Origin of the sequence: Citrobacter sp. B72 (genome assembly GCF_016894305.1) — a bacterium.
Classification (GTDB): domain Bacteria; phylum Pseudomonadota; class Gammaproteobacteria; order Enterobacterales; family Enterobacteriaceae; genus Citrobacter; species Citrobacter portucalensis.
The window spans coordinates 1,959,146-2,069,201 of record NZ_CP069801.1; the positions used below are offsets into that span (position 1 = coordinate 1,959,146).

The 110,056-nt window shown below is 50.7% G+C and carries 134 protein-coding genes, 5 tRNA genes and 3 pseudogenes (2 of these 142 cut by a window edge); 92 read left to right on the forward strand and 50 right to left on the reverse strand.

What is annotated here, in order from left to right; genetic code table 11:
• From JQN59_RS09200 to mtfA, 5 genes are all read right to left on the reverse strand, one after another.
• Positions 1-330: the start of an ABC transporter ATP-binding protein gene (locus tag JQN59_RS09200; RefSeq protein WP_149607956.1), read on the reverse strand. 354 nt of this gene lie to the left of the window's left edge; only the first 330 of its 684 coding nucleotides appear in the window; its start codon is at positions 328-330; the stop codon falls past the left edge of the window.
• A gap of 10 nt (positions 331-340) precedes the next feature.
• Positions 341-2,029, reverse strand: a complete 1,689-nt coding sequence (locus JQN59_RS09205; RefSeq protein ID WP_149607955.1) for an ABC transporter permease — start codon at positions 2,027-2,029, stop codon at positions 341-343.
• Positions 2,013-3,050 (reverse strand): extracellular solute-binding protein, encoded by a 1,038-nt coding sequence (locus JQN59_RS09210; RefSeq protein ID WP_149607954.1) that lies wholly within the window; start codon positions 3,048-3,050, stop codon positions 2,013-2,015. The genes JQN59_RS09205 and JQN59_RS09210 overlap by 17 nt, the downstream gene beginning before the upstream one ends.
• Before the next feature lie 261 nt (positions 3,051-3,311).
• A tRNA-Asn gene (locus JQN59_RS09215) sits at positions 3,312-3,387 on the reverse strand.
• 132 nt (positions 3,388-3,519) lie between these two features.
• Complete coding sequence (gene mtfA / locus JQN59_RS09220; protein ID WP_032943883.1) at positions 3,520-4,284, reverse strand: DgsA anti-repressor MtfA; 765 nt, start codon at positions 4,282-4,284, stop codon at positions 3,520-3,522.
• A 93-nt stretch (positions 4,285-4,377) separates the two neighbouring features.
• Here mtfA and JQN59_RS09225 point away from each other — a divergent pair.
• Positions 4,378-4,467 (forward strand) — tRNA-Ser (locus JQN59_RS09225).
• Between the two features lie 66 nt (positions 4,468-4,533).
• Here the strand turns inward: JQN59_RS09225 and JQN59_RS09230 are convergent.
• The 7 genes from JQN59_RS09230 to JQN59_RS09260 all read right to left on the reverse strand — a co-directional run bounded on the left by JQN59_RS09230 (position 4,534) and on the right by JQN59_RS09260 (position 10,137).
• On the reverse strand, positions 4,534-5,577 hold the full coding sequence (locus JQN59_RS09230) for a tyrosine-type recombinase/integrase (RefSeq protein WP_052463722.1): 1,044 nt from the start codon (positions 5,575-5,577) through the stop codon (positions 4,534-4,536).
• On the reverse strand, positions 5,552-5,794 hold the full coding sequence (locus JQN59_RS09235) for a DUF4224 domain-containing protein (protein WP_071667664.1): 243 nt from the start codon (positions 5,792-5,794) through the stop codon (positions 5,552-5,554). The genes JQN59_RS09230 and JQN59_RS09235 overlap by 26 nt, the downstream gene beginning before the upstream one ends.
• Before the next feature lie 70 nt (positions 5,795-5,864).
• On the reverse strand, positions 5,865-8,336 hold the full coding sequence (locus JQN59_RS09240; RefSeq protein ID WP_149607953.1) for an exonuclease: 2,472 nt from the start codon (positions 8,334-8,336) through the stop codon (positions 5,865-5,867).
• Between the two features lie 141 nt (positions 8,337-8,477).
• Positions 8,478-8,804 carry an RrF2 family transcriptional regulator gene (locus tag JQN59_RS09245; RefSeq protein WP_149607952.1) on the reverse strand — a complete coding sequence of 109 codons (327 nt, stop codon included), beginning with the start codon at positions 8,802-8,804 and terminating at the stop codon, positions 8,478-8,480.
• A gap of 11 nt (positions 8,805-8,815) precedes the next feature.
• Positions 8,816-9,154, reverse strand: a complete 339-nt coding sequence (locus JQN59_RS09250; RefSeq protein ID WP_135107954.1) for a hypothetical protein — start codon at positions 9,152-9,154, stop codon at positions 8,816-8,818.
• 161 nt (positions 9,155-9,315) lie between these two features.
• Positions 9,316-9,531: a hypothetical protein gene (locus JQN59_RS09255; protein ID WP_149607951.1), complete on the reverse strand. Its 216-nt coding sequence runs from the start codon at positions 9,529-9,531 to the stop codon at positions 9,316-9,318.
• Positions 9,532-9,729: 198 nt separating this feature from the next.
• Entirely contained in the window at positions 9,730-10,137 is a 408-nt protein-coding gene (locus JQN59_RS09260) for a helix-turn-helix domain-containing protein (RefSeq protein ID WP_047358007.1), read from the reverse strand.
• A gap of 130 nt (positions 10,138-10,267) precedes the next feature.
• On the opposite strand from JQN59_RS09260, the gene JQN59_RS09265 reads away from it, so the two are divergent.
• The 10 genes and pseudogenes from JQN59_RS09265 to JQN59_RS09305 form a co-directional block, all read left to right on the forward strand.
• A complete protein-coding gene (locus JQN59_RS09265) occupies positions 10,268-10,495 on the forward strand; it encodes a transcriptional regulator (protein ID WP_047357952.1) in 228 nt (75 codons plus the stop codon).
• Between the two features lie 2 nt (positions 10,496-10,497).
• On the forward strand, positions 10,498-11,052 hold the full coding sequence (locus tag JQN59_RS09270) for a toxin YdaT family protein (protein WP_149607950.1): 555 nt from the start codon (positions 10,498-10,500) through the stop codon (positions 11,050-11,052).
• Positions 11,053-11,106: 54 nt separating this feature from the next.
• A complete protein-coding gene (locus JQN59_RS09275) occupies positions 11,107-12,105 on the forward strand; it encodes a DUF1376 domain-containing protein (protein WP_149607949.1) in 999 nt (332 codons plus the stop codon).
• Positions 12,017-12,562 carry a replication protein P gene (locus tag JQN59_RS09280; protein ID WP_197385878.1) on the forward strand — a complete coding sequence of 182 codons (546 nt, stop codon included), beginning with the start codon at positions 12,017-12,019 and terminating at the stop codon, positions 12,560-12,562. The genes JQN59_RS09275 and JQN59_RS09280 overlap by 89 nt, the downstream gene beginning before the upstream one ends.
• 15 nt (positions 12,563-12,577) lie before the next feature.
• Positions 12,578-12,994 (forward strand): PerC family transcriptional regulator, encoded by a 417-nt coding sequence (locus JQN59_RS09285; RefSeq protein WP_149607947.1) that lies wholly within the window; start codon positions 12,578-12,580, stop codon positions 12,992-12,994.
• A 5-nt stretch (positions 12,995-12,999) separates the two neighbouring features.
• Complete coding sequence (locus JQN59_RS09290) at positions 13,000-13,338, forward strand: DUF977 family protein (protein WP_024174857.1); 339 nt, start codon at positions 13,000-13,002, stop codon at positions 13,336-13,338.
• Entirely contained in the window at positions 13,335-13,529 is a 195-nt protein-coding gene (locus JQN59_RS26935; RefSeq protein ID WP_072144090.1) for a hypothetical protein, read from the forward strand. The genes JQN59_RS09290 and JQN59_RS26935 overlap by 4 nt, the downstream gene beginning before the upstream one ends.
• A gap of 4 nt (positions 13,530-13,533) precedes the next feature.
• The gene (locus JQN59_RS09295) at positions 13,534-13,734 is read left to right on the forward strand and encodes a hypothetical protein (protein ID WP_003839192.1); all 201 of its coding nucleotides are present in this window, start codon (positions 13,534-13,536) and stop codon (positions 13,732-13,734) included.
• A gap of 3 nt (positions 13,735-13,737) precedes the next feature.
• Entirely contained in the window at positions 13,738-14,295 is a 558-nt protein-coding gene (locus tag JQN59_RS09300) for a DUF550 domain-containing protein (protein WP_239484218.1), read from the forward strand.
• Positions 14,296-14,346: 51 nt separating this feature from the next.
• Positions 14,347-14,466 (forward strand): annotated as a pseudogene (locus JQN59_RS09305) (3'-5' exoribonuclease domain-containing protein); the annotation flags it as partial.
• A 243-nt stretch (positions 14,467-14,709) separates the two neighbouring features.
• On the opposite strand, the gene JQN59_RS09310 reads toward JQN59_RS09305, so the two are convergent.
• Positions 14,710-15,090 carry a hypothetical protein gene (locus tag JQN59_RS09310; RefSeq protein ID WP_060855115.1) on the reverse strand — a complete coding sequence of 127 codons (381 nt, stop codon included), beginning with the start codon at positions 15,088-15,090 and terminating at the stop codon, positions 14,710-14,712.
• Between the two features lie 279 nt (positions 15,091-15,369).
• On the opposite strand from JQN59_RS09310, the gene JQN59_RS09315 reads away from it, so the two are divergent.
• Positions 15,370-15,567, forward strand: a complete 198-nt coding sequence (locus JQN59_RS09315) for a hypothetical protein (protein WP_053271635.1) — start codon at positions 15,370-15,372, stop codon at positions 15,565-15,567.
• A 223-nt stretch (positions 15,568-15,790) separates the two neighbouring features.
• On the opposite strand, the gene JQN59_RS09320 is transcribed toward JQN59_RS09315, so the two are convergent.
• Entirely contained in the window at positions 15,791-16,354 is a 564-nt protein-coding gene (locus tag JQN59_RS09320; protein ID WP_170973743.1) for a hypothetical protein, read from the reverse strand.
• A 491-nt stretch (positions 16,355-16,845) separates the two neighbouring features.
• Between JQN59_RS09320 and JQN59_RS09325 the strand changes: the two genes are divergently transcribed.
• The 35 genes from JQN59_RS09325 (at position 16,846) to JQN59_RS09490 (ending at position 44,305) form a co-directional block, all read left to right on the forward strand.
• Complete coding sequence (locus JQN59_RS09325; RefSeq protein ID WP_121581668.1) at positions 16,846-17,079, forward strand: DinI family protein; 234 nt, start codon at positions 16,846-16,848, stop codon at positions 17,077-17,079.
• Between the two features lie 45 nt (positions 17,080-17,124).
• Positions 17,125-17,370, forward strand: coding sequence for a hypothetical protein (locus JQN59_RS09330; protein ID WP_127791700.1), 246 nt, complete (start codon positions 17,125-17,127; stop codon positions 17,368-17,370).
• 129 nt (positions 17,371-17,499) lie between these two features.
• Positions 17,500-17,700, forward strand: a complete 201-nt coding sequence (locus tag JQN59_RS09335) for a hypothetical protein (RefSeq protein WP_048221172.1) — start codon at positions 17,500-17,502, stop codon at positions 17,698-17,700.
• Positions 17,701-17,702: 2 nt separating this feature from the next.
• Positions 17,703-18,062 carry a RusA family crossover junction endodeoxyribonuclease gene (locus JQN59_RS09340; RefSeq protein ID WP_149607946.1) on the forward strand — a complete coding sequence of 120 codons (360 nt, stop codon included), beginning with the start codon at positions 17,703-17,705 and terminating at the stop codon, positions 18,060-18,062.
• A complete protein-coding gene (locus JQN59_RS09345) occupies positions 18,059-19,099 on the forward strand; it encodes a DUF968 domain-containing protein (protein ID WP_149607945.1) in 1,041 nt (346 codons plus the stop codon). The genes JQN59_RS09340 and JQN59_RS09345 overlap by 4 nt, the downstream gene beginning before the upstream one ends.
• A gap of 13 nt (positions 19,100-19,112) precedes the next feature.
• Positions 19,113-19,718 (forward strand): hypothetical protein, encoded by a 606-nt coding sequence (locus JQN59_RS09350; RefSeq protein ID WP_149607944.1) that lies wholly within the window; start codon positions 19,113-19,115, stop codon positions 19,716-19,718.
• A 381-nt stretch (positions 19,719-20,099) separates the two neighbouring features.
• Positions 20,100-20,378, forward strand: a complete 279-nt coding sequence (locus JQN59_RS09355) for a phage holin (protein ID WP_016150433.1) — start codon at positions 20,100-20,102, stop codon at positions 20,376-20,378.
• Positions 20,350-20,898 carry a lysozyme gene (locus tag JQN59_RS09360; RefSeq protein WP_149608290.1) on the forward strand — a complete coding sequence of 183 codons (549 nt, stop codon included), beginning with the start codon at positions 20,350-20,352 and terminating at the stop codon, positions 20,896-20,898. The genes JQN59_RS09355 and JQN59_RS09360 overlap by 29 nt, the downstream gene beginning before the upstream one ends.
• Entirely contained in the window at positions 20,895-21,425 is a 531-nt protein-coding gene (locus JQN59_RS09365) for a DUF2514 domain-containing protein (protein ID WP_149608291.1), read from the forward strand. Before JQN59_RS09360 ends, JQN59_RS09365 begins: the two co-directional genes overlap by 4 nt.
• A 51-nt stretch (positions 21,426-21,476) precedes the next feature.
• Positions 21,477-22,346, forward strand: coding sequence for a DUF6236 family protein (locus JQN59_RS09370; RefSeq protein WP_149608292.1), 870 nt, complete (start codon positions 21,477-21,479; stop codon positions 22,344-22,346).
• A gap of 195 nt (positions 22,347-22,541) precedes the next feature.
• Positions 22,542-22,883: a DUF2190 family protein gene (locus JQN59_RS09375; protein ID WP_149608293.1), complete on the forward strand. Its 342-nt coding sequence runs from the start codon at positions 22,542-22,544 to the stop codon at positions 22,881-22,883.
• Positions 22,884-23,089: 206 nt separating this feature from the next.
• Entirely contained in the window at positions 23,090-23,578 is a 489-nt protein-coding gene (locus JQN59_RS09380) for a DUF1441 family protein (RefSeq protein ID WP_136346176.1), read from the forward strand.
• On the forward strand, positions 23,578-25,680 hold the full coding sequence (locus JQN59_RS09385; RefSeq protein WP_149608294.1) for a phage terminase large subunit family protein: 2,103 nt from the start codon (positions 23,578-23,580) through the stop codon (positions 25,678-25,680). Before JQN59_RS09380 ends, JQN59_RS09385 begins: the two co-directional genes overlap by 1 nt.
• Positions 25,677-25,898: a hypothetical protein gene (locus JQN59_RS09390; RefSeq protein ID WP_085049615.1), complete on the forward strand. Its 222-nt coding sequence runs from the start codon at positions 25,677-25,679 to the stop codon at positions 25,896-25,898. Before JQN59_RS09385 ends, JQN59_RS09390 begins: the two co-directional genes overlap by 4 nt.
• Positions 25,895-27,400, forward strand: coding sequence for a phage portal protein (locus JQN59_RS09395; RefSeq protein WP_149608295.1), 1,506 nt, complete (start codon positions 25,895-25,897; stop codon positions 27,398-27,400). Before JQN59_RS09390 ends, JQN59_RS09395 begins: the two co-directional genes overlap by 4 nt.
• Complete coding sequence (locus JQN59_RS09400) at positions 27,369-29,354, forward strand: ClpP-like prohead protease/major capsid protein fusion protein (protein WP_204528210.1); 1,986 nt, start codon at positions 27,369-27,371, stop codon at positions 29,352-29,354. The genes JQN59_RS09395 and JQN59_RS09400 overlap by 32 nt, the downstream gene beginning before the upstream one ends.
• 78 nt (positions 29,355-29,432) lie before the next feature.
• Positions 29,433-29,756, forward strand: coding sequence for a DUF2190 family protein (locus tag JQN59_RS09405; RefSeq protein ID WP_085049618.1), 324 nt, complete (start codon positions 29,433-29,435; stop codon positions 29,754-29,756).
• Positions 29,749-30,024 (forward strand): ATP-binding protein, encoded by a 276-nt coding sequence (locus JQN59_RS09410; RefSeq protein WP_085049619.1) that lies wholly within the window; start codon positions 29,749-29,751, stop codon positions 30,022-30,024. Before JQN59_RS09405 ends, JQN59_RS09410 begins: the two co-directional genes overlap by 8 nt.
• A gap of 8 nt (positions 30,025-30,032) precedes the next feature.
• Positions 30,033-30,587 carry a phage tail protein gene (locus JQN59_RS09415; RefSeq protein WP_085049620.1) on the forward strand — a complete coding sequence of 185 codons (555 nt, stop codon included), beginning with the start codon at positions 30,033-30,035 and terminating at the stop codon, positions 30,585-30,587.
• The gene (locus tag JQN59_RS09420) at positions 30,584-30,982 is read left to right on the forward strand and encodes a phage minor tail U family protein (protein WP_085049621.1); all 399 of its coding nucleotides are present in this window, start codon (positions 30,584-30,586) and stop codon (positions 30,980-30,982) included. The genes JQN59_RS09415 and JQN59_RS09420 overlap by 4 nt, the downstream gene beginning before the upstream one ends.
• A gap of 7 nt (positions 30,983-30,989) precedes the next feature.
• The gene (locus tag JQN59_RS09425; protein ID WP_149608297.1) at positions 30,990-31,727 is read left to right on the forward strand and encodes a phage tail tube protein; all 738 of its coding nucleotides are present in this window, start codon (positions 30,990-30,992) and stop codon (positions 31,725-31,727) included.
• A gap of 36 nt (positions 31,728-31,763) precedes the next feature.
• Complete coding sequence (gene gpG, locus JQN59_RS09430; protein WP_008784480.1) at positions 31,764-32,171, forward strand: phage tail assembly chaperone G; 408 nt, start codon at positions 31,764-31,766, stop codon at positions 32,169-32,171.
• Positions 32,172-32,221: 50 nt separating this feature from the next.
• Positions 32,222-32,500, forward strand: a complete 279-nt coding sequence (locus JQN59_RS09435; protein ID WP_008322441.1) for a phage tail assembly protein T — start codon at positions 32,222-32,224, stop codon at positions 32,498-32,500.
• Positions 32,478-34,994 (forward strand): phage tail tape measure protein, encoded by a 2,517-nt coding sequence (locus JQN59_RS09440; protein ID WP_149608298.1) that lies wholly within the window; start codon positions 32,478-32,480, stop codon positions 34,992-34,994. The genes JQN59_RS09435 and JQN59_RS09440 overlap by 23 nt, the downstream gene beginning before the upstream one ends.
• A gap of 3 nt (positions 34,995-34,997) precedes the next feature.
• Entirely contained in the window at positions 34,998-35,345 is a 348-nt protein-coding gene (locus JQN59_RS09445; RefSeq protein WP_057065000.1) for a phage tail protein, read from the forward strand.
• Positions 35,342-36,097, forward strand: a complete 756-nt coding sequence (locus tag JQN59_RS09450) for a phage minor tail protein L (protein WP_149608299.1) — start codon at positions 35,342-35,344, stop codon at positions 36,095-36,097. Before JQN59_RS09445 ends, JQN59_RS09450 begins: the two co-directional genes overlap by 4 nt.
• A gap of 1 nt (position 36,098) precedes the next feature.
• The gene (locus JQN59_RS09455; RefSeq protein WP_149608300.1) at positions 36,099-36,809 is read left to right on the forward strand and encodes a C40 family peptidase; all 711 of its coding nucleotides are present in this window, start codon (positions 36,099-36,101) and stop codon (positions 36,807-36,809) included.
• Positions 36,810-36,838: 29 nt separating this feature from the next.
• Entirely contained in the window at positions 36,839-37,174 is a 336-nt protein-coding gene (locus JQN59_RS09460; protein ID WP_149608301.1) for a hypothetical protein, read from the forward strand.
• A 45-nt stretch (positions 37,175-37,219) separates the two neighbouring features.
• Positions 37,220-37,519 carry a hypothetical protein gene (locus JQN59_RS09465; RefSeq protein ID WP_149608302.1) on the forward strand — a complete coding sequence of 100 codons (300 nt, stop codon included), beginning with the start codon at positions 37,220-37,222 and terminating at the stop codon, positions 37,517-37,519.
• A 52-nt stretch (positions 37,520-37,571) separates the two neighbouring features.
• Complete coding sequence (locus JQN59_RS09470; protein WP_149608303.1) at positions 37,572-38,186, forward strand: tail assembly protein; 615 nt, start codon at positions 37,572-37,574, stop codon at positions 38,184-38,186.
• Between the two features lie 55 nt (positions 38,187-38,241).
• Positions 38,242-41,427: a host specificity protein J gene (locus JQN59_RS09475; protein ID WP_149608304.1), complete on the forward strand. Its 3,186-nt coding sequence runs from the start codon at positions 38,242-38,244 to the stop codon at positions 41,425-41,427.
• Positions 41,427-41,741, forward strand: coding sequence for a hypothetical protein (locus JQN59_RS09480; RefSeq protein WP_149608305.1), 315 nt, complete (start codon positions 41,427-41,429; stop codon positions 41,739-41,741). Before JQN59_RS09475 ends, JQN59_RS09480 begins: the two co-directional genes overlap by 1 nt.
• Positions 41,742-42,416: a hypothetical protein gene (locus JQN59_RS09485; RefSeq protein WP_149608306.1), complete on the forward strand. Its 675-nt coding sequence runs from the start codon at positions 41,742-41,744 to the stop codon at positions 42,414-42,416.
• 108 nt (positions 42,417-42,524) lie between these two features.
• A complete protein-coding gene (gene cor, locus JQN59_RS26940; protein ID WP_149608307.1) occupies positions 42,525-42,764 on the forward strand; it encodes a phage exclusion lipoprotein Cor in 240 nt (79 codons plus the stop codon).
• A 59-nt stretch (positions 42,765-42,823) separates the two neighbouring features.
• A complete protein-coding gene (locus tag JQN59_RS09490; protein ID WP_149608308.1) occupies positions 42,824-44,305 on the forward strand; it encodes a phage tail fiber protein in 1,482 nt (493 codons plus the stop codon).
• Between the two features lie 138 nt (positions 44,306-44,443).
• Here the strand turns inward: JQN59_RS09490 and JQN59_RS09495 are convergent, their stop codons facing one another.
• Positions 44,444-44,686, reverse strand: a complete 243-nt coding sequence (locus JQN59_RS09495) for a DinI family protein (RefSeq protein WP_048220770.1) — start codon at positions 44,684-44,686, stop codon at positions 44,444-44,446.
• Positions 44,687-44,779: 93 nt separating this feature from the next.
• Positions 44,780-44,899: pseudogene (locus JQN59_RS09500) on the reverse strand (hypothetical protein); the annotation flags it as partial.
• Positions 44,900-45,006: 107 nt separating this feature from the next.
• On the opposite strand from JQN59_RS09500, the gene JQN59_RS09505 reads away from it, so the two are divergent.
• Entirely contained in the window at positions 45,007-45,396 is a 390-nt protein-coding gene (locus JQN59_RS09505) for a HumD family translesion DNA polymerase (RefSeq protein WP_149607396.1), read from the forward strand.
• Here JQN59_RS09505 and JQN59_RS09510 read toward each other — a convergent pair whose 3' ends face one another.
• Positions 45,397-46,065 (reverse strand): SOS response-associated peptidase, encoded by a 669-nt coding sequence (locus tag JQN59_RS09510; protein ID WP_149607397.1) that lies wholly within the window; start codon positions 46,063-46,065, stop codon positions 45,397-45,399.
• Positions 46,066-46,338: 273 nt separating this feature from the next.
• Here JQN59_RS09510 and JQN59_RS09515 point away from each other — a divergent pair, with 273 nt between their 5' ends.
• Positions 46,339-46,758, forward strand: a complete 420-nt coding sequence (locus JQN59_RS09515; RefSeq protein WP_149607398.1) for a hypothetical protein — start codon at positions 46,339-46,341, stop codon at positions 46,756-46,758.
• A 463-nt stretch (positions 46,759-47,221) separates the two neighbouring features.
• Here JQN59_RS09515 and ompC read toward each other — a convergent pair whose 3' ends face one another.
• Positions 47,222-48,421: a porin OmpC gene (ompC, locus tag JQN59_RS09520; protein WP_032943839.1), complete on the reverse strand. Its 1,200-nt coding sequence runs from the start codon at positions 48,419-48,421 to the stop codon at positions 47,222-47,224.
• A gap of 441 nt (positions 48,422-48,862) precedes the next feature.
• On the opposite strand from ompC, the gene JQN59_RS09525 reads away from it, so the two are divergent.
• The 3 genes from JQN59_RS09525 to JQN59_RS09535 all read left to right on the forward strand — a co-directional run bounded on the left by JQN59_RS09525 (position 48,863) and on the right by JQN59_RS09535 (position 51,510).
• Positions 48,863-49,555, forward strand: a complete 693-nt coding sequence (locus tag JQN59_RS09525) for a phosphohydrolase (protein WP_008785124.1) — start codon at positions 48,863-48,865, stop codon at positions 49,553-49,555.
• 76 nt (positions 49,556-49,631) lie between these two features.
• A complete protein-coding gene (locus JQN59_RS09530; RefSeq protein WP_149607399.1) occupies positions 49,632-51,062 on the forward strand; it encodes a DNA cytosine methyltransferase in 1,431 nt (476 codons plus the stop codon).
• Complete coding sequence (locus tag JQN59_RS09535; RefSeq protein WP_003839067.1) at positions 51,043-51,510, forward strand: very short patch repair endonuclease; 468 nt, start codon at positions 51,043-51,045, stop codon at positions 51,508-51,510. Before JQN59_RS09530 ends, JQN59_RS09535 begins: the two co-directional genes overlap by 20 nt.
• Here JQN59_RS09535 and yedA read toward each other — a convergent pair.
• Entirely contained in the window at positions 51,502-52,422 is a 921-nt protein-coding gene (gene yedA / locus JQN59_RS09540; protein WP_149607400.1) for a drug/metabolite exporter YedA, read from the reverse strand. The two genes, JQN59_RS09535 and yedA, sit on opposite strands and share 9 nt — an antisense overlap.
• Before the next feature lie 175 nt (positions 52,423-52,597).
• On the opposite strand from yedA, the gene JQN59_RS09545 reads away from it, so the two are divergent.
• Together JQN59_RS09545 and JQN59_RS09550 are read left to right on the forward strand one after the other, a co-directional pair.
• Complete coding sequence (locus tag JQN59_RS09545; protein ID WP_171846124.1) at positions 52,598-53,512, forward strand: DUF808 domain-containing protein; 915 nt, start codon at positions 52,598-52,600, stop codon at positions 53,510-53,512.
• 77 nt (positions 53,513-53,589) lie between these two features.
• Positions 53,590-53,775, forward strand: a complete 186-nt coding sequence (locus JQN59_RS09550) for a YodC family protein (protein WP_003030415.1) — start codon at positions 53,590-53,592, stop codon at positions 53,773-53,775.
• A 206-nt stretch (positions 53,776-53,981) separates the two neighbouring features.
• Here JQN59_RS09550 and yodD read toward each other — a convergent pair whose 3' ends face one another.
• Positions 53,982-54,209: a YodD family peroxide/acid resistance protein gene (gene yodD / locus JQN59_RS09555; RefSeq protein ID WP_003030417.1), complete on the reverse strand. Its 228-nt coding sequence runs from the start codon at positions 54,207-54,209 to the stop codon at positions 53,982-53,984.
• Positions 54,210-54,372: 163 nt separating this feature from the next.
• Here yodD and dsrB point away from each other — a divergent pair, with 163 nt between their 5' ends.
• Positions 54,373-54,561: a protein DsrB gene (gene dsrB / locus JQN59_RS09560; protein ID WP_003030419.1), complete on the forward strand. Its 189-nt coding sequence runs from the start codon at positions 54,373-54,375 to the stop codon at positions 54,559-54,561.
• 54 nt (positions 54,562-54,615) lie between these two features.
• On the opposite strand, the gene rcsA is transcribed toward dsrB, so the two are convergent.
• The 14 genes and pseudogenes from rcsA to fliF form a co-directional block, all read right to left on the reverse strand.
• Complete coding sequence (rcsA, locus tag JQN59_RS09565) at positions 54,616-55,239, reverse strand: transcriptional regulator RcsA (RefSeq protein WP_003030421.1); 624 nt, start codon at positions 55,237-55,239, stop codon at positions 54,616-54,618.
• Positions 55,240-55,517: 278 nt separating this feature from the next.
• Positions 55,518-56,313, reverse strand: a pseudogene (gene fliR / locus JQN59_RS09570) (flagellar biosynthetic protein FliR).
• Positions 56,314-56,321: 8 nt separating this feature from the next.
• The gene (gene fliQ, locus JQN59_RS09575) at positions 56,322-56,591 is read right to left on the reverse strand and encodes a flagellar biosynthesis protein FliQ (protein ID WP_003030425.1); all 270 of its coding nucleotides are present in this window, start codon (positions 56,589-56,591) and stop codon (positions 56,322-56,324) included.
• A gap of 9 nt (positions 56,592-56,600) precedes the next feature.
• Positions 56,601-57,338 carry a flagellar type III secretion system pore protein FliP gene (gene fliP / locus JQN59_RS09580; protein WP_003834056.1) on the reverse strand — a complete coding sequence of 246 codons (738 nt, stop codon included), beginning with the start codon at positions 57,336-57,338 and terminating at the stop codon, positions 56,601-56,603.
• Positions 57,338-57,715 carry a flagellar biosynthetic protein FliO gene (gene fliO / locus JQN59_RS09585; RefSeq protein ID WP_095533179.1) on the reverse strand — a complete coding sequence of 126 codons (378 nt, stop codon included), beginning with the start codon at positions 57,713-57,715 and terminating at the stop codon, positions 57,338-57,340. Before fliO ends, fliP begins: the two co-directional genes overlap by 1 nt.
• Entirely contained in the window at positions 57,715-58,128 is a 414-nt protein-coding gene (gene fliN, locus JQN59_RS09590; RefSeq protein ID WP_003030433.1) for a flagellar motor switch protein FliN, read from the reverse strand. The genes fliO and fliN overlap by 1 nt, the downstream gene beginning before the upstream one ends.
• Entirely contained in the window at positions 58,125-59,129 is a 1,005-nt protein-coding gene (gene fliM / locus JQN59_RS09595; RefSeq protein ID WP_003030434.1) for a flagellar motor switch protein FliM, read from the reverse strand. Before fliM ends, fliN begins: the two co-directional genes overlap by 4 nt.
• Before the next feature lie 4 nt (positions 59,130-59,133).
• Positions 59,134-59,601: a flagellar basal body-associated protein FliL gene (fliL, locus tag JQN59_RS09600; RefSeq protein WP_003834054.1), complete on the reverse strand. Its 468-nt coding sequence runs from the start codon at positions 59,599-59,601 to the stop codon at positions 59,134-59,136.
• Positions 59,602-59,705: 104 nt separating this feature from the next.
• Positions 59,706-60,920 carry a flagellar hook length control protein FliK gene (fliK, locus tag JQN59_RS09605; protein ID WP_149607401.1) on the reverse strand — a complete coding sequence of 405 codons (1,215 nt, stop codon included), beginning with the start codon at positions 60,918-60,920 and terminating at the stop codon, positions 59,706-59,708.
• A complete protein-coding gene (fliJ, locus tag JQN59_RS09610; protein ID WP_003834052.1) occupies positions 60,917-61,360 on the reverse strand; it encodes a flagellar export protein FliJ in 444 nt (147 codons plus the stop codon). The genes fliK and fliJ overlap by 4 nt, the downstream gene beginning before the upstream one ends.
• A 21-nt stretch (positions 61,361-61,381) precedes the next feature.
• Positions 61,382-62,752 (reverse strand): flagellar protein export ATPase FliI, encoded by a 1,371-nt coding sequence (gene fliI / locus JQN59_RS09615; RefSeq protein WP_047410431.1) that lies wholly within the window; start codon positions 62,750-62,752, stop codon positions 61,382-61,384.
• Positions 62,752-63,459, reverse strand: coding sequence for a flagellar assembly protein FliH (gene fliH / locus JQN59_RS09620; protein ID WP_003834049.1), 708 nt, complete (start codon positions 63,457-63,459; stop codon positions 62,752-62,754). Before fliH ends, fliI begins: the two co-directional genes overlap by 1 nt.
• On the reverse strand, positions 63,452-64,450 hold the full coding sequence (gene fliG, locus JQN59_RS09625) for a flagellar motor switch protein FliG (protein WP_003030443.1): 999 nt from the start codon (positions 64,448-64,450) through the stop codon (positions 63,452-63,454). The genes fliH and fliG overlap by 8 nt, the downstream gene beginning before the upstream one ends.
• Positions 64,443-66,116: a flagellar basal-body MS-ring/collar protein FliF gene (fliF, locus tag JQN59_RS09630; protein WP_071445475.1), complete on the reverse strand. Its 1,674-nt coding sequence runs from the start codon at positions 66,114-66,116 to the stop codon at positions 64,443-64,445. The genes fliG and fliF overlap by 8 nt, the downstream gene beginning before the upstream one ends.
• A gap of 216 nt (positions 66,117-66,332) precedes the next feature.
• Here fliF and fliE point away from each other — a divergent pair, with 216 nt between their 5' ends.
• On the forward strand, positions 66,333-66,647 hold the full coding sequence (gene fliE, locus JQN59_RS09635) for a flagellar hook-basal body complex protein FliE (protein WP_003030448.1): 315 nt from the start codon (positions 66,333-66,335) through the stop codon (positions 66,645-66,647).
• Positions 66,648-66,701: 54 nt separating this feature from the next.
• On the opposite strand, the gene yedF is transcribed toward fliE, so the two are convergent.
• The gene (gene yedF / locus JQN59_RS09640; RefSeq protein ID WP_000790504.1) at positions 66,702-66,935 is read right to left on the reverse strand and encodes a sulfurtransferase-like selenium metabolism protein YedF; all 234 of its coding nucleotides are present in this window, start codon (positions 66,933-66,935) and stop codon (positions 66,702-66,704) included.
• Entirely contained in the window at positions 66,932-68,137 is a 1,206-nt protein-coding gene (gene yedE / locus JQN59_RS09645; protein WP_032943831.1) for a selenium metabolism membrane protein YedE/FdhT, read from the reverse strand. Before yedE ends, yedF begins: the two co-directional genes overlap by 4 nt.
• 185 nt (positions 68,138-68,322) lie before the next feature.
• Between yedE and yedD the strand changes: the two genes are divergently transcribed.
• A complete protein-coding gene (yedD, locus tag JQN59_RS09650; protein WP_003030454.1) occupies positions 68,323-68,736 on the forward strand; it encodes a lipoprotein YedD in 414 nt (137 codons plus the stop codon).
• A gap of 40 nt (positions 68,737-68,776) precedes the next feature.
• On the opposite strand, the gene amyA is transcribed toward yedD, so the two are convergent.
• The 4 genes from amyA to fliD all read right to left on the reverse strand — a co-directional run bounded on the left by amyA (position 68,777) and on the right by fliD (position 72,527).
• Entirely contained in the window at positions 68,777-70,264 is a 1,488-nt protein-coding gene (amyA, locus tag JQN59_RS09655) for an alpha-amylase (RefSeq protein WP_048216064.1), read from the reverse strand.
• Positions 70,265-70,332: 68 nt separating this feature from the next.
• Entirely contained in the window at positions 70,333-70,704 is a 372-nt protein-coding gene (fliT, locus tag JQN59_RS09660; protein WP_008785101.1) for a flagella biosynthesis regulatory protein FliT, read from the reverse strand.
• A complete protein-coding gene (gene fliS, locus JQN59_RS09665) occupies positions 70,704-71,111 on the reverse strand; it encodes a flagellar export chaperone FliS (RefSeq protein ID WP_149607402.1) in 408 nt (135 codons plus the stop codon). Before fliS ends, fliT begins: the two co-directional genes overlap by 1 nt.
• 15 nt (positions 71,112-71,126) lie before the next feature.
• Positions 71,127-72,527 (reverse strand): flagellar filament capping protein FliD, encoded by a 1,401-nt coding sequence (gene fliD / locus JQN59_RS09670; RefSeq protein ID WP_149607403.1) that lies wholly within the window; start codon positions 72,525-72,527, stop codon positions 71,127-71,129.
• 255 nt (positions 72,528-72,782) lie between these two features.
• On the opposite strand from fliD, the gene JQN59_RS09675 reads away from it, so the two are divergent.
• The 8 genes from JQN59_RS09675 (at position 72,783) to sdiA (ending at position 79,926) form a co-directional block, all read left to right on the forward strand.
• A complete protein-coding gene (locus JQN59_RS09675; protein WP_149607404.1) occupies positions 72,783-74,048 on the forward strand; it encodes a FliC/FljB family flagellin in 1,266 nt (421 codons plus the stop codon).
• A 162-nt stretch (positions 74,049-74,210) separates the two neighbouring features.
• On the forward strand, positions 74,211-74,930 hold the full coding sequence (locus JQN59_RS09680) for an RNA polymerase sigma factor FliA (protein ID WP_111465426.1): 720 nt from the start codon (positions 74,211-74,213) through the stop codon (positions 74,928-74,930).
• 57 nt (positions 74,931-74,987) lie between these two features.
• Positions 74,988-75,539 carry a flagella biosynthesis regulatory protein FliZ gene (gene fliZ / locus JQN59_RS09685; protein WP_100272221.1) on the forward strand — a complete coding sequence of 184 codons (552 nt, stop codon included), beginning with the start codon at positions 74,988-74,990 and terminating at the stop codon, positions 75,537-75,539.
• A gap of 100 nt (positions 75,540-75,639) precedes the next feature.
• Positions 75,640-76,440 carry a cystine ABC transporter substrate-binding protein gene (tcyJ, locus tag JQN59_RS09690; protein WP_003030469.1) on the forward strand — a complete coding sequence of 267 codons (801 nt, stop codon included), beginning with the start codon at positions 75,640-75,642 and terminating at the stop codon, positions 76,438-76,440.
• Positions 76,441-76,547: 107 nt separating this feature from the next.
• The gene (gene dcyD, locus JQN59_RS09695; protein ID WP_149607405.1) at positions 76,548-77,534 is read left to right on the forward strand and encodes a D-cysteine desulfhydrase; all 987 of its coding nucleotides are present in this window, start codon (positions 76,548-76,550) and stop codon (positions 77,532-77,534) included.
• A 21-nt stretch (positions 77,535-77,555) separates the two neighbouring features.
• Positions 77,556-78,224: a cystine ABC transporter permease gene (tcyL, locus tag JQN59_RS09700; RefSeq protein WP_003030474.1), complete on the forward strand. Its 669-nt coding sequence runs from the start codon at positions 77,556-77,558 to the stop codon at positions 78,222-78,224.
• The gene (gene tcyN, locus JQN59_RS09705; RefSeq protein ID WP_003030477.1) at positions 78,221-78,973 is read left to right on the forward strand and encodes an L-cystine ABC transporter ATP-binding protein TcyN; all 753 of its coding nucleotides are present in this window, start codon (positions 78,221-78,223) and stop codon (positions 78,971-78,973) included. Before tcyL ends, tcyN begins: the two co-directional genes overlap by 4 nt.
• A gap of 230 nt (positions 78,974-79,203) precedes the next feature.
• Positions 79,204-79,926: a transcriptional regulator SdiA gene (gene sdiA, locus JQN59_RS09710; RefSeq protein ID WP_008785095.1), complete on the forward strand. Its 723-nt coding sequence runs from the start codon at positions 79,204-79,206 to the stop codon at positions 79,924-79,926.
• 66 nt (positions 79,927-79,992) lie between these two features.
• Here the strand turns inward: sdiA and JQN59_RS09715 are convergent, their stop codons facing one another.
• A complete protein-coding gene (locus tag JQN59_RS09715; RefSeq protein WP_003030482.1) occupies positions 79,993-80,217 on the reverse strand; it encodes a DUF2594 family protein in 225 nt (74 codons plus the stop codon).
• A gap of 19 nt (positions 80,218-80,236) precedes the next feature.
• Positions 80,237-80,380 carry a hypothetical protein gene (locus JQN59_RS27240; RefSeq protein ID WP_418219448.1) on the reverse strand — a complete coding sequence of 48 codons (144 nt, stop codon included), beginning with the start codon at positions 80,378-80,380 and terminating at the stop codon, positions 80,237-80,239.
• A gap of 296 nt (positions 80,381-80,676) precedes the next feature.
• On the opposite strand from JQN59_RS27240, the gene uvrY reads away from it, so the two are divergent.
• From uvrY to JQN59_RS09745, 6 genes are all read left to right on the forward strand, one after another.
• Positions 80,677-81,333: a UvrY/SirA/GacA family response regulator transcription factor gene (uvrY, locus tag JQN59_RS09720; protein ID WP_006684079.1), complete on the forward strand. Its 657-nt coding sequence runs from the start codon at positions 80,677-80,679 to the stop codon at positions 81,331-81,333.
• Between the two features lie 59 nt (positions 81,334-81,392).
• Positions 81,393-83,159, forward strand: coding sequence for an excinuclease ABC subunit UvrC (uvrC, locus tag JQN59_RS09725; protein ID WP_442781403.1), 1,767 nt, complete (start codon positions 81,393-81,395; stop codon positions 83,157-83,159).
• Between the two features lie 55 nt (positions 83,160-83,214).
• Entirely contained in the window at positions 83,215-83,763 is a 549-nt protein-coding gene (gene pgsA / locus JQN59_RS09730) for a CDP-diacylglycerol--glycerol-3-phosphate 3-phosphatidyltransferase (RefSeq protein WP_003030490.1), read from the forward strand.
• A 151-nt stretch (positions 83,764-83,914) separates the two neighbouring features.
• Positions 83,915-83,990: transfer RNA gene (locus JQN59_RS09735), tRNA-Gly, on the forward strand.
• A 51-nt stretch (positions 83,991-84,041) separates the two neighbouring features.
• Positions 84,042-84,115 (forward strand) — tRNA-Cys (locus tag JQN59_RS09740).
• Between the two features lie 12 nt (positions 84,116-84,127).
• Positions 84,128-84,214, forward strand: a tRNA-Leu gene (locus tag JQN59_RS09745).
• Between the two features lie 156 nt (positions 84,215-84,370).
• Here the strand turns inward: JQN59_RS09745 and JQN59_RS09750 are convergent.
• Positions 84,371-84,715, reverse strand: coding sequence for a hypothetical protein (locus JQN59_RS09750; RefSeq protein WP_048235186.1), 345 nt, complete (start codon positions 84,713-84,715; stop codon positions 84,371-84,373).
• Between the two features lie 204 nt (positions 84,716-84,919).
• Between JQN59_RS09750 and JQN59_RS09755 the strand changes: the two genes are divergently transcribed.
• From JQN59_RS09755 to JQN59_RS09780, 6 genes are all read left to right on the forward strand, one after another.
• Positions 84,920-85,609: a LolA family protein gene (locus JQN59_RS09755; protein WP_149607407.1), complete on the forward strand. Its 690-nt coding sequence runs from the start codon at positions 84,920-84,922 to the stop codon at positions 85,607-85,609.
• A gap of 13 nt (positions 85,610-85,622) precedes the next feature.
• The gene (locus JQN59_RS09760; RefSeq protein WP_003833916.1) at positions 85,623-86,093 is read left to right on the forward strand and encodes an SRPBCC family protein; all 471 of its coding nucleotides are present in this window, start codon (positions 85,623-85,625) and stop codon (positions 86,091-86,093) included.
• Between the two features lie 208 nt (positions 86,094-86,301).
• Entirely contained in the window at positions 86,302-87,444 is a 1,143-nt protein-coding gene (locus JQN59_RS09765) for a transglutaminase-like domain-containing protein (RefSeq protein WP_149607408.1), read from the forward strand.
• Positions 87,422-87,778, forward strand: coding sequence for a mercuric transporter MerT family protein (locus JQN59_RS09770; protein WP_003833912.1), 357 nt, complete (start codon positions 87,422-87,424; stop codon positions 87,776-87,778). The genes JQN59_RS09765 and JQN59_RS09770 overlap by 23 nt, the downstream gene beginning before the upstream one ends.
• Entirely contained in the window at positions 87,775-88,056 is a 282-nt protein-coding gene (locus JQN59_RS09775) for a heavy-metal-associated domain-containing protein (RefSeq protein WP_003833910.1), read from the forward strand. Before JQN59_RS09770 ends, JQN59_RS09775 begins: the two co-directional genes overlap by 4 nt.
• A 209-nt stretch (positions 88,057-88,265) precedes the next feature.
• Positions 88,266-88,931, forward strand: coding sequence for a YecA/YgfB family protein (locus JQN59_RS09780; protein ID WP_003034581.1), 666 nt, complete (start codon positions 88,266-88,268; stop codon positions 88,929-88,931).
• A 26-nt stretch (positions 88,932-88,957) separates the two neighbouring features.
• Here the strand turns inward: JQN59_RS09780 and tyrP are convergent, their stop codons facing one another.
• On the reverse strand, positions 88,958-90,169 hold the full coding sequence (gene tyrP / locus JQN59_RS09785; protein WP_003833907.1) for a tyrosine transporter TyrP: 1,212 nt from the start codon (positions 90,167-90,169) through the stop codon (positions 88,958-88,960).
• Positions 90,170-90,394: 225 nt separating this feature from the next.
• On the opposite strand from tyrP, the gene JQN59_RS09790 reads away from it, so the two are divergent.
• Entirely contained in the window at positions 90,395-90,634 is a 240-nt protein-coding gene (locus JQN59_RS09790) for a YecH family metal-binding protein (protein WP_048224238.1), read from the forward strand.
• Between the two features lie 45 nt (positions 90,635-90,679).
• Here the strand turns inward: JQN59_RS09790 and ftnA are convergent, their stop codons facing one another.
• Both ftnA and yecR read right to left on the reverse strand, forming a co-directional pair.
• Entirely contained in the window at positions 90,680-91,177 is a 498-nt protein-coding gene (ftnA, locus tag JQN59_RS09795) for a non-heme ferritin (protein ID WP_003034588.1), read from the reverse strand.
• A gap of 194 nt (positions 91,178-91,371) precedes the next feature.
• Positions 91,372-91,707 carry a YecR family lipoprotein gene (gene yecR, locus JQN59_RS09800; protein WP_008785081.1) on the reverse strand — a complete coding sequence of 112 codons (336 nt, stop codon included), beginning with the start codon at positions 91,705-91,707 and terminating at the stop codon, positions 91,372-91,374.
• A gap of 267 nt (positions 91,708-91,974) precedes the next feature.
• On the opposite strand from yecR, the gene JQN59_RS09805 reads away from it, so the two are divergent.
• Complete coding sequence (locus tag JQN59_RS09805; RefSeq protein ID WP_003034591.1) at positions 91,975-92,613, forward strand: RpiB/LacA/LacB family sugar-phosphate isomerase; 639 nt, start codon at positions 91,975-91,977, stop codon at positions 92,611-92,613.
• Positions 92,614-92,646: 33 nt separating this feature from the next.
• Here JQN59_RS09805 and JQN59_RS09810 read toward each other — a convergent pair whose 3' ends face one another.
• Positions 92,647-94,068 (reverse strand): MFS transporter, encoded by a 1,422-nt coding sequence (locus JQN59_RS09810; protein WP_048216119.1) that lies wholly within the window; start codon positions 94,066-94,068, stop codon positions 92,647-92,649.
• Between the two features lie 129 nt (positions 94,069-94,197).
• On the opposite strand from JQN59_RS09810, the gene JQN59_RS09815 reads away from it, so the two are divergent.
• Positions 94,198-94,449 carry a DUF2766 family protein gene (locus JQN59_RS09815; RefSeq protein ID WP_003034595.1) on the forward strand — a complete coding sequence of 84 codons (252 nt, stop codon included), beginning with the start codon at positions 94,198-94,200 and terminating at the stop codon, positions 94,447-94,449.
• 139 nt (positions 94,450-94,588) lie between these two features.
• Here the strand turns inward: JQN59_RS09815 and JQN59_RS09820 are convergent, their stop codons facing one another.
• Entirely contained in the window at positions 94,589-95,092 is a 504-nt protein-coding gene (locus JQN59_RS09820) for a non-heme ferritin-like protein (protein ID WP_003034597.1), read from the reverse strand.
• Between the two features lie 555 nt (positions 95,093-95,647).
• Between JQN59_RS09820 and JQN59_RS09825 the strand changes: the two genes are divergently transcribed.
• The 6 genes from JQN59_RS09825 to otsA all read left to right on the forward strand — a co-directional run bounded on the left by JQN59_RS09825 (position 95,648) and on the right by otsA (position 102,536).
• Positions 95,648-96,205, forward strand: coding sequence for a DJ-1/PfpI family protein (locus JQN59_RS09825; protein ID WP_048235190.1), 558 nt, complete (start codon positions 95,648-95,650; stop codon positions 96,203-96,205).
• Between the two features lie 318 nt (positions 96,206-96,523).
• Positions 96,524-97,513: an arabinose ABC transporter substrate-binding protein gene (locus tag JQN59_RS09830; protein WP_003833897.1), complete on the forward strand. Its 990-nt coding sequence runs from the start codon at positions 96,524-96,526 to the stop codon at positions 97,511-97,513.
• Positions 97,514-97,645: 132 nt separating this feature from the next.
• Positions 97,646-99,160, forward strand: coding sequence for an arabinose ABC transporter ATP-binding protein AraG (gene araG, locus JQN59_RS09835; protein ID WP_149607409.1), 1,515 nt, complete (start codon positions 97,646-97,648; stop codon positions 99,158-99,160).
• Positions 99,161-99,174: 14 nt separating this feature from the next.
• Complete coding sequence (gene araH / locus JQN59_RS09840; protein WP_003034609.1) at positions 99,175-100,161, forward strand: L-arabinose ABC transporter permease AraH; 987 nt, start codon at positions 99,175-99,177, stop codon at positions 100,159-100,161.
• 127 nt (positions 100,162-100,288) lie between these two features.
• Complete coding sequence (otsB, locus tag JQN59_RS09845; RefSeq protein ID WP_196239027.1) at positions 100,289-101,140, forward strand: trehalose-phosphatase; 852 nt, start codon at positions 100,289-100,291, stop codon at positions 101,138-101,140.
• Positions 101,115-102,536, forward strand: a complete 1,422-nt coding sequence (gene otsA / locus JQN59_RS09850; protein ID WP_008785073.1) for an alpha,alpha-trehalose-phosphate synthase — start codon at positions 101,115-101,117, stop codon at positions 102,534-102,536. The genes otsB and otsA overlap by 26 nt, the downstream gene beginning before the upstream one ends.
• Before the next feature lie 17 nt (positions 102,537-102,553).
• Here the strand turns inward: otsA and uspC are convergent, their stop codons facing one another.
• Positions 102,554-102,982, reverse strand: a complete 429-nt coding sequence (gene uspC, locus JQN59_RS09855; RefSeq protein ID WP_032943802.1) for a universal stress protein UspC — start codon at positions 102,980-102,982, stop codon at positions 102,554-102,556.
• A 793-nt stretch (positions 102,983-103,775) separates the two neighbouring features.
• Between uspC and flhD the strand changes: the two genes are divergently transcribed.
• From flhD to cheW, 6 genes are all read left to right on the forward strand, one after another.
• A complete protein-coding gene (gene flhD / locus JQN59_RS09860; RefSeq protein ID WP_003034622.1) occupies positions 103,776-104,117 on the forward strand; it encodes a flagellar transcriptional regulator FlhD in 342 nt (113 codons plus the stop codon).
• A complete protein-coding gene (gene flhC, locus JQN59_RS09865; protein WP_008785071.1) occupies positions 104,114-104,698 on the forward strand; it encodes a flagellar transcriptional regulator FlhC in 585 nt (194 codons plus the stop codon). Before flhD ends, flhC begins: the two co-directional genes overlap by 4 nt.
• 124 nt (positions 104,699-104,822) lie before the next feature.
• Entirely contained in the window at positions 104,823-105,710 is an 888-nt protein-coding gene (gene motA, locus JQN59_RS09870; protein ID WP_003034628.1) for a flagellar motor stator protein MotA, read from the forward strand.
• Positions 105,707-106,636, forward strand: coding sequence for a flagellar motor protein MotB (gene motB, locus JQN59_RS09875; RefSeq protein WP_003034631.1), 930 nt, complete (start codon positions 105,707-105,709; stop codon positions 106,634-106,636). Before motA ends, motB begins: the two co-directional genes overlap by 4 nt.
• A gap of 4 nt (positions 106,637-106,640) precedes the next feature.
• Entirely contained in the window at positions 106,641-108,677 is a 2,037-nt protein-coding gene (gene cheA, locus JQN59_RS09880) for a chemotaxis protein CheA (RefSeq protein ID WP_048224225.1), read from the forward strand.
• 20 nt (positions 108,678-108,697) lie between these two features.
• On the forward strand, positions 108,698-109,201 hold the full coding sequence (gene cheW, locus JQN59_RS09885; protein ID WP_003034638.1) for a chemotaxis protein CheW: 504 nt from the start codon (positions 108,698-108,700) through the stop codon (positions 109,199-109,201).
• Positions 109,202-109,277: 76 nt separating this feature from the next.
• On the opposite strand, the gene JQN59_RS09890 is transcribed toward cheW, so the two are convergent.
• On the reverse strand, positions 109,278-110,056 hold the 3' portion of the coding sequence (locus tag JQN59_RS09890) for a dicarboxylate/amino acid:cation symporter (RefSeq protein WP_003833882.1). 481 nt of this gene lie beyond the right edge of the window; 779 of the gene's 1,260 nt are visible here — the last part of the coding sequence; its start codon lies beyond the right edge, outside the window — the gene reads right to left on this strand; its stop codon occupies positions 109,278-109,280.

Sequence of the window (110,056 nt, forward strand, 5' to 3'; positions counted from 1 at the left end):
GCGACGCAATCCAAAGGCCACATTTTGCTGTGCGGTCAGATGGGGGAATAACGCATATTCCTGGAAGACCATGCCGACATGACGTTTTTCCGGTGGCAGATGAACGCCGGGACCGGCAACACGTCGCTGTGACACATAGATCTCTCCGTTTTGCAGGCGTTCAAATCCAGCAACTGCGCGTAGTACCGTGGTTTTTCCGCAGCCTGAAGCGCCCAGCAGACAGGCAATTTCACCTTGACGTACCGACATTGAAAATCCGCTCAGTACCGATTGCTGGCTGTTGCCATAAGCAACGCATACATCCTGGAGTCGTAATGCAATTTCTGACATTGTTGCTCTCTTAACCACGGCGAGTCATTTGGTGACGCACCAACAAAATAACCGGTAGCGTGCCAGCTAAAACAATCATTAGCGCGGCGATAGCACCTTCTTCATAGGTTCCACGGGCGGCTTCCGCATACAGCAACGTTGCCAGCGTTTCAAAATTGACCGGGCGCAAAAGCAACGTTGTTGGCAGCTCTTTCATGGCATCAGCAAAAACCAGCAGGGCACTGCTGACTAACGCTGGGCGCAGCAGGGGAAAATGGACTCGTGCAAACGTCCCCGCACCATTCTCACCCAACAGACGAGACGCCTGTTCCAGCGAAGGTGGAATGCGGCCCAGACCAGAATCCAGCGCGCCAATGGCAATCGCCTGGAATCGCATGGCACAACAAATTACCAGCAGGATCCCGGCGGACATCAGCGGCAGGCCGCGAACATCCAGTAAATCTGCCAGCCAGCGGTCGACAGCCATGGCGGGGGGTAAAAAGCCAATCGCCAGAATTGTGCCGGGAACCGCATAGCCTAAAGAGGCCAGACGCATCACGCCGCGACGAAATCCCGGCATGGCGTTGTCTGCGGCGCTATGACGCGCGCTCCAGGCCACCAGCATACTGACGCAAACCACCACCAGCGTGGTTCCCGCTGCCAGCGATAGCGTATTTTGCAATGCTGACAGTAACGAAGAGGAAAGGGGGTTCTCATCGCCTATGCGTTTGGCGCTTTCCCACATTAAAAACAGTACCGGAGCCAGAAAACCCAGCACAACCGGCAGTGAAATAACGCCACCGAGCAGCCAACCACGCCAGCCATGCACGCGCGTAGGTTGAATCTCCCGCAGGCTGCGGCTGCTGAATCCTTGTTTTCTGCGACCATAAAATTCCAGCGTCAGAATCAGGAATATAAACATCAGCATCATGCAGGCAATTTGTGCCGCGGCAGATAAATCAGACCGCGAGATCCATGTGGTGTACACGGTAACGGTTAACGTCTGTACACCGAGAAACTCTGATGCGCCAATATCGTTGAGCGTTTCCAGCAGTGCCAGGCTGATCCCAACGGCCAGTGCCGGACGAGCCATGGGCAAAGCAACACGAAAGAAGGTTCCGGTTGCGCTGCATCCCAGCGTGCGTGCGGCTTCCAGTAAATGAGCCGGTTGGCTAATAAACATGGCGCGGGTTGTCAGATACACGTATGGGTACAGCACTAATCCGAGCAGGATGATTGCGCCGGAAAGTGAGCGTAAATCAGGCAGTCGGAACTGTCTTGGGCTGTCAAAACCCAATAAAAAACGGATAAAGGTTTGCAGAGGGCCAATCGGATGCAGCAGATCGAGCCACGCAAAGGCCACAATGTAGGTCGGCATCGCCAGCGGCAACAGTAACGCCCAGCTAAGAATTTTACGTCCAGGAAAATCCCATGCCGTTACCGCCCATGCGCTGCCTACGCCAATCACGCCGACCATCACCGCGACACCGGCTAATAACAGCACTGTATTTTTTAGTGCGGCAGGCAGTACATACGTCAGGAGATTATCCCAGTGAGATAAATCGGCCTGGGTAGCCTGCCAAATCAGCGCAATGATCGGCGTCAGAACGCCAAGCGCTACGCACAGCGCGCCAAGATGTAGCGGCGTTAATAATGACTGCGGCCCGGAAACCAGGCCGCGTAACGTCGGAACTTGCAGAGGTTTATTGATCGAATCCAACTTTATCTACCAGCAGACTAGCTTGTTTACGATATTTAACGATTTCGGTTAACGGCGTTTTATCGACGTCGATTTCACCAATAGTTGCACTGATAACCGGATCAAGCGTCACGCCTTTCAGTACCGGGTATTCGAAGTTCGCTTTTGCATACTGCTGCTGGGCAGGTGCGGAAACCAGATATTCCATCAGCTTAACGGCATCGGCTTTATTTGGTGCGTAGCGGGCTACGGCTGCGCCACTGATGTTGACGTGTGTACCACCATTTTCAAAGGTGGGTTTAACGACTTTAATCGCATCGCCCCACTGACGTGCATCACTGCCTTCTTTGGCGTTTTTCATATGGCCGACGTAATAAGAGTTGGCGAGACCAATATCGCAAATGCCGCCGAGAATATCGCGAGCTACATCGCGGTCGCCACCGGTAGCTTTACGCGCCAGGTTAGCTTTCACACCGCGCAGCCATTCTTCGGTCTTTGCTTCACCGTGATGAGCAATCATTGCGGCGATCAGCGCCGTGTTATACGGGTGCTGTCCGGAACGAATACAGACTTTACCCCTGTACTCAGGGCTGGCGAGTTGTTCGTAATGCCAGTTATCGATTGGCAGTGACTTCTCGGCATACAGCACGCGGGCACGCATCGACAGCGCAAACCACTGATTATCTGCGCCGCGCAGATTAGCCGGAATAGCGGTTTTCAGTGTTTCTGACTCTACTGGCTGAGTTACACCCGCTTCCACTAAATCAATGAGATTACCGGCATCGACGGTCATCAGCAGGTCGGCAGGTGAATTTTTACCTTCAGCTTTAACGCGCTCAAGCATACCGTCCTTGATATAGACCGTACTGACTTTGATGCCGCTGGTTTTGGTCCAGCTATCAAGCAAAGGCTGGATCAGACCCGGTTCACGGGTGGTATAGAGCGTTAACGTTTCCTGAGCGAAAGCCGGTAGGCTAACTGAGAAGACCAGGGCAGAGGCAAGGGTGATACGGCGCAGTCCGGCGCGAGGCAGAGAATTCATCGTTTATATCCCAGAGTAATTGGAACGTACAGTGAACCGAGCGGGGGGCTCGTTCCTTTGGCTTGCGTACAATAAATGATAATCACTAGCACTTACAATAATTGCAAAGTTTAAACGATTTACATTTACATAACTTTAATCAACGTTGTGATGCGGCACGTAACAGAGGTGCAGAGCAGGCAGAGTGCTTATGAGAGGGGATTTTATAGCGACCTGAAAAGCAAAAAGCCTGCTTAGTTTCCTAAGCAGGCTTCTTAAATATGGCTCCTCTGACTGGACTCGAACCAGTGACATACGGATTAACAGTCCGCCGTTCTACCGACTGAACTACAGAGGAATCGTGTGAACGAGGCGCATGTTACTGACCTCACCATGAGGTGTCAATAGTAAAATTAGCATGTCATTTCAATTGGTTAATTAATCTTCAAATTCAGCGTTAATGCACATTTGGTGAGCGACAATGGCCACCTTAGCGGGTATCGCGTAACCGCTCCATGGGGTTCTGGCGGTAAAACTGAATGAAGCGTTGCCATAATGCCGGAAAACGTGGTGCAAATAATTCAGGGGCACTGAAGAAATACTCCGATAGAACGGCAAAGCATTCGGCAGGATCGGTCGCTGCGTAGGCATCTATACTGCACGCGGTTTCACCAACCAGATCAATTTCATCCTGAATGTTATTCATTGCGGCATGCAGGTCGTGCTCCCAACTGGCAATATCTCGTAGAGGGATCGCCGGAATACCGCTGGCGCGGTCGCCATTACGCATATCAAGCTTATGCGCCACTTCATGGATGATCAGATTAAAGCCGGAGGCATCAAAAGAATCCTGAATGTCGAGCCAGTTGAGGATTATCGGACCTTGCTGCCAGCTTTGCCCGGACTGTACAACACGTTGATTATGTACCAGCCCAATATCGTCTTCCCATTCATCGTCCACGACAAACGGGGCGGGGTAGATGAGAACTTCATGAAACCCGTCGAGCCACTCAATCCCCAATTCCAGAACAGGCAAACAGAAAAGCAGCGCAATGCGCGCACTTTTTAGTGGATCCAGCTCAAACCCCTGAAGCGCTACCAATCTTTTTTGCTGTAAAAAGCGCTCGGCCAGGGCAATAAGCCTGGCTTGTTCTTGCTCGGTGAGATTCACCAGAAGAGGAATAGCCAGGGCGTCGTCCCACGGCCAGTCGTCACTCCGGGTTGTTTCTTGCTCTTTCCAGGGCCACTTAATCATCGTTTTGCTCGCAAACTCGTCACTTGAACGAAATTGACGGAACGGGGTCTGTTAAAATGCCAAATTACCTGGCATCATGGCAACCGCCAAAACGGAGAGATGCCAGAGCGGCTGAATGGACCGGTCTCGAAAACCGGAGTAGGGGCAACTCTACCGGGGGTTCAAATCCCCCTCTCTCCGCCACTATTCAAACACTTAGCTCAATTCCTTTCAACGACTCATGTCACACTTGGTATAGTGTTGGTATATTCACTTGGTATAAAACTCGCCATCATCATCTTCTGATTTGCCCAATACTGGAAGATCCAATGTGGGAGAAATTTTCACTTTTCTGTCATAAACCACAACTTGGCTTTCAGTTTTGTGACCTGAGAATAGTTGTTTGTCCTTACTCGAGCCTTCGTAATCAGATATTCCCTTGGCTTTGAGATCATGAAATGTACACGGCAGTTTTCTATCTAGTTTTTTTCCTGCTGCTTCCCTTGCAGTTTCCCACAGATCGTTAAACCCACTTTTCGAGTATTTAGTTTTTTTGCTGCTACAGATAACCGTTTCCCGCCCACCCAGGGTTTTTGCAAGTTCGATGGCGTTATGAAGCCGTTCAGTCCAGACTTTTATTTGTTTAGTGCCGGTCTTTCCCTGCTGGATAAAAATGCCTTCCTCGCTTACTTGCGACCATTTGAGAGAAAGAACATCCGAAACGCGAGCCGCACATAAGTAAGATATCTCCATGCCGACCCGGAGAGCTGGTGCCGCCTCTTCATAAATTGCCTGATATTCTTCGTCTGTCACGTACACGTCACGGGCTTTTAAAGAGAACTTGCGCACTCCTTTGCATGGATTTCCTTTCACGTACCCTCGTTCATATCCCCATGAGAAAACACGCGACATCCCGCCGAGTTCCTGGTTTGCCTGGTTAATACTGCGTTGGCCACGTTTATCCATATAGATCCTGACCATCTCAATTTTTATGTCATCTGCTCGCATATTCCCGAACACTGGGACCAGGTTTTTTTCATATGACCTGTAATCAGTCTGTGTTCGCGGAGCCAGTTCAGCAAAAGCAGGGCTGCTGGTGAATAACTTCCATAATTTAGAAAATGTCATTACGTCTGAACGCTTGGCTTTTTCTTCCTCATAACGCGCCCATAGCCGGGACATACTCGTCCCGGTAATAGGTGCAAGGGTTACGCTTTGTTTTGTTCCTTTTGGCTTCCACACATAGCTATATCGGTTTTTAGTTACGCGTGGCGGGAGGTGCTTGTCTTTAGGATCTTTTCTTGGTCTGCCCATTGATTGCGTCGTAATTTGGCTCAAGTGCAACATATTCATCGACCTTAGGTAATTCAGAAACTCCGGGATCAATACTTCTGCGCAATACAATTGGGCGGTTCCGCCCATCAGTGGTGAACGGTATGCCGTGACACCGCAGCTGTCGCTGCTGGTGGGTGTAGCGCTGATAGCCAGTAATTTCTGCAATTTCCTGAGGAGACAGTGTAAGTTCGTGCATAGCTCATCTCTCTGATGGCCTGCCTGTAAAAACATACCAGGCAGGATCCATAAATTGTGAAATTAGAAAATCAGTTTGCGGTCAAGCGTTGCCAGATTGCAGAGACGTATTTGACCTGATGCCGGGCGTCAGAAAGCGCATTGTGCATGTCACCTTCAAACGGGATGTCGAAGCGTGGATTGATACCGACAGATTTACCCAGTTCGACCATGGTCCTTACGTCCCTGTCATTCCAGAACGGAACAGCGAAGGGGGTATCTGTTAACGCGTAAGCGCGGCGAAGAATGACGTTATCAAACGAACATCCATTACCCCATAACTGAACTGTGTGGCTTCCGTTAGCAGCGTTTTCAGCAATAAAGTCAGCCAGGAGTTCGAGGGTCTCAAGCAACCCCATGGCTTCATCAACAAGAATGGCAGAGCGGGCTTCAGATGATTGTTTCAACCACCACTGAATCGTCGACGCATCCGGTTTCATGCCAAACGACATCGATGACTCCAGACTGACAACCTGGTAAAACTCGGCGCCAGTGTTACCAGTTGAAGGATCAAAAAATACAGCGCCGATAGAGACTATTGGGGCATCAGGACCGTTGCCCATGGTTTCCATATCAACCATCAGGTGAGTATAGAAAGCGTTCAGGGGATCCGTTTCAATATGGTGAACGGGTTCATTATTCAGGGAAGCTGACGCGTCACCAGTTGCATCAGCGCTTTTAACTGGCAAAACTGCTGTTTCGCTCTGAGACACTTCAGGATTAGCTTTGATTTCGTTGTTGTCAGTTTCTTCCATCTGCACATCGCTGGTGGCTTCCTCTGTATGGGTATGATGTAACTTATCCTCGACGGCGCGCTGGCGTACCTGGTCTACGACAGAAAGCGCTGGCGCTTGCTGGTTCCCCATCAGGCCATCGATGGAGAACACGCCGTTGCCCATGTTGGCGATTTCTGGTTGTTCGACTCCTGCCTTCTGTTCAGCTGTGACTTTCTCGTTAATCTCGTTTTCCCAGCTTTTTTCTGGCACGTGACCGGCTGCCGCCAGGGTTTCTTCAGTTGGGTGCTGGTGGTCGGTTTCAGTCAGGTTCGCGTTGATATAACCAGATAAGCGGCCCGGAAAATTATGATGCTCTGGATGACAATTCCGGATCAGGGCAAAAATCGCAGCGCGGGAATAATCCAGGATGCCAGCGCGTTTGCGCAGGGCATCGGACCACTCTTTGAACGGGCTTTCGTTTTTAGCAATGATCTCTTTTGCACGACGGAAAACGCCACCAGGGATATCGTAGATGTTGAAATCCATTGGAAGTGTGGCCAGCGCAATATCAATGTCCAGAGTGTCCAGTGTGTGGACAAGTGCCGGGTTACGATCGGTCTTATTGCCACCACCAGCGTTCGTTCCAGTATCAGAGCGCTGAATCTGCGACACACGATTGCCCTTACACCACTCTTTAACCAGCAATCCGCGGTCAATGTGTTCAGTACTGAACCAGGCCTTAAAGAACTGAATTACGGTAGACAAATCCACTCGTTTTCCATCAACCGGAAAAACGGTTTTCAGCGCGCTGACAATCTTCCAGATATCGATCTCTGGCGCTTTCCTGAATGGTTCTACATTCTCGGCGGCAAGCAGCAGATTTTGCACGTAGCTGTTATCCACATCCAGCTCAAGTTCCTGAATGGTTTTCTTCTGTCCAGTATCAATATGGTAAGCATATTCATCAGAAATAAACTGAGCCAAAAGGCGCTGGCGTAGCGGGAGAGTCGCAACGATAATGAGTTCTGGCGTTACGGGTGTAACGGTGGGCTCATGACCCACAATTCGTGCTTTCTTATCGTTAACCCACACCTGCACGGTATGAGTTCGCGCTTTCGGTTCCGCAATCCATTCGGTAATAAATTCCTCAAATGAGGCAACGGTATAGACCTGCTCACGGTCGAAGACTTCTTTTATTGCGTTTGCCAGATTCCACTCGACATGAGCAGAAAGCTCTTTCACCGCTGGCAGATTTGCAACGGCCAGTAACAGGTTTTGTATATAGAGATCATTGTCGTCCAGTTCCATCTGTCCGATCTGGATGTGCTGCGCTTCACTGATTTCCTTCTCTTCTGTGTCATTGACCAGGTGCGCAATCAGTCGCTGAGACAGGCGCAGGCGAGATATGGGGCGGAGCAACGCTGGTGCATCGCTGGTGGGTACATTGGCACTGGAAGTTTCAGGTTTTTGCTGGCTGGAAGTCTCCTGATTTTCATTGTCAGGCTTCTGTTTCAGTTGCCACGTCTGCTGGTCTTCTGCCAGTTCGTAACGATCACACCATGTGTCATCAAGTGTGTTTTCCTCAGGAAGATCGTCAACAACAAACCAGTTGGTGCGAACTGGTAATTGATAATCGGCACCACGACCGACGGCAATACCGTTGTCTTCGAGAATATTGAGGATTTCGCGTTCTGCACGGGAATCTGATTTCGCAGAGAACCAGCAAAACAGGTTTTTTGCCTCAGTTGCTTTCGCTTTGGCTTTAATAAGATACGCATACGTTAACATTGCGTTCGGGCTCCATTGGATTGTAAGATACCCGGCAGCTGATGATCGCCGCCTAAGGTAGTGGTTATTGGTCAAAACTCGTTCCGGAAAGCTTTGGTCGGCTGACCGGGTACTTAACCCGCCTTGCGCGGGTTTTGTGCTTTATGGGATAGGGGATTTTCCCTGCGCCAGTTGTGCGACGGGAACCCACTCCAGAGCATTCAGCACAGGCTCGAATGAATCAGGCGTGTGAGTAACGGCGCGAACGACGTCAGCCACGCTGGGGTTTGCTTTGCTAAGGTGGTATCCGCCACCAGCGCCACGCTGGCTGGTGACGATTTCACTGCTGCGCAACTTCGAGAAAATCTGCTCGAGGTAAGACACAGACAGCTTCGATTCCTTGCTGATTGATGCGATGGAAACCGGACTGCCGTTGTAAATCCTGTTGAGGATGGCAACCACCTGAACAGATGCCACCACACGTTTCATTCCAAACTCCATCACGCATCCTTTGCCGGTTCGCGACCGTATCCTGGGTTATCGTTTAAGGCGTCATTCAGAACCTGCATTGCCTCATTATGTGGGAGAGTAAGAGCAAGTTTGATCGCCGTTCCAAGAGCTTCAGCCGCACATTCAAACTTACGAGCGAGCCTGGCTGTTTCATCAACTTGTTCACCCATCGCTTCCATTTCAAAGTTGTGCTCAGTCCAGACTTCATCCATCACATCACTTTCAACTTCTTCACGTAATGCTTCTTTTACTTCCAGAACAGGCAAAACCCCGATTAATGCCTCGGCTGGTGCGCTGCTGAAGCGCAATGCCAGATCGTTAGCTGACATAAAAACCTCCGGAAAAAAGCCCGCCACGGGACGGGCAAAGAACACTTTTCCAATTTAACCAGAACAGGTCTTCGTCTCCTGTTTGGTTACGATGGTGGTATTACCATCACAATGCCATGTGCACCGGGCATGAGGCTGGCAACAGCCATTGGTCAAACTCGTTATGAACGAACTGCAGTCTGTTGGTCGGCAGACGGGTCGCCCTTCTGGGCGAGTGTGTAGCAAATCAGTCGAATGATTACTTCAATGCGATTTAGATGTACGGCCTGACACCGCACTGGTTTACGTGCGAAATCGATCATGGATTTATCCTCTTGCGTTGCCCTTGTCGCCAGGCTGGCGGAACGTTGAACCTGCTGCGTTTTAATGCCTGTCATCTCATCCGGTGATTCGTATGCCGCCGGCAGCTACTTCGTGGGCGTCCTGCCTTGATGACTGTCTTTGTGTCGGGAATAGTATTATCGATTGAATCGATATATGTCAAATTAAATCGATATTAATGCGTGTGAACAACTCACCGATCAGTTTATCGGATTGATTTCGCGTGCTTTATGAAGGGTACAGGAGTGGAGGGGTTACTCGTTACTGGGGATTATCTTTCGTTTTTTTAGGTAAGCAGTAGCTACATCATCAAGCTCTTGCAGACGCAGTTCGATCAACTTAACTATCTTTTCTCTCTCATCGTCAGTGGGCAAAAGCTCAAATTGCTCCAGTAGCTTTTGTTCCTGGGCCGACTGAGGTTGACGTTTTTTTTCTGATGTTATGGCAGGAATAGTGTCAGCTTCAGTTTCTTCAAGAAAAAACCAATAGAGTGGATAGCCTGTAGCGGACTGTAGCCTATCTAGAATGTCAGCTCTTGGAAGTATATTAGAGTTACACCAGCCATTTACTGACTGGGCTTTTACTCCCAGTCTGCGTGCAAGTTCCGATTGAGATATTCCAAGATCATGGATGGCTTTTTGTAATCGCTTTCCGAAGTTCATATTCCTAGCCCGCTCAAAAACATACATCCGATTATACAGATTTTATCTGTAGCTCAACCTATCGATATAATTTGACGATATCGAAATAATTTGATTTACTCGTTTCACGTTCACTACTAGAGATAAATCAATGAAGCTCACAACACAAAAGAAAATGTTAGCCATATGCAGTCAGGCAGAACTGGGGCGCCGTCTAAATCGGCGAGCTCAAACAGTTAATGGATGGTTCAAGAAAAAGGTACCCGGCGAGCTTGTTGTTCGCGTATCCAAAGCTCTCAATTGGCAAATTACACCACACGAGTTGCGACCGGACCTTTATCCAAATCCCACTGATGGTTTACCTCAAAAGGAGGCCTAATCATGCAATCAGTAACATACCAACATAATAGCCAACGCTTAGCTGTTCCGTTGAAAACGCAAAATCATTTTAAACCCCAGCGCCGCGACAGCATTCAGCACCGCGTCATATTGGCAGCTGTTCGTGAATGGGAATCGACATTACCAGGACAGGCACAGGAAAGGATTGCTCAGCTGGTGGCTAAAGAGTGGGCCAAGGCAGATGGCCGCGGAATTGCTGTTAATAAGCAGAATTTATTCCGGTATCTGAAAAACGAGGGCGGTTCGGAAAAGTACACGGCTTACGTTATGCAGCTGTCAGGTTCAATCATTGCTGCTATGCCAGTTCAGATTGCCAGGAAGCACGGGTTAAGTAATGCGAGCACAGAAGCAGAGTTGGTGGCCAGCGCTATCAAAGAATGCAGTGAGGCACATCAGGCGAAATTAATCGGCGCTCCGTTACAGAAACTGGAGAAGGAAATTCGTGAAGCAGCAATCGCTTTGTTCAACATGTTACCAGCTGATGCGGCGGGACCACTACTGGCGAGTTTAAGCGCCGTAGCGCCGCAATTGTTTTAATCGAGTTTTGAGCAATAACCATTACGCGCCGGGAAACCGGACAAGGGAGTAAACATGGCAGCTCTGCCTTACATGCAACTTTACATTGCTGATTACCTGGCGGACACCATGCATCTGTCTACAGAAGAGCATGGCGCTTACCTGCTACTGATGTTCAATTATTGGCAAACAGGTCGCCCGATCCCCAAAAACCGACTATCGAAAATTGCACGGCTGAGTAACGACCGTTGGGATGCCGTTGAACCTTCGTTGAAAGAGTTTTTTAACGATAACGGTACCGAATGGGTACAGGAGCGTATAGAGCGTGATCTGGAGGCGGTTAAAAACTCAATCAGCCAAAAGTCAGCAGCTGGAAAAGCATCCGCTCAGGCGAGAAAAGCTAAAAAAGGAGCGAATAACCAACAAAATAACAACGGGTGTTCAACGGGTGTTGAGCCGCCGTTAAAACAGAACGCCAACGGAAACACAACTAATAAAGATCCAGATACAGATCTAAAAGAAAACCCCTCTCTTAACGCGGGCGCGGCGAAAAATTCGAATGGGGATCAGGATCTGCCACCCCAGGCCATGCCCCAATACCTGGACGGCCTTCATGAACCGATCGGGAAATTCAGCATGACTGATAGCTGGCTTCCCTCCAGAGACTTCCGACAGCGCGCCGCATCGTGGGGTATCTCCCTGCCTGAACCAGATTATCTTCTGACTGAACTCGCGGAATTCACCGCGTACTGGGAGTCAGAAGGGAAAGTTTTTACGCAAATCCAGTGGGAACAAAAATTTGCCCGACATGTAGCCCGGGTGAGAATGCAGGTTAAACCAGAAACCGGAGGTAACAGTCATGTGGGAGCAGGATCAGAACCAACAGCATCCCGGGCAGTTCAGCAAATTCAGTCAGCACACGCAGAGTGGCGCCGCAGGAATGGACTTGATGGCGACGGAAACAGCCTGGCGACTGTGGCAGGTCATGGGGGAGGTGTATTCGAACCGATGGACCCAGAAGAACGGGGCGGAGCCTTCGCCTATCTGGATAGCCCAGATAGGTTCGATGACTGAACAGCAAATTAGGTTGGTCTGTCAGCAATGCATGGAGCGCTGCGCGATGGGAAATACATGGCCGCCTGACCTGGCTGAGTTTGTTTCTCTGGTTTCAGAGAGTGGTGCAAATCCATTTGGACTGACATCGGAGCAGGTTATGACGGAGTACCGGTGCTGGCGCAATGAGTCATATCGGTATTCAGGTAGCGATAAATATCCATGGCCTCAGCCGGTGCTGTACCACATCTGCATCGAAATGCGCAGAACGGGCGTAGAACGACAAATGACAGAGGGTGAACTGAAAAAACTGGCAGATAAGTTACTTACGAAATGGTCGAAGCATGTTGGTAATGGGCTAAGTGTTCCACCAATTCGACGTCAACTGGCGGCGCCGCACCATCCGGCGGGACCAACGCCAGCGCAGCTACTGATGGAAGAGTACAAACGCCGCAAAGCGGCAGGTTTAATTAACTAAAACGAGTATTGACCAATGACCATAGAAATCTCTCAGAAAGATCGGGTAGCGATAGTAGTACGCCATACCCCGAACTGCGTATTACGTGATGTGTGTGAAGCGTTAGATATTCCATCCGGTACCGCAGGTAAGTTTCTGCGCGCGTTGACTGTTAGCGGCACAGTCCTGCGTACTCACAACGGAACTCAGTATGTTTATAACATCGCTCCAGATGCAGAATTACCTGACGTAAAACTGCCCTTCATGGAAGAGAAAAGCGATCCGGTTGAAACGCAATTAGCGGAGAAAATGGCGAAAGACCTTAAGTCCCGGGGACTCTGGCGGCGCGCGGCAAAGGTATATACCGACATGTTAGACATTGCCCGCAGTTCAGCTGAAGTGGCACGTATAGCGCAGCAACGGAAAGAATGCCTGCGTATGGCCCGGAGATGATCAGCATGCCAAGACCAAATACACCAGAAGAGCAGGCGGCACTTATCCGGGTGATCATCGAAGAGGTGAAAATCCGTGGACGCTTAACCGTTAGCGAGGCATCACAGATGTTGTCGCTGCATCGTCAGACTGCTGAGAAGTATTTCCGCGTAGCAGCCGAACGCGGCGAACTCATTCGTTACGGTCGTCTAGGTTTGTTCAGGGACCCAAAGGCTGTAATTGATTTCGATCTCCAACGATTCTCATACGGTTCGAGTAAGCCTCTGATTGAGTTACCAGCAGATTTTCGGGGAAGTGCGGTTATGCGTCGGGTTATAGATATTGTGGGGAGGATGCCAGCATGACAACCGAAAAACTGGCGTTGAATTATGACCCAGCCGATCCCGACAAGATGCGATTACCGGCTGGCATAACATGTGGTAATTGCCACCATATCCATCGTTGTAAAGCAATTTTTGGACACACGGAGTCGAACACATATTGCGATTGGTCACCGTCGCGATTTACTGCTGGCATTGGCGTGAAGGGGGTGTGAGTCAGTGGAAAAATGTAATCGCTGTATTGTCGGCCTGATTGGGTCGCAGCCAGTTCTTTCCAGTGACTGGGCTAATGCGGTCGTAAATTTTGAAATCGTAATTGCTGACTGGAACGAGAAAACCAAACGCTTTGCCGTTCCGCATCCTGGATTCGCCCATAAGTTCAATTACTGCCCGCATTGCGGAAACAAGGTAGAGGACTAACCCATGACAACTAACAACCACCCGGCGCACGGTCCTGTATCACTCGATCGCTTGCACCAGATACGCGAAATACTCAGCAAAGCAGCAGCACAAAGCGACGGCGGTAATCTCGGCTACGCAATGGCTGATGCAGTGAAGGTGATTGATGGGGTTCTGGAGTCGATAGCCCGTGAGCAGGTACGCTGTGAACATGCAGCATGGTCAGATGAAACATTCGGCGATGTCGGTCCAGTTGGTCCGCTGAAGCACCTTTCCAAAGAAGCTATCGAGGCTGCTGCGGAACCAGACGAGATGAGCGAATGGGCTGACATGCAATTCCTGTTATGGGATGCGCAACGTCGTGCTGGTATCAGTGATAAGCAGATTACCCTGGCGATGGTAGAAAAGCTGGCGGTTAACAAAAACCGCCAGTGGCCAGAGCCGAAAGACGGTGAACCGCGACTGCATATCAAAGCGCAGTCAGAATCGGTGCTTCTTGGAATTGAATGCGATATCTGCGGACATGTATCTACTGACCCAGAGGGACGGCACTACTACTGCGAGGATAACAGTAATGATTGATAAATACCGTTTGGAGAATATGCGACGCGAAAGCGGCGAAAAGGGAGAACTCGGGACATGCCGTTTGAAGGTGACATGCATAATGCCCTAGTCGATGCGAAACATCAGGCTATGTATGTCTCAGCCATCTGGAAGCTGCTAATCATCACCCCAGATAACAGCGAGGCATAACATGACTGAGCAACCTGATGATCTCCTCACTCCGGGCGAGGTATGCCAGAAGCTGGGAATTACGCAAAAAACATTATGTAAATGGAATACAGAACACCGACACCGGTCTACATTGGCCCCGTGTAAAGTTCAGCGCTAAGGTTGTTCGCTATGAGCGCCGTAGCATAGAAGCTTTTATCCAGAAATGCCGGAGCCAATATTGATCTAATGTGGGGCTATTGTTTTTTAACAAATGCCCCTCATTTAACTTTTTTGTGTGTTAAGTCCAATTCTGACCCCACACATAAAATCACCAATACCTGCGCCAACACTGTTCCCATCAGCAACATAATCACCTTTGAAAGCTAATTTCCCATCCATATAGAAGAATCTTATCTCCCCATATCCACTATCACAGTCGGCATCTTTAATACTAACTTTGTAGTACTCTACTTTTTTATTTTTTGTTTGATACATGAACAAGGCAGATGAATCACCTTTTACATTTCTAAATGTGCCTTTTTTTGCTGAAAAAATGCCATCATCAGCTGTAGTAACCTCAACCCAGTTACTTGTCGTTTCAGCAAAAGCAACACTTGCAACAAAAAGAGCAGAAAAGCCCAGTAATGCGATTTTCTTAACCATAAACAATATTCCATTTATTTAGGATTTTTCTTGATTCTATCTGTGTTTTAAATAACGTTCAACTACACACCGCATGCCTTCTTAAATGGGCATGGAGAGCCATTCAACCCCGTAGCCTTAGCAACGCAACTTGCGCGAGAATGTTCCGCTTTTAAGTCGCAGCGAGACAAGACTCATGAGTAACATAAAGTTAACCCGCTACGTCGGTTTTTCACTCTCTATTGTATATGCTATTTTTTATGCAATAAGAGCGATTCGTAGGACTCTTCTGGGGAAGGTATGGATTCAACAATCGACGAAGAAAAACGCATAGAATTTGAAAAATTCATCATTGAAAGGTTTGGTGATGCAGTTAATCTCCGCAGAGCGAAAAATGGCGGTAATGGATATATATCATGGGAGGCGGCTGTAGCATGGATTGTCTGGAGGGAGCGCTCATCCCATCATGAAGCAACGCCTACCTCTGACGGGAACTGAATTAGTATGGTGCTGCCCGGAGCATCCTGTCATTCACTATGTACTCCCGCTTAGCCACGTCATTTTAGATTTGATTTTGGTCCACCATGAGCGAGAAGCGGACCTGGAGAGGCGTTGGTACCGCGAACATGGTCACAGCAAAGCCAGAGCTATTTGGTTGCTCCGAACAGAATATTTTAGTTAGGGCTCGAAACGAGACTGTCGTGAAAACCTTATGTCTCTTCTATCCTGCATCTTCTTCGACATTGTATTTTCGTTGCTCAATATCCCATGGAAGCGCAGGTTGTTTGCGAACTAGTTTTCTTTTGCCGTTTGAGAAAAAATAAGTTCTGAGTTCTAAAAAATGGCGGCGTTTTTTCGTTTGAGGCTCATAGGTGATAAGAAAAAAAATCAAAGGCCTGCTTGCTTCACTCCATATTCTACTTGCTTTTTCAATAACAATATTGATGTTTTCATGCTGACAATATGAGATGAATGTGGAGAAATAGCACTTGTCGTTTTTTTCAAGCAGTTTGTCTAACTCGTTAACGCTATCTCTGTCTGCCTGATTATACTCCCACTCAACATAGGTTAAAATTTGATTGTCTGGATATTGTAGGACCGCATCGGTACGCCCGCCTTGTTCAAAAAATGTTCTTGCGCCCATTAACTTTGCACACTCGCGCATGACCAGGCCAACATGAATGGTCCAGTTGGAACGGTTGATATATTCACCTTTGAACACAGGGAAATCTTGATACCACACACAATTAAACAGACAGATAAAATCGCGCTCTACTCGCTTCAACGCCTCCCCCCCATTTTTTCAATAGATGATTTTTAAACTGATAAGCAATATCTCATATCGGCTATTTGTTACTAGACTTTAGGATTTTAATATCTGTGTTCCGATTCATGTGCTTCAGGTTGTTAATTCGGATTGATTTCACCTCTTATCACTTATCCATAGCTGATTTATCTACCATGAAGTGAACAAAGCCCACTCACAGCACTAACCACTCCTTTGCTGATTGAAAAAGATGAATGCAAGTTGGATAACGCTTTGCCTCATGGTCATACAGGTGCTCATTGATGATGCGATACAGAGGGCGAATCTCTCGGGATTGTGCCGGCAGAAAGAAATTGCCGCTTAATATAACACTGCTAATTCAACCCACTACGTCGGGTTTTCTTTTTTTACTACTGACAGGAAATTAACAATTTGTGCTCTTAAATCGTTGATCATTTCCGCGCATAGGTATACTGTATAAAAACACAGTATATGCAATGGGGGCCATTATGAAAGTTGAATTAACCATTGATCGCATGAAAGAACTTCCTAAAGGCGCGGTACCAGCACTGGAGAAAGAATTGCTTAAGCGTCTGAATGATCACTATGACAATTGCAGGCTCACAATCCGCCGTGCCGGTTCAGATGGGTTAAGTGTTATTGGCGGTGACAAGGACGACAAAAAGAAAATTGAATCAATCCTCCAGGATACCTGGGAAAGCGCTGACGACTGGTTTTATTAATTATTTTGGGTGTTACTTTGATCCCGTTTGCATGGGGGAGTTTAAGTGAAAGAAAAAGTAGAATTGCCCAAAAAAGGCTACGCAGTCATCAGATGTCACGATGGAGTCATCGTTGCCAGACTGCAATCATTTCCTGAGTGTGAGCGCGCACTGATGTACCGTCGCGGTAGCATGGTGTCTTTCATGCCTCTTCAGGATGATGAAATTATTGGTACACCTACGTTATTTACTCAGATGCTGGAAAGGGCTGGTTATCGCGTTACCCAGAATTCTGTTACACTCCCGTCATAGGCCTGAACAACCTATACCTGCTGCGCCACAGGAGAAAAGCCCCATGGCGCAAGATCAATTCAAGCAATCCCACATACTGACGTTAATTAACGCCAGCGATTTTCTTTTTGCCGCATCCAGGGGTGCGTTATGAAGAAAAGCTGGTTTCAACATACACAACTCACCACTGAGCAGGCTGACGAACTGGAAGCCCGCTATCACGCAAAGCAGATTAAGACCGAGCGTAGTCTGGATAATGACTTCGTTCATTGGACGATCAGCGCGTTCTTGCCGGAAGTATCTAAGCCTCCGCGTCAGGACAGAACCTGGCAACAACGGATCTGGAGGTGATTGTGAAAGTCTACGATATCACCCCAATGGGCAAGCCCCGAATGACGCGCGCTGACAAATGGAAAAAGCGCCCTGAGGTTCTGCGTTACCGCGCTTTCTGTGATGAAGTTCGTCTGCGGGGTGTTGAGCTGGCGGAAAGCGGTTCACATGTCACCTTCATTCTTCCGATGCCAGCGAGCTGGAGCAAAAAGAAACGTGCTGAGTTCAACGGCAAACCACACCAGGCTAAACCTGATTTCGACAACATGATGAAAGCCCTGATGGATGCTATTTACGAAGATGACGCTCACATCTGGGATTCACGCGTCACAAAATTATGGGGAGAGAAGGGACAAATAATTATCGGGGAGATAGCAGAATGAGGGCGCTGCTGAAGCCGGTGGTTGCGCGTGAGCTTGGAATTGTGCTGCTCAAGCCGGGCAGTGAGCTGATGTCATTATTCAGTTGTGAACGTGTGCTGGTAGAAAGCCAGCCAGCAGGTATGGAGCGTTTGCCTGCTGGCCGTGTTCCTGACGTTCACCAGCCGCTTGCATGTGACGAGTCCCTGCGACCGTTCTTCCTGGATGAAAAAGTTATTAAGGCTGCTGGTGGTTTGAGTGGCCTTGATTACTGGCTTCTGCGCTATGGCGGTAGCTGCTGCCAGTGGCCACACAGCGATTACCATTATCACGAGTTAACCACTCTGCGTCATGAACCCGGATCGGTTCTTCTATGTGGGCATTGTGATAACCATTTGCGTGACCACCACAGCGAACAACTTGCAGAGCTGGCGAGACGTAATGTTATTAGCTGGATTATCAACAGCATTATGGTGGCGCTGAATCAGGATCCTTCCAGAGAACTGTCGCTGGCGGAGCTATGCTGGTGGGCGGTGCGTATGGGTGTTACCGACGCAATTCCCGAATCAGTAGCCAGTCGGGCGCTTCGTATTCCTTCGGAAGATCATCAGTCAGTCATGCATGAATGCGACATCGAGCCGGGTGTAACCGCCACCAGCATCATTACAACCAAAGCCAGCACAGTAACCGTGAACATGCCACCAGCGCAGGTGCCTGAGGTTAAGCCCGTAGTTGGTGTTCTGGTCGACCCTGAGTCCCCGCAAACCTATATGAAACGTCCAAAGCGTATCCGCTGGACGGCCCCACGATATCTGGAATGGATTAAAACACAGCCCTGCGAATGCTGCGGCAAACCATCCGATGACCCACACCATTTAATTGGCTGGGGGCAGGGAGGTATGGCAACGAAGGCGCATGATATTTTCGCGATCCCCCTGTGTCGTCAGTGCCATACAGAACTACATAACGACCCGGTGAAGTTTGAGCGAAAGCATGTACCTCAGCCGGTAATGATTATCAGAGTGCTGGACCGGGCTTACGGGCTCGGTGTTCTGGCGTAAGGAGAAGAACAGGATGACACCACGTCAACGACGTAATCATTTTGAAGCACTTGGTAAAGCAGCATCTGCACCGCGTAAAAGCTGGCTGGGTAAATGTATCCTCCTGACGGGAATCCAGTCCGGATGGATTAAATCCCTGCTCACTACCTGGGGGGAAGGTGTGGGAGGAAAAACAGCGCCTCGTTTGCCGCGAGGACATGCGTGCTGGAATGTGCTTAAGGGACGGAACTGGTCAGATAAGGCACTCGAGCGATTCACCGTTGCGTTAAATCAGGCGAGAGAAGAGGGATTCCGTGGACAGCAGGCAATGAACAGGGCACACAGCATTCTCTGGCCCCAGTCACCTGTCAGTGTGATTGATGAAGCCCTGCATAATGATGATGTCGATTTTGTTGAGCAATGCGTACTGCAGGCGCTGGATATAAACGATCCGGTTTATGTTGTTGGTCTTCAGTATTACACCACCCGAAAAAAAATCTCAGACATAACCCGGGAACTGCAGGCGATTGCGCCATGGCTGACACAAGAAAAGGCCAGAGAGCGAGTGAAGTGGTGTTTACAGATTTTCAGAGCAAAGGTGTACCTGTCAGCGAAAGCACTTTTGGAAAGCGAGGAATAATGTTTTTGCTTTTTTGTGCTGTTTTTTGTGTCTGGTATTGAAAACTACCCAGAAAGTTAGATAATCCATTCATGCTTGGCAGAGCTGCGCCACGATGGCAGCGACGAAAAGCGAACAATTTGAATATAACGAGAACCCCGCCAGCGCGGGGTTTTTGCTTTCCGGCGATACGACAGGGGTATTCGCGAGGTGCATTGCACCAGTACCCCTGTCATATCGTCGATCTAATCTTCCACAAATATTAAGCCTCGCAATTCTGCGGGGCTTTTTCATTTCAGGCTCACGGGTATCACTCACTACGTGCTTTGTTGATAAATCCAGCCCGTGAAGCCTGACCCTTTCATCACACACAGCGCCATCCGAAAAATCGGAGGTGAGGCTATGACCAGAATGAGCACCATTTACAGCAGACTTTCATATGGATCAGGAACCACGCTTGCCGGCTGCGGTGTATCAGCGAAGGCATATGCCGAAACAGCTAAAACAGCAAAAGAGGTGTCCTGGATGTTGGCCGACAGAATTGCAGGGTTAAGCCTGAGCGACTGGGCAATTATTGTCGGTATCGCATGCACAGTTATCACCTGTGCAGTGAACTGGTATTTCCGCTGGAAAGAACGGGAGGATCGTCGCAATGGCTATGCCACAAAAGCTGAAGAATAAACTGAGCGCAGCTGTCGTTGGGTTAATTCTTGCCGGGGCTTCCGCACCCGTGATTCTCGATCAGTTTCTGGATGAGAAAGAGGGTAACAGCCTGACGGCGTATCGTGACGGCGGCGGAATCTGGACCATTTGCCGTGGCGCCACGATGGTTGATGGCAAGCCAGTAGTTCAGGGCATGAAGCTGTCTGCTGAGAAATGCGCTCAGGTGAACGCTATAGAACGCGACAAGGCGCTGGCGTGGGTTGAGCGAAATATCAAGGTACCTTTGACCGAACCACAGAAAGCCGGGATCGCATCTTTCTGCCCTTATAACATCGGCCCCGGAAAATGTTTCCCGTCTACGTTCTATAAGCGAATAAATGCTGGCGACCGTAAAGGCGCCTGTGAAGCGATTCGCTGGTGGATTAAAGACGGTGGCCGCGACTGTCGTCTGACCAAAGGCCAGAAAAACGGCTGCTACGGGCAGGTAGAAAGGCGAGACCAGGAAAGCGCGCTGGCGTGCTGGGGGTTAGGCCAGTGAGCCAGCGCTGTCAGTTTATTGCCATTTCGTTGCTGGTGGCCGTCGCATTCATCGCGGGAAACGTATGGAGTAACCGTGGTTGGGAAAAGAAGTGGGCCGAGCGTGACAGCGTGGAATCATCGCAAAAAGCGAACGCGCAGACCGCCGCCCGCATGATTGAACAAGGGCGAATTATTGCCCGTGATGAGGCTGTTAAAGATGCACAAGCACAAGCCGCTAAGTCTGCTGCCACTGCTGCTGGCCTGTCTGCCACTGTTAGCCAGTTGCGTACCGAAGCAACAAAGCTTGCCGCCCGCCTGGACGCCGCAAAGCATACCGCAGATCTTGCCGCTGCCGTCAGAAGCAAAACAACCGACGCCGATGCAGGAATGCTTGCCGACATGCTCGGAGATATTGCAGCAGAAGCTAAACGTTATGCTGCAATCGCTGACGAACGCTATGCCGCCGGAGTGACATGTGAACGTATTTACGACTCAGTGAGAGAGTCAAATAGCAACCCTAAAGGCATTAAATCCAACATTCGCTGAATGGAAGTGATAATGCTACATTAACCCCATACAATTCTGATGGGGATTATCATGGAGAGAGGGGTTGTTTTTACTGCACGTGAACTTATAAAAACGGAAAATGGAGAAGGATTCCAGACAGGCTTGGGGATTACTGCAGAGGAACTTAATTATCTTGTGTTGTACTGGGATCGACTTGTATCTCCGACCAACAACATTATTCACTTCTCTTTGAGCAACGAAGATGAGTTGATTAAATGCGGCATACTTACAAGACCTCGTTTTGTTAAAAATGGCTTTATTGATGGCAGTGTAATGACTGACTTTCATGCCAAAACCCATGCTTTAGCCCTAAATATACTTCGGCAAGATCAAAGTGGGGTTGATTGGCGAATGCATTTCCTTAATGAACAAGTGTCAATCCATCAAGAAGCCTCAGAGCAGAAAGAAGTGATTAGATTTGAGTTAGCAGACCTCTTGCCTGTTCCGCAAAAGGACACCCCTTTACATGAAATATTGGAATTTAAAGAAAGGCGTTCAGATGAATTGATGGCGCTACATGGTTATTTAGATGAACTCTATGCAGAGATTTTACGATCTGGAGATTTTAATTTGCAAAGAGCAAAAGCACTCTCTGGTTTAACAAAATCACTTCAGGATCTGAATGAACTCAACTCTCAGGGGTGGAGAAGTCCTCTAAAATTTAATCTTTCGTCTTCATTTGAATTTGACTTGAACCAAGTTGTGTCAGGTGCTTCAACCATTTTTGCAGCTATGCAATCTCCTCAACCTTTAGAGGTGCTTTGCATTGGCGGGGTGGTTACGGCATTGGGTGGGTTTATAAAAGTTAAGCCACAAATCCAAAGCGTGTTAAAAAATGGTGATGCAAAGTTAGCCTACTTAACTAATGCAAAAAAAGAAGGTCTTATAGCTCGAATGTAATTTAAGGCCACTCAGAGTTAAATTGATAGTCCGCCTATGTATCCCCTAGCCACTAAATATCAATAGTGGCTTTTTTATACTTGTAATTACTCAATGGAATGGCCTTAAACCGCGGAGTATTTTATACAAGTTACTATCCGCATTACGTTTTGAGTTGCATCTTTCCTATTTAATCTATTATCGGAGGCTACCTAAATGGCAAAGAACTATTACCAGGACGGGGCAACTATGGACTGGCACAACGGAACTGGAGACGCAGTCGTTTCAGGTCAGCCTGTTGTTGTTGGCTCCATCATCGGCATTGCACAGCATGACATCGCAGATGGCGGTGAAGGTGTGCTAATGATGTCAGGCGTGTTCGTTCTCCCGAAGGTCGCATCCGAGACATGGCAGCGCGGTGCGCGTCTATACCTGTCTAAGACCGGGAAGCTGACGAGTCAGGCCAAAGACAGTACGGATGACAACCCCTTTGCCGGGTCGGCCTGGATCACCACTAACCCTAATGACCCGGAAGGGCGTGTGCGGCTTGGCTTCTGACCTCCGCGTCATCAAAAACGAATTAAATGAGATTCATTCTCACTTTAAAGGTACTCCCGGCGATCCGGCCTGCCACGAGGCGGCGTGCTCGCGGAAAACGGCTAGTTTTCATGATCCAGGGTCATCATCATCATGTGTGTAACTGATTGAATTTTCACACAGCCAATTATCAATGATGTCGAATTGTTCAAAAAGTGTTCACCATCATGGACCAGGAACTCTCCACCCTGAAGCTGAATATCAATCAGCTGGCAGGGATTACCGGCGTACACCGCCAGACCGTCGCCGCCAGGCTTAAACAAATTGAACCTGCACTGGGCAGCAACAACAAGCTCAAGCTTTACCTCATCACAGATGTGCTAACCGAACTGATGGCACCTGTCGTCGCGGCCAGCGCTGAAGAGATGACGCCTTCGGACAGGCTTGCTCACTGGAAAGCTGAAAATGAACGGCTCAAATTCGAGCAGGATACTGGTCAGTTAATACCAGCGGATGAGGTGGCCCGTGAATTCTCTGTTATGGCGAAGGCCGTGGTGCAGGTGCTGGAAACGTTGCCCGACATTCTGGAGCGTGACTGTGCGTTGAATCCATCAGCTGTCAGTCGGGTACAGAGTGTTATTGATGATCTTCGCGACCAGATTGCGCAGCGCGTGCTGGATGCAGAACCTGAGGAGGATGAGCCAGAGGAGGACTGATGGCGAAGCGGGCATCCGCCAGGGGGATCCGCAAGGATGTACCTGGAATACTTCGTGCCCCACGTCGCATGCTGGTGGCCGATGCAGTCAGTAAATATATGCGTGTGCCAATGGGGGCGGGTAACTCCGTCCCATGGGATCCGAATCTTGCCCCATATGTCCTTGAGCCAATGAATTGCCTTGCGTCACGCGAATATGATGCAGTGGTGTTTGTCGGTCCTGCCCGAACCGGGAAAACAATCGGCCTGATTGACGGCTGGGTTGTCTATAACGTTGTCTGCGATCCTTCTGACATGCTGATTATTCAGATGACCGAGGAAAAGGCTCGCGAGCACTCGAAGAAACGACTCGATCGCACATTCCGGTGCAGTCCTGAAGTGGCGACCAGGCTGAGTCCCCGCAGGAACGACAATAACGTTTACGACAGGACATTCAGGGCGGGTAACTACCTGAAGATTGGCTGGCCGTCGGTCAATATCATGTCGTCGTCAGATTATAAATGTGTTGCCCTGACCGATTACGATCGCTTCCCGGAAGATATTGATGGGGAAGGTGATGCGTTTTCACTGGCATCCAAACGTACCACCACATTTATGTCATCCGGTATGACGCTGGTGGAGAGTTCTCCTGGCCGTGATATCCGTGACACGAAGTGGCGTCGCAGTTCGGCGCATGAGGCACCGCCGACAACAGGCATTCTGTCTCTTTATAACCGCGGCGATCGCCGCCGCTGGTACTGGCCTTGCCCGCACTGTGGCGAATTCTTCCAGCCGGAGATGAAAGCGATGACGGGCTATCGGGAAATCAATGACCCGGTAAAAGCCAGCGAGGCAGCCTGCATTCATTGCCCGGCCTGCTCCGGCGTGATCACCGCCGACCAGAAACGTGCCCTGAATATGAAAGGGGTCTGGTTACGCGAGGATCAGCAGATCGACAGCAGCGGAACGATAACGGGCACCGGACGACGGTCGCGTATTGCTTCGTTCTGGATGGAAGGCCCGGCAGCTGCATATCAGACATGGGCTCAGCTGGTTTACAAACTGCTTACTGCTGAACAGGAGTATGAAGCGACAGGCAGCGAAGAAACGCTGAAAACGGTCATTAATACCGACTGGGGGCTACCGTATCTCCCCAGAGCCAGCATTGAACAACGCAAAGGTGAGGAACTGCAGCAGCGCGCCGAACCAGTTGAACGCCGACGTGTTCCTGCAGGCGTCAATTTCCTGGTGGCGACCGTCGATGTTCAGGGCGGTAAAAACCGACGGTTTGTGGTTCAGGTTGTCGGGTACGGTGCCCACGGCGAGCGGTGGGTGGTTGACCGGTACAACATCATGCAGTCGATGCGCACCACTCCTGACGGTGAAAGCTTCCACATCGATCCTGCCAGTTACCCGGAGGACTGGAATCTTCTGCGCACCGATGTGCTGGAGAAAACCTGGGCGCTTGATGGCGAGCCGGGAAGGCGAATGGGTCTGCTGGCTATGGCCGTCGACTCCGGTGGTGAGGATGGCGTTACCGACAACGCTTACGAGTTCTGGCGCCGCTGTCGTCGTGATGGCCTGCAGCGCAAAGTCTGGCTATTCAAGGGTGACAGTCAGACACGGTCGAAGCTGATAACCAAAACCTACCCGGATAACACCGGGCGTTCTACCCGGCGCGCTAAGGCGGCCGGTGATGTCCCTCTCTACCTTCTCCAGACCAACGCACTAAAGGACCGGATCAACAACGCGCTGTGGCGCGATGTGCCTGGGCCAAACTATGTGCATTTTCCCGACTGGCTTGGAGAGTGGTTTTACGACGAACTGACCTATGAGGAGCGATCATCTGATGGGAAATGGACGAAGCCTGGTAAGGGGGCTAACGAAGCGTTTGACCTTATGGTTTATGCGCATGCCCTGGTCATTCTTCATGGGTACGAAAAGATTAAGTGGCCTGATGCGCCAGAGTGGGCGCGCCGGGAGAGTTATCTGGTGGTTGAGTCATCGCCAGATGCGATTCCAGTGGCACAGCCGTCGGTTGCAAAACCGTCAGTATCAGAGTCAAAGGCAACGAAACCAGCCCGTGAATCGGCATGGTCATCATCATCAGGAGGCTGGGTGTGAATCTCAATGATATTCAGGATATGGTTCGACGCTATACCGAAGCGGAAGTGACGATCCTGCAGGGCAAGTCCATCACGTTTAACGGGCAGCAGATGACCATGGAGAACCTGAGCGAGATCCGAAGGGGCCGTCAGGAGTGGGAACGAAAGCAGGCCGCTGCTATGGCTGCAGCAACGGGCAGGGGTGGATCCTTTAAACTTGCGAGGTTCCCGCGATGAGCGCCCTGGATAATCTGATAGGCGTGTTTTCGCCTGGCTGGAAAGCAGAGCGCCTGAAGTCTCGCCTGATGATCCAGGCATATGAGGCTGTCGTCCCTACCCGAACGCATCGGGCTAAGCGCGAGAACCGTTCAGCGAACCAGCTCACTCAATTCGGCGGGCGCTCGCTGCGCGAGCAGGCCCGGTGGCTCGACTGCAATCACGACCTGGTAATAGGCATCCTTGATAAACTCGAGGAGCGTATCGTGGGGGCGAAGGGCATTATCGTTGAGCCCCAACCCCTGATGAAAAACGGTGAAATCGCCACTGACCTTGCTAAACAGATCCGCGCCAAATGGGCGGAATGGTCTGTCTCCCCCGATGTTACCGGGCAATTTACCCGCCCTGTGCTTGAGCGCCTGATGTGCCGGACCTGGTTACGTGACGGTGAGGTGTTCGCGCAGTTAGTCAGTGGCACTGGTAATGGTCTGTTGCCTGTCGCAGAGATTCCTTTCTGGATTGAGGCGCTGGAGCCTGACTTTGTGCCAATGGAGCGAACTGAGGCGGGGCAGAAGTTGTGCCAGGGTATTTACCTCAACGACTGGGGCCGACCGACCAGATACATGGTTTACAAAAATTTACCAGCGGAAGGCATGAGGCAGGGTGAAACCAAGGATATCCAGGCAGAGAGCATGCTTCACCTGAAGTTTATGCGCCGTTTGCATCAAATCAGGGGTAACTCGTTGCTTGCCGGTGTGCTGATGCGTCTTTCGGCACTGAAGGAGTACGAGGACGCTGAACTGACGGCTGCCCGTATTGCTGCGGCGCTGGGCATGTTCATTAAGAAAGGTGATGGCCAGTCTTATCCCGAAGACAGTGCGCAGGCTTCGCGTGAGCTGAACATCGAGCCCGGCATGCTGTTTGACGATCTCCGTCCGGGTGAAGACATCGGCATGATCAAATCGGACAGGCCCAACCCTAACCTCGAAACTTTCCGCAACGGTCAGCTCCGTGCTGTAGCCGCCGGTTCGCGCGGCAGCTTTTCAAGCATTGCACGTAACTACGACGGGACATACAGCGCCCAGCGCCAGGAGCTGGTGGAGTCAACGGAAGGCTATTTCATTCTGCAGGACGCATTTGTCGCGGCGATTACCCGGCCGATGTACCGGGCGTGGCTAAAAATGGCGATCGTTTCTGGTGAGATTAAGGTGCCGACCTCTGTGGACAAGGCAACGCTTTACAGTGCGGTTTTCTCCGGTCCTGTGATGCCATGGATTGATCCTGTTAAAGAGGCGAATGCCTGGAAAATCCTGCTGCGTGGCGGTGCTGCGACAGAGAGTGAATGGGTGCGTGCCCGTGGCGCAAATCCTGATGATGTTAAGCGCCGCCGGAAGGCGGAAATAGATGAAAACCGTAAGCAAGGGCTGGTGTTTGATACAGACCCGGCAAATGACAAAGGAGACACCAGTGTCCAGGAAACGAAACCGGGTAATGAACCGCCCAAAGGCCCAGTTAAAAAATAGCTGGTTCCGTATGCAGGCCAGTTCGGAAAATGAAGCGGAAATCTATATCTACGATGAAATCGGCTATTGGGGAGTCACAGCGAAGCAGTTTGTCGCAAACCTGAAGTCGCTGGGCGACGTTACCCACATCAAACTGCATATCAACTCCCCTGGTGGGGATGTATTTGACGGCATCGCCATTTTTAATGCCCTGAAATTCCATGGCGCGGCGATCACCGTATACATCGACGGTCTTGCAGCTTCGATGGCATCAGTAATCGCCATGGTAGGGAATCCGGTAATTATGCCGGAAAACACCATGATGATGATCCATAAGCCGTGGGGCTTTGCTGGTGGTGATGCTGATGACATGCGCGACTATGCCGATCTGCTCGACAAAGTGGAGTCAGTGTTAATTCCTGCATATGCGCAAAAGACGGGCAAAAGCGCCGAAGAAATCGCGGCAATGCTGGAAGACGAAACCTGGTTGTCCGGCAGTGAATGTCTGGAGCTGGGATTCGCTGACCAGGTTACTCCATCATTGCAGGCAATGGCCTGCATCCATTCAAAACGTATTGAGGAATTTGAAAAGATGCCAAACAGTATTCGTAATATGGTCACTCCACCGCGCAACACTGCTACGCGTGAACCACAACAGCCGGTTGTTACCCAGCCAGCACCTGTGGCAACCACAGAAGGCGATATCCGTGCGCAGGTTATTGCTGAGCAAAAAGCGCGTGTGAATGGTATTCAGGACTTATTTGCCATGTTCGGGGGGAAACACCAGGAATTGCAGGCTAAATGCATTGCGGATCCTGAGTGTTCTGTCAGCCAGGCGAAAGATGTTTTGCTTGCTGAGCTTGGAAAGAACGCCACACCGTCTAATACCTCCACACAGGGTAAAGAACATATTTATGCCGGGAACGGCAACTTTGTCGGTGACGGGATCCGCCAGGCGCTGATGGCGCGGGCAGGTTATGAAGGTCTGGAACGCGACAACGTCTATAACGGCATGACGCTGCGTGAATGTGCCCGTATGTCACTGACTGAGCGTGGTTTCGGTGTCTCCAGCTATAACCCGATGCAGATGGTTGGCTTTGCTTTGACCCACAGCACCTCAGACTTTGGCAATATCCTGCTTGATGTTGCTAATAAATCTTTGCTGCAGGGCTGGGACGAAGCGGCAGAAACCTTTGAGTTGTGGACCAAAAAAGGACAGCTGTCTGACTTTAAAACGGCTCATCGTGTAGGTATGGGCGGTTTCCCGTCTCTTCGTCAGGTGCGGGAAGGGGCCGAATATAAATACATCACCACAGGAGACAAGGGAGAAACCATCGCGCTGGCCACCTATGGTGAGATTTTTTCTATCACCCGTCAGGCCATCATCAATGATGATCTGAACCAACTGACTGACGTTCCTATGAAGATGGGGCGCGCCGCCAAAGGGACCATCGGCGACCTGGTGTATGCATTGCTTACCTCAAATGGAAAGCTGTCGGATGGTAAGGCGCTGTTCCACGCCGACCACAAGAATCTCTCAAGCGGCGCTATCAGTGTCGACAGCCTCGATAAAGGCCGGCAGATGATGCGTACGCAGAAAGAAGGTGACCGTGCGCTGAACATTCGACCCGCTTACATGCTGGTGCCCGTTGCTCTGGAGACACTGGCTAATCAGACCATCAAATCAGCGAGCGTCAAAGGCGCTGACATTAACTCAGGTGTTGCTAACCCGATTCAGAACTTTGCCGAAGTCATTGCTGAAGCGCGTCTCGATGATGCTGATGCTAAAGCCTGGTACCTGGCTGCTGCGCAGGGCACCGATACGATTGAAGTGGCTTACCTGAATGGTGTTGATGCCCCATATATCGATCAACAGGATGGGTTCACGACAGACGGCGTAGCGACAAAAGTCCGTATTGATGCGGGTGTTGCACCGCTGGATTACCGTGGCCTGGTAAAATCCAGCGGCCAGTAATTTAAGCGTCACCCGTTAGCCCAATAGGGCTTTTTTTATATCTGCAATATGGCCCCGATGGGGCCATTCGGAGAGAGCATGAAGAATTACGTACAGGATGGGCACACCATTGATTTAACTAATTCTGGTGCCGTGGTGATCGTCAGTGGTGCGCCAGTTATTGTTGGTGATTTGCTCGCAATTGCTATAGCGGATATCGCTGTTGGTGAAACAGGCACAGGCCTCACCAGTGGCGTTGTGCAGTTGCCAAAGCTGGCTTCTGATGATATTGCCCAGGGTAAAACCGTGTATTTCAAGAGCGGAAAGATCCAACTGGATGCTACAGGTGCGACGCCCGCGGGGAAAGCCTGGCAGGCAGCGGGCGCGACCACCACTTCCGTGATGGTTCGTCTGAATGGCTAATCCCTTTGAGCAGATGGCTGCCCGCATGGATGCGGCTACGGTAAAACTAATGGCTGATACAGTCACGATCAACGGTAACAACTTTGATGCTATCGAAAGCCAGTTTGTTGCTGAAATGGGGTCACTGGCGGGAGATGGTATGTCTCTGGTGGTGTTCTCAACATCTGCATCACCACGTAAGGGTGATGTTATTACCTGGAAAGGGAAAGATTACATCGTCACCCGTAGGCAGCAATTTAATGGAAAGCCGCAAATATGGATTGAATAGGAGGCATCATGTCCATCAAAGGACTTGAACAGGCTATCGCCAATCTGAACTCCATCAGTAAAACAGCCGTTCCCCGTGCATCCTCGCAGGCTGTAAACCGTATCGCTACCCGCGCTATCAGTCGCAGCACTCGCGAAGTATCAAAAGAAACCCGGGTACCCAGGAAGCTGGTAAATCAGCGTGCCAGGTTAAAAAAAGCGACAGTACGAAAACCGCAGGCGACGATCAGGGTTAACCGGGGAAATTTACCCGCGATTAAGTTAGGTCCGGCAAGTGTACGCCTGTCCCGGCGGAAACGGGATAAAAATGGTGTGAGAAGTGAATTGCGGGTTGGACGCTTCCGTTTTCCTGGGGCGTTCATCCAGCAGTTAAACAGTGGCCGCTGGCATGTCCTTCAGCGAACCACTGCTGCACGTTACCCTCTGAAAGTTGTCAGTATCCCCCTTGCTGAGCCGCTGACAACTGCGTTTAAAGCCCAAAGCACAAAGTTAACGGAGACAGATCTCCCTAAAGAACTGGCCGCTACGCTTCGTAACCAACTTCGACTGGTGCTGATTAAATGAAACATCCGCAAATTCGTGCTGCGATCCTCGCCGTTCTCAAGGCTGGAATAGCAGAGCCTGTGACATGGTTCGATGGTCGTCCGGCGGTACTTGATCCCGAGGACCTTCCTGCGCTGGCCGTCTACTTAACTGATGCCCAGTCAACAGAAGATTCTATCGATGAAGATATGTGGCATGCCACGCTGCATATCGAAGTTTTCCTGAAAGCGGCCGAAACGGATTCCGCGCTTGATGGATGGATGGAAAGTCGCATTTACCCGCATTTAAACAATATCCCTGGCCTGGATGGTCTGGTCGAAACCATGTCACCACAGGGTTATGACTACCAGCGTGATGATGAAATGGCCACGTGGGGTTCTGCTGATATGAAGTATTCACTCTCTTATACAATGTGAGGACGTAATGACTACACCAAACCCACTGGCGCCGGTAAAGGGTGCCACCACCACACTCTGGATTTATTCCGGGTCGGGCAACCCGTTCGCTAACCCATTATCGGATGTTGACTGGACGCGCCTGGCAAAGATTAAAGACCTGCAGCCCGGTGAACTGACTGCCGAATCAAACGACGACACCTATCTGGATGATGCGGATGCTGACTGGACGTCCACTTCACAGGGCCAGAAATCGGCGGGGGAGGCCAGTTTTACGCTGGCCTGGAAACCTGCCGAGAGCGGGCAGCAGGATCTGGTTCGCTGGTTTGATGACGGTACCGTGCTGGCGTACAAAATCAAATACCCGAATGGCGCCATCGATGTGTTCCGTGGCTGGGTAAGCAGCCTGGGTAAAACGGTGACGGCAAAAGACACCATTACCCGTTCTGTCAAAATCAGCAACAACGGCAAACCAGGTCTTGCTGAAGACAGCGCCGCTGCAGTGATTGACGTAACCGGCGTCAGCCTGGATAAATCGACCACCACCGTTGCGGTTGCTGCCACCACCACGCTGAATGTCACCGTGGCGCCAGTCAGCGCAAGCGATCCATCTTTCCGGGCCACCACCACGGATGCAGGTAAAGCCACTGTGACTGTCGCTGGTACAGTGCTGACGGTAACCGGCATTGCCGCCGGAACCGCCGACATTATCGTGATGACCAACGACGGGCTTTTTGTCGCGACCTGTAAAGTCACCGTTTCCTGACTTCCGGGGCTGTGGCCCCGCTTTCTGGAGTAATGCATGTTTTTAAAAAGTGAGCCGTTCGAACGCAACGGCAAGACCGTCACGCTCTACGAACTGTCGGCGCTGCAGCGTATTGAGCATCTTGAACACCTGAAGACGCTGGAAAGTATCACCGATGCCGACATGCAGGCGGCGATGGATATGACGATTAAATCCGGCGCACTGCTGGTGGCCATGTCTTTATGGCATGGACATCCCCTGAAAGGGGCGCACAAAACGCCGAAAGAAGACGTTGAGCAGATCCAGAATGAAGTACTGATGACCTGGCCGCTGGAGATTGTTTCCGCAGCAGAGTACAGCGTGAAGCTGCTGTCCGGAATGGTGCCGCTGCAGGAAGCGAATGATCCAGAGGATGTTGCTGTGACTGAGCCGGTCAGTCTGGAAAAGTCCTCGCCAGCGAGCTGACATTCGTCCTGAAACTGGCGCGTGAATTTCGCCGCCCGGACTGGCGCGCCATGCTTGCTGGTATGTCGTCAACGGAATACGCCGACTGGCGAACGTTCTACCAGGACAATTTTTTTAATGATGTGCAACTGGATGCTCATTTTTCCTCGCTGATGCATATCGTCATTACCGCGCTTGACCCCAAAACCACATCAACCCCTGCCAGCTTCAGCCTTCTTTCACCTTCAGCGGAGGATATTGCCGACGATGAACCCGGTGACGCTGTGCTGATGGCAAAGGCCGAGGGCATTTCAGGAGGTGTTCGCTATGGCCCAGACGGCAGTGGGTGACCTGGTCGTTAATCTTGATGTTAACTCGTCAAAGTTCAACGAGCAGCTGGAGTACGTAAAAAGGCAGTTTAAGCAGACGGGTGACGCAGCGAATGACTCGGCGCTGAAGGTACAGCAGTCATTTACCCGCCAGGAGAGCGCCGCGAAGAAGGCCGGTATTTCTGTAGGACAGTACAACGCGGCGATGCGTATGCTGCCTGCGCAGTTTACGGATATCGCCACCCAGCTGGCCGGTGGGCAGAGTCCGTGGCTTATCCTGCTGCAGCAGGGCGGTCAGGTGAAAGACTCCTTCGGCGGTATTATTCCGACCTTTCGGGCGCTGCTGGGCACCATATCGCCGGTGATGGTAGGTGTTGGCGCGCTGGCTGCCGCCACTGGCGCGGTGGTTTACGCCTGGTATCAGGGGTCGTCCACGCTGTCTGATTTCAACAAAACGCTGGTCCTGTCCGGTAACACTGCCGGGTTGACCTCGAACCGCATGCTGGTGCTGGCGAAATCCGGCGAGCAGGCGGGACTCACGTTTAACCAGACCAGCAGCGCGCTGACGGAGCTGGTCAACGCCGGAGTGCGTGCCGGTGCCCGGTTCGATGAGATGAGTCAGGCGGTAGCGAAGTTCACCGATGCGTCGGGCGTGCCGGTCGACAAGGTGGCGGCGGCATTCGGCAAACTGACGAATGATCCGACTTCAGGCCTTATTGCTATGGCGCAGCAGTTCCACAACGTCACAGCGGAACAGATTGCTTATGTGGCGCAGCTGCAGCGTGCCGGGGATGAGGCCGGGGCTCTACAGGCAGCTAATGATGCGGCGACGAACGGTTTTCGCGAACAGACAAAGAGCCTGCGCGACAATATGGGGGCGATTGAGTCTGCTGCCGACAGCCTGAAGCGTGCCTTTAAATCGATGTGGGATGCGGCGCTCGATATCGGGCGGCCCGACACCACGCAGGAGATGGTTGCCAAAGCGGAAGCGGCCTTTAAGCGGGCGGATGAAATCTGGAATCTGCGTAAAGGTGATTCTTATGTCAATGATGATGCGCGCGCCAGCTACTGGAACGATCGGGAGTCTGCCCGCCTTGCACTGGAAATGGCTCAGCAGCAGGCCAGTGTGGCAAAGGCAACTGAGGATAACGCCGCCCGCGAGGCAGTGATTGAATCTGACCGCCAGAAGTATGCCGCGCAGGCGCAGGCTGCATATTCAAAGGCCGAATCAGCTTTGGATAAATTTACGGCAAAACAGAAAGAATATAATCAGGCCATCAAAGACGGACGTATCCTCCAGGCTGATTACAACATTCTGATGGCAGCCGCTAAGAAGGAATACGACGACTCGCTGAAGAAGCCTAAAAAACCGTCAGCAGTGAAAACGCCAGCAGGCGTGAAAAGTGTCGATGCAGCCAGCGCGCAGACGCTGGAGCTGGAGGCGCAGTTACGCACTCTGCAGGAGCACAAGAGCATCACGGATACTATCAGCCAGCAGCGGCAGGAACTGTGGAAACAGCAATCCCGCTTTTCGGTGCTGGAAGAGGCCGCCAAAAAGCGCGCGCTGACCGCCGATGAAAAATCGGTGCTGGCGAACAAAGACGAGGTACTGGCGCGGGCCGAGGTGAATGCCCGGCTGGGAGATCAGATTGTTTCCCAGGAACGGTTAAACCGCCTGCAGGACAGCTCGCAGAAGTACGTTACCCAGATTGGGGAGAAAACCCGGGCGCTTGTGGCCGGGGGCAGCATGAGCAGTCGCGGCGCGCAGCGGCAAAACGAAGAGGCACAGCTGCGGCAGGGCTGGATGAATGCCGGCGGTACGGACACCGATCAGGGTTATCAGAACGAACTGGATGCACTCAAGAAATATTATGCCGCACAGGACGAGCTCCGTGGCAACTGGCAGGCCGGGGCGAAATCAGCGTGGGCTGACTATGCCGATTCAGCAGCTGATGCCTATGGTTCGATGAAGTCCGCTGCTTCAGCCACATTCGATGGTATTAGCCAGAATATGGCCGATATGCTGACGACAGGGAAAGCAAACTGGGCAGATTTCACCCGTTCCACGTTGTCGATGCTGACGCAGATCCTGATGAAGCAGGCTATGGCTGGCCTGGTCAGTTCTGCCACGTCAGCGCTGGGTTTTGCTGGCGGTGGTTATACCGGGTCCGGCGGCAAGTATGAGCCTGCAGGAGTGGTGCACCGTGGAGAGTTTGTCTTTACGCAGGAAGCCACCAACCGAATCGGTGTCGGCAACCTTTATCGCATGATGCGCGGCTATGCGACTGGTGGTCTGGTCGGGGGGAGTGGCGGTGGCGTTGCTTCTCCTTTTGGTGTCAGCGTGTATGCACCGGTTTCGGTTACAACAGGCCAGGGGGATTCCGGTCAGCAGAAAGGAAACGGCGATGCACTGGGGAAAGCCTATCAGCAGGTGATCAGCAGTTCCATCAGGGAAGGTATCACCAGAGAGGTCCGACCCGGAGGCATTATCTGGAATGCAACAAAACAGAGGTAAGCAATGGCGATCGAGCATTTTGCGTGGCGGATTAAAGCATCCAGCCAGCCGACCCTGAAAAGTAAGGATACCGTCCGCACGGCACAGTTTGGTGATGGCTATAAGCAGGTATCAGGTGCCGGGATGAATGATGAAACGCTCAGCTATGAGTTTTCATTTACCGGCGAACCGGAAACCGTCAAAGATATCTATGCTTTTCTGCGGCGCCATAAGACGAAATCATTTTCGTTTACCCCGCCAGGCGGTGATCTTGCGCTGTGGCGTGTTGAGGCAGACAGCCTGCAGCGCGTCACCAAAAGTAAAACGGTGGAAACCGTATCAGCCACTTTTGAACAGGCGTTTGCACCATGAGCTTAAACAGTGATTATCAGAAACTTGAGCCGGGCAATGTTGTCAGGCTTTTTGATGTCGATGGCACCGCATTTGGTGTTTCCGACGTTCTCCGCTTCCACGCCCACAATATTGCCCACACCGCCGATGAAATCGCCGCTGCTGGTGGAGATGAAAATAAGCTACCGGCGAAATCGATCTGGTGGCAGGGGCATGAATATAAAGCCTGGCCCTGCCAGATCGAGGGTATTGAGACGGCGACCGACGGGACCAGCGCGCAGCCGACGCTGTCGGTCGCTAACCTGGATAGTTCCATTACGGCGCTGTGTCTTGCTTATGATGACCTGCTGCAGGCAAAGGTCACGATTCATGACACGCTGACGCAGTATCTGGATGCGAAAAATTATCCGGAGGGCAACCCGTCTGCGGATCCTCAGCAGGAAAAGCTGAAGGTGTTTTATATAGACGCCAAGAGCACTGAAACCAACGAAGTGGTGGCGTTTACGTTGTCCAGCCCGATGGATCTGCAGGGTCTGATGATCCCGACACGCCAGCTACATTCGCTTTGTACCTGGTGTATCCGTAACAAATACCGCTCCGGTGATGGATGCGACTATGCCGGGACGCGTTATTTCGACAAGCACAATAATCCGGTTAACGATCCGTCGCTCGATGAATGCCCCGGTACACTCACTGCGTGCAAGTTGCGACATGGAGAGGGGAACGAGTTGCCGTTCGGTGGTTTCCCTGGCACATCCCTGATCAGGAGCTGATATGCGTCAGAAAATTATCGACGCCATTATGGCGCATGCTGCTGCTGAATATCCGCGGGAGTGCTGTGGTGTGGTGGTGCAGAAAAGCCGGGTGCAGCGTTACATTCCCTGCCGTAATCTGGCGACGGACCCGACCGAACATTTCCACCTGTCGCCGGAGGACTACGCCGCTGCCGAAGACTGGGGTACGGTGATTGCCATTGTCCACAGTCACCCGGACGCAACGACACAGCCGAGCGAACTGGATAAAGCGCAATGCGATGCAACGCTCTTACCCTGGCACATCGTCAGCTGGCCGGAGGGTGATCTGCGTACCATCCAGCCTCGGGGAGAGCTGCCGCTACTGGAGCGCCCGTTTGTGCTCGGTCACTTCGATTGCTGGGGGCTGGTGATGAGCTACTTCAGGCAGACGCATGGTATAGAACTGATGGATTACCGCGTCGATTATCCCTGGTGGGAAGACAGTTACCCCGAAAACTTCTACCACGATTGCTGGTATGAATGTGGCTTCCGTGAATTCAGCGGCGCACCGCAGCCAGGTGATATGGTTATCATGCAGGTGCAGTCCAACAAGTGGAATCATGCCGGGATCCTGCTCGAAGGTAACATGTTACTCCACCATCTATATGGCCATCTGAGTCAGCGAGTGCCTTATGGTGGATACTGGCAGGAACGGACAATGAAGGTGCTACGATATAAGGACCTGTGCTAACCTTTTGTAAAACCAAAGGGGATAGGGATATGAAAAAAACCATATTATTTGTTTCGTTATTGGGTTTGTTTGGATGTAGCGCATCTTCTTTACAGAAAGGAGAGCCTGTATTCGCTGGACACTCATCTAAAAGCCCGCATCAGATTAATAAATGTTTAGCTCCGAAATGGCAAGATTTGCATCCGCAAGCTAACAGCATTGAGACAGAAACCGGTTATAAAATCTCTGCTTCAGACGATTTGTTCGGCGTCCTATCCATGGCTTTAATCGATAACGATAACGCTGGTGGATCCAACGTCAATGTATATGCTGCCAATAAGGGAATTGGCAATCCGTGGGGGAATGCTGCAAAATCTTGCCTTTAATTTTAAATATTTTATTAACTTATGTGATAAATGTAGAGGTTGAAAATGGCTAAACACTATAATGGAAAACACCTCATTAAGAATGTAATCCATAACGGAATTACTTTTAGAATGATGGTTGTAAAAGGTAACAAACCTGAGCACGTCCCAGAGGATCCTGAGGATAAGGCTGATGGTTCTACCATCCATTTCAGCCTAGCAAGAACCTCAAGAGAGTTTGATGAAAACTTGATTGAAGTTTTGAACTCGGTTGGTCATGGTGAGCGCGTACTTTCGTTGTGTTCAACTGATGACGCATATGAATATGGTTATACAAGGCTAAAAGAAATATCCTCAGTTAAATAGAAATATAATCCATTAACAAGACCCGAAAGGGTCTTTTTTATTTTGGTGTGATATGACAAGTGTTAATGCCGAAAAAAGTATCTCAATAGAATTGGCTGGACCTCTTGGTAAAATATTCGGAAAGTCGCACAAAAGATATGTTAGATCAAAGTCAGAAGCTATACATTCTATTTGCAAAACGGTTTCCGGGTTTGAACGGTATCTCAATACAAGTAAGTCGCGTGGGTTAACTTATGCAATATTTGATGGAACTAAGAATGTTGGACTAAATGATTTAGGGTTTCCAGTTACTGAAAATGTTATTCGCATTGTTCCTGTTGTTATTGGAAGTAAAAAAGCAGGCTTACTTCAAACAGTCTTAGGTGCGGTACTGGTAGTCGTTGGGGCTCTAGGGGCAACAATAGGCCAGGCATGGGGTGGTGCCGCGTGGGGGCCAGCAGCAATGAAAATTGGAGCTGCAATGATGTTAGGAGGGATTGTGCAAATGCTATCCCCACAGCCAGCAGGACTTGCCAGCAAACAGGATGCCGAAAATCGGGCATCGTATGCATTCGGTGGTGTAACTAACACCGCTGCTCAGGGTAATCCAGTTCCGCTTCTATATGGCCGCAGACGTATTGGCGGGGCGATCATCTCTGCTGGTATATACGTCGAAGACCAGCAATAACCAAAATAATCTTCCTTTCAGGCTACCTTATGGTGGCTTTTTTTATGGGCGCAATATGGCTACAGCAACCCCGATAAAAGGCCGCAAGGGCGGCAGTTCCAGTTCCCGAACCCCTACCGAACAGCCTGATGATCTGCAATCTGTAGCGAAGGCCAAAATCCTCGTTGCGCTTGGGGAAGGGGAATTTGCAGGGCAATTAACCGGAAAAAATATCTACCTGGACGGCACGGCGTTGGAAAACTCCGATGGCTCCCAAAACTTTAGCGGCGTGACGTGGGAGTTTCGCGCGGGAACTCAGGCACAAAATTACATTCAGGGCATTCCCGGTACCGAAAACGAAATCAACGTTGGAACTGAAGTATCAAGCGAAATAGCCTGGACGCGTACCTTCACCAACACCCAACTATCAGCCGTTCGCCTGCGACTGAAATGGCCTTCTCTGTTTAAGCAAGAGGACAACGGCGATCTGGTAGGGTATTCCATCAATTATGTAATAGACCTGCAAACTGATGGTGGGACCTGGCAAACCGTTCTTAATACCAGCGTAACCGGCAAAACGACGTCTGGTTATGAGCGCAGCCACCGTATTGATTTACCGCAGGCTGGCAGCACCTGGACAATCCGACTACGTAAGATTACCGCTGACGCAAACAGCGCCAAGATCGGCGACACGATGACGCTGCAAAGCTTCACGGAAGTGATTGATGCCAAGCTGCGCTATCCGAACACAGCGCTGCTGTACATCGAATTCGACTCAAGTCAGTTCAATGGTTCGATTCCACAGATATCCTGTGAACCACGTGGCCGGGTGATCCGCGTGCCTGATAACTATGACCCCGATACGCGGACTTATAGTGGTACATGGCAGGGCGCGTTTAAGTGGGCCTGGACCGATAACCCGGCGTGGATATTTTACGATCTGGTGATTACCGATCGCTTTGGTCTGGGTAATCGCCTGACTGCCGCCAATATCGATAAATGGACGTTGTACCAGGTATCGCAGTATTGCGATCAGCCTGTACCGGATGGAAAGGGTGGAAGCGGGACAGAGCCACGCTATACCTGTAATGTCTATGTTCAGGACAGGAATGACGCTTACACTGTGCTGCGTGACTTTGCGGCTATATTCCGGGGTATGACGTACTGGGGCGGCGATCAGATTGTTGCGCTTGCGGATATGCCGAGAGATGTGGATTACGCTTACACCCGCGCTAACGTTATCGATGGACGCTTTACCTATTCCAGCAGCACTTCGAAAACGCGCTATACCACAGCGCTGGTTTCCTGGTCTGATCCGGGTAACGCCTATGCGGATGCGATGGAGCCGGTGTTTGAGCAGCCTCTGGTAGCCCGGTACGGATTTAATCAGCTGGAAATGACAGCCATCGGCTGTACCCGTCAATCAGAAGCGAACCGAAAGGGGCGCTGGGGTATTCTCACCAACAATAAGGATCGCGTTGTTTCGTTTGATGTTGGCCTGGACGGAAACATTCCGCAGCCGGGATACATCATCGCCGTGTCAGACGAGCTTCTGTCCGGCAAAGTTATGGGTGGTCGCATCAGTGCTGTTAACGGTCGCGTGATAAAACTTGACCGCGTAACTGATGCAGCAGCAGGCGATCGCCTTATTCTCAATCTTCCCTCCGGCGCGTCACAGAGCAGGACTATTCAGGCGGTTAACGGGGAATCAGTCACAGTCACTACGGCATACAGTGAGACACCGCAGGCCGAAGCTGTATGGGTGGTTGAGTCAGATGAACTCTATGCCCAGCAGTATCGTGTTGTCAGCGTCTCCGATAATGATGATGGCACTTTCTCTATTACCGGCGCATGGCATGACCCGGATAAATATACCCGTATCGATACCGGAGCCATCATAGACCAGCGGCCCGTGAGTGTAATCCCGCCGGGTAACCAGTCGCCGCCGGCTAACATTGTGATCAGCTCGTTTTCGGTGGTGCAGCAGAATATCAGCGTCGAAACCATGCGGGTGAGCTGGGACCAGGCGCAGAATGCCATCGCCTATGAGGCACAGTGGCGCCGCAATGACGGTAACTGGGTAAATGTGCCGCGCAGCTCCACCACGTCATTCGATGTTCCGGGCATTTATGCCGGGCGCTACCTCGTGCGTGTGCGCGCCATTAACGCCTCTGAAATATCCTCTGGCTGGGGTTACTCCGAAGAGAAAACGCTGACGGGCAAGGTGGGAAATCCACCGAAACCTGTCGGCTTTGCGACAACGCCGATCAACTGGGGGATTCGTCTGAACTGGGGATTCCCGGCTAATACCGGGGACACGCTGAAAACGGAAATTCAGTACACCGCGAACAGTGATTTCTCAAATCCCCTTTTGTTGTCGGATGTGCCTTATCCGTCTGCCGAATACACCCAACTGGGTTTGAAGGCTGGTCAGGAGTTCTGGTACCGCGCGCAACTGGTAGACAGAACGGGTAATGAATCAGGCTGGACCGACTGGGTTCGTGGTGAATCTAATGCGAATGCTGACGACTACCTGGGCGATATTGCTGATGACTTCGTGACTTCTGCAGACGGTGACCGCCTGACAAGCGACATTGATACCAACCTGGAAGCCGCGTTGCAGAATGCGCTGGCCAACCATGCAACCGTGGAACACCAGTGGGCGCAGTATGGTGAAGTACGCGCGGATATTCTGGTAGTCAAAACGACCATTGCACAGGTCGATAAGGCCATGGCTGAAATGTCCACGCAAGTGCAGGCGCAGATTAAAGATGTAACCGCCTCGCTTGAGGATAAGCTCACTGCCACCGTTGATGCTACAGGGGCATCTGCAATTTACACCCTCAAAACCGGAGTCCGGATTAACGGTGTGATGTATAACGCCGGAATGTCGATTGCGGTGCTGGCGGAAGCGGGTAAGCCGGTAGTCACCCGCGTCGGGTTTAACGCCAACCAGTTCGTCCTGATGAGTGGTAGCGGTGATACGCAATATTCACCCTTTGCTGTTGTTAATGGTCAGGTGTTTATCAGCGATGCGTTTATCCAGTATAGCCAAATCACGCTGGCAAAAATTGGCGAACTGCGCTCCGCTAATTATGTTCAGGGACAAACGGGCACAATCATGAAATCGGACGGAACGTTTGAAATGAATGGGGCTATTGCCGGGGAGGGGGCAACGAAAATGACCAATCTTAATTACAGCGTTAAAGATGGCAATGGCGTTCTCCGCGTGCAGATTGGTAAATTAACAGGGGTATTCTGATGACATGGGGAATTCATACATGGGACGCTAACGGCGTCCCGAATAACTATGGCATTAAACCTGTAACCGTGGTGGGCATCATCGATCTTGCTTTAGGTCAGAAAACGGGAAGCTACCAGTTCAATCTTGAGCCAGGTTTAAAGGTTGGGTTCGCAGTTGGTACTCTGGAGGATAAAGGGACAATAAGTTACACAGATAAAAGAAATATTATTGCATCTGGAAACACCATAACAATACAGCCATCAGGTAGTGATGGGATTAATGATTACCCGGCAATCAAAGTGCAGTTAATCGTGTTTGCGGAGACTGCGTAGATGGCTAAATATGGCGCATTGATTTCATTACCTAACGGGAACCCTTTTATCACGCCAGATTCCACACCAATGACGCTTTACCGAAAAGTCACTGTAAACTCAACTTTTGGGGGGAATTTTAACAGTGCTTCGGCGTCCGTTACTATCGACGGTCAGAAGGGAGGGATTGCATTTGCACGAACCAGCGCCCCGGCGAAAATATCAGCTTCAAAAAATGGCAACACGTTCAGTGTTGATGCGTCTAATTACAGAGGTTCGGCTTTCGTTCTGGAGGCGTATTTTTTTGCTATATACCCACTTACCCTTCCGGCCTGGGGTGTGGCTATATGGGACGCCGAAGGGACACTGGTACTTACGAATGAGTCCCGGGTATTAAGCGACCTTACAACTATAGGCTCACCCGGTGCTGTAACGGGTGGGCTGAACATCGACACATACATGTCGGGTAAATGGGCTGTAAATCCGATGGGGCTGGGGTCTGTGCTTCTGCATGCTGGTTCAGCGCCTGGTGGGCAGCCAATCATTCAGTCTGTTGATGTGGGAACGGGTTGCTTCAACGAAGGCTCTGGAACACGAATAAAAGGACTCTCATCAACAACAGCAAGCGGCTCTTCAATCGGTACGACAAATAGTGGAATTGTGATAACGGCGATAAACACAGCTGCATATGATTAAACTGATCGATTTAAACGATCAATTTTAGAATATTGATCTATTAAAACTATTTTTATTATTCAATGCTATTGGTTATTTTTTGTTTAAATAATTAACCCTGGTGTCGAAATGAAAAATATAATTATTCCAGTTATTGTCAGTCTGATGATTTCAGCATGTTCTGGGCCTGTTCTGGAGAAACAGAAACCGGTTTGTCAGGCTGAGTTTGTGACTGGCGGGTTTACACAGTCGGTACACATTTACGGTGTGCGAAAAGTTGTTAATCAGACTGAGTACAGGGCCGGTTATCCCTTTAACTGGCGATGGGTGAATAAAAATAATTTCACCAGTTCAAATTGCCCTCAATGAAATACCAAAAAAAAACCCGCTCCGGCGGGTTTTTTATTATCTGAATTCAGGAGATATCCATGTCAGCAGGAACCTTAACCCTGACGAATAACTCTGCTGCGGTCGCTGGAAACGGGACCGAGTTTACCACCGAGGTGGCGGCCGGAGATTTTATTGTTGTCACTGTCGGCGGCGTTCCCTATACGCTCCCGGTTAAATCAGTGGAAAGCGGTACAGCATTGACGCTGGTCAGCAATTTCACCGGGCCAACACAATCTGGCGCTGCCTGGTCAGCTGTTCCTCGTGTGGCGCTGAATATGGTTACCGCAGCGCTGGTGGCACAAAGTGCAGAAGCCCTGCGCGGACTTAATTACGACAAACAGAACTGGCAACTTTTATTCTCTGCGAACGGCAATATTACTGTCAGGCTTCCTGATAATTCGGAGTTTACCGGGCCGTCATGGAAATATCTGGCAGATAACATGGCGACAAAATCGGATGGCGCAGTGCCAGTTAACCAGGGCGGCACCGGGTCTACAAATGCAGATGGTGCCCGGACTAACCTTGGTGTTGATGCTTTGCGGCAACTACCGTCTCAGACCATAGTTTATGGCCCCGGACCAGAAAGAAAAATTGCGATGAGAATAGATGCAGCAGAGTGGGGATGTGTCGTTACCGAAAATGGTAATCCGGTTCCTCTTGCTACTAAATATGGAGGAACTGGCGCAGCAGCCGGTGATTTCTGGAATGCCTGTTCTAACATTGGGGCAATGCGGAAAAAAGCAGAGCGATTTCAGGAAGGGGATACGCCCACTAACATCTATTGGGCTAATTCGTGGGGGTTTATCACCGGCCAATCAGAGTATGCATTAGTCGGTGCATGGATTGACGTAACCAGTGCTGATAACGGCGCAAGAATGCAGTTAATTGGGTATTACTCAAGCTCAGGGTTACCAAAGACTAGTGGGTTTGCGTACCGTACCTATAATCCGAATAATCAAACCTGGGAAATTCCAAGGGCCGTACGTGATACCGGGAATACCACAGTGGACAGTAATGGATTTATTAAAACAGCCTCACCAGTGGTGGATGTAAGAGGGGACGGGACTTTTTCAGTAAATGCTGAATCAGAAGGTTGTCAGGTTGAGCGTTTATCCGTGGGGGTATATCACATTAGCGGATGCCTTGGTCTTAACTCTGATATCGCCTGGGGAGGAGTAAGTGGTGGGTTCGAAATCCCTGTTGACAGAAACAAGCAACCCCGCATCTGGCTGGACTACAAAGTCAATGCTGATGGTTCGGTACTGGTCAGAACGTATCATCGGGTTCATCCCTCAGCGCCTCCTTTTGCTCAGAACAGAATTGGGAGCACTGATATTGACGGCGTGTTTACTGAGACAGTGGCTGACGGAGAGCCTGTCGACATTCCGGCTGATTCGTTTGTGTCAATACGTGTGGAGATGCCGGAAGACAGTATCTGGAATCAGAAGCAGAAAGAGACACGGGATGTAACGGAAAAAACTGAACGTGAGCGCCAGCAAAATCAGCAGGATACTCAGTAGGACAAATTAACAGGTGCCGCAGCCACGCCGTATGCAAGAGCATGACTGCGGCCGACTGGCGAACGTTCGATAGTGTGAGTATTGAATGATTGCCAGTCACGGCGGATTGTACTTAAGCAATATGACGGTTCAAGGCGTTTAATCTGAAACCAGCCACATATCAGACTCTTCAAACATTTCCTGAACAGTACGGCTTATCTGTTCCTTCTCATGCTTGCTGGCGTCAGTGTTGATCGCCGGCAGCGTCATCATCGGTTTTACCCGAACATCAGCATCGGGGAAGATCCGGTGAACCCTCCTGGTCAATTCGCCCAGAATGATATCTTTTGCACCGGGCAGACCATCAAAATTCCTTTTGTCATAAACGAGTTCCACGAACATTGCTTATTGTCTCTTTACTGGATGGATATACAGTATTTATACTGTGTTTTTATCCGGTATTCAAGAGAGGGCGTGATGATGCCACGACGCAGCGATATTGAAATAGCCTGGTATGCTTCGATACAGCAGGAACCAAATGGCCGGAAGACCGTCACCACGCAACGGTTTGTCCAGGAACTGAGCAAGGTTAACTGGAACTGGACGATGAAGCAGGCCAACGAATGGATCGAGTGGTATGTGACAACATTCCGCGATGTATCAACGCAGGAAGGCGAGAACCGTACCTTCCTGCTGTTCAATCCAAACGGAGGACTATAGCCATGGGCTTTCCTTCACCTGCGGCAGATTACGTTGAAACAAGGATCTCCCTCGACCAGCAGTTAATCAGTCAGCCCGCAGCGACTTACTTCATGCGGGCATCACGTTCACATTTCAGGGAAGGGATAATCCAGGGAGCGCTACTTGTGGTAGATGCGTCACTTACTGCCTGCGATGGTTCACTGCTGATATGCGCGATAGACGGGGAATTCAGGATCAAGCGATATCGGACTCATCCTCAGCCCCACCTGGTTAATCTGGAGAACGGGAGAAGGGAGGCGCTGCCAGCAGATGATGACGGTTCCAGTTCTGCGCCCGCTATATTCGGGGTGATCACGTACATCATTAATGATGCCAGGAACGCGGAATTTGATGATTGCCCGGTGATGTAATCACATTGGCTGTATCAGTTCGGAGCCCTGATTTTTCACATTCCCTACGGCACGCGTCACGGCGTGCCATATAAAATTCTCAGCCGGCACGGAACCATCGGCCGCAATTTCCGCAGCTTCTTTTCCTCCAACGTCCTGCCTCATCCATTCGCGAGCGGCTTCTGGTGACAGTACCAGTGGCCGCCTGTCGTGAATATCTACCAGTTCTTTGTCGGCAGCAGCCGTCACTATCAGAAATCCTTCTGCTTCATCTCCACGTTCAAATGGTGTGCTGCCGATCGCCGCCATGAATATCGGCTGACCATCGGCTCGATGAATGAAGTAGGGCTGCTTTTTGTCACCTTCCTTTTTCCATTCGAACCAGCCATCAGCAAAGCAAATGGCACGCCCATGCTGCCAGAGTGGTTTAAACATTCTGCTGGTGGCCGCCGTTTCAGAGCGTGCGTTAATTAGCGGTGGTTTATCCCACCATCCGGGGGCGTATCCCCAGATAACTGGCTCAAGATGGAGTTTCTCGTCACGTTCGCTCAGAAGCAGAACTTTGGTGCCCGGCGCGACGTTAAAACGTCCGATGGGTTCCGGGTCATATGGAATGTCTCGTTCGACTTCTTCAGCGAGAAGGGCAAGATAGTCTTCACGCGTCATCGACTGAGAAAAACGTCCACACATAGAAACCTCCAGCCATATGTCAGACTAGAAGTATAGGGCAGGAAGAAAAAGTGGTGCGCACCGGCAAGTAGCTTGTAAGGTAAATCGGAATGATGGTTTTAGGAATTGATGAATTCCGATAGTGAAATACTTTGCTGGAGGAGGAATGTCTATGATCAAAATAGGTGTCCAGACCAAATAATAACCGAAGATTAGCTTAATAAACCTTTGGTATCCGTCTATCTGGCTATAGAATTTCTTACCTACATGACTGTTGTTGGATACTAGATGTAAATGAAATATTTCTTCCTATTAACACTAAGCTTGTTCATTTTTTCTTCTCAGGCAGAGACATTTCCAGCTAAATTAACCTGCAATACGGGGGAGGAGATTACTCTAAAAGTGACGGGAGCCGAACAGCGCCTGACCTATGTTTCATCACGATATGGAATTTTCCATGGGTATCTCGATGTTTATAAGGGGTTATCTCCGGAGCAGCAATACGAGGCGCTTGCCGATATACATGGAATGGACAAGTACAAGGACAATCCCTTATCTTTTTCACTCCAAATGAAACGAATCAATGGTGAGATAGATAGTGGATCAATTACCTATCGTTATACCTATATGAAAGACCAGAAAATTATTAATGAGGAGGGAAACTGTATTCCGATGAATGATGGTGGGTTTATCGAGGGTAGTAAACGCTACTAAGGTCAAGAGTATAAACATATAGGCTGTATTTTATCATTCAATACATACTGAATTGACAAGAAAAATTTTCAACATATTAACTTATTAATTGTATCGAACAGTCGTTTTGCCCCAGAAAGTGTTGGTATATTAAGTACAGATAAACGAGTAACTAGTTGAATTTTATGATGTAGAAATATTGCGGATATACCAGCGAGAAAGGGTAAGTTATTGAAAACATTACCAATGAAATCGGTCTCGAAAACCGGAGTAGGGGCAACTCTACCGGGGGTTCAAATCCCCCTCTCTCCGCCACTATTCAAGCACTTGCACGCCTCGCTTTCAACGACAGTTCTCATGGATGTTTTTTTCTTTGAGTATCCTCACAAGTTTATCGTTGTAATGCCCGCGTGGTAAAAAAATACGTTTCGTATAAATAAAAAGCCCGCTTCATATGAAGCGGGCTTGCTTATTTTTGCGTCAATTAGAACTGGTAGACTAAACCAACGGCAACGATGTCGTCAGTTGCGATACCATTGCTTTCATAGAAGCTGTCGTCTTCATCCAGCAGGTTGATTTTATAATCGACATAGGTGGACATATTTTTGTTGAAGTAGTAAGTCACACCCACATCAACATATTTGACCAGGTCTTTGTCGGTATAGCGTGGGGTGCCGTTGCTATGGTGATCCCAGCCGCCTAAGTCGACGCCTTTAGACTGCAGGTAAGCGATGGAAGGGCGCAGACCGAAGTCGAACTGATACTGCGCAACAACTTCAAAGTTCTGTGTTTTATTAGCGATCCCGCCTTTAGCAACATCTTTGCCTGTAGCATCTTGATAAGTTCCGCTACCGTATGCTGTCATGTTACGGGTTTCTGCATACATAGCAGCCAGGTAAACGTTGTTAGCGTCATACTTAGCGCCAATAGTCCAGGCATCTGCTGTTTCGCCGCCTGCGTATTTATTCTCATAGCTACGATCGCCACGACCAGCAGCAACCTGATTGTTAGAACGGTCAGAACTGGAATAAGCAGCACCAAGGCTTAAACCAAAGTCGAAGTCATAGGAGGTTGACAGACCGAAACCGTCGCCGTTTTCTTTAGACAGTTTACGGTTCTCACCGTTACCAGTACCTTCGCCTGCTCCTGCACTTTCATTATTACCCTGGTATTGCAGTGCGAAGTTCAGACCATCAACTTGACCGAAGAAACCTTTATTACGGTAGGTGGCAACACCGTTGGTACGACCGGTCATATACACGTCGGTCTGGGTGTAGGAGTCACCGCCAAATTCCGGCAGCATATCGGTCCAGGCTTCTACGTCGTAGACCACGCCGTAGTTACGACCGTAGTCGAAGGTACCGTTCTCACCAAAGCCTAAACCGGCAAAGGCCAGACGAGTCCAGGAATTTGCGCCTTCACCTTCGGTACCGTTAGCCTGGATGTTGTATTCCCACTGACCGTAACCGGTCAGCATGTCGTTGATCTGGGTTTCGCCTTTAAAACCCAGACGCGCATAGGTCTGATCGCCATCGCTGTCAGCATCGTCAGAGAAATAACGCAGACCATCGACTTTACCGTACAGATCCAGTTTATTGCCGTTCTTATTATAGATTTCAGCCGCATTTGCTGCGCCTGCAGCTAATAAAGCAGGGAGAAGCAGTGCCAATACTTTTCTTTTCATTATGTATTCCCTTTGCATGATAATTAAAATGAATATGTAGTACTATCCGAGTGACTACATTTGGATACTATCTATGAAGTTCATTTAATTTAAAATATAACATGTAACAAATATATTTAAAATATTTCAAAATGTTTATTTTGCATCTTTATATAATTATACGTGTATGTTAATTACATTGGCATTCGCCATATGAATTGTTTTTAATCAATGTGTTATATGTGTTTATCTATTTATTTGTTATGTGTATTTTATTTGTTTTAGATGTTTGTTTTTAATATTCATATAAATTATTTTTCGATATTGGCGTCGTGGGTTTTATAAATTCATGTGGATTTTATTTTTAGTGCAATAATAAAAGATGATTATGTAATGGGGCGGGCAGTGGTCTGCAATGAAAATTGTTGCTAAGGTGATTTTCTTTCTACAAAGGGAGATAGCATGAAACTGCACGACTGGCAGTCGCGATTTGAAGCCTGGTTAGCTGATAACCATTCTGGACAAGATGCTGCACATGACATCTTTCACTTTCGACGTGTGTGGATAACGGCGCAAAAGCTGAGTACAGATGCAACCGTAGACTGGCTGGTGGTGTTGACCGCGTGCTACTTCCACGATCTCGTCAGCCTGCCAAAGAACCATCCTGAGCGTCATTGTTCGTCGGTACTGGCAGCCAAGGAAACACGTCGTGTTTTGATGCGCGATTTTCCGGATTTTCCACAACAGCGGTTATCGGCAGTGTGTCATGCCATTGAGGCGCACAGTTTTAGCGCCAAAATCGCGCCAGAAACCCTTGAAGCGAAAATCGTGCAGGACGCAGACCGGCTTGAGGCGCTGGGTGCAATTGGTTTAGCGCGCGTATTTGCCGTTTCAGGGGCGTTGGGGGTTGCGCTGTTTGATGCGGAAGATCCGTTTGCCCGAAAGCGTAGCCTTGACGATAAACAGTACGCGCTCGATCACTTCCAGACCAAGTTATTGACGTTGCCGTTGACGATGCAAACCGAGCAAGGGCGGCATTTGGCACAACATAATGCGGATTTTTTACTGACGTATATGGCGAAGCTGAGTGCGGAGCTAAAAGGAGAATACGAAATGCTGGATCTTGACGCGATTCAACCCTTTAAAGCGCGCTAGTCGCCAATACGGCTGAAACGTCAACCGTGCTAATTTATGTTAATCTGTCGGTTATCCATTTCTGCCGGTTAAATGTATGCAGGATAATTTTTCAGTAGCAGGCTCCATGAACCCGATGACAGATGAAAACGAGGCCGACGTGCAGGTGATGTTGGCCAAGTTGCTTGAAATATATGACGTGAAAACGCTGGTTGCTCATCTGAATGGCGTTGGTGAGAACCGCTGGAGCCCGGCCATCTTTAAGCGAGTGGTTGCTAATGAAACATGGCATCGCCTCAGCGACCGCGAGCTCATTCATCTGAATACTTTGTTGCCGAAACCACCTGCGCATCATCCGCATTATGCCTTTCGCTTTATCGATCTTTTTGCCGGTATTGGTGGCATTCGTCGCGGCTTTGAAGCGATTGGCGGGCAGTGCGTGTTTACCAGTGAGTGGAACAAGCATGCGGTGCGCACCTATAAAGCGAACAACTACTGCGATCCGCTCCAGCACAACTTTAATGAAGATATTCGTGATATCACACTCAGCCATCATGACGGGGTGAGTGACCAGCAGGCGGCAGAACATATTCGCCAGCATGTTCCTGAACATGACGTGCTGTTAGCCGGATTCCCTTGTCAGCCATTTTCTCTGGCTGGTGTATCAAAGAAAAATGCGTTAGGGCGGGCACATGGTTTCGCCTGTGATACGCAAGGCACGCTATTTTTTGACGTGGTGCGCATTATCGATGCGCGTCGGCCCGCCATATTTGTGCTCGAAAACGTCAAAAACCTGAAGAGTCACGATCAGGGCAAAACGTTTCGCATCATTATGCAAACGCTGGACGAGCTGGGTTATGACGTAGCGGATGCGGCGGATAACGGTCCGGACGATCCGAAAATCATCGATGGGCAACATTTTTTGCCTCAGCATCGCGAACGTATCGTGCTTGTCGGCTTCCGACGCGATCTGAATTTGAAATCAGACTTCACGCTGCGGGATATTGTCACGCGTTATCCGCCGCGGCGTACCACGCTGGCGGAACTGCTTGAGCCGACCGTCGATGCGAAATATGTACTGACGCCGGTGCTGTGGAAATACCTCTATCGCTATGCGAAAAAGCATCAGGCGCGGGGCAATGGATTTGGCTATGGCATGGTGTATCCCGGTAACCCTGATTGTGTAACGCGCACGTTATCTGCGCGTTATTATAAGGATGGAGCGGAGATCCTGATTGACCGTGGTTGGGATATGGCGCTGGGTGAAATAGATTTTGACGATCCGCAGAATCAGCGCCACCGCCCACGCAGACTTACGCCCAGAGAGTGCGCGCGTCTGATGGGGTTTGAATCTCCGCAGGGCTATCAGTTCAGGATCCCTGTGTCAGATACCCAGGCTTATCGCCAGTTTGGTAATTCGGTGGTCGTTCCGGCATTTGCGGCGGTGGCCAGGTTGCTGGAGCCGAAAATCAGGCAGGCAGTTGCTATTCGCGAGAAAGAGAACCAGCGTGGCAGACGTTCACGATAAAGCAACACGCAGTAAAAATATGCGGGCGATAGCTACCCGCGATACCGCAATTGAAAAACGCCTTGCCAGCGTGCTGACAGAGCAGGGGGTAACGTTTCGCGTGCAGGATGCGACGTTACCCGGTCGCCCTGATTTTGTGGTGGATGATTATCATTGTGTGATTTTTACTCATGGCTGTTTCTGGCACCACCACGATTGCTATTTGTTTAAAGTCCCCGCGACACGAACGGAATTCTGGCTGGAAAAAATAGGCAAAAATGTCCAGCGCGATGCGCGGGATTGTGAAAAGTTGCAGGCTCTGGGCTGGCGCGTATTGATTGTCTGGGAGTGCGCCCTGCGTGGTCGCGAAAAGCTGGACGATGAAGCGTTATCTGAACGTGTCATCGAGTGGATCTGCGGCGGTGGCGACACCGCGCAGATCGACACACTCGGTATTCATTTACTGTAACGTTTTTTCCGACGGGGTAGCAACGGCCTCCGCTTTAACAGGGAACAGGTATTTCCCCAACGTTACCAGCACCACAGCAAACACGATCACGCCGAGCGCCAGCCATTCGATAGGGGCCAGTCTTTCTCCCCCCAGACCGGTGCCTAACAGCACGGCAACAACCGGATTGACGTAGGCATAGCTGGTGGCTAGCGCCGGGCTGACATTGCGGATCAGGAACATATACGCATTAATGGCAATAATGGAGCCAAACAGGGCCAGGTAAGCCACCGCCATAAAGCCTGAAAATGTTGGCATGGTGGTCAGTTTTTCCCCGGAGAGTAGCGATGCGCACATCAGCACAATACCGGCGGCTAACATTTCAATGGCTCCGGCCATCATGCCAACGGGTAGCGTAATGCGTGAACCGTATACCGAGCCAAACGCCCAGCTTATTGAACCGATCAGGATCAAAATAGCGCCCCACGGATTGCCACTTAAATTGCCCCCGCTGTTCAGCATGATGATCCCTGCTAGCCCAATCGCTATCCCCAACCATTCCAGCTTGCGCGTTTTGATGCCAAAAAAGTGGCTAAAACACAGCGTAAATAACGGGACGGTGGCGACCACCACGGCGGCAATACCGGAAGGGACATTTTGGTGTTCTGCGACGGTGACCAGACCATTACCCACAGCCAGCAGCAGGATACCAATTAACGCGGCGTTCAGGATTAGGCGTAAGGGGGGCAGCTTATGCCCACGAATAAGTAAGAAACTTGTTAATAAAATTCCCGCGGAGAGAAAACGTACGGCTGCCATCATTAACGGCGGCCAGCTTTCAACACCAATGCGAATAACGAAGTACGTGGAACCCCAAATGATGTACAGCGCGAATAGCGCACTGAAAAGCGGTAACAATTGCCTGAAACGCATAATCCCTCACGGTGGAAATAAAAAGGTGCAACATAGTAAACGTCAAAACTATCTTACTGGCGAGATTTATAATTACGTGTTGATGTTAAAAACTTGTTGACCAGAAAGGTCAGTTTCAGCATGGCGTGTTTTACTTCATACTTATGACTGCAAAAAAATAATATTGAGGGTGAAAATTTTGGCAGGAAGTAGCTTACTGACCTTACTCGATGATATCGCCACGCTACTGGATGATATCTCAGTGATGGGAAAACTGGCCGCGAAAAAAACCGCGGGCGTGCTGGGGGATGATCTGTCGCTTAATGCGCAGCAGGTATCGGGCGTGCGGGCGAACCGCGAACTCCCGGTGGTCTGGAGCGTGGCGAAAGGGTCGTTTGTTAACAAAGTTATTCTGGTGCCGTTGGCGCTATTGATAAGCGCATTTATTCCCTGGGCGATCACCCCCTTATTAATGGTAGGCGGGGCGTTTCTCTGTTTTGAAGGCGTGGAAAAGGTTCTGCATACCCTGGAGGCGCGTAAGCACAAAGAAAGCCCGGAAGAGCGTCAGCAGCGTCTGGCTGCTCTGGCCGCACAGGATCCACTCACCTTTGAGAAAGATAAAATCAAAGGGGCAATACGTACCGACTTCATTTTGTCTGCCGAGATTGTCGCAATTACGCTGGGTATTGTAGCGGACGCCCCTTTGCTGAATCAGGTGTTGGTGCTATCTGGTATCGCGTTAGTGGTGACCGTGGGCGTGTATGGCCTGGTGGGGATTATCGTTAAGCTTGATGATATCGGCTACTGGCTGGCAGAAAAGCGCAGCATGCTTGCTCAAACTCTGGGTAAAGGACTGCTGGTTGTTGCTCCCTGGCTGATGAAAACACTTTCGGTGGTTGGCACGCTGGCGATGTTTTTAGTGGGGGGCGGCATTGTGGTACACGGAATATCACCGCTGCATCATGCGATTGAACATTTTGCTCAGCAGCAAAGTACATTGATTTCGCTAATGCTTCCGACCCTGCTTAACCTGGTGCTCGGCTTTATCATCGGTGGGATTGTCGTTCTGCTGGTAAAAGCTGTCGCCAGAGTGCGCGGAATTTCGCACTAATTGTTACAGGACTGATTACGCAAAACGCCTCCTTGTCATCTAAGGTGTAAAGGTTTCTCTTGATACAGGAGGCAGGTATGGTCTTTTCTGTCAGTGAGGAAGTCACCTCCAAAGAGGGTGGCCCACGTATGATCGTTACCGGGTATGCCAGCGGAATGGTGGAATGTCGCTGGTACGACGGCTTTGGCGTTAAACGGGAAGCATTCCGTGAAGATGAACTGGTGGTGCCTGGCGAGCGAAGACAGCTCTGTCAGGATGCCTGAACATTTGGCTCGACCGTAACCTGGTGATCTCTCACCCATTAGTTATATTTATCATTCCGGTGAGAATTATTTACTTGTCAGGCAAAAAAATTGCAGATAAGGTTTGGTTCACATCAGATTTTCTGGTGTAACGAATTTACAAGTGCTTCTTGCATAAGCAAGCTTGATCCCGACCCGATAAGGGCCGGGATTTTTTTCGCCCTCAGTCAGCGATTGATTTCCGACACGCTAAAATCATGGATATCAAGCTCGAACGCATCGGCCAGTTCATGCCATGTATGGTAATCACGCCCGTCAACGCTGACGCGCTCCGGGTCATCCTGGCTGCGATGAATTTCACTCTCGCAGATTTCGTTGATTGCCTTTAGCAGCGCGTCGACATCGACGCTGACTTCACGTTTGGCCGTATCGCTGTACTCTTTCGCGGTTTTCATCCTCATACCTCTCAACCGTTAAGGATACCGGGGGAGCGTACCCAAACATCAGATACGCACAACTTAAGTATAGACCGTCGATAAAACCCGCAATCGCGCGTGCACAGCGCTGCCAGAAAAAGGAATTTGTTCTACACTGGCACAAAGCCACAGGAGGAAAACTATGAAGGTGAATGATCGGGTCACAGTCAAAACGGACGGCGGTCCTCGTCGACCGGGCGTGGTACTGGCAATCGAAGAGTTTAGCGAAGGCACTATGTACCTGGTTTCGCTGGAAGACTACCCGCTCGGTATCTGGTTCTTTAATGAATCAGGTCATCAGGATGGTATCTTTGTGGAAAAAGTGGAGTGACATGAGTTCCGCTGTTTGATTCTGACTGGTGGGGTCGCCACCAGTCAGAACGTCTTAGCGCATATTCACAAAGATACCATTGGTGACGTTATCCGTAAGCCTTACAACGTGATAGATAACTTGCTTATTATGCGTTTTAATCTTTCGTTTTATATTCCCCTTATGGGATGACACCGTCTTGGCTTTGATATTCATTTGATCTGATATCTGTATTGTTCCCTGACCCTCCATCCACATACGCAGCATGCTGGATTCGGTTCGACTTAATGATAATGTTGGCAGGTTCACATCAATAGCAATATCTACTTCCTTTTTCAGAATATCGCCAAGTAGTTTATCCAGTGAGTCAGGTTTAATTGATTTAGAACTAATCAATAAATTTTTTCTGACGAGTAGATATTCATCAAAATGCACGTTGGCAATTGCCATAAACACAATAAATAATGTGCTGGGATGCTGATTAATGATTTGCTTTATTTGCTGGCTATTAGCAGGATCGTGGATAAAGCAGTCCTCATTAATAAACACCACAGCGGGTTGTTGAGAGACACAGGCGAGACTGAGTTCATCAACGTTGGAAATGTTGTTGATTTCCCTTTTTTTCACTCCCCGACTTACCAGATATCCGGTTAACCCTAGTCGGGTGTAACTGCATAAATCCATAATAATCGTTGACATGGCATACCCTCACTCAATGCGTAACGATAATTCCCCTTACCTGATTATTTCATCACAACTAAACGGAATAATAACGACCCAAGATGACGCTTTCGCTGTTTTTCAGGCGAATTTACTATCCCGTAAAGTTGCGTATAATTTGCCAGGAAACATCTTAAAGTAAAGTGAATGTTGCGTTATGTGAGTGAGGCAAAAACAAATAAGCCGCGACAGAGATATCCTGGTGGATGTTGTCACTTTTTAAATTTAGGACAATCCTTAGTAAAACAGGATAAAAATTAAGGGTTATTATTTTCCTGGCATTTCGCTGACGATATCGGCCAGTAAATTAAAAATTTCACTGAATAATCGTTCGCAGAATGGCGCAATTAATGGCATTAGCGCCGCCATTAGTGAAATACCTACGGTCAGAGTGAGAGGAAAGCCGATGACGAAAACCGACAGCTGTGGTGCCATGCGATTTAACAAACCAAGTGCGAGGTTTAGCGTGAGCAGTAGCGTCATTACCGGCAGGGCCAGCATTAGCCCGTTGAGGAAAATCAGGCTACCCGCCCGTGCCAGTGCAAGAAACGCATTGCTGTTCACCGGATTGCCGCCGATGGGCAGAGTATGAAAAGTATCTACCAGCAGCGAAATCAGCCATAAATGGCCGTTAAAGGTCAGGAACAGCAGCATGGCGAGCATGTCGATCAGTCGTGCCAGAACCGGCATATTCAGACGGCTACCGGGATCGAAGAACGTCGCGAAGGAAAGGCCCATTTGCAGGCCAATTAATTCCCCGGCGGTACGTACTGCGGCAAACGCAAACTGCATGGTGAAGCCTAATGCGATACCGATCAGGATTTGTTGCATTGCCTGCCAAAGCGCGCCAACAGAAAAGATGGGAACGTCAACGGCGGGAATCGATGGGGCGATAACGACGGTAATCATCAACCCCAGCCCCAGCTTTACCCGTTTGGGGATGGCTCGTTCACTGAGGATGGGGGCCGTTGAGATGAGCGCCAGTACGCGCAGCAAAGGCCAGAAGTATAAATTCAGCCAGTGGAGCCACTCAACGCTGGACACCTGCAACATAACGTTGTCTACCCGATGATATAGGGGATATTGCTGAACAGCGTACGCACGTAGTCGAGCAGCAGGTTAAGCATCCACGGGCCAGCAACAATGATGGCAATAAACACCGCGACAATTTTGGGGATGAAGGACAGCGTCATTTCGTTAATCTGGGTCGCCGCCTGCAGAATACTGATGATAAGACCTGTGACGAGAGCGACCAACAGCAAAGGCGCGGCAAGGGCCAGGGCGACTTTCATCGCCTCTGTGCCCATCATCATGACCGATTCAGGAGTCATTTCGCGCCTCTAACTGTAAAAGCTTTGTGCCAGCGAGCCGACAAGTAGCTGCCAACCGTCTACCAACACAAACAGCATCAGCTTGAACGGCAACGCGATTGTGGCGGGCGGTACCATCATCATCCCGAGCGCCATCAACACGCTGGCGATTACCAGGTCGATAATCAGAAACGGAATAAAAATGGTAAAGCCTATCTGGAATGCTGTTTTCAGCTCACTGGTGACATAAGCGGGCAGCAAAATTCGCATCGGCACGGCTTCTGGTCCCTGTAACGGACCGCTGTTTGCTAAGCGCGCGAAGAGTGCCAGATCGGCTTCACGGGTCTGGCGCAACATAAACTCACGCAGCGGCTGGGCGCCTTTCTCCATGGCTTCCTGCATGGAGATCTTCTCTTCGCTGAACGGTTGGTATGCGTCAACGTAGATTTTATCGATCACCGGCGACATGATGAAAAAGGTCAAAAAGAGCGCCAGGCCCAGGAGCACCTGGTTAGGTGGTGCTGAGGGGGTACCCAGCGCATTTCGCAGTAGACCAAAAACGATGATGATGCGGGTGAAGCTGGTCATCATCAGCAAAATTGCAGGCAGGAACGTCAGCGAGGTGATGAACACCAGCGTCTGCACGGGCAACGTCCAGTTTTGTCCGCCGCCCGGCAACGGCTGACTGACCAGACCCGGGAGTTGGGCGAGGGCAACGGGGCTGAAAAGCCACAAGCCTGCCAGCGTAAGGGATAACAAACGGCGCATCAGGATCTCCCAGGACGCTTCAGCAAACTCTTCATCATGGCCTGGAAATCCGCAGGGGAGGCCGTTTTTTCTTCTGCATCGGCAGGTGCCGGGGGCAGGGTATGCAGGACATTAATCTGCGAGGCTGTGACGCCCAGTACCAGACGGGCATCTTCGACCTCGACAATCACCACGCGCTCACGTGGACCCAGTGAGGTGCTGGCCGTGACTTTCAGCCCATGCGTACCGGCACTTTTGGGGGCAAACCCCAGACGTTTAATGACCCAGGCCGCCGCCAGGATCAAGACGATGATCCCGAGCAGCGCGCCGCTTACCTGCACCAGCGGTGAGCCGGGAACGGCGGCGGGTTGAGAAACGGTAGCCTGGGTATTCATGATTAACGGCTCAGGCGGCGCATACGTTCAGACGGGGTGATAATGTCAGTGATACGCACACCGTATTTATCCGCAACTACGACAACTTCGCCTTGGGCAATCAGATAACCGTTGATCAGAATATCCAGCGGTTCGCCTGCCAGACCATCCAGTGCGACAACCGATCCCTGCGTCAGACGCAGCAGCTCTTTGATGGTCATGCGGGTACGGCCCAGTTCGACGGTCAGCTTGACCGGAATGTCCATGATCAGGTCGATGTCCTGCAAAGCACCGCTGACGTCGCCGCCACCTAACTGCTGGAATACCGCATCGGCCGCACTTTTGGTGGGCGTGGTTTTTTGCTCGTTTAACGCGTCAGCCCACAGATCGTCCAATGCGCCAGTGTTCTCATCGGACGGATTATTCATATCACTCATTTGGGCTGTTCCTCATTCAGCGAATTCAAAATCGGGTTTATCAGATGTTCTACGCGTAACGCATACTGACCGTTTACAGTGCCATACTGGCTGGTCAGCACAGGCACGCCGTCCACATGAGCAATAATGCGGTCGGGTTTTTCAATCGGCAGTACATCGCCGGGTTTCAGTTTTAAAATCTGGGATAGCCGCAGCGGGATATCGGCAAAGTTTGCCACCAGCTCCAGCTCAGAATGCTGAACCTGACGCACCAGATTATTGCGCCAGTTCTGATCTTCATTACGCGAGTTTTCCAGCGGCGGATTCACCAGCAGCTCACGCAACGGTTCAATCATGCTGAATGGCAGACAGATGTTAAATTCACCGGTCAGGTTGCCAATTTCAACGTGGAACGGGGTGTTCACCACAATGTCGTTCGGAGAAGTAGTGATATTGGTAAATTTCACCTGCATCTCAGAACGGACGTATTCCACTTCCAGCGGGTTGATGGCCTTCCACGCGTCGCTGTAGCTTTCCAGCGCCAGCTTCAGCATGCGGTTGATAACGCGCTGTTCCGTGTGCGTAAATTCGCGGCCTTCGACTTTCGTCGGGAAACGACCGTCACCGCCAAACAGGTTGTCTACGGCGATAAATACCAGACTCGGTGAGAACACCACCAGACCCGTACCGCGCAGCGGCTTCAGGTGGATTAAGTTCAGGTTGGTCGGAACCGGTAAGTTGCGCGCAAATTCATGGTATGGCTGGATACGTATCGCACCCACGGTAATATCCGGGCTACGGCGCAACAGGTTAAATAATCCCATTCGGAACTGGCGCGCAAAGCGTTCGTTAATGATCTCCAACGCCTGTAAACGCTCACGTACCACGCGACGCTGAGTGTTGGGATCATAAGGACGAATATCGCTTTCTTTTGCGATACCTGAAATGGGTTCGTCTTTGGTTTCGCTATCGCCGTTGAGCAATGCGTCGATTTCAGCCTGAGAAAGAATACTGTCGCCCATGTCTTTACCGCAGAATAAAAGCTGTATAAAGAACGTCGGTGACAACCTGTTTCGGCTGCCCAACAACGAGCGGAGTCGCCAGCGTCTCTTTGATGGCGGTAATCAGCTGTTGCTTACCTTCCTCGGTGGCGAGTGTGGCTGCATTCTGACGAGAGAACAGCAGCAGCAAGCGGCTGCGCACTTCCGGCAGATATTCGTTAAGACGTGAACGTGTCGCCTCATCTTTCATGCGCAGCGTGATACCGATATACAGTACACGATCTGCATCACCCAGATTGACGGTAAAGGTATCCAGCGCAAAGAACACCGGGGCTGGCGGTGGAGGCGGTTCCGCTTTGACGCTGGCGGACGGCTGCTGCTGCATGCGCCAGTAGCTATAACCCGCAGTTGCGCAGGCGGCGAGGGTAATTAATACCAGCAGAGGGATCCAAATAGCGCGTTTACTTTTTTTGTTAATCGCGGAGTCAGTCATCAGATACGGGCTTCCTGTTTCGGTACAGCTTATGGGCTGATTATCCCGTGTCCTGTCCACGACAAAGCGTGGAAAAGACGCGGATAATCATGCTACCTCTGGCGTTAGGCGAAGATGTCTACTGCGCCATCGCCGCGGGCAGCGGCTTGCAGCGAGGCTGGGGTTGCCAGTATTGCGTCATCTTCAGCGGCAAAAATGTCTTGTCCTTGAGCGCGACCAGCCTGCTGTTGCTGCCCGGAAGACTGCTGATGGCCAGCGAAGCTTTCACTGCTGATGTTGCTTTGCCCCAATTGGATCCCGCTTTCAGCCAACTGCGTACGCAGCATCGGTAATGCGGCTTCCAGTGCGGCGCGCACGTGACTGTGCGGTGAAACCATTTGCAACTGCGCGAGGTTGTCGTCCAGCTTGAGGGAAATATGTACCTGACCCAGGTCCTGCGGATGCAGACGCAGCTCTGCGCTTTGCTGGCCCTGGCGCGTGAACAATGTGACGTGCTGGCTCAGCGATTGCTGCCATTCATGGCTACCTAACGGAGCGCTTAACACCGGCGCGGCCGTCGGTAACGGTTGTGCATGTGTCTGTGGACCACTTAGCGGGGCCGCAGTCATGCCAATGCTGGTCGGTGACGGGGTGCTATCGATTTCAGCTCTGGCGTTCGCCGCCGCCGTCAGCGGGGTTAGTGCTGGATTGTTTGCCTGATTAGCACCACCGCCAGCAATTGTGACATCCGCTTTGCCTTTTTTGGCATCACCCGGCAGCAATTCGTCTGCATTATCAGTCGTCGCGCCGAGTGCAGCGCCACGTGACAATGCGGAAAGCGTGGCATCAACCGGGGCTGGTGCGCTGTCGACGGCAGGCGTAGCCAGCGGTTGTCCTGGCAGCATGGCGAACAACGCACTTAGGTTGGCGAGATCGTCATCACTCAGCGTGGTGTTTTTTTCGTCCTGCTGAGCAACTTTGCCCAGCGTCGTCAGGGCATTAGCTTTCAGTGAAGGTGTGAGAGCAGACAACAGTTGCTGAGCGTCTGTCATGTCGGCAAGAGAAGACTCGGTTTGTAGCTCCTGTTGCGCCAACAGATCGGTTAATTTGACCGACTGTGCGGCATCGCCATTTTTTTGCAGTAACCCTTTTTGCAGCTTACTGCTGGCCGCTTGTAAGTCGGCAAGCGACAGCGGAGCGTCTTTACCCTGCGCGTCGCCCGCACCTAATGCGCCAGCCAGCAGCGCTAAAAAATCCTCGGGTGAATCTACCGCTTTGCCTGACTGAAGACCTGCGGCTACGTCGGTGTCGGTGGTAATCAGTTGGGGTAAAGTAATCATTCGGGTTTCCTCATAGCTGCGCGCTGAGCAAATTCATCCATTTTTTTCTGATCCAGACGGTTTTCGGCCAGTAACGCCGCCGAGGTTTGTCTGTCCTGCAACGTCTGCCACGCCTGTAATCGTTGTTTTTTGTCGCGCCAACTGTTCAAAGCCATGTCCACTTTTTGCGTCCACTGATTGAGCTGTTGGCGGTGTTGTTCAATCGCTTTTTCCAGCGTCTGAATGAATTGCTGGTAGTTAATCCAGCGATTGCTGGTAATACCCTGGCCCATATCGGTATTCAGATTGTTGCGATACTCATGCTGATAATCGATCAGCATTTTTAACTGTTCTTCCGCCTGCTGACAGCCACGACGCATCTCTCCTAATAAGACAGCGGCGTCATCTACCTCTTTTTCAGCCAGGTCTTTCAGTGTTGCTAACGCACCATGTTGTGCCATGACCTATGCTCTCCTGCTTAATCACACACCAGGGAAAATCAGTTCTAAAGCTTGTAAAGAATCTTCCCAGTCAGCCCGTTCAAAGATGCCTTGCTGTAAAAACGCTTCCAGCTGTGGCCATAAGGCGATGGCTTTATCCAGCATTGGATCGCTGCCTTTGGCATACGCCCCCACGCTGACCAGATCGCGGTTACGCTGGAAGCTGGATAGCAACTGTTTAAAGTTACGCACCCGCGCATAGTGTTGTTCACTAATGAGCGCGGTCATGGCGCGGCTGATCGAAGCTTCGATATCGATGGCCGGGTAATGACCTGCTTCGGCCAGATGGCGGGACAGCACAATGTGGCCGTCCAGAATCGCGCGCGCGGAATCGGCAATCGGGTCCTGCTGGTCATCACCCTCGGTCAGTACGGTATAAAACGCGGTAACTGAACCGCCGCCGTGTATACCGTTTCCGGCCCGTTCAACCAGCGCCGGTAATTTGGCGAATACTGACGGCGGATAACCTTTGGTTGCCGGTGGTTCGCCGATTGCCAGGGCTATCTCACGTTGCGCCATCGCATAGCGGGTGAGGGAATCCATAATCAGCAATACGTGCTGTCCGCGATCGCGGAAATCTTCGGCGATGCGCGTGGCGTAGGCCGCGCCTTGCATACGTAACAGCGGTGAAACGTCTGCCGGAGCGGCAATCACCACTGAGCGTGCGCGACCGTCAGCGCCGAGAATATTTTCAATAAAATCTTTAACTTCACGGCCACGTTCGCCAATCAGGCCGACGACGATGACGTCGGCCTGGGTATAGCGCGCCATCATGCCGAGCAGGACGCTTTTACCGACGCCGGAACCTGCGAAAAGCCCCATACGCTGGCCGCGACCAACGGTTAATAACGCGTTGATGGGGCGTACGCCAGTATCCAGAACGTGTTCAATTGCGGTACGTTGCAGCGGGTTAAACGGTGGCGTAATCAGCGCGCCGGTTTCGGTGGTATCCGGGGCGGGCAGTCCGTCGAGCGGTTTGCCGCTACCGTCCAGCACACGACCCAGCAGAGCAGGGCCAAGCGGTAATTGCTTCCCGCTTTGCAGACCTTCTCCGGCAATGTTCTTCGCGTATACGCGTGCGCCGGGCAGAACGCCTTCGACCTCTTCGAGCGGCATCAGAAACAGACGTTGACCGTTAAAGCCTACGACTTCGCTTTCAACTTCCTGGGTTTCGTTGCCATCCTGGCGTTCAATGACGCAGGTGGCACCCAGCGGCAGCTGTAACCCCGTAGCTTCCAGCACCAGCCCGGTTGCGCGGGTCAGACGACCGTAACGACGCACCGCAGGCAGCAGCGACATTTTCTCTTCGAAGTTGTCCAGCGTATTGAGCCAGCGAGTCAGGCGAGTGGTCATTACACGACTCCCGGCGCTGCCAGACGGCAGAGTTCTTGCCAGCGTGTGGCGACGCTGGCATCCAGATCGCCTTCGTCGGCTGAGACTTTACAACCGCCGTGATGCAGCGTGGGATCGCCGCGCAGCCGCCAGCCGTGCAGGCTGAGAGTGGCACCGAGCATCTCCTCAACACGCTGGAGATCGTCCGGATGTACGCGCAGCTGCGGTTTACCGCTAAACAGCGGTTCCTGTTGTAATAACTGTTGGATCTGCTTAATCAGCGCAGCGTTATCCACGATAGGCGTCTGACCAATCACCTGACGCGCAGCTTCCAGCGCCATTTGCATCAGGCGCGAGGCAATGACGCTGTCCAGTGCGTCCAGCGTATTCTGAAACTCGCTCACCAGTTGCTGCATACGGGCATGAATCGGCGCATGCTGCGCACGCGCCTGGTTCTGGCCTTGCTCCAGCCCCTGGCTCAGACCTTCCTGATAGCCTTGTTCATGACCCTTTTGTCGACCTTCCGCCAGCCCCGCGTTATACCCTTGCTCATGGGCCTGCATTTGCAGCTGTGCGAGCTGTTGTTCAAGCTGTTGCTCTGCGGAAAGCTCGGGTTCTTCCGTCTCTTCGGACAGCGGCGTTTCGCTGTGGTCGGCCAGCACGAACTCTGCCATCGGTGGGGCGAGATCGTCCGGAGTCCAGACTTTCCACGGCAGTTCGTTAGACATAGGTATCCTCGCCGCTGCCGATCACCATCTCGCCGGTTTCCGCCAGACGACGCACAATAAGCAGAATCGCTTTCTGTTCGTTTTCCACCTGCGACAAGCGCACCGGACCGCGGTTGGCAAGGTCGTCGCGCAGAATATCGGCAGCACGTTGCGACATGTTGCGCAGGAACTTCTCGCGTAGCGGCTGTTCGGCACCTTTCAGCGCAATCAGCAGCGATTCGGAATCCACTTCCTGCAGCAGGCGCTGGATACTGCGATCGTCGACGTCCACCAGGTTTTCGAACAGGAACATCTCGTCGATAATTTTCTGCGCCAGTTCGCCGTCGAATTCGCGCACGGCGGTGATAACCGCTTCTTCCTGCTGGGTTTTCATCAGGTTGATAATTTCTGCCGCCGTTCTCACGCCGCCCATTTTGCTGCGCTTGAGGTTCTGGCCATCGAGCAGACCGTTCAGTACCTCGGTCAGTTCTGCCAGCGCGGCAGGCTGTACGCCGCCGAAGGTGGCGATACGCAGCATCACGTCGTGACGTAAACGCTCGTCGAACAGCGCCAGAATATCGGCGGCCTGGCCCCGTTTGAGGTGCACCAGAATGGTGGCGATAATCTGCGGATGCTCGTCGCGGATAAGGTCGGCGGCGCTTTGCGGCTCCATAAAGTTGAGCGTTTCAATGCCGCTGGTGGTATCGCGGGTTTCCAGAATATCTTCCAGCAGGCTGGAGGCGCGTTCCTCGCCCAGCGCTTTCACCAGCACGGAGCGCAGATATTCGTTGGCATTGATATTCAGCGCGGCAAACTGTTCTGCTTCTTGCTCAAATTCGGCCAGCACTTCAGTCAACTGTTTGTTGGAGATCTGGCGTACGTTCGCCATCGCTGTACTCAGCGCCTGAACTTCGCGCGTGGAAAGGTGTTTAAACACCTCTGCCGCGCGATCTTCGCCAATGGTCATCAGCAGGATGACGCTTTTATCGGTACCGGTAAGGGCATTACTCATGATCGTTACTCATCCACTGGCGAATGACCAGCGCCACGACGCGCGGATCGTTATCTGACATTTCACGAATACGCTGGCTCATCACTTCTGCACCCAGACGCTGATTCGTACGACGCTGCTGGGTCTGTTCGTCTTTGCTGAGGCGAACTTCTACCGCTTCTTCGGTTTCCTGACGAATACGCGTTTGTTCTTGTACCGCTTTTGCTTCTTCGCTGCGGCGAACCAACTGCGGGCGAACAGCTTTGCGCCACAGGATCCAGGCAACTAGCAGAACCAGTAACCAACGGCCTGCGGTCATCAACTGATCAATAAAGAACGGCTGTTTCCAGAACGGCAGCTCGCCAATGGAATCGTCGGTCGCCGTGAACGGAGAGTTCACCACGTTCAGGGTATCGCCACGTTTGTCGGAGAAGCCCATCGCTTCGCGGGTCAGATCCTCAATCTGTTTCATCTGATCGGCGGTTAGCGGCAGCGGTTTGCCGTCCGGCAACGTTTTATAGTTGACCACCACTGCAACCGAGAGACGCTGCACATCCCCGACGTTCATTTTGGTGTGGCGAATGGTACGGTCGACTTCATAGTTGCTGGTTTCATTGCGCTGCGTACTGCGTGGACCGGCATTATTGCTGTTATTTGCCGTCTGCGTGGTTTGCGCATTTTGCTGATTAGCTGGAGGGTTGGCGATTGGCGCGGTATTCGCCGGTGCTGGCTGATTAGACAATGCGCCCGGTACGCCGCCTGGCGCTCCGCTTCCGATCTGCTCGCTGACGTTTAACTGGCGTGAACGCAGCACGGCCTGGGAATCATCACCGTTTGGACGGTACTGTTCTTCGGTTTGCTCTTTATTAGCAAAATCCAGCTGCGCGGTGACCTGTGCATGTACGTTACCGTTGCCGACAATCGGCGACAGGATCGATTCGATACGACGTTGAACGCGGCCTTCGACATCGCTGGCGTATTTCAACTGCGCATCGTTAAGATCGCGGCTGCTGGTGTTCGACTGAGTTAACAGATGACCTGCCTGGTCGACCAGCGTAACATTGCCCGGCGGTAACCCTGCGACAGCGCTGGAAACCAGATGCGTAACTGCACTTATCTGACCTTCATCCAGTGCACGACCCGGTTCAAGGTTAACGGTCACGGAGGCTGAAGGCGCTTTTTGCTCACGCACAAATAGCGACGGTTTCGGCATTGCCAGATGCACGCGGGCGCGTTTTACCGGTCCCAGCGTTTCAATGGTCCGGGCTAATTCACCTTCCAGCGCACGCTGGTAGTTGACCTGCTCGCTAAACTGGCTAATACCAAACTTTTCCTGATCCAGCAGTTCAAAACCAACGGCGCCGCCTTTCGGCAGGCCTTGCTGCGCCAGACGTAAACGTAGTTCGTGGACTTTATCGGCAGGAACTTCTATAGCACCGCTTCCCTCTGTAAAACGATAGGGAACGTTCATCTGCGTCAGTTGGGTGACAATCGCGCCACCATCCTGATCGGAAAGATTGCTGAACAGCGTGCGATAGTCAGGCGCTTTGGCCCACAGGACCATCGCCACGATGATAGCGACGGCAGCGGCTCCCGCCACAATCAAAGGAATTCTGGGATTCGCGCGCAGGCGGTTTAACCACTCGAGAGGTTTAAGCTGGGTTGCAGTCGATGCTGTCGCACTCATCTCGCACCTCGTGGCTTATCGTGGACGGCGTTTTTTGCAAAGTGGAACAAGACTCACTCCCGGGTCAGCAAACTCGAAAAATTGACGGTCTCATTATTTGCGGTTTCGAATTTTTCTATGCGTTAAAAACCGTGGTTTTTTATCGTTATTTAACGCCTTTATCTTATTGACTAACTGGTAATCTCAGCTACGTAAAAAATCATCCAGGGGATCAGAATGTCGGCAATACAGGGGATTGAAGGGGTCATCAGCCAGTTACAGGCCACGGCGATGTCAGCAAAAATGCAGGATATGCAGCCACAACCGACCGTGAGTTTTGCCGGACAACTGCATGCGGCGTTAGACAGAATCAGCGATGTGCAAACCGCGTCCCGTACGCAGGCGGAGAAATTTACCCTGGGTGAGCCGGGTATTGCGTTAAATGATGTGATGACCGATATGCAAAAGGCGTCGGTATCGATGCAGATGGGTATTCAGGTGCGTAACAAACTGGTGTCGGCGTATCAGGAAGTGATGTCGATGCAGGTGTAGGGACAACGTGCTGGGAATGTTTGCCGGATAAGCGCAGTGCCATCCGGCAAACAGTTACTTCTGAATCAAATAGCGGATCGTTGGACCATCCTGCTGAATATCCAGCACCGTATAGCCGTGATTACGCGCATCCAGTGGAATATTATTGATTGACTGCGGGCAATCGCTCACAACTTCCAGAATTTCACCTTTCTTCAATTGCGGCATCGCTTCCAGCGTGGCTACAGCAGGGTATGGACACGGTTCGCCGACCATATCGAGGCGATAATCAGGCACGATATTTTTCATACAGACTCCTTGGCAGGCGTCAGCCCTGCGCGACGGAAGAAACGTTTTTCCCAGCCGATAATCAGCATCAGCGCGGCAAACAACAGCAGATAGGTCACCAGCAGACCGCCGAGCGGACCGAAGGTGTTGAGCAGATTCACTTTGTCCCAGTTGGTGGCAAGCGCGGGAGCAAAATCATCCCAGTAGTAGGCCAGAATGGTCGAGCCAATAACGTTGCCCAGACCAACCCACCAGTAATGCACCTGGCCTTCAACGGCGCGATACATCCAGCCGGTTTCACATCCGCCCGCTAAAACGATGCCAAAGCCGAACAGCAAGCCGCCGATCACCGCATTCGGACCCGCCCACATGATTTTAGGCTCGACGCCTAGTTGCACGTAGCTAAAAATACCGATGGCGCTGACCGCCATCCCGAAGATGATCGCTTTTGCCATATGGGTGCGACCGGAAATCCACAGATCGCGGAAGGCGGAGGTGAAGCAGATTTGCGCCCGTTCAATCAGCAGTCCGAACCCAACGCCGAACAGCATCGCCAGACCGAGCTTGGGTTTATCCATCGCCGTGAGTAGCGCCCAGCCGATCATGGCGATAAACACCAGCATGCCCAGGCGGAAACGGCGACGGGCCTGATCCGGCTTTTGCGTTAACGGCGAAGCGGCGGAGACTTTCTGCATTTTGACCGGAATACGAAACATCGGCAGCAGGGTAAAGCGTGCGCCAAACCAGGAGCCAATGGCCGTGGCCAGCGCAAAAAACCAGGCGTGTAGCGAGAACTGCGGAATGCCGGTGAAGAATGCGGCCAGGTTACAGCCCATTGCCAGCCGTGCGCCGAATCCGGCGATTGCCCCGCCGACTATCGCCTGCATAATGCGCACCCGACTGCGCGGCATGCGTAACTTGACGTTGTTGGCCCACAGTGCGGCAGCAAAACAGCCGCCGAACATACCGAGGATCATCATTCCGTCGATGCGGGTCAGGGGCGAGCCTTCGAGATGGATCAGCTTGTAGTATCCCCACTCTTCGGCGTGCACACCAAACAGTTGCAGGATTTGACCACCCCAGCGGGTGAATTCACCGGTAACGGCCCAGAAGGTTCCCGTAATGCCGAAATAGTAAGTAGAGAGAATACCCGCTGCGATGACCGCAGGGGCGGGGGCCCAAAATTTAATTAACCAGGCCTGTTTGAAGTGTTGCCATGACATGCGTTGTGCCTCTGAACTCAGAAGGTATGTAACAAGAAGTGTGGATACTACACCGTTCAGAATTTTTGACTATGAGTAATAAGAGGTAACACCGTCTGGATCAATCTTTCTCAACGCTGCCGAAAGGCTGGCGAGATCAGGCCTTTAATGCCACAATCCCATTTTCTTCGCATGCAGGATGAATGATGAAAAAATTAGCAATCGTTGGTGTATTTCTGGCGCTTACCGGATGCGCCGAAGTAGAAAATTATAACGACGTGGTGAAAACGCCAGCGCCAGCCGGTCTGGAAGGATACTGGCAGTCAAAAGGTCCGCAACGCAGCCTGGTGAGTCCGGAAGCGATTGCCAGCCTGGTGATAACGAAAGAGGGCGATACGCTGGATTGTCGCCAGTGGCAGCGGGTGATCGCGCTGCCGGGGAAACTGACGATGCTTTCCGGCGATCTCACCAACGTGACGGTGAAACGCGAGCTGTACGAGATCGAGCGCGAAGGCAATACGCTGGAATATGACGGTATGACGCTGCAACGGGTGGATCGCCCGACGCAGGAATGTGCTGACGCGTTAAAGAAAACGCCGCTGGCAACACCGCTGCCATAAGCCGTACGCCCCGGTAACCATCGGTCACCGGGGTTGAGCTTTACAACACGTCTTCAATCACCCACACGCTGACGCTCCCGCCGTTACAGAAAAACGTCGCTTCGCCGTTTTCATCGGTGACCACGCTTTCTTCACGATTTCCCAGATAGTCCCGCCAGGTTTTATTGCCATAATTCGCGCCGAGATTGATGGTCTTTTCTCCGTCATCGCCGTTAGACAACACCACCACACAACCGGGATCCTCATCCGTACCGCTGCGGCTAAAAGCGATACAGTTAGGATGATCGAAAAAGAGCGTCTGTACCCCATGCGCGAAGCGCTGGCGTGCGAGGATCAGTTCATCAAGTTGTTCAATGATCGGCATGTCGATAGGATAGGTTTCGCCATCGCCGCCGGTGTCTTCGTAATGCGCTCCGTAGAGGTCAGGGTAAAACACCGACGGTACGCCGTTTTCGCGCAACAGGATCAGCGCATAGGCCAACGGCTTAAACCACGGCTCGACGGGGGCTTCGAGTGCCTGTAAAGGTTGTGTGTCGTGATTGGCCACCAGCGTGACGGCATGAAACGGATCGGCCTCCACCAGAGTGTCGGTGAAAATCTGGCTCATGTCGTAATCGCGGCCCTGACGGGATGCTTCGTGGAATTTCATCTGCAAAGGGGCGTCGAACAGCATGGTTTTCCCCTCCACCTGATTAATGTAGGTTTGCAGCTTGTCGACTTCGTGGGACCAGTATTCCGCCACAATAAACAGCGGCTTGGGTGCAACCTCCTGCACGTGCTCAATCCACTCTTTGTAAAACCATGCCGGAATATGTTTCACCGCATCTAAACGAAAACCGTCACACTGGGTTTGCTCCATTACCCAACGCGCCCAGTATTTGAGCTCCTCAGTCACCGCGTGATTGCGAAAATCAATGTTTTCGCCCATCAGATAATCAAAATTACCCAACTCATCATCGACCTGATCGTTCCAGCCTTCTCCGGTGTAATCGTTAACGATTTTAAAAATCCCGTCTTCGGTTGGGTTCTCGATATGGTCAATGCCGCTGAAGCATTTAAAGTCCCAAATGAATTGCGAATACTGGCCAGCGCGGGCAGGGAAGGTATAGCGCGTCCAGCCTTCGCACTCGACAATCTCATCATCTATTTGCGTGCGATCCTCGGCGTTAACGCGCTGGACGCGGATCTTTTCTTTCTCATCAGCGCCCATTTTGTGGTTAACCACCACGTCCAGCAGTACGGCAATATCATTGTGCTTAAGTGCGTCAATCGCCGCCAGCAGCTGGTTTTTATCGCCGTATTTGGTGGCGACGGTTCCCTTTTGGTCGAATTCGCCTAGGTCAAACAGATCGTACGAGTCATAGCCAACGGAATAGCCGCCGGACGCGCCTTTATAAGCGGGGGGCAGCCATACCATATTGATGCCGATATCATTCAGACCGCCTGCACGTTCGGCAAGCTCGGGCCAGAGTTGACCGCCATCAGGGTAATACCAGTGGAAGTACTGCAATAACGTGGGATTTTTCATCTTCCGTGCTCCAGAAGTCGTTTGGCCGACCTCTGGAGTATGGAAGATAATTCAGACGAGACGGGAAATTATTGTGGCGAGGTGGGGGCGTCGGGTACTAACAGCATGCCGGAAAGACGACCATAGGCGTTATTCAGCGTCTTTTGGCGTGTCGACTGGCCGATGAGGTTGCTGAGCTCATCCAGTCGCTGCTGCAACAACGTTTTGAGTAATTGTTCGTTATCCAGCGTTTGCTTAATATACCCGGCCACTAAGTCCTGAATACTTCGCGTAATGCCCGGTGGAGTTTGCTCTTCCATGACCACTTCAATACTTTGCAGATAGGTAACTTCCTGTTCCAGTAAAAGGTCCCATTCACCACGCTGCGCCAGTTCCAGCAGCGAGTGACTGAGTAGCGCGATGCGCTGCCAACGGTTGATAAACTCCACGGCTGAGGTCATTAACGAGACTCCTGGGACGACGCTTTCGGTGAGATCTGTTTCCAGGCATCTGCAATGTTGCCGAGTAACTCTTCGACTTCTTCAATGGCCTGACAATCATTTCGCAAGTTAGCTTGCAGTAAACGGCGGATCATATAGTCATACAGCGAGGACAGGTTGGTGGCGATTTCACCGCCAGTTTCCTGATCCAGGCCTGCTTTCAGACCATTGTCGATAATGTTAATGGCTTTGCTTAAGGCCTCGCCTTTGGCGACGATATCACCCTGCTGCATAAACAGGCGAGCGCGCACGAGGGCGCTATTTGCGCCATCAAACAACATTTCAATCAGCTGATGCGGATTGGCGCTCATCACGGCGCTTTCCACACTGACCTGTGCATAGGCTTTGGTACCGCTCGCGGTATACATGCTTACCTCGTGTTATCAGGATTTATTCATCGCTGTAAATTGTTGGTTCAAATAGGTACTGGTGTTATTCATTTTGCTCATCATGGTGTCCAACTGCGTAAACTGTGCCGTGTAACGCGCTACCATGTCATCAATGCTGGCGCTGACTGAAAGATACTGTTTGGTCAGTTTTTTCAGCGTGGCGTTAATACTGTCCTGTGCATTGTCGATAATGCCGTCATCAGCGAGATAGCTTTTTACTTCAGCCGCAATTTTGGTGGTGATGCCGGTTTCTTTGCCGTCGCCTGCCAGCAGTTCGCGAACTGAGGCGGTGTTTTCGTCCAGCGCTTTTTTCAGTTTGGTATCATCGATGGTCATCTTGCCGGTTTTGCCATCCTGCTTGATGCCAATTTCATTCAGCGTCTTAAAGGCACCTTCGCTACCAGAGTTGGCAAACTGCGCGCGAATACCGGTCTGGATCATACGCACTACGCTATCACCGACCAGCGCGCCGTTATCTTTATCCTGACCTTCAGCCCCGGCATCAACCGCTTTATACTTGGTCAGCGTATTGAAGGTATCAATCAGCGAGTTATAAGCATCAACCCAGCCTTTAATTGCTTCTGTCGCTTTGTCATTGCTTTTGGTCACGGTCACGCGCGCATCAGTGACTTTCTTGGTCAACTCCAGCGTGACGCCCTGCGGCGCATCGGTGACTTTGTTGCTTTGACGTTCAATATCGATACCGTTCATCGTGAGCTTGGAGTTTTGGGCCTGAACCAGCTCGGTCATTTTTCCAGTACCGGTCTTACTGTCGTAGGCCAGCAGATCGTTCAGCTTACTGTCGCCGTCAACGGAGATGGTCATCTTACTGTCCATACCTTCAGCGGCGGTCAGTACCAGTTTAAACTCGCCGTCTTTCACCTTGACGATACTGGCAGAGATACCGCTGTCGGTATCGTTAATTGCCTTGCTGATATCATCCAGCGTGGTCTTATCTTGCGAGAGTTTAATCTCCAGCGGCTCTTTTCGACCGGGTTGTTCAATTTTAATAGTACGAGTACCAGAACCATCACCCAGCGCCTCTTTGCTGGAAGCAACTGATTTGGTACTCAGAGATTGCGCCTGCGCCAGTTGCGTGACGCTGATGGTATAAATACCCGGTGCCGCCCCAGCTTCGGTGGTGACTTTCAGGTCTTCAGTACTGCTGGTCACATTACTACTTCTGAACAGTTCCGGTTTATTTAACGCGGTATTGGCCGTCTGGAATTTTTCCAGCGCACTCTTCAGAGTACCGTAAGCCGTCAGCCGGGCGGTGTTATCGCTTTGCTGCTGAGTAATTGGATTTAAACGTTTTTTCTCAGCAATAGTCAGGTTGTTTAGCAACGTGTCCAGTGGTAAGCCTGAGCCCACGCCCAGTGATGTAAATGAAGCCATGCCTAATTCCTTGTGATTGCAAACAATTGTTAAGCGGGTTATCGGCAATCTGCGCGCAAAGTTTAATGATAGTTTTGTAAAAATAATGCGCAGAATAATGGCATATAAAGAGGGTATTTCAGGGGCTAAGAAAAAATAGGGCGGAAAGTAAAAATTTTCTAAAGTTCGAATTTAAGGTGCCGATACATGGGTTACGGTGAGAAACCGTGGGCAACAGCCCAATAACATCAAGTTGTAATTGATAAGGAAAAGATCATGGCACAAGTCATCAATACAAACAGCCTGTCGCTGTTGACCCAGAACAATCTGAACAAATCTCAGTCTTCCTTGAGCTCCGCTATCGAGCGTCTGTCTTCCGGTCTGCGTATCAACAGCGCGAAAGACGATGCTGCTGGCCAGGCAATTGCCAACCGCTTTAGTTCTAACATTAAAGGTCTGACCCAGGCATCTCGTAACGCCAATGACGGTATTTCGATCGCACAGACCACCGAAGGTGCACTGAACGAAATCAACAACAACCTGCAACGTGTGCGTGAATTGGCTGTTCAATCTCAGAACGGGACAAACTCTGATAGTGACGTTCAATCAATTCAGCAGGAAATTGAACAACGGCTGGCTGAAATTGACCGCATCTCCGGCCAGACTCAGTTTAACGGCGTAAAAGTTCTGACTCAGGATACGAAGTTAGGTATTCAAGTTGGTGCTAATGACGGCGAGAAAATTGAAATTGATCTTAAAAAGATTGATACCACAACTTTAGGGTTGTCTAAATTCTCCGTCGATACTGGTTTTGACACTACAAAAGTAAATACTACAGCTATTGCTGATGGTACTGCGAACGTTGCCATTTCATATAAAAAGGTGACTGCAGATATCCAGGCTGATGGTAATGCTGCGAATAAAACAGCTGATGGACTGTATGCTTTAAGTAATGGCTCTGGTTACGCAGTTAAAACGGGGGCAACCTACCATGCAGCAACTATCGCTACTGATGGTAAAGTAACTTGGGATTCTGGCTCTGCTGATATTGCAGCTACTGTTGATACGACTAAAGCGGTCACTGAAGCGAATGTCGCGACGAAAAAAGTTACTGTTGATACCAAATCATTGGCTGCTAACCAGACTTTAAACTCGTATAAAAAAGACGACGGTACTCTGGGTTATGTGATCAAGGAAGGTACCGATTATTATCGTGCTGACATCGATTCAAACGGAAAAGTTAAAGTAGGTACGGCAATTTCTAGTAATCCTGATGTGCTTTCAACCATTGATAGTGCACTGAAAATGGTTGATGGGCAGAGAAGTTCACTCGGTGCAATTCAGAACCGTTTTGATTCAACTATCACCAACCTGGGTAACACAGTCAACAACCTGTCTTCTGCCCGTAGCCGTATCGAAGATTCCGACTACGCGACCGAAGTGTCTAACATGTCTCGTGCTCAGATCCTGCAACAGGCGGGTACTTCTGTTCTGGCGCAGGCAAACCAGACCACGCAGAACGTCCTGTCTCTGCTGCGTTAATTTACGCTTATCGCGCAAACCCCGCTCCGGCGGGGTTTTTTACATTTAGCTTTACCCGTAACCCCCAAATAACCCCCCATTTCACCCACTATTCACCCGATTAAAACCCCTGCAGAAACGGATAATCATGCCGATAACTCATTTAACGCAGGGCTGTTTATCGTGAATTCACTGTATACCGCTGAAGGTGTAATGGATAAACACTCGCTGTGGCAGCGTTATGTACCGTTGGTGCGTCACGAAGCATTGCGCCTTCAGGTGCGTTTGCCGGCGAGCGTAGAACTGGATGACCTGCTACAAGCGGGCGGCATCGGGTTATTGAATGCCGTTGACCGATATGACGCTTTGCAAGGAACGGCATTTACCACTTACGCAGTGCAGCGTATTCGTGGAGCAATGCTGGACGAACTACGTAGCCGGGATTGGGTGCCGCGTAGCGTTCGGCGCAATGCTCGCGAAGTGGCACAGGCGATGGGACAACTGGAGCAGGAATTAGGGCGCAACGCGACGGAATCCGAAGTGGCGGCGCGTTTGGCTATTCCTGTGCAAGAGTATCGTCAGATGTTGCTCGATACCAATAATAGCCAACTTTTCTCTTATGACGAGTGGCGGGAAGAGCATGGCGATAGTATTGAGCTGGTGACGGAAGAACATCAGCAGGAAAACCCGTTACAACAGCTACTTGAGGGTAACCTCCGCCAGCGCGTGATGGATGCGATCGAGGCGTTGCCGGAGCGCGAAAAGCTGGTGTTAACGCTGTACTACCAGGAAGAGCTGAATCTGAAAGAGATTGGCGCGGTACTGGAGGTCGGGGAGTCACGGGTTAGCCAGTTGCACAGTCAGGCCATCAAACGTCTACGCACTAAGCTGGGTAAGCTATAGGGGTACATCATTACCCCTGAACAATGCCGCATTACGAATTGACTACCAGGAGTTCTCATGACGGTGCAGCAATCAAAAAGACGGCCTCTAAGCCGCTACCTCAAAGATTTCAAACACAGCCAGACGCATTGCGCCCATTGCTTTAAGTTGCTCGACCGGATCACGCTGGTTCGTCGTGGGCAAATTGTGAATAAAATCGCCATCGCCCGCCTGGACACTTTGTTAGATGAAGCCGAGTGGGAGCAGGAGAAAAAAGAGTGGGTGGCGCTGTGTCGTTTTTGCGGTGATTTGCATTGCAAAGAGCAGAGCGACTTTTTCGACATTATCGGTTTTAAACAGTTTTTATTTGAGCAGACCGAAATGAGTCACGGCACGGTACGTGAATACGTTGTCCGCCTGCGTCGCCTCGGAAATCACCTGACCGAACAAAATATCTCTCACGAATTGCTGCAGGAAGGGTTCCTGGACGAAAACCTTGCCCCGTGGCTGCCGGAAACCAGCACCAACAATTACCGCATCGCCTTGCGTAAGTATGAGCAGTTCAAAGCCCATACCCATATGGGACATATGCAGAAATCCTCCTGGACAGCCAGTTCTGATATATATTAAAAACGAATAAGGTGTAACAGAGTCGTGTTTGTGGAACACAGCAAACGCTTTACACTGTAGTCATAAATGATAGTCACTAATGACAATATTCGGGGTAACTATGAAATTAGCACTTCTGGGACGTCAGGCTCTGATGGGTGTAATGGCTGTTGCACTTGTCGCTGGAATGAGCGTAAAGACTTATGCAGATGAAGGTCTGTTAAATAAAGTTAAAGAGCGCGGCACGCTGCTGGTGGGCCTGGAAGGGACCTATCCCCCGTTTAGTTTTCAGGGCGATGACGGCAAGCTGACCGGTTTCGAAGTGGAGTTCGCTGAGGAACTGGCCAAGCACCTTGGGGTGAAAGCTAACCTGAAGCCGACCAAGTGGGACGGTATGCTGGCCTCTCTTGATTCCAAGCGCATTGATGTGGTCATCAACCAGGTGACCATCTCTGACGAACGTAAGAAAAAATACGATTTCTCTACCCCGTATACGGTTTCTGGTATTCAGGCGCTGGTTAAGAAAGGTAATGAAGGCGTTATTAAGACCGCTGCCGATCTGAAAGGTAAAAAAGTCGGCGTTGGTCTGGGCACCAACTATGAAGAGTGGCTGCGCCAGAACGTGCAGGGCGTGGATATTCGTACCTATGATGATGACCCGACCAAATACCAGGATCTGCGTGTAGGTCGTATCGACGCCATTTTGGTTGACCGTCTGGCGGCGCTGGATCTGGTCAAGAAAACCAAGGATACGCTGGCTGTAACCGGTGAAGCATTCTCCCGCCAGGAGTCCGGCGTGGCACTGCGCAAAGGAAATGAAGATCTGCTGAAAGCGGTTGATGCGGCCATTGCTGAAATGCAGAAAGACGGTACGCTGAAAGCCCTGTCTGAAAAATGGTTTGGAGCGGATGTGACGAAATAATCAGCATCCGATGAAAAAAGGCGCCTTTAACAGCGCCTTTTTTTATTTCATTGCGCCTGAGCGTGCATAATAAAAAGAACATCACAACAACGAATACCGGAGGCTGTATGCCGCTGCATAACTTAACGCGCTTTCCACGTCTGGAATTTATTGGCGCGCCAACGCCGCTCGAATATCTTCCACGCTTCTCCGACTACCTCGGGCGCGATATTTTCATCAAACGCGATGACGTCACGCCGATGGCTATGGGCGGCAATAAGCTGCGTAAGCTGGAATTCCTGGCCGCAGACGCACTGCGTGAAGGCGCTGATACGCTGATAACCGCGGGTGCCATCCAGTCTAACCACGTTCGTCAGACGGCGGCGGTAGCGGCTAAGCTTGGCCTGCACTGCGTGGCGCTGTTGGAAAATCCGATTGGCACTACTGCGGAAAACTATCTCACCAATGGCAACCGTCTGCTTCTGGACCTGTTTAATACGCAGATCGAAATGTGCGATGCGCTGACCGACCCGAATGCGCAACTTCAGGAACTGGCGACGCGCATTGAAGCACAGGGGTTCCGCCCGTATGTGATCCCCGTAGGGGGTTCCAACGCGTTGGGCGCATTGGGTTATGTAGAAAGCGCGCTGGAAATCGCCCAGCAGTGTGAAGGGGCCGTTGCGCTTTCTTCCGTTGTGGTGGCATCGGGCAGCGCGGGGACGCATGCCGGGCTGGCCGTGGGCCTGGAACAACTGATGCCAGACGTCGAGCTTATCGGCGTGACCGTTTCGCGCAGTATCGCCGATCAAAAGCCCAAAGTTGTAACGTTGCAGCAAGATATTGCCCGTGAACTGGAACTGAAGGTCTCAGCGGATATCCTGTTATGGGACGATTATTTTGCGCCGGGCTACGGTACGCCAAACGAAGAAGGCATGGAGGCGGTAAAACTGCTGGCGCGCCTGGAAGGCATTTTGTTGGATCCGGTGTATACCGGTAAGGCGATGGCGGGTTTGATTGACGGTATCAGCCAGAAACGCTTCAAAGACGAAGGCCCAATCCTCTTTATTCATACCGGTGGGGCACCTGCACTGTTTGCCTACCATCCTCACGTGTAACAACCAGGTCGAAAAACGCTAATGCATGAAAGTATCCAACTGGTAATTGATTCTCTGCCGTATCTGCTCAAAGGCGCGGTTTTTACGCTGCAACTGAGTATCGGCGGGATGTTTTTTGGCCTCGTGCTGGGGTTTATCCTGGCGTTGATGCGTCTGTCGCCGCTGCTGCCTGTGCGCTGGCTGGCGCGTTTTTATATCTCTATTTTTCGCGGAACACCGCTGATTGCTCAGCTGTTTATGATCTATTACGGTCTGCCGCAGTTTGGTATTGAGCTTGATCCCATCCCGGCAGCGATGATTGGCTTGTCGCTGAATACGGCAGCCTATGCTGCGGAAACCCTGCGTGCGGCAATCTCTTCCATCGATAAAGGGCAGTGGGAGGCAGGCGCCAGTATTGGTATGACGCGCTGGCAGACCATGCGCCGGGCAATCCTGCCGCAGGCTGCGCGTGTTGCGTTGCCGCCGCTGAGCAACAGCTTTATCAGTCTGGTGAAAGATACCTCTTTGGCCGCCACTATTCAGGTACCGGAACTGTTCCGTCAGGCGCAGCTGATTACCTCGCGTACGTTGGAAGTCTTTACGATGTATCTGGCGGCCTCGTTGATTTACTGGGTGATGGCGACGGTGCTTTCTGCGCTGCAAAACTATTTTGAAGAACAACTGAACCGCCAGGAGAGAGAGCCGAAATGAGTGCTATCGAAGTCAGAAACCTGGTCAAAAAATTTCATGGGCAAACGGTGCTGCATGGGATCGATCTTGACGTCAAACCTGGTGAAGTAGTAGCGATTATTGGGCCGAGCGGATCGGGCAAAACCACGCTGCTGCGTAGCATTAATTTGTTGGAGCAACCGGAGGCGGGCACTATTAAAGTGGGTGAGATTACCATTGATACCGCGCGTTCGTTGACTCAGCAGAAAGGGCTGATTCGTCAGTTACGTCAGCACGTCGGTTTTGTGTTCCAGAACTTTAATTTGTTCCCGCATCGGACGGTGCTGGAAAACATTATTGAAGGGCCGGTGATAGTCAAAGGTGAACCAAAAGCTGAAGCGACAGCTCGTGCGCGTGAATTGCTGGCGAAAGTCGGGTTGGCGGGCAAAGAAACCAGCTATCCGCGGCGTTTATCGGGCGGACAGCAGCAGCGCGTAGCGATTGCCCGAGCGCTGGCGATGCGACCTGAGGTTATTCTTTTTGATGAACCGACCTCCGCACTTGATCCTGAACTGGTTGGCGAGGTACTTAATACCATCCGCCAGTTGGCGCAGGAAAAACGCACCATGGTAATTGTGACGCATGAAATGAGCTTTGCTCGCGACGTGGCCGATAGAGCGATATTTATGGATCAAGGACGGATAGTGGAGCAGGGACCAGCAAAATCCTTATTCACGCATCCGCAGCAGCCGCGTACCCGCCAGTTCCTTGAAAAGTTTTTGATGCAATAAATAGTGCATATAGCACTCGTCGGAATTGTTTCTGGCGAGTGCTGTTCGCATAACTATTTATAATTATTGCTTTATTATTAACGCTTGAATCTGTTACTTCCTTCCACTGTTGAGTAATACTCAAGTAATTCTTCATTTGTCCGATAATTTGCATATATAAAATACATTTATGTGTTAGCTTGTTTCATATGTTTGGATGATTATCAATCTCAGGGGCATTACCACTTAGTATGCAGGATCATGATTTCTTCACCTGGCGACGGAGCATGCTGTTACGCTTTCAGGAAATGGCGACGGCAGAGGATGTCTATACGGAATTACAACAACAGACGCAGCACTTAGAGTTCGATTTTTACGCGCTCTGTGTTCGTCATCCGGTACCTTTTACCCGACCTAAAACGTCTCTTCATACGACCTATCCCAAAGCATGGGTGGCGCATTATCAGTCCGAAAATTATTTCGCCATTGATCCGGTGCTGAAACCTGAAAACTTCAGTCAGGGGCATTTACCCTGGAACGATACTCTGTTTCGCGATGCGCAACCTTTGTGGGACGCCGCACGCAATCACGGTTTACGCAAAGGGATGACGCAATGCTTAATGTTGCCTAATCGGGCGTTGGGTTTTTTATCGGTATCGCGTGCAAGTATCCGTAACAGTCGCCTTGCGAGCGATGAAGTGGAGCTCAGGATGCAGCTTCTGGTACGGGAAAGCCTGTCTGTACTGACGCGGCTGGAAGATGACATGGTTATGGCGCCAGAAATGCGCTTTAGCAAGCGGGAAAAGGAAATATTGAAATGGACGGCGGAGGGGAAGACCTCTTCAGAGATAGCCATCATTCTGTCGATTTCTGAAAATACCGTGAACTTCCATCAGAAGAATATGCAAAAGAAATTCAATGCACCAAACAAAACGCAGATAGCCTGTTATGCCGCGGCAACCGGGCTTATCTGAGTAAATTATCGTTCTGAGTGTCAGACGCAAAACCGGCTGAGAGCATTGCTATCAGCCGGTTTCTTTTTACTGGCGGTAAGCTTGTTTAATTTGCTTAACCGTGTTGGAAAATACCGCCGCCTGTGATTGATCTTCAATCAGCGCGAGCTGTTTTTCCATTTTAAGAATCACGCGGCCTGCATCGGCTTGACCCATTGCCTGCAGCATCAGCGTTAACATGGCTTTCAGGCAGGTGACTTCGTTGGCCAGTTCCTGGTTATTCTCAGCAGTGGAAAAGTCAGGCGTACTCATTTATTTTCCTCGTTATGTTTCAATGAAAAAGTGCGATGTCAAATCTTAAGGCGGCGGAGTATACCATAAGCGAGGCTAAAAATATCTGTGGTTGTTTTTTGCGCGGACCAATGTTGTGGACATTAAAATAAACAACATGTTGCAGTGCATATATTTTCTCCACATGTTGTTTATTTCGAGTATTTTCCTCGTTAATTATTGTTACAACTTTGACTGCCTATTTTGCATTCAGCGGGGGAATATGAATTTTTTGTCACTATTCTGAAACAGCTATGCAGATATAACCGTGGCAGAAGGCTGTCAGGACTGAAAGTTTCCACTCGTCGTACAATCTAATTTCCAAAAACGAGAGCAAAATCGAAAGTCGGGCGTTTTTTACATTTCAAAGTTGAGATAAAACCCGTTAACATAGGGCCGATTAACTATCGGTAGCGTTATCCCTATTCTGGAGATATTCCTTTGATCAACGTTTTTCTTGTTGATGACCACGAACTGGTGCGCGCAGGGATACGACGCATTCTGGAAGATATAAAAGGCATAAAAGTTGTCGGCGAAGCGTGCTGCGGTGAAGATGCGGTAAAATGGTGCCGCTCAAATTCCGTTGACGTTGTGCTGATGGATATGAATATGCCCGGTATTGGCGGTCTGGAAGCAACCCGCAAAATTGCGCGTTCCACGGCAGACATTAAAGTGATCATGCTGACGGTACACACCGAAAACCCATTACCTGCAAAAGTTATGCAGGCAGGTGCGGCAGGGTATCTCAGCAAAGGCGCCGCCCCCCAGGAAGTAGTGAGTGCGATTCGTTCGGTTTATTCCGGGCAGCGTTATATTGCCTCCGATATCGCTCAGCAAATGGCGCTCAGCCAGATTGAGCCTGAGAAAACGGAAACCCCGTTTGCCAGTTTGTCTGAACGCGAGTTGCAGATTATGCTGATGATCACCAAAGGTCAGAAGGTCAATGAGATCTCAGAACAGCTGAATCTTAGTCCTAAAACGGTGAACAGCTATCGCTATCGAATGTTCAGTAAATTAAACATTCACGGCGATGTAGAGCTGACTCACCTGGCAATTCGCCATGGCCTGTGTAATGCGGAGACATTAACAAGCCAGTGACCGAGTTTGATGCCAAAGCGTTCCTGAAAACCGTGACCAGTCAGCCCGGCGTCTATCGTATGTATGATACCGCCGGGACGGTTATCTATGTCGGGAAAGCGAAAGACCTGAAAAAAAGGCTTTCCAGCTACTTCCGTAGTAATCTTGCGTCACGCAAGACCGAAGCGCTGGTCGCGCAAATCCAGCAGATTGATGTCACGGTAACGCACACTGAAACCGAAGCGTTATTGCTTGAGCACAACTACATCAAACTGTATCAGCCGCGCTATAACGTATTGCTGCGCGATGATAAATCCTACCCTTTTATATTCCTTAGCGGTGATACGCACCCGCGTCTGGCGATGCATCGCGGGGCAAAGCATGCCAAAGGCGAGTACTTTGGACCGTTCCCTAACGGTTATGCGGTGCGTGAAACGCTGGCGCTGTTGCAGAAAATATTCCCTATCCGCCAGTGCGAAAACAGCGTTTATCGCAACCGTTCTCGGCCTTGTCTGCAATATCAGATTGGCCGCTGTCTCGGTCCGTGTGTCGCGGGTTTGGTGAGTGAGGAAGAGTATGCTCAGCAGGTCGAGTATGTTCGTCTGTTCCTGTCCGGAAAAGACGATCAGGTATTAACGCAGTTGATCGCCCGCATGGAAAAGGCCAGCCAAAATCTCGAATTTGAAGAGGCTGCGCGCATTCGTGACCAAATCCAGGCCGTACGCCGCGTGACAGAAAAACAGTTTGTCTCTAATACCGGAGACGATCTGGACGTCATTGGCGTGGCGTTTGACGCCGGTATGGCCTGTGTGCACGTTCTGTTTATTCGCCAGGGTAAAGTGCTGGGCAGCCGCAGCTATTTCCCGAAAGTACCCGGTGGCACGGAACTCGGCGAGGTCGTCGAAACCTTTGTCGGGCAGTTTTATCTGCAGGGGAGCCAGATGCGTACCTTACCCGGGGAGATCCTGCTCGATTTTAATCTTAGCGATAAAACCCTGCTGGCAGACTCTCTGTCTGAACTGGCCGGACGGAAGATTAACGTGCAGACAAAACCGCGAGGGGATCGCGCGCGTTATCTGAAGCTGGCGCGAACCAACGCGGCAGTGGCACTCACCACGAAACTTTCTCAGCAGTCGACGATTACGCAACGTCTGACGGCGCTGGCCTCCGTATTGAAGTTACCCGCGGTGAAGCGTATGGAGTGCTTCGACATCAGCCATACGATGGGCGAGCAGACGGTAGCCTCCTGCGTGGTCTTTGATGCCAATGGCCCGCTGCGCGCAGAGTATCGCCGCTACAACATTACCGGCATTACGCCGGGTGATGATTATGCGGCGATGAATCAGGTTTTGCGTCGGCGTTATGGTAAGGCGATTGAAGAAAGTAAGATTCCGGACGTCATATTGATCGACGGCGGTAAGGGTCAGTTAGGGCAGGCGAAAGCCGTTTTTGCTGAGCTGGACGTTCCCTGGGACAAACAGCACCCACTCTTGCTGGGGGTGGCAAAAGGGGCCGATCGTAAAGCCGGTCTGGAAACGCTGTTCTTTGAGCCGGAAGGTGAGGGCTTTAGCCTGCCGCCGGATTCGCCTGCATTGCACGTTATCCAGCATATCCGCGATGAATCTCACGATCATGCGATTAGCGGGCATCGTAAAAAGCGTACGAAAGTGAAAAGCACCAGCACGCTTGAGACTATCGAAGGTGTCGGGCCAAAGCGTCGCCAGATGTTGTTGAAATATATGGGAGGTTTGCAAGGTCTTCGTAACGCAAGTATCGAAGAAATTGCAAAAGTGCCGGGTATTTCGCAAGCTCTGGCAGAAAAGATCTTCTACTCGTTGAAACATTAGGCCCTCTGTAGCAACATAGGGGTAATTTCACTGACAACAGATAGTTATCCGTCATATGCAATTTAATATCCCTACGTTGCTCACGCTGTTTCGCGTCATCCTGATCCCATTCTTTGTATTGGCTTTTTACCTGCCATTCACCTGGGCTCCCTTTGTTTGTGCGCTGATCTTCTGTATCGCAGCGGTCACTGACTGGTTTGACGGTTTTCTGGCGCGCCGCTGGAACCAAAGCACGCGTTTTGGCGCCTTCCTCGATCCGGTCGCTGATAAAGTGCTGGTGGCTATCGCGATGGTCCTGGTGACAGAGCATTACCACAGCTGGTGGGTGACGCTTCCTGCCGCAACAATGATTGCGCGTGAAATCATCATCTCTGCACTGCGTGAATGGATGGCCGAACTGGGTAAACGCAGCAGCGTAGCCGTATCCTGGATCGGTAAAGTGAAAACCACTTCGCAAATGGCTGCACTGGCCTGGCTGCTGTGGCGTCCAAATATCTGGGTAGAGTATGCTGGGATCGCACTTTTCTTCGTCGCCGCGATACTGACTTTGTGGTCAATGTTCCAGTATTTGAGCGCTGCACGTGGAGATTTGCTTGATCAGTGATCGTTTCGACGCAAATTTCAGCAAACGATCGTCAGTGGTGAAAAATATCGTTGACTCATTGCGTCAGGTAAGTAGAATGCAACGCATCGAACGGCGGCACTGATTGCCAGACGATAACAAAATCAAGTGATTAACAAAGTTACTTGGTGATGCGGGAATAGCTCAGTTGGTAGAGCACGACCTTGCCAAGGTCGGGGTCGCGAGTTCGAGTCTCGTTTCCCGCTCCAAATTTAAGACATCGGCAATAGCGGATGTCGGCTGTAAAGCCAGAAGATTTCGGCGCGTTAGCAAAGCGGTTATGTAGCGGATTGCAAATCCGTCTAGTCCGGTTCGACTCCGGAACGCGCCTCCAATTTCTTCCCGAGCCCGGATGGTGGAATCGGTAGACACAAGGGATTTAAAATCCCTCGGCGTTCGCGCTGTGTGGGTTCAAGTCCCACTCCGGGTACCATGGGAAAGAATAGAATAATCAAAGCAATAAGCAGTGTCGTGAAACCACCTACGGGTGGTTTTTTTGTGCCTGTTTTTTACAAGCATAGATACCTTGCGTCAAGCAACCTGCCAGAAACGTAAACTGCCCTCTATATACTCACTATTGCTAATCAATCTATCGCCGAATCGGCGCGTTAAACATAAAGCCCCCTCGGGCAGGGTTGTTGATAAACCCATCGCGGGCGGGATTATAGTTGTGGTCCTGGAAACCATTCATCAGTATGGGATCGCCAAAGCCATCCTGTATCGCCAGCTGTCTGTGGATTCGGTTTCGTGCCCTGAACGTGAAAGCGAAATCATCCGTCCCGCCAATGATGATCACGCCATTACCAGCTCGAAGTGCCTCGCTCAACTCTTGCTCTCTAACAGCCTGGTTTTGTAACGCGCTGGCTGTGGCAGACGATGACGCCAGCAGCAGTAATATGAGAACGGCGCATGAAAATACCGATGGCAGTTTCATGATTAATACCTATAAAAAGCATGGCTATTAAAGTATAGCTTTATGTTGTCATCTTAACTGAAAAGAAAACCAATAATTTAAACCTGCTATCCATACTGTGTTTAAAAGTCCGGAAGAGTAGTGCCGCGCAGTTAAGAACTATAATAAAAACAGCCAACAGGTGATTACTTCTTTTTGCTGGCAGTGCTGGTTCAGGGGGCTGCTATGAGCATTTCATCTTTTCCGATAGTTATGTTCGCAGCATTGCTCACCCTTAGTGGTGCAGCATATTCGGTGGAAAAAAAGGATATCTTTTCGCAGAATGCCAGGGCTACGGATCCCATCGCATTTTCTCAACAGTCATTTAATAACCTGACGTCTTATCAGGTCATGATGCGCTCCTCGTCGCCATCCGATGAAAGCAAAATTATTCGCTATAGCTTTCAAAAGCCTGGGTACGTGCGGATGGATTTTACCCAACCGCATTCAGGTGCGGTGCTTATTTTTAATCCTGTCAGCGGTAAAGTGACGTTATGGCCATTTGGTGTGGGTTCGTTACCCATTTTGCACCTGTCGCCTACTAATTCATTGATCCAGGATGAGCGCGGTCATCGGGTGGATCGTTCTGATATCGGCGTGTTGTTGGGCAATATTCGTCATCTGCAACGCGAAGGGATAACAACCACAGTTGGTAATGAAAACCTTGCAGGACGGGCGACGACGCGCGTATCTGTGGTTGGGCCAGGAACAATGGCGGTTGATGGAGTACATCGTTATGATGTCTGGCTGGATAATTATCATGGACTCCCTGCCAAAGTGATCAGCTATGCGCCAGATGGGCAGCGATTAGAAACCGTGCTTCTGGATGCTATGGTCATTAACATCCGTTTTCCCGCCAATTTCTTCTCGCCTTGAGGGAGTCTGTATTATGGCTAACTATCGGTTTTCCACCGTCTGGCGGGTTGAGGCTTCAATTCAGGAGGTATGGGATGTTTTTTCTCATCCCGATCAGTGGCCAGAATGGTGGGAAAGTCTGGAACGCATCGTTGAGATTAAAAAAGGTGATATACAGGGCATTGGGGCGCTGCATCGTTATACCTGGAAAGGAGCGCTTCCTTATCGCTTAACCTTTGATATCAACGTGTTGAATATTCTGCCCTGCTCGCTGCTTGAGGGGCAAGCCAGCGGGGCGGTTGAAGGGCGAGGCGTGTGGTCTTTTTCTGCCAGTGGCGCAGAAACCATCGTCAGATATGACTGGAATGTGCGTACCACGATCCGCTGGATGAATTACCTGGCTCCGCTGGCGGCACCTGTATTTCGCTGGAATCACGATATGGTTATGCGCGAAGGGGCCAGAGGGCTAGCCCGTAAGCTGGCAACGAATGTCTATATTTTCTGAACTCGCCCTCACGGCTGTACTTTTTGCCTGTCTATGGCTTACTATCTGTCGCGCAGTTTCTTATTTCATTCACAGTTAACAGGTCTGTTATTGATGAATAACCTCCATCGGCTCACCTTTTTATGTCAGCGTCTGTCTGCTGTGATGATCGCATACGGTTTTTACCTTCTTAGCCGTAGCTTAACTCTTACAACATGGACAGACAGCAATGCAACGTCGACAATTTCTCAAAAATAGCGTTCTCCTTTCCGCCGCCGGTTTAGTCGGTCCTGCGGTTATTAGCCAGACGGTTCATGCCGCTGAGCCATCCGTTGCACCAGTCGCGCGTCGGCGCTTTGTGTTATCCCAGACGTATAAACTTAACCCTCCTAAGGGGTCGAACGGCGTGGTAAAACTGTGGATCCCGCTTCCGGTAGATACCGCGTTTCAACAAATGACGGCGCTTACCTTTAGCGGAAACTACAAGCATGCGTACATTACCACTAATAATACTTATGGCGCGAAAACGCTGTTCGCCACCTGGCCTGACTCGCAGGGCGAACTGTTGATTAACGTTGATATCGACATTGAAACCGCCGACTGGGAGCCGCTGAAGCAGGACGCGCTGAAAACCTGGCAAGCGCCGGAGCAGATTATTTATCCGCTGGATGTAAAACCGTACCTGCTGCCGACGACACATACCCCAGTTGATGGGCTTGTTCTGGAAACCGCGCGTAAAATTACCGGTAATGAGCAGGATCCGCTGAAAAAAGCACGCCTGATTTACGAGTGGGTGAGTAGCCATATGGAGCGCGATAATGACGTTATTGGCTGCGGCACGGGGGATGTGGCGGAGATCTTAAAAAGCGGTAAGCTCAAAGGAAAATGCACCGACATGAGCTCCGTTTTTGTTGCTCTGGCACGGGCCAGCGGCATTCCGGCACGCGAACTGTTTGGCATCCGTCTGGGCAAAGCCAATAAACTCGAACGTTACTCGAAAAGCGCTTTTGGCAAAGCAGACAGTGCAGGCGTCGCCGATGTGAGCGGCGGACAACATTGCCGCGCCGAATTCTATCTGGCCGGTTACGGCTGGTTACCGTGCGATCCTGCTGATGTGACCAAAATGCGTCTGGCAGAGAAAAAATCGCATCAGGACGCCGATGTCCAGGCGGTAAACACTTACCTGTTTGGTAACTGGGAAATGAACTGGGTTGGATTTAACTACGGGCGTGATTTCGAGCTGTATCCGGCAACGGAGCAGGGAGCCATGAACAACTTTGGCTATCCTTACGCTGAAGCCGATGGCGACCCGATCAATTTCTACGATCCTAAAGCGTTCTCCTACAGCTATGTCGCCACAGAACAACGCTAAAGGGGCGGGACTCACCCTGTTGACGGCCGCTGCGGCTGCCGTCACCGCGGGCTTATGCTGCGTTGGACCGCTGCTCTATCTGTTGTTTGGTATTTCGGCGGCGAGCTTTGCTGTTTTCACCCAGTTTGAGTTTTTGCGAATTCCCCTGATGCTGGTGTCATTGGGCTTATTACTGCGCGTCTTCTGGCGGCTCTATTTTTCCAGGCGGCTGTGGTGCTCCGGATGGTTAACGTTGAAGCAAGCGCGCGTTCTCTACTGGTGCGCGCTGGCGTTGATTTTGCCGGTGCTATTTTATCCAACGCTCGTTGCCTGGTTTTATGAGGTATTTGAATGAAAATCTTCACATTAGTTGCATGCTTGTTGCTGCCGCTGTGGGCTCAGGCGGCCAATCAAAAAGTGGTGCTGGATATACAAAATATGACCTGCTCGCTGTGCGTTATTTCGGTCAATCAGGCTCTACGTGAAACCGACGGTGTGATTAAAGCAAAATCCTCCCTAAAAACCCGACAAGCAGAAGCGATTGTGCCAGAAGGTTTTCCAACCGATACTTTACTTAACGCGGTAGCGAAAACGGGCTATACCGCAACGCTCAACCGTATTGAACAACAGTAAACCACCTTCGGGTGGTTTTATTGTGTTTTCCCGGTATGATGCCCGGCGGCTTAGTGTTCTCTTTTGTGCGTTAACTTCCGGAATTCCCCTCGTTTCCTGTTAACCTGAACAGGCGGCAGCTATATGCCGCATATGCCCATTTTTATCTGTTATCCCTCCAGCCATGTAGGATGATCACAGGCAAGATTTTTTGACTAAGGAAAAGCGTTATGAAAACGGGACCATTAAACGAGAGCGAACTGGAATGGCTGGATGATGTACTGACTAAGTACAATACAGACAAGGCTATTCTGGATGTGTCAGAACTGGATGGTTTGCTGACGGCGGTGCTGAGTTCACCGTATGAAATTGAACCAGAGCAGTGGCTGGTCGCAATTTGGGGCGGCGCGCAGTATGTCCCTCGCTGGTCCTCCGAAAAAGAAATGACGCGTTTCATGAACCTGGCGTTTCAACATATGGCGGATACGGCCGATCGTCTGGATGAATACCCTGAGCAGTTTGAGCCGCTGTTTGGTTTGCGTGAAATTGACGAGCATGAACTGACCATCGTTGAAGAGTGGTGCTTTGGTTATATGCGCGGCGTCGCACTGTCAGACTGGTCCGCGTTACCGGACACGTTAAAACCAGCACTTGAAGCTATTGCGCTGCACGGTACGGAAGAGAACTTTGCGGTGGTTGAGAAACTGACCCCGGAAGCGTTTGAAGAGAGCGTCGATGCCATCCGCCTGGCGGCGCTGGACCTGCATGCTTACTGGATGGCACATCCTCAGGAAACGCCGGTCAAAGTACCGGTGAAAGTGGATGCCAAAGTAGGGCGCAATGACCCTTGCCCATGTGGCAGCGGCAAGAAATATAAGCAGTGCTGTTTGCATTAACAGAAAGGGGCGAAAGCCCCTTTGTTTTAACCCACTTCTGGTAGTAATCCTGCTGCAATAGAAAACTGTACTGCTATCACCACAATGCCGCACAAAAATACCAGCGCCAGCGCCGGAGCACCGCCTGCTACGCGGTAGTTGGCCTGCGGATTATGTTTTCTGCTCTGCCAGGCCAGCATCGAGGGAATGAGCAGCGCCAGCACCGCCAGGGCAACGCCCGCATACCCTAATGCCATGACAAAACCACGCGGATAGAACAGCGCGAATGCCAGCGGCGGCAGGAATGTCACCGCGCCGGTTTGCATTCTTCCCGCTACGGTATTGCGGCGCTGGAAGAGGTCGGCCAGGTAGTCAAATAATCCCAATGCAACGCCGAGGAAAGAGGTTGCCAGCGCGAGGTCGGCGAACAGATGCACCGCCAGTTCGACGTGCGGCGAAGCCACGACTTCACGCAATGCCTGCAATAAGCCGTTTAAGCCTGCGTGGTTGGCTAATAGCCCCATGAACGTTGTCGAGTTAATGCTACCAAGCGTCGCCAGTTGCCAGAAGATATAGGCGACCAGAGGAATAGCGCTACCCGTAATAAACACCCAACGCAGTTTACGGATGTTACCGTTCATATAGCTGACGATACTGGGAACACTGCCGTGAAAACCGAACGAGGTGAAGATGACCGGGATTGCGGAGAGCGCCAACCCCTGTTGCAGCGGTAGCGTAAGCAGGTTCACTTTATGAATATGCGGCATTAACAGAGCCAGCATCGCCACCAGGAAGATTATCTTGGCACTGAATAGCAGACGGTTGAACAGATCGACCAGCGAGGTCCCAACACAAACCACGCCACCGGCAACAAAGGTGAACAGCAGTACGCCTGTCGTCGGAGATATATTTGTTCCAGTCCAGTCGCTGATGCTGGAGGCCAGCAGTTCACCTGCACCACTGATGTACGCCGCCGTCAGGGCATACATTAAAAACATCATGCTAAAGCCCGTTACCCATTGTCCGTAACGACCAAGATAACGTTTTGCCAGCGTACCCAGCCCGGTGTCTGCCGGGACATGTTGATACACTTCAAGCAGCAACAGCGCGGTGTAGCACATCAACGCCCAAAGACTGACTAACAATACCAGCGTGACGCTAAACCCCACGCCTGCCGCAGCCAGCGGCATTGCCAACATACCGGCACCAATCGTGGTTCCCGCCACGATAAAAATACTACCCAGGGTTCTGTTTTTCACGCTTTCCTCTGTCCCAGAGATAATCAATGGTTATATCTGCGGCGCAGATTAAGGCAAAACGCTATTTTCGTCAAATCACCGTTACAATGACTGTACATTAATGTTTACGATTTTTTGACCGTTAAGATGTATAACAAATGACATTTATCTGCTGATAAACCTGCGTTAGCGCAAAGCGACGATGTGCGGTTCACATTAGGCTACGGACTTTATTAAGGAGGTAATATGGAATCTATTCACGGTCACGAAGTGCTTAACATGATGATTGAATCTGGTGAGCAGTATTCAAATGCCAGCCTTGAAGCGGCGATTACGACACGTTTCGGCGAGCAGGCGCGTTTTCACACTTGTTCTGCGGCGGATATGACGGCAGGCGAGTTAGTGGCGTTTTTAGCGGCGAAGGGAAAGTTTATTGCAAAAGAAGACGGCTTCTCTACGCACGAAAGCAAGATCTGCCGTCACTGATTTCAAGGGGTAATGATGGCGTGTTGCCTTCATTACCCTAAAATATTAATTCTGTGTATCAAGCGTAGCCAGTTCTTTATCGATGAAATAAAGACCTTCGCCGCTTTTTCCTGCCAGCGACAGCTTATCAATAACAGATTTAAATAATTTCTCTTCTTCATGCTGCTCGGCAACATACCATTGCAGGAAATTAAAGGTTGGATAATCCTGGTGGGTCATTGCCGCGTGTGCCAGCTCATTAATTTTCTGGGTGATTAGCTGCTCGTGTTCGTAAGTAACACGGAACAGTTCATCCAGAGAAGCATATTCAGCAAAGGGTGAAGAAACGGTATTAATACGCGGCAAGCTGCCGGTATCGGTCAGGTAGTCGAACAGACGCTGCATGTGCGTCATCTCTTCCTGGGCGTGACGGCGCAAAAACGCGGCGGCACCTTCGAAGCTGTGATAGCTGCACCACGCGCTCATCTGTTGGTAGAGCAGAGATGAATATAATTCAAGATTCATTTGCTCATTCAGTTGGTCGATCATTTCTGTTTTCAGCATGGTTCTGCTCCACAAACGTTATTATATATTGACGTGGCGCCACTATAATTTGTTATTTAATTATTTGCAAAAGGTAAAATAATAAATTTATTTATTAAAAATGCGAATGGGAATAAAACGCATTAACGATATTAAACGGAGGATATAAATAATAAAGTGGTAAAAGACCAGCAAAAATGAGCTGGTCGGAAATATTAATAATTGAAAGAAGGTGATTGGGGCACCGCGACACCATGACACTGCCAGGCGAGTGTAATTTTGGTATTTAAGCACAGAGAGCCTGCATACACGCTACAGGTTGACACCGGCTGACCAAACGCTTCTGCGCTGGCATAGCCCAGGCGCTGACACTCTTTAGTGGCTGTCCCTTGGGTAACGTAGTCATCGGTACGTGCTGTTTGTAACATGGCCTGATTATAAGTCAGGCGAACCACACCAGTGATGGCGCTGGCTTCGCTGACCTGTGCCTGTTTTGTAATTGTGCATCCTGTCAGCATGAGCGGCAAAAGCGCTAGGATAAAGGTCTTCATGAGATCGCTCTGAAAGTTCGAAGATACACTATCATGGCATACAGAGACCCTCATCAATGGCTTGAATAGCCCGAAGATCACCTGCGATTAATCACAACGAGGTCATTTGCTTGAGGTAATTCTGAACTGTTCAGACAGGAATGTGAGCGCAATTTTATTTTTTAAAACTAAATTTCATTAAATTTGAAAGTGTGATTGCAAAATAGTAATGTGGCTGAATGTTATGACTTTCAGCGGGCTACCGCAGCGCATTCAGGAGAGTATAGAATGAAAATTGCATTGATGATGGAAAACAGCCAGGCAAGCAAAAACGCCATCATCCATAACGAGCTTAAGGCCGTTGCGGATGAGAAAGGTTTTCCGGTCTATAACGTTGGGATGAGCGACGAAAATGATCATCATCTGACCTACATCCATTTAGGCATTATGGCCAGCATCCTGCTTAATTCCAAAGCTGTAGACTTTGTTGTTACAGGTTGCGGTACGGGCCAGGGGGCAATGATGTCACTGAATATCCATCCGGGTGTGGTGTGTGGTTATTGCCTTGATCCTGCAGATGCGTTCTTGTTCTCTCAGATCAACAACGGCAACGCGCTTTCTCTGGCATTCGCCAAAGGTTTTGGCTGGGGTGCTGAGCTGAATGTGCGCTATATGTTTGAAAAAGCGTTCACCGGGCGTAACGGCGAAGGCTACCCACCGGAGCGTAAAGAGCCGCAGGTGCGTAACGCCGGTATTCTGAATCAGGTGAAAGCGGCTGTGGTAAAAGAAAATTATCTGGACACGCTGCGCGCGATCGATCCTGAACTGGTGAAAACCGCTGTATCAGGCCCGCGCTTCCAGCAGTGCTTCTTTGAAAACTGCCAGGACAAAGCAATCGAAGCGTTTGTACGCGAGGTGATTGGCTAAATCCTGTGAGCCCGGCGGCGTTCACCCTCCGGGCTACCTGTTCTTGTTCGATACTGCGCTTCCTGCATCACGGGTGAGCCGCAGCGTATCCACCATACCTACCAGACAAATAATGGCAATAGCGACAAAGGCCAGCCGGAAACTGATCCCCGGAATATTGCCCAATGCCAGCTTTTCACTGACCACATCGCCAATGCGGATGCCAATAGCGGCTAAAGAAATGCCCAACCCCACCGCTAATTGTGTCGCCGTACTGAACAGCGTATTAGCGTAGCTCATTTGTGCCGCGGGGACGTCCGCGAAGGCAAGCGTGCTGACGCCGGTAAACTGAATTGAGCGGAACACACCGCCCAGATACAACACCAGCAAAATAACCCACACGGGGGTCTGCGGCGTAATTAATGCACAGGCCAGCAACGCCAAAACGTTAAGTGCACCGTTAATCAACAGCAGTTTCTTAAAGCCCAGCCAGCGTATCAACGGTGTGGTGGCAGGTTTAATCGTCAGGTTGCCGACAAATACCGCCAGTACCAGCGAGCCCGCGTGAAAAGCGTTCATGCCAAAACCTACCTGAAACATTAACGGCAGCAGAAATGGCACGGCGCTGATAGAGGCACGAAACAGCGATCCGCCATACATGGTGACGCGAAAAGTAGGCACGTTCATGGCATCAAGGCGAATCATTGGCCAGGCGGTGCGATGAAAATGATGCAGGGCAAACAGAAAGGTCACTGTTCCTAGCGCCAAAAGTCCGGCGGTCAGCCAGCCCTGAGGCTGTTGGGTTCCCAGTAACTCCATGGCATACACCAGGCTCACCATCGCAACAGAGGTTGCGATAAATCCCGTTATATCAAATGGGCGGCGCTCGTCGTCATGAATATCCGGGATAAAACGTAGCGCCAGCGCAATCGCCAGTATTCCGAGCGGTACATTAATGAAGAAGATCCAGCGCCAGTTGGCATAGCTGGTAATGAATCCGCCAAGGGGAGGGCCAATGATGGGTGCGACTAACGCGGGCCAGGTCAGGGTCGCAATAGCGGTGATCAACTGATGTTTAGGCGTGGTTCGCAATACCGCGAGTCGGCCAACCGGAACCATTAGCGCGCCACCTACACCCTGTAAGATTCGCATGGCGACAAAGCTCTCAAGGCTTTCGGACAAACCGCATAAAACTGAGGCGAGAGTAAATATCGCCAGTGCAAGGGTAAACACCTTTCGGGCGCCGAAGCGATCCGCAATCCAGCCGCTGGCGGGGATCAGTACCGCGAGGGTGATCAGATAGGCGCTGATACCTATGTTCAGGTCAACTGCGTGCACGCCAAAACTTTTCGCCATGTCGGGCAGTGCGGTGGCAATCACCGTGCCGTCAATAAACTCCATAAAGAAAGCCCCGGCAACAAGTAATGCAGCCGGGGATAGACCGCGTTTGTTCTCAACCGCTAAATGTTCACTCATGTTGTGCTTGCCATCTCAAAAGAAACTGACTGGAACTATTTTTATTTTCAGCGCATTCGGAAGGCATGCGCGGCTATCGTTTCGTTCGTTGAATGGGTACTATGACGACCTTTCTATAAGGAGCTCACTATGTCCCAAACACTGAATGCCGATCAGGAACTGCTCTCGGACGTTGTTGCCTGTCAGCTGGTTATCAAGCAGATTCTGGATGTTCTTGATGTTATTGCCCCAGTAGAAGTTCGGGAGAAAATGTCCAGCCAGCTGAAAAGCATCGACTTTTCCAGCCATCCTGCAGGTGCCGATCCGGTCACTATGCGCGCAATACAAAAAGCGGTTGCCTTGATCGAGTTGAAATTCACGCCGCAGAATGAATCTCACTAAAATAAACCGTTGTTTCAGGTTTTAGAAAGGTTTTTTTGCGCCTCGCAGAATGAGAGGCGTGAGCGTAGAGAAAATTGAGCACCAGCCGGATAAGGTGCGTCGCATCGTTATCCGGCATTAACACGATGAAAATTGAAGATTAGTGATGTTGATAGTTCACGACGTTCAGCAGGTGCTTATCGGTTTGCGCCATGCACAGTCCCGCACGTTTAGCGCTGCGGACTTCATCAAGAATCGTCTGTAACAGCACGCCATCTTGCTGCTGCTCTTTTTCCAGATCGTGAAGAAAATCAATGGTTGTTGCATCATTCAAGGCTTCTGCTTCATTGGTTAAGCGTGATAGCTTGCTGTAGCGCTGTTGGTATTCATCCAGCGTTTTCTGAAACAGTTCTTCAAGGGAAGTTAGTTCATCACCCGGAACATCGATAGCCTTGACAATAGGGTTAGCCCCGGCACTTTTCATAAAATTAAACATACGCATCATTTGAGTCACGTTACCTTGCGCCTGGGTGCGTAGAAAGGTTGCGGTGCCAGTCAGGCTGTGTTCGTAGCACCATTCACTGAGATGCAGGTAAAGATTCGATGCGTAGAACTCGAGGTTCATTTGCGTGTTAAGTTTATGAACAATTCCAACTGCAGCCATATCAATATCCTTATTTCCAGAAAGGGGGATGTACGTTACTAACGTCAGTGCAACGGGCTGCCGCTACACCTCACCACTACGTACAATTAAAACTGTTAGCAGAATAAATCCGTTCCGCCGGTCCTTTAGTGATCACGAATTATATTCGCTCCCGATCGAGATTCAGCATAACTCCAGTCCCGACATAAGAAAATCCTTAAATCTGCGTATTTATGATTTTTTACATATTGTCATAGCAATATTAGTGATTTTTCCGCTTGTGCATATAAATGATGTGAATATAACAGATTGATATTTATAGCATTAAAGTGAAATTTTGATAATGAAATGATGTTTCATATCACGAAATGGAATTTCACAATCAGGTATTGTCTGTCGCCAGATGATTATCTGGTCTTCGGATGAAGAACTTTCACCATTGACCCGCGTCTGTGAACGCTATCTGCTGGCTAATTTTTTTTGCGCCAGATCAGTTTTGTGGAAATTAATAAAGTTAAGCGCCTGAATGATTCGACATTTATTGTTTGGTGTATTTGGAAAAATCGAGGAGTGTGTATGAAAAAGGTTGCCGTGCTACTGGCACCTGGTTTTGAAGAGGCGGAAGCCATTGTTACCATTGATATTCTGCGCCGCCTGCAGATCGAAGTTGAAACACTGGCCTGCGCCGAGTCCCGTGCGGTGGTGAGCTACCATGACGTGCCGATGGTGACGGACAGCACGCTGGCTGCGCGTCAGACGGATCTTTATGATGCCGTTGTGTTACCCGGCGGGCCGCAGGGCAGCGTTAACCTTGCCGCCAGTGAGGCTGTCATCCAGTTTATCGCTCGCCATGACGAGGCAGGAAAACTCATTTGCCCGGTGTGTTCTGCGGCGGCGCGCGTGCTGGGTGGCAACGGCCTGCTGAAGGGGCGTCGCTACGTGTGTTCGGGAGATCTGTGGCAAAACGTCGCGGATGGAGAATATATTGATGCGCCGGTTGTTGAAGATGGCAATCTTATTAGCGGCAAAGGGTTAGGGCATATTTTCGATTTTGCTTTCACGCTTTCAGCGCGTCTGCTGGAAGATGACATTCCGGTTCGCGATCACGCTGACCACATTTATTACAGATGGTAATCATTGTGCTCCCGAATGCTTCGGTATTCGGGAACAAGGATTCGTTGGCTGATGTTATGGATTAATCTGCTACCCCTCTTTTTTCCCGTCGACAAAACCGCGTTTTTTTATGTCATTTCCCGCTGAATTTATGTACGCAATTACTGTAATTCTGTGGTGTGATGCCGCTCTCTTATGGAGAATCAATTTCCCGCTAAAAATACTCTCAGCACTGGCATTGATCTTATCAATAAAAGGTAATGCCTTGTTTTACGTCCGAATTACAAAAAATCGTCTGATTTTACCCTACATAAAAGAACGTTAAAGCTGGAGTTAACCATGCACAAATTCACTAAAGCGCTGGCTGCCATCGGTCTGGCTGCCATTATGTCACAATCCGCTATCGCTGAATCCATGAAGCTCGGTTTCCTGGTCAAACAGCCGGAAGAACCGTGGTTCCAGACTGAATGGAAATTTGCCGATAAAGCCGGTAAAGACCTTGGTTTTGAGGTGATTAAAATTGCCGTTCCGGATGGTGAGAAAACCCTTAACGCCATCGACAGCCTGGCTGCAAGTGGAGCAAAAGGGTTTGTGATTTGTACGCCAGACCCAAAACTGGGGCCAGCCATTATGGCTAAGGCGCGTGGCTACGATATGAAAGTCATTGCCGTCGACGACCAGTTTGCCAACGCCAAAGGTAAGCCGATGGATACCGTGCCACTGGTGATGATGGCGGCAACCAAAATTGGTGAGCGCCAGGGCCAGGAGCTGTACAAGGAGATGCAAAAACGCGGTTGGGATGTGAAATCCACCGCCGTAATGGCCATTACCGCCAACGAACTGGATACCGCACGTCGTCGTACTTCTGGTTCAATGGAAGCGCTTAAAGCCGCAGGCTTCCCGGAAAAACAGATTTACCAGGTCCCAACAAAATCGAATGACATCCCCGGCGCATTTGACGCCGCCAACTCCATGCTGGTTCAGCATCCTGAAGTCAAAAACTGGCTGATTGTCGGCATGAACGACAACACCGTGCTGGGTGGCGTACGTGCGACCGAGGGGCAGGGCTTCAAAGCACCAAACGTGATTGGTATCGGGATCAACGGCGTTGACGCGGTGAGCGAACTGTCAAAAGGCGAAGCGACCGGGTTCTACGGTTCACTGCTGCCAAGCCCGGACGTGCACGGCTACAAATCCAGTGAAATGCTCTACAACTGGGTAACGAAAGGTGCAGAGCCACCGGCATTCACTGAAGTGACAGATGTGGTGCTGATTACCCGCGATAACTTCAAAGAAGAGCTGGCGAAGAAAGGCTTGGGCGGTAAGTAACAGAAATGCTGCGATGTTGTAGGCCGGATTAGGCGAAGCCGCCTTCCGGCGCAATGCCCGGTGGCGCTGTGCTTACCGGGCCTACGTCCGGCGGTTTTCCAGGCCGGTAAAATCCTGACTCACGGAGACGTTATGCAACAGTCTACCCCGTATCTCTCATTTCGCGGCATTGGCAAAACGTTCCCGGGCGTTAAGGCGCTGACGGATATCAGTTTCGACTGCTATGCCGGACAGGTGCATGCGCTGATGGGCGAAAATGGCGCCGGGAAATCAACACTCTTAAAAATTCTCAGCGGTAACTATGCGCCAACAACGGGATCTCTGACGATCCGCGGACAGGAAGTTTCGTTCGCGGATACCACTGCCGCACTCAACGCCGGTGTCGCCATTATTTATCAGGAACTGCATCTCGTCCCGGAAATGACCGTTGCCGAGAATATTTATTTAGGGCAGTTACCGCACAAAGGCGGGATTGTGAACCGCTCGCTGCTGAACTATGAAGCAGGAATCCAGCTGAAGCATCTGGGGATGGATATCGATCCCGATACCCCACTGAAATACCTCTCCATTGGCCAGTGGCAGATGGTGGAGATTGCAAAAGCGCTGGCGCGAAACGCCAAAATTATCGCCTTTGATGAACCAACCAGCTCCCTGTCAGCTCGCGAGATTGAGAATCTGTTTCGCGTTATCCGTGAGCTGCGCAACGAAGGACGCATCATTCTGTACGTTTCGCACCGTATGGAGGAGATTTTTGCTCTCAGCGATGCCATCACCGTGTTTAAAGATGGTCATTACGTCAAAACTTTCACGGACATGCAGCTGGTCGATCACGATGCGCTGGTGCAGGCGATGGTCGGGCGCGACCTCGGGGATATCTATGGCTGGAAATCCAGACCGTATGGCACAGAGCGTCTGCGGCTGCATGAAGTCAAAGCTCCAGGCGTGCGTACGCCAATCAGCTTATCCGTGCGAAGCGGTGAAATTGTCGGGCTGTTTGGCCTGGTGGGGGCCGGACGTAGCGAATTAATGAAAGGGCTGTTCGGCGGTACGCGTATCACGGCGGGCCAGGTATTTATTGATGAACAGCCTATCGATATCCGTAAACCAAGCCATGCCATTGAAGCGGGGATGATGCTGTGCCCGGAGGATCGTAAAGCCGAAGGGATTATTCCGGTCCATTCAGTGCGCAACAACATCAACATTAGTGCACGGCGTAAGCATGTTTTGGGGGGATGCGTGATCAACAACGGCTGGGAAGAGACCAATGCCGATCACCATATTCGTTCACTCAACATCAAAACGCCGGGAGCAGAGCAACTGATCATGAATCTCTCCGGGGGTAATCAACAGAAGGCTATTCTCGGCCGTTGGTTATCGGAAGAGATGAAAGTGATTTTGTTGGATGAGCCTACACGCGGCATTGATGTGGGCGCCAAGCATGAAATTTACAACGTGATTTATGCCCTCGCAGCGCGCGGTGTGGCCGTATTGTTTGCTTCCAGTGACCTGCCAGAAGTACTCGGTGTTGCCGACCGTATTGTGGTGATGAGAGAAGGCGAAATTGCCGGTGAGTTACTTCATGAACAGGCGGATGAGCGCCAGGCGTTGAGCCTTGCTATGCCTAAAGTCAGCCAGGCTGTAGCCTGAATAAGGAGAGTATGATGTCTTCCGTTTCTACATCGGGTTCTGGCGCAGCGAAGTCGGCGCTAAATCTGGGCCGCATTTGGGATCAATACGGCATGCTGGTGGTGTTCGCCGTGCTGTTCCTGGTTTGTTCCCTCTTTGTGCCAAACTTTGCGACTTTCATCAACATGAAGGGGTTAGGGCTGGCGGTATCGATGTCGGGTATGGTTGCCTGCGGGATGCTGTTTTGCCTGGCATCCGGTGATTTCGACCTGTCTGTCGCGTCTGTAATTGCCTGTGCTGGTGTAACCACTGCCGTAGTCATTAACATGACCGAAAGTCTGTGGATTGGCGTGGCTGCCGGGCTGCTACTCGGTATTCTGTGTGGCCTGGTCAATGGGTTCGTGATTGCGCGGTTAAAAATTAACGCCCTGATCACTACTCTTGCGACAATGCAGATTGTACGTGGTCTGGCCTATATTATCTCCGACGGTAAGGCAGTCGGGATTGAAGACGAGCGTTTCTTCACACTCGGCTATGCTAACTGGTTTGGTCTGCCGGCGCCTATCTGGATCACGGTCGTTTGTTTCATTGTCTTTGGCTTACTGCTGAACAAAACCACGTTTGGGCGTAATACACTGGCCATTGGGGGCAATGAAGAGGCGGCGCGCCTGGCTGGGGTTCCGGTTGTTCGTACCAAGATTATTATCTTTATTCTTTCCGGTCTGGTATCCGCCATTGCCGGGATTATCCTCGCATCGCGTATGACCAGCGGCCAGCCAATGACCTCAATCGGTTATGAGTTGATCGTTATTTCGGCCTGCGTGTTAGGGGGCGTTTCGCTTAAAGGCGGCATCGGAAAAATCTCATATGTGGTGGCCGGGGTGTTGATCCTGGGGACGGTTGAGAATGCGATGAACCTGCTGAATATCTCTCCGTTCGCGCAGTATGTGGTACGTGGCCTCATCCTGCTGGCGGCGGTGATCTTCGACCGTTACAAGCAAAAAGCGAAGCGTACCGTTTGATGATTTAAACCCTAACTTTTTAGTCTAGCTTCTGCCCATCGCCAGCCGCTACCCGGCTGGCGATTGTTTTTTCAAATGGCGAGCATGGTCACACTGTCTATACTTATATCCGTCATACATCATCTATATGCCGCGATCCGCGTGGCGTTCTGACCATGATGAGGAGGATAACCGGGTGACAGCATCACTGACTTTACCCCCTGAACAATCTGCAAACTGTGCTTACTTTTTTGATCTCGATGGGACACTTGCTGAGATTAAACCTTTTCCCGACCAGGTCGTTGTCCCGAAGACAATCCTGCAATGTCTACATCGGTTAGCGACGCAGAATGCGGATGCGCTGGCATTGATTTCAGGGCGCTCAATGGTTGAGCTTGACGCACTCACTACTCCGTTTCGTTTTCCGCTTGCCGGAGTGCATGGGGCAGAACGCCGTGACATCAATGGTCAAACGCACATAGTAAACCTGCCTGAAGGTATCGAACGTGAAGCCGGGGCGTTATTACACGCAGCGTTGGTGACGTTACCGGGGACAACACTTGAAACCAAAGGCATGGCCTTCGCGTTGCATTATCGCCAGGCACCCGAACACGAAGCGGCGCTGGTTACGCTGGCTGAACGCATCACGCGCAGATGGCCGCAGCTTGCTCTGCAGCACGGAAAATGTGTCGTGGAAATAAAGCCTAAGGGCAGTAATAAAGGCGACGCGATAGCTGCATTTATGCAGGAAGCGCCTTTTGCTGGCCGGATCCCTGTGTTTTTCGGTGATGATCTGACAGATGAAACAGGGTTTGCTGTAGTTAACCGCGCTGGCGGTATTTCTGTAAAGGTAGGGAGCGGGCCGACGCAGGCAACATGGCGTCTGGATGGTGTCAGGGATGTCTGGCACTGGCTGGAGAAAAATAACTCTTCGCAGCAAGAACCGAAAGCAACGAATAACAGAAGAGGTGGCTATGAGTCGTTTAGTCGTAGTATCTAATCGTATCGCCTCACCAGATGACAAAGGGAGCGCGGGTGGGCTCGCGGTCGGTGTACTGGGCGCGTTAAAAGCTGCTGGTGGTTTATGGTTTGGCTGGAGTGGTGATACAGGTAATGAGGATAAACCGTTAAAAAAGGTCACCCGTGGCAATATCACCTGGGCCTCGTTTAATTTGAGTGAGCAAGATTACGAAGAGTATTACTGCCAGTTTTCAAATGCGGTTTTATGGCCCGCGTTTCACTATCGATTGGATTTAGTTCAGTTTCAGCGCTCTGCCTGGGAAGGTTACCAACGGGTTAATGCCTTACTGGTAGATAAACTTCTGCCGTTGCTTGGCGATGACGACATTATTTGGGTTCATGATTACCATCTGTTGCCGTTTGCCTGCGAGCTACGTAAGCGCGGCGTGCGCAATCGCATCGGTTTTTTCCTGCATATTCCTTTTCCGACGCCGGAAATTTTTAATGCGCTCCCGCCACATCTAGCGCTGCTTGAACAAATGTGTGATTTTGATTTGCTTGGTTTCCAGACCGAAAACGATCGTCAGGCTTTTCTGGACTGTCTCGCAGCCCAGACTCGGGTGTCCACGCATAAAGATAAGCAGCACCTGGCATGGGGAAAAGCGTTTCGCACTCAGGTTTATCCCATCGGTATTGAACCGGATGAGATTGCTCGACAGGCGTCCGGTCCGCTGCCACCAAAATTGGCACAGCTAAAAGCGGAGCTTAAAAATGTGCAGAATATTTTCTCCGTGGAGCGTCTGGATTACTCCAAAGGCTTGCCGGAGCGCTTTCAGGCCTATGAGGCCTTACTGGAACATTATCCGCAGCACCACGGTAAAATTCGCTATACGCAGATAGCACCGACCTCGCGTGAAGAGGTGCAGGCCTATCAGGATATTCGCCACCAACTGGAAACAGAGGCTGGGCGAATCAACGGCAAATATGGGCAACTGGGCTGGACGCCGCTTTACTATCTGAACCAGTATTTTGATCGTAAATTGCTGATGAAGATCTTCCGCTACTCTGATGTAGGGTTGGTGACCCCGTTGCGCGATGGTATGAACCTGGTGGCGAAAGAGTTTGTGGCCGCACAGGATCCTGCTAACCCTGGCGTGCTGGTTTTATCGCAATTTGCCGGGGCGGCGAACGAGCTAACCTCCGCGCTTATTGTTAATCCTTATGACCGGGATGAAGTGGCAGGCGCATTAAACCAGGCGCTGACGATGCCACTTACCGAACGTATCTCGCGCCACGCTGAAATGCTTGAGACTATCGTTAAAAACGATATCGACAACTGGCAGGCGACGTTCATTTGCGATCTTAAAACGGTCACGCCGCGTCGGAGTCAATGCCAACTGCCAGACAATATCTCTTCCTGTTCTAAACTCGCATGAAGTCGTGGCACTGTGGATTAATCTCCAGCTAGCGGAACCAGAAGAACGTCCACCTGGCTGGTATGAATCACGCTTTTCGCTGAACAGGAAGCGCGCGAAAAAAAACTGTGGTTATGGTTGCCGTAAATGACCAGATCAATGGCGTGTTTGCGGCACACATCCAGGATATGTTCATTCAGAGCCCCATAGGTAATAAAGGTATGCTCAATGGGGTATTCTGCTTCTTTGCTAAGTTTGTCGATAAAATCCTGAGTCTCTTCCTGCATCACTTCACGCAGGTCTTCCAGCATGGGGGCAGCAAACTGGTTATACAGTTCGGGGTCTGAGACCAGCGTAATCAGGCTAATTCGGGCGTTGACAGGGCGAGCGATAGAAACCGCCTTGTCTAACAACTGCTGACTTTCAGGGGTGGCGGCAACAGCAACAAGAATGTGCGAATAGCTCATAACTCGCTCCTTTTTTTCAAGAATTATGAGAGGGCTTTTCAGCTTTACTCAGCTTACCCCATACTGCAACGTTTCCCGCCTCGATAGTGTGAATGTCATCATGATTATTCATTAATTATTCTTATAAATAGAATAATCGATTCATATTAGTTGCAGATATGTTCAGGTTACTTAAGTGAAACCCACCGCTAATGAAAACAATGTGTTAATAAAAATTAAACATATATTAACATTTGCAAGGTCGTCACATCGCGGTATTAATTAATCACTCTAAATATTTAACTTATTGTTTCTAAAGAATTTAATTAAAAAAGTTTTTTGAGTTAAATATGTGATCCAGCTCGCTATTTCACGGCGTGATATTAACGGATGTGAACAAAATACTATTCGGTTTTATTGCAAGAATATTCGTACATCAGGAATTGAAATAGATGATTGCGGATTAAAAAATAAGCAAAGTAAAAGCTGCGCTGATGGATTTATGTTAAGTGTTTGGCTGGTTTATGTGATCTTGATCACATATTCTTTAAATTCGCAGCATACCTCCGTTGTATGTGTAACTGACGGCGGGTAGAGTTGCGTCGAATTAGGAAAAATCTTAGACATTTGTAAGAATTGATGTGAGCTTGTAAGGGACGCTGCCTTCTTAAAAGGGAATGTTTAGACAACGCGTAAGTGTCGTCACGCTGCTATGTATTTGACCTTTTGCTTTTTTTTACCGGGCCTTCCCGGCGACATCACGGGGTGCGGTTTTACCGCATGAAAACAATGTTGGTTATTATGGATGCAAATAATGCATACATCCGAGTTGCTGAAACACATCTATGACATCAATTTGTCATATTTATTGCTTGCACAGCGTTTGATCGTTCAGGACAAAGCATCTGCGATGTTTCGCCTTGGTATCAGCGAGGAAATGGCGGACACGTTGGCAACATTAACACTTCCTCAAATGGTCAAACTGGCCGAAACAAACCAACTGGTATGTCATTTCCGTTTCGACGATCACCAGACTGTTACTCGCCTGACGCAAGACTCCCGCGTTGACGATCTTCAGCAAATTCATACTGGTATCATGCTTTCAACACGCCTGTTAAGCGACATCGATGATGCAGCACGTAAGAAAAGGGCTTGATGATGAGCGAAAAAAGCATTGTTCAGGAAGCGCGTGATATCCAGTTAGCAATGGAATTAATCACATTGGGCGCCCGTTTGCAAATGCTGGAAAGCGAAACGCAATTAAGCCGTGGTCGATTAATCAAGCTGTACAAAGAATTACGCGGTAGTCCTCCGCCAAAAGGGATGCTCCCGTTTTCCACCGACTGGTTTATGACGTGGGAACAAAATATTCATGCGTCGATGTTTTGCAATGCATGGCAATTCCTGCTCAAAACGGGTCTCTGTAGCGGCGTGGATGCCGTGATCAAGGCGTATCGGTTATATCTTGAGCAGTGTCCGCAGCCTGAAGAAGGGCCATTGTTGGCGTTAACCCGCGCGTGGACGCTGGTGCGATTTGTCGACAGCGGATTGCTGGAGTTGTCCCAATGCAATTGCTGCGGTGGGAATTTTATCACCCACGCACACCAACCCGCAGGCAGCTTTGCCTGTAGTTTATGCCAACCGCCATCACGGGCCGTAAAAAGACGTAAACTTTCCCAGAATGCTGCCGATATTATTCCACAACTGCTGGATGAACAGATCGAACAGGCTGTTTAACTGATACGGTGTGGATGAACACTCCAGCAGCGGTAAGCAATTACCGCTGCTTTTTTTTGTCCTGACCTTACGTTAATTGCCCGACTGCGCATCATGTCATAGTCAATTGCGAAAGGATGATGTCGTGCTTATCTTATTAGGTTACCTGGTTGTTATTGGTACAGTTTTCGGCGGTTACATGATGACCGGCGGACACCTTGGGGCACTCTATCAACCGGCTGAGCTGGTGATTATCGGTGGTGCGGGTATTGGGGCATTCATCGTCGGCAATAACGGGAAAGCCATCAAAGGGACGATGAAAGCGATCCCGTTGCTTTTCCGTCGTTCGAAATACACCAAAGCGATGTATATGGATCTGCTGGCGCTCTTGTATCGCCTGATGGCCAAGTCACGTCAACAGGGCATGTTCTCGCTTGAACGCGACATCGAAAACCCAAAAGAAAGTGAAATCTTCGCCAGCTATCCGCGCATTCTTGCGGATGCCGTGATGCTTGATTTTATTGTCGATTATCTGCGACTGATCATCAGCGGTAACATGAATACGTTTGAGATTGAAGCGCTGATGGACGAAGAAATTGAGACTCATGAGAGCGAAGCCGAAGTTCCGGCGAATAGCCTGGCGATGGTTGGCGACTCGCTACCGGCATTCGGGATCGTCGCGGCCGTTATGGGTGTTGTGCATGCGCTGGCTTCTGCCGACCGCCCGGCAGCTGAGCTGGGTGCGTTGATTGCGCATGCGATGGTGGGAACATTCCTCGGTATTTTGCTGGCCTATGGATTTATTTCTCCGCTTGCCAGCGTTCTGCGACAGAAAAGCGCTGAAACAACCAAAATGATGCAGTGCGTGAAGATAACGCTGCTCTCCAATCTGAATGGTTACGCGCCGCCGATTGCCGTTGAATTTGGTCGTAAGACACTGTACTCCAGCGAACGTCCTTCGTTTATCGAACTGGAAGAACATGTTCGTGCGGTGAGAAATCCAACTGCGCAACAGACGACCGAGGACGCATGAAAAATCAGGCCCATCCCATTATCGTTGTAAAGCGACGCAAACATAAGAATCACGGTGGTGGGGCGCACGGCTCGTGGAAAATCGCCTACGCCGATTTTATGACCGCAATGATGGCCTTCTTTCTGGTGATGTGGCTCATTTCTATTTCCAGCCCTAAAGAATTGATCCAGATTGCCGAATATTTCCGTACACCGTTGGCCACCGCAGTGACCGGGGGAAATCGTATTTCGAATAGCCAAAGCCCGATTCCAGGCGGCGGGGATGATTACACCCAGCAGCAGGGCGAGGTGAACAAGCAGCCGAATATTGATGACCTGAGAAAACGTATGGAACAGAGCCGCTTGAGCAAACTTCGCGGCGATCTCGATCAACTGATTGAATCCGATCCCAAACTGCGGGCGCTGCGTCCGCATTTAAAGATTGATTTAGTTCAGGAAGGGCTGCGGATACAGATTATCGACAGTCAGAATCGACCGATGTTTAAGACCGGTAGCGCTGAAGTTGAGCCCTACATGCGCGATATCCTGCGCGCGATTGCTCCAGTGCTCAACGGGATCCCTAACCGGATCAGCCTTTCCGGTCACACGGATGATTACCCTTACGCGAATGGTGAGAAAGGGTACAGCAACTGGGAATTGTCTGCCGATCGCGCAAATGCATCGCGTCGCGAGCTGGTTAGCGGCGGTCTGGATGATGGAAAAGTATTACGTGTGGTAGGTATGGCCGCCACGATGCGTCTGAGCGATCGCGGTCCTGAAGACGCTATCAACCGCCGTATTAGCCTGCTGGTTCTCAATAAGCAGGCAGAAGAGGCCATTTTGCATGAAAACGCTGAAAGCCAGAATGAGCCGGTAAGTGTCTTACAACGGCCAGCGGAACTCCCGCCGGTAAGCGTTCCCACATCGCCACCAGCCAATCCGAGGTGATAGCGTGAGCATGGATATTAGCGATTTTTATCAGACATTTTTTGATGAAGCTGACGAACTGTTGGCTGATATGGAGCAACACCTGCTTGATTTGGTTCCTGAAGCCCCGGATTCCGAACAGCTGAATGCCATTTTTCGTGCAGCGCACTCGATTAAAGGCGGGGCGGGCACCTTCGGCTTTACCATTTTGCAGGAAACGACCCATCTGATGGAAAACCTGCTGGATGAAGCGCGGCGTGGCGAGATGCAGCTCAATGCCGACATTATCAACCTGTTTTTGGAAACGAAAGATATTATGCAGGAACAGCTCGACGCCTATAAAAGCTCAGTGGAGCCTGATGCCGACAGTTTTGAGTACATCTGCCAGGCGTTACGGCAGTTAGCGCTCGAAGCGAAAGGTGAAACCGCACCGGCAGTTGTCAACTCAGCAAAACTTAGCGTTGTTGACAGCGCCGCGATGCAGGAAGAGGCGGTTGCAAAGCCTGAACCCGCCAGTGAAGAGAGCAAAAAACGCATTACTCTCTCGCGCCTGAAAGCCAGCGAAGTGGATTTACTGGAAGAGGAACTGGGGAATCTGGCGACCTTAACCGATGTGGTAAAAGGAAGCGACACGCTATCAGCAACGCTTGATGGCAACCTCGCAGAAGATGACATCATCGCGGTGCTTTGCTTTGTCATTGAAGCTGACCAAATTGAATTCGAAACCGTCAGCGCAGCGCCTGTGGCAGCTGAAGCTGAAGAGGTAGCAGTTGTCACTGAGCCGCAGCCGGTTGCTGTGGCACCTGCGGTGAAAGCTACCGCCAGTGAAGCACCACATAGCCGCGCGGAACGTGAAAAACCCGCCCGCGCCAGCGAGTCGACCAGTATCCGCGTAGCGGTAGAAAAGGTTGATCAGCTTATTAACCTGGTTGGCGAGTTGGTGATCACGCAGTCGATGCTGGCCCAGCGCTCTAACGAACTGGATCCTGTCAATCATGGCGATCTCATCACCAGTATGGGTCAGTTACAACGTAACGCCCGAGATTTGCAAGAGTCGGTGATGTCGATTCGTATGATGCCAATGGAGTACGTGTTCAGCCGTTTCCCTCGTCTGGTGCGCGATCTGGCCGGTAAGCTGGGTAAACAGGTCGAGCTGACGCAGGTAGGTAGTTCAACCGAACTCGATAAGAGCCTGATTGAACGCATCATCGATCCGTTGACGCACCTGGTGCGTAACAGCCTCGACCATGGTATCGAATTGCCGGAAAAACGCCTTGAATCCGGCAAAAGCCCTATCGGTAATCTGACGCTTTCCGCGGAGCATCAGGGCGGGAATATTTGTATTGAAGTGACCGATGATGGCGCTGGCCTGAACCGCGAACGTATCCTGGCTAAAGCTGTCTCTCAGGGCATGCCGATCCACGAAAACATGAGCGATGACGAAGTGGGTATGTTGATCTTCGCGCCAGGCTTTTCGACCGCCGAACAGGTAACGGATGTTTCCGGACGCGGCGTGGGTATGGATGTGGTGAAGCGAAATATCCAGGAGATGGGCGGCCATGTTGAGATCCAGTCTAAACAGGGACAGGGGACCACTATTCGCATTCTGCTGCCGCTGACGCTGGCGATCCTCGACGGGATGTCCGTGCGTGTGGCCGATGAGGTCTTCATTCTGCCACTGAATGCCGTTATGGAATCGCTGCAACCGCGCGAAGAAGATCTCCATCCGCTGGCCGGAGGAGAGCGCGTTCTGGAAGTGCGTGGCGAATATTTACCACTGGTTGAGTTGTGGAAAGTCTTTGAGGTTGAAGGCGCTAAAACTGAAGCGACTCAGGGCATAGTGGTCATTTTACAAAGTGCAGGGCGTCGCTATGCGCTGCTGGTGGATCAGTTAATTGGTCAACACCAGGTGGTGGTCAAAAACCTGGAAAGCAACTACCGCAAAGTGCCAGGTATTTCTGCTGCAACGATCCTCGGCGACGGCAGCGTCGCGCTGATTGTCGATGTCTCTGCATTGCAGGGGTTAAACCGCGAACAACGTGTGGCGATCACAGCCGCCTGATTGAGTGAGAAGGGAATAATATGACCGGTATGAGTAATGTAACTAAACTGGCCGGCGAACCGTCAGGTCAGGAATTCCTCGTGTTTACGCTGGGGGATGAAGAGTACGGTATCGATATCCTGAAAGTGCAGGAAATCCGTGGTTATGATCAGGTGACGCGCATCGCTAACACGCCTGCGTTTATCAAAGGCGTCACAAACCTGCGTGGTGTGATTGTGCCTATCGTCGACCTGCGCGTGAAATTTAGCCAGAGCGATGTGGATTACAACGAAAACACAGTGGTGATTGTGCTGAATCTGGGTCAGCGGGTGGTTGGAATTGTGGTAGATGGCGTCTCGGATGTGCTGTCGCTGACAACGGATCAAATCCGTCCGGCACCGGAGTTTGCGGTCACGCTGTCGACGGAATATTTGACGGGATTGGGTGCGCTGGGTGACCGGATGCTGATTCTGGTCAACATTGAGAAGCTGCTGAACAGCGAAGAAATGGCGCTGCTGGATATTGCCGCTTCCCACGTCGCATAATCGCCATAACTCATCCGGCCTACAATGATTGCTGTTGCAGGCCGGATTAGCGTAGCGCATCCGGCAGATTTCCCTCTTACGCTTCCCGCTCAACCAGCTCCGGTTCTTCTTCCAGTAAACCTTCATCCTGCGCCAGCATCGCCGTTGCAATCCCGTTACCTAATACGTTGATTGCTGAACGTCCCATATCCAGGAAGTGGTCAATTCCCATCAGCAACAGGATCCCGGCGACCGGAATGTTAAAGCTCGGGATGGTTGCAGCCAGCACTACCAGTGCTGAACGCGGCACACCGGCAATCCCTTTGGACGCCAGCATCAGCGTCAGCATCAGGACGGTGATTTCTGCGAAGGAGAGGTGAATATTATAGGCCTGCGCGATAAACATGGAGGCAAATGAACAATAGACCATGGAACCGACCAGGTTAAACGAATAACCGATAGGCAGCACGAATGACACGATGTTGGGTGAGCAGCCAAATTTAGTTAATTGCTCCAGCGTTTTCGGATAAGCAGCTTCGGAACTGCTGGTGGTGAAGGCGACCAGAACCGGGTCTTTCAGCATGCTCACCAGGCGGAATACCTCTTTTTTTAGCATCACATAACCCACAGCCAGCAGAACCAGGCAGGTCAGCAAAATAGCCACATAGTAGCCGCCGATGAACGAGGCATAGTTGAGCAGAATCCCCAAACCCTGGGTAGAGATAACAGAGGAGATGGCGGCAAAAATTGCCAGCGGCGCAACGTACATCACGTAGCCGGTCACTTTGAGCATAATATGGGAAACCACATCCAGCGCCGCAACCAGCGGGGCGTTGAATTTCTCACCAAGGGATGCGCCGCCAATACCGAAGAACA

What these genes read in the sequence shown, in the direction of transcription:
- fliK (WP_149607401.1), bottom strand. Translation starts at nt 60,920, where the DNA reads ATGATTACTTTACCCCAACTGATTACCACCGACACCGACGTAGCCGCA.
- JQN59_RS09780 (WP_003034581.1), top strand. Translation starts at nt 88,266, where the DNA reads ATGAAAACGGGACCATTAAACGAGAGCGAACTGGAATGGCTGGATGAT.
- fliS (WP_149607402.1), bottom strand. Translation starts at nt 71,111, where the DNA reads ATGTATACCGCGAGCGGTACCAAAGCCTATGCACAGGTCAGTGTGGAA.
- tcyJ (WP_003030469.1), top strand. Translation starts at nt 75,640, where the DNA reads ATGAAATTAGCACTTCTGGGACGTCAGGCTCTGATGGGTGTAATGGCT.
- fliE (WP_003030448.1), top strand. Translation starts at nt 66,333, where the DNA reads ATGTCGGCAATACAGGGGATTGAAGGGGTCATCAGCCAGTTACAGGCC.
- JQN59_RS09810 (WP_048216119.1), bottom strand. Translation starts at nt 94,068, where the DNA reads ATGAGTGAACATTTAGCGGTTGAGAACAAACGCGGTCTATCCCCGGCT.
- amyA (WP_048216064.1), bottom strand. Translation starts at nt 70,264, where the DNA reads ATGAAAAATCCCACGTTATTGCAGTACTTCCACTGGTATTACCCTGAT.
- JQN59_RS09425 (WP_149608297.1), top strand. Translation starts at nt 30,990, where the DNA reads ATGACTACACCAAACCCACTGGCGCCGGTAAAGGGTGCCACCACCACA.
- JQN59_RS09255 (WP_149607951.1), bottom strand. Translation starts at nt 9,531, where the DNA reads ATGACAGGCATTAAAACGCAGCAGGTTCAACGTTCCGCCAGCCTGGCG.
- JQN59_RS09440 (WP_149608298.1), top strand. Translation starts at nt 32,478, where the DNA reads ATGGCCCAGACGGCAGTGGGTGACCTGGTCGTTAATCTTGATGTTAAC.
- JQN59_RS09350 (WP_149607944.1), top strand. Translation starts at nt 19,113, where the DNA reads ATGACACCACGTCAACGACGTAATCATTTTGAAGCACTTGGTAAAGCA.
- yedE (WP_032943831.1), bottom strand. Translation starts at nt 68,137, where the DNA reads ATGTCATGGCAACACTTCAAACAGGCCTGGTTAATTAAATTTTGGGCC.
- fliZ (WP_100272221.1), top strand. Translation starts at nt 74,988, where the DNA reads ATGACGGTGCAGCAATCAAAAAGACGGCCTCTAAGCCGCTACCTCAAA.
- araH (WP_003034609.1), top strand. Translation starts at nt 99,175, where the DNA reads ATGTCTTCCGTTTCTACATCGGGTTCTGGCGCAGCGAAGTCGGCGCTA.
- fliQ (WP_003030425.1), bottom strand. Translation starts at nt 56,591, where the DNA reads ATGACTCCTGAATCGGTCATGATGATGGGCACAGAGGCGATGAAAGTC.
- fliG (WP_003030443.1), bottom strand. Translation starts at nt 64,450, where the DNA reads ATGAGTAATGCCCTTACCGGTACCGATAAAAGCGTCATCCTGCTGATG.
- yedD (WP_003030454.1), top strand. Translation starts at nt 68,323, where the DNA reads ATGAAAAAATTAGCAATCGTTGGTGTATTTCTGGCGCTTACCGGATGC.
- JQN59_RS09260 (WP_047358007.1), bottom strand. Translation starts at nt 10,137, where the DNA reads ATGAACTTCGGAAAGCGATTACAAAAAGCCATCCATGATCTTGGAATA.
- JQN59_RS09460 (WP_149608301.1), top strand. Translation starts at nt 36,839, where the DNA reads ATGAAAAAAACCATATTATTTGTTTCGTTATTGGGTTTGTTTGGATGT.
- JQN59_RS09480 (WP_149608305.1), top strand. Translation starts at nt 41,427, where the DNA reads ATGACATGGGGAATTCATACATGGGACGCTAACGGCGTCCCGAATAAC.
- JQN59_RS09490 (WP_149608308.1), top strand. Translation starts at nt 42,824, where the DNA reads ATGTCAGCAGGAACCTTAACCCTGACGAATAACTCTGCTGCGGTCGCT.
- JQN59_RS09805 (WP_003034591.1), top strand. Translation starts at nt 91,975, where the DNA reads ATGAAAATTGCATTGATGATGGAAAACAGCCAGGCAAGCAAAAACGCC.
- JQN59_RS09265 (WP_047357952.1), top strand. Translation starts at nt 10,268, where the DNA reads ATGAAGCTCACAACACAAAAGAAAATGTTAGCCATATGCAGTCAGGCA.
- fliI (WP_047410431.1), bottom strand. Translation starts at nt 62,752, where the DNA reads ATGACCACTCGCCTGACTCGCTGGCTCAATACGCTGGACAACTTCGAA.
- JQN59_RS09240 (WP_149607953.1), bottom strand. Translation starts at nt 8,336, where the DNA reads ATGTTAACGTATGCGTATCTTATTAAAGCCAAAGCGAAAGCAACTGAG.
- JQN59_RS09465 (WP_149608302.1), top strand. Translation starts at nt 37,220, where the DNA reads ATGGCTAAACACTATAATGGAAAACACCTCATTAAGAATGTAATCCAT.
- JQN59_RS09530 (WP_149607399.1), top strand. Translation starts at nt 49,632, where the DNA reads ATGCAGGATAATTTTTCAGTAGCAGGCTCCATGAACCCGATGACAGAT.
- fliM (WP_003030434.1), bottom strand. Translation starts at nt 59,129, where the DNA reads ATGGGCGACAGTATTCTTTCTCAGGCTGAAATCGACGCATTGCTCAAC.
- yedA (WP_149607400.1), bottom strand. Translation starts at nt 52,422, where the DNA reads ATGCGTTTCAGGCAATTGTTACCGCTTTTCAGTGCGCTATTCGCGCTG.
- JQN59_RS09310 (WP_060855115.1), bottom strand. Translation starts at nt 15,090, where the DNA reads ATGGTTAAGAAAATCGCATTACTGGGCTTTTCTGCTCTTTTTGTTGCA.
- dsrB (WP_003030419.1), top strand. Translation starts at nt 54,373, where the DNA reads ATGAAGGTGAATGATCGGGTCACAGTCAAAACGGACGGCGGTCCTCGT.
- JQN59_RS09370 (WP_149608292.1), top strand. Translation starts at nt 21,477, where the DNA reads ATGGAGAGAGGGGTTGTTTTTACTGCACGTGAACTTATAAAAACGGAA.
- tcyN (WP_003030477.1), top strand. Translation starts at nt 78,221, where the DNA reads ATGAGTGCTATCGAAGTCAGAAACCTGGTCAAAAAATTTCATGGGCAA.
- JQN59_RS09400 (WP_204528210.1), top strand. Translation starts at nt 27,369, where the DNA reads ATGAACCGCCCAAAGGCCCAGTTAAAAAATAGCTGGTTCCGTATGCAG.
- JQN59_RS09385 (WP_149608294.1), top strand. Translation starts at nt 23,578, where the DNA reads ATGGCGAAGCGGGCATCCGCCAGGGGGATCCGCAAGGATGTACCTGGA.
- JQN59_RS09315 (WP_053271635.1), top strand. Translation starts at nt 15,370, where the DNA reads ATGGATTCAACAATCGACGAAGAAAAACGCATAGAATTTGAAAAATTC.
- otsB (WP_196239027.1), top strand. Translation starts at nt 100,289, where the DNA reads ATGCCGCGATCCGCGTGGCGTTCTGACCATGATGAGGAGGATAACCGG.
- JQN59_RS09285 (WP_149607947.1), top strand. Translation starts at nt 12,578, where the DNA reads ATGACCATAGAAATCTCTCAGAAAGATCGGGTAGCGATAGTAGTACGC.
- JQN59_RS09820 (WP_003034597.1), bottom strand. Translation starts at nt 95,092, where the DNA reads ATGGCTGCAGTTGGAATTGTTCATAAACTTAACACGCAAATGAACCTC.
- JQN59_RS09830 (WP_003833897.1), top strand. Translation starts at nt 96,524, where the DNA reads ATGCACAAATTCACTAAAGCGCTGGCTGCCATCGGTCTGGCTGCCATT.
- tcyL (WP_003030474.1), top strand. Translation starts at nt 77,556, where the DNA reads ATGCATGAAAGTATCCAACTGGTAATTGATTCTCTGCCGTATCTGCTC.
- JQN59_RS09245 (WP_149607952.1), bottom strand. Translation starts at nt 8,804, where the DNA reads ATGAAACGTGTGGTGGCATCTGTTCAGGTGGTTGCCATCCTCAACAGG.
- uspC (WP_032943802.1), bottom strand. Translation starts at nt 102,982, where the DNA reads ATGAGCTATTCGCACATTCTTGTTGCTGTTGCCGCCACCCCTGAAAGT.
- JQN59_RS09375 (WP_149608293.1), top strand. Translation starts at nt 22,542, where the DNA reads ATGGCAAAGAACTATTACCAGGACGGGGCAACTATGGACTGGCACAAC.
- JQN59_RS09380 (WP_136346176.1), top strand. Translation starts at nt 23,090, where the DNA reads ATGGACCAGGAACTCTCCACCCTGAAGCTGAATATCAATCAGCTGGCA.
- JQN59_RS09525 (WP_008785124.1), top strand. Translation starts at nt 48,863, where the DNA reads ATGAAACTGCACGACTGGCAGTCGCGATTTGAAGCCTGGTTAGCTGAT.
- JQN59_RS09335 (WP_048221172.1), top strand. Translation starts at nt 17,500, where the DNA reads ATGAAGAAAAGCTGGTTTCAACATACACAACTCACCACTGAGCAGGCT.
- pgsA (WP_003030490.1), top strand. Translation starts at nt 83,215, where the DNA reads ATGCAATTTAATATCCCTACGTTGCTCACGCTGTTTCGCGTCATCCTG.
- JQN59_RS09510 (WP_149607397.1), bottom strand. Translation starts at nt 46,065, where the DNA reads ATGTGTGGACGTTTTTCTCAGTCGATGACGCGTGAAGACTATCTTGCC.
- yedF (WP_000790504.1), bottom strand. Translation starts at nt 66,935, where the DNA reads ATGAAAAATATCGTGCCTGATTATCGCCTCGATATGGTCGGCGAACCG.
- JQN59_RS09455 (WP_149608300.1), top strand. Translation starts at nt 36,099, where the DNA reads ATGCGTCAGAAAATTATCGACGCCATTATGGCGCATGCTGCTGCTGAA.
- gpG (WP_008784480.1), top strand. Translation starts at nt 31,764, where the DNA reads ATGTTTTTAAAAAGTGAGCCGTTCGAACGCAACGGCAAGACCGTCACG.
- JQN59_RS09515 (WP_149607398.1), top strand. Translation starts at nt 46,339, where the DNA reads ATGAAATATTTCTTCCTATTAACACTAAGCTTGTTCATTTTTTCTTCT.
- fliT (WP_008785101.1), bottom strand. Translation starts at nt 70,704, where the DNA reads ATGACCTCAGCCGTGGAGTTTATCAACCGTTGGCAGCGCATCGCGCTA.
- JQN59_RS09405 (WP_085049618.1), top strand. Translation starts at nt 29,433, where the DNA reads ATGAAGAATTACGTACAGGATGGGCACACCATTGATTTAACTAATTCT.
- motB (WP_003034631.1), top strand. Translation starts at nt 105,707, where the DNA reads ATGAAAAATCAGGCCCATCCCATTATCGTTGTAAAGCGACGCAAACAT.
- yodD (WP_003030417.1), bottom strand. Translation starts at nt 54,209, where the DNA reads ATGAAAACCGCGAAAGAGTACAGCGATACGGCCAAACGTGAAGTCAGC.
- JQN59_RS09275 (WP_149607949.1), top strand. Translation starts at nt 11,107, where the DNA reads ATGGCAGCTCTGCCTTACATGCAACTTTACATTGCTGATTACCTGGCG.
- JQN59_RS09750 (WP_048235186.1), bottom strand. Translation starts at nt 84,715, where the DNA reads ATGAAACTGCCATCGGTATTTTCATGCGCCGTTCTCATATTACTGCTG.
- JQN59_RS09300 (WP_239484218.1), top strand. Translation starts at nt 13,738, where the DNA reads ATGACAACTAACAACCACCCGGCGCACGGTCCTGTATCACTCGATCGC.
- yecR (WP_008785081.1), bottom strand. Translation starts at nt 91,707, where the DNA reads ATGAAGACCTTTATCCTAGCGCTTTTGCCGCTCATGCTGACAGGATGC.
- JQN59_RS09450 (WP_149608299.1), top strand. Translation starts at nt 35,342, where the DNA reads ATGAGCTTAAACAGTGATTATCAGAAACTTGAGCCGGGCAATGTTGTC.
- araG (WP_149607409.1), top strand. Translation starts at nt 97,646, where the DNA reads ATGCAACAGTCTACCCCGTATCTCTCATTTCGCGGCATTGGCAAAACG.
- JQN59_RS09475 (WP_149608304.1), top strand. Translation starts at nt 38,242, where the DNA reads ATGGCTACAGCAACCCCGATAAAAGGCCGCAAGGGCGGCAGTTCCAGT.
- JQN59_RS09485 (WP_149608306.1), top strand. Translation starts at nt 41,742, where the DNA reads ATGGCTAAATATGGCGCATTGATTTCATTACCTAACGGGAACCCTTTT.
- dcyD (WP_149607405.1), top strand. Translation starts at nt 76,548, where the DNA reads ATGCCGCTGCATAACTTAACGCGCTTTCCACGTCTGGAATTTATTGGC.
- sdiA (WP_008785095.1), top strand. Translation starts at nt 79,204, where the DNA reads ATGCAGGATCATGATTTCTTCACCTGGCGACGGAGCATGCTGTTACGC.
- fliJ (WP_003834052.1), bottom strand. Translation starts at nt 61,360, where the DNA reads ATGGCACAACATGGTGCGTTAGCAACACTGAAAGACCTGGCTGAAAAA.
- JQN59_RS09675 (WP_149607404.1), top strand. Translation starts at nt 72,783, where the DNA reads ATGGCACAAGTCATCAATACAAACAGCCTGTCGCTGTTGACCCAGAAC.
- cor (WP_149608307.1), top strand. Translation starts at nt 42,525, where the DNA reads ATGAAAAATATAATTATTCCAGTTATTGTCAGTCTGATGATTTCAGCA.
- fliF (WP_071445475.1), bottom strand. Translation starts at nt 66,116, where the DNA reads ATGAGTGCGACAGCATCGACTGCAACCCAGCTTAAACCTCTCGAGTGG.
- JQN59_RS09280 (WP_197385878.1), top strand. Translation starts at nt 12,017, where the DNA reads ATGGGGGAGGTGTATTCGAACCGATGGACCCAGAAGAACGGGGCGGAG.
- JQN59_RS09345 (WP_149607945.1), top strand. Translation starts at nt 18,059, where the DNA reads ATGAGGGCGCTGCTGAAGCCGGTGGTTGCGCGTGAGCTTGGAATTGTG.
- JQN59_RS09765 (WP_149607408.1), top strand. Translation starts at nt 86,302, where the DNA reads ATGCAACGTCGACAATTTCTCAAAAATAGCGTTCTCCTTTCCGCCGCC.
- mtfA (WP_032943883.1), bottom strand. Translation starts at nt 4,284, where the DNA reads ATGATTAAGTGGCCCTGGAAAGAGCAAGAAACAACCCGGAGTGACGAC.
- JQN59_RS09760 (WP_003833916.1), top strand. Translation starts at nt 85,623, where the DNA reads ATGGCTAACTATCGGTTTTCCACCGTCTGGCGGGTTGAGGCTTCAATT.
- JQN59_RS09505 (WP_149607396.1), top strand. Translation starts at nt 45,007, where the DNA reads ATGGGCTTTCCTTCACCTGCGGCAGATTACGTTGAAACAAGGATCTCC.
- JQN59_RS09550 (WP_003030415.1), top strand. Translation starts at nt 53,590, where the DNA reads ATGGTCTTTTCTGTCAGTGAGGAAGTCACCTCCAAAGAGGGTGGCCCA.
- JQN59_RS09250 (WP_135107954.1), bottom strand. Translation starts at nt 9,154, where the DNA reads ATGTCAGCTAACGATCTGGCATTGCGCTTCAGCAGCGCACCAGCCGAG.
- JQN59_RS09815 (WP_003034595.1), top strand. Translation starts at nt 94,198, where the DNA reads ATGTCCCAAACACTGAATGCCGATCAGGAACTGCTCTCGGACGTTGTT.
- JQN59_RS09770 (WP_003833912.1), top strand. Translation starts at nt 87,422, where the DNA reads ATGTCGCCACAGAACAACGCTAAAGGGGCGGGACTCACCCTGTTGACG.
- JQN59_RS09210 (WP_149607954.1), bottom strand. Translation starts at nt 3,050, where the DNA reads ATGAATTCTCTGCCTCGCGCCGGACTGCGCCGTATCACCCTTGCCTCT.
- cheW (WP_003034638.1), top strand. Translation starts at nt 108,698, where the DNA reads ATGACCGGTATGAGTAATGTAACTAAACTGGCCGGCGAACCGTCAGGT.
- JQN59_RS09715 (WP_003030482.1), bottom strand. Translation starts at nt 80,217, where the DNA reads ATGAGTACGCCTGACTTTTCCACTGCTGAGAATAACCAGGAACTGGCC.
- ompC (WP_032943839.1), bottom strand. Translation starts at nt 48,421, where the DNA reads ATGAAAAGAAAAGTATTGGCACTGCTTCTCCCTGCTTTATTAGCTGCA.
- fliL (WP_003834054.1), bottom strand. Translation starts at nt 59,601, where the DNA reads ATGACTGACTCCGCGATTAACAAAAAAAGTAAACGCGCTATTTGGATC.
- otsA (WP_008785073.1), top strand. Translation starts at nt 101,115, where the DNA reads ATGAGTCGTTTAGTCGTAGTATCTAATCGTATCGCCTCACCAGATGAC.
- fliD (WP_149607403.1), bottom strand. Translation starts at nt 72,527, where the DNA reads ATGGCTTCATTTACATCACTGGGCGTGGGCTCAGGCTTACCACTGGAC.
- JQN59_RS09415 (WP_085049620.1), top strand. Translation starts at nt 30,033, where the DNA reads ATGTCCATCAAAGGACTTGAACAGGCTATCGCCAATCTGAACTCCATC.
- JQN59_RS09410 (WP_085049619.1), top strand. Translation starts at nt 29,749, where the DNA reads ATGGCTAATCCCTTTGAGCAGATGGCTGCCCGCATGGATGCGGCTACG.
- fliH (WP_003834049.1), bottom strand. Translation starts at nt 63,459, where the DNA reads ATGTCTAACGAACTGCCGTGGAAAGTCTGGACTCCGGACGATCTCGCC.
- JQN59_RS09420 (WP_085049621.1), top strand. Translation starts at nt 30,584, where the DNA reads ATGAAACATCCGCAAATTCGTGCTGCGATCCTCGCCGTTCTCAAGGCT.
- rcsA (WP_003030421.1), bottom strand. Translation starts at nt 55,239, where the DNA reads ATGTCAACGATTATTATGGATTTATGCAGTTACACCCGACTAGGGTTA.
- uvrC (WP_442781403.1), top strand. Translation starts at nt 81,393, where the DNA reads ATGTATGATACCGCCGGGACGGTTATCTATGTCGGGAAAGCGAAAGAC.
- JQN59_RS26935 (WP_072144090.1), top strand. Translation starts at nt 13,335, where the DNA reads ATGACAACCGAAAAACTGGCGTTGAATTATGACCCAGCCGATCCCGAC.
- JQN59_RS09825 (WP_048235190.1), top strand. Translation starts at nt 95,648, where the DNA reads ATGAAAAAGGTTGCCGTGCTACTGGCACCTGGTTTTGAAGAGGCGGAA.
- JQN59_RS09230 (WP_052463722.1), bottom strand. Translation starts at nt 5,577, where the DNA reads ATGGGCAGACCAAGAAAAGATCCTAAAGACAAGCACCTCCCGCCACGC.
- JQN59_RS09235 (WP_071667664.1), bottom strand. Translation starts at nt 5,794, where the DNA reads ATGCACGAACTTACACTGTCTCCTCAGGAAATTGCAGAAATTACTGGC.
- JQN59_RS09325 (WP_121581668.1), top strand. Translation starts at nt 16,846, where the DNA reads ATGAAAGTTGAATTAACCATTGATCGCATGAAAGAACTTCCTAAAGGC.
- JQN59_RS09360 (WP_149608290.1), top strand. Translation starts at nt 20,350, where the DNA reads ATGGCTATGCCACAAAAGCTGAAGAATAAACTGAGCGCAGCTGTCGTT.
- JQN59_RS09790 (WP_048224238.1), top strand. Translation starts at nt 90,395, where the DNA reads ATGGAATCTATTCACGGTCACGAAGTGCTTAACATGATGATTGAATCT.
- flhD (WP_003034622.1), top strand. Translation starts at nt 103,776, where the DNA reads ATGCATACATCCGAGTTGCTGAAACACATCTATGACATCAATTTGTCA.
- JQN59_RS09435 (WP_008322441.1), top strand. Translation starts at nt 32,222, where the DNA reads ATGCTTGCTGGTATGTCGTCAACGGAATACGCCGACTGGCGAACGTTC.
- JQN59_RS09355 (WP_016150433.1), top strand. Translation starts at nt 20,100, where the DNA reads ATGACCAGAATGAGCACCATTTACAGCAGACTTTCATATGGATCAGGA.
- JQN59_RS09755 (WP_149607407.1), top strand. Translation starts at nt 84,920, where the DNA reads ATGAGCATTTCATCTTTTCCGATAGTTATGTTCGCAGCATTGCTCACC.
- JQN59_RS09495 (WP_048220770.1), bottom strand. Translation starts at nt 44,686, where the DNA reads ATGTTCGTGGAACTCGTTTATGACAAAAGGAATTTTGATGGTCTGCCC.
- JQN59_RS09775 (WP_003833910.1), top strand. Translation starts at nt 87,775, where the DNA reads ATGAAAATCTTCACATTAGTTGCATGCTTGTTGCTGCCGCTGTGGGCT.
- JQN59_RS09470 (WP_149608303.1), top strand. Translation starts at nt 37,572, where the DNA reads ATGACAAGTGTTAATGCCGAAAAAAGTATCTCAATAGAATTGGCTGGA.
- JQN59_RS09445 (WP_057065000.1), top strand. Translation starts at nt 34,998, where the DNA reads ATGGCGATCGAGCATTTTGCGTGGCGGATTAAAGCATCCAGCCAGCCG.
- fliN (WP_003030433.1), bottom strand. Translation starts at nt 58,128, where the DNA reads ATGAGTGATATGAATAATCCGTCCGATGAGAACACTGGCGCATTGGAC.
- JQN59_RS09270 (WP_149607950.1), top strand. Translation starts at nt 10,498, where the DNA reads ATGCAATCAGTAACATACCAACATAATAGCCAACGCTTAGCTGTTCCG.
- JQN59_RS09395 (WP_149608295.1), top strand. Translation starts at nt 25,895, where the DNA reads ATGAGCGCCCTGGATAATCTGATAGGCGTGTTTTCGCCTGGCTGGAAA.
- JQN59_RS09290 (WP_024174857.1), top strand. Translation starts at nt 13,000, where the DNA reads ATGCCAAGACCAAATACACCAGAAGAGCAGGCGGCACTTATCCGGGTG.
- fliP (WP_003834056.1), bottom strand. Translation starts at nt 57,338, where the DNA reads ATGCGCCGTTTGTTATCCCTTACGCTGGCAGGCTTGTGGCTTTTCAGC.
- ftnA (WP_003034588.1), bottom strand. Translation starts at nt 91,177, where the DNA reads ATGCTGAAAACAGAAATGATCGACCAACTGAATGAGCAAATGAATCTT.